The following is a 110707-nucleotide window of genomic DNA, read 5'->3' as shown; positions in this document are numbered from 1 at the left end:
GGCTGGCCGTATATTCGGCGGTATCGTGTCCGGCTGCTTGTTGCAGGTTCCAGCTCATTACTTTCAGCGTCTGGCCTGGCCGCAGCAGTGGCGGGCGGGTGCTGCATTGCGCGGAGGCGCTCTCGCGCGCTGCCGGGCTCCAGCTGGCGGCCAGCAGTACAGTCAGCAACAGTATCGGCAGCAGGATGAGGGCAGACAGCAGGCGCAGGGAACGAGATCGGAGCATGGCACTGAATGATCGGAGCCGGATGTGGGCGAGCATACCCCAGACGGGCCGCCCGGAGCGCTTTCGTCAGTGCCGCCGGCAGTCTTCGATCAGTCGGTCAGTGGCGTGCTGCCTGTGTGACAAGGATCATGTACAGACGAAATACCACGACCAGGGCAAACAGTTGCAGGAAGCCATTACCAGCCTGATGCAGAATCCAGAGCAGGCTGTCGCCGGGTTTTGGCGTCGTCCACCACTCCAGCAGCCAAAGCGGCACCAGCAGGCCGGTCAGACAGGCGAACAGCGGCAGGAAGCGTCCACGGCTCATGGCGAAGCTCTGCTGCATGGCCTGCAGTGGTGCGGTCCGTTGCAGCACCAGGATTGGCTCGGAGAAGGCCAGGCGGATCATTACCCAGAGCCCCGGCAGGATAAACAGTGACAGACCTACGGCGATCAGCAGGGTGCTGAGTCCGGTAAGCAGGGCGAAGGCCGGCCACAGCTGCAGGCCGGCGCCGATCAGTTGCAGACTGCCGGGGTTGTGACCATTGCTGCGAGCATCAAGAAAGAGAATCAGCGGGCCGGCATACAACGGGTAGAACAGCGCGCCGAGCAGGATGGCGTAGGCCGGATTGGCATCTGCGCCGAAGTGTGCCGTCAGTTGATACTGGCAGAAGGCTTCGAGCAGCAGCAGTGGCAGGCACAGGCGGGCAATGGCACTGATGTGGTGAGTGAAGAAGAACCAGGCGTCGCGCACGGCGGGCAGTGGATTCATCGGCAGGTAACTCGATTCGGTAAAGGACGCTAAGGATACTCCAGCCGGGTATTGGGCTGGGCTGCCAGCAGGCGTGGCAGATGCGCGCCCGGCACTTCCAGGGTCAGCTGTGGCGGGCCGGGTGAGTAGAGCAGGTAGTCGCAGGCGAGGATCGTTCGGTCAATCAATAGGGTAATCGACGCGTCGTGCCCGAAAGGGCAGGCGCACATCGGTACGCAGCCGGTTAGGGCAGTCAGCTCTTCGTCTCTGGCCAGGCTCGGCCGGCGCCCGAGTAGCTGCTTCAGCCTTACCCAGTCGGAGCGGGCGCCCTCAAGGCTGACCAGCATGGCGTAGTGGCCGGCAGCGATACGCAGAAACAGGCTCTTGCTCTCGCTGCCTCGCAGATCGAAACGCTGGCGTACCGCGTGGGCAGTGGGGTAGTCCAGCACGGGCTCGTGCTCAACCAGGCGATGGGGAATTTCCAGGTTGTGCAGCAGGTCGAGATTGCGCTGGCAGAGATGTTCGAGCGGGGTCATGGGCGGCAGGATAGGACTTCACCGGCGCCTGCGCCAGCCCCGCAGGATGAATTCCTCTGGCATACTGGCGGCCCAGTCCGTTCCTCCGAGGAGCCGCGGTGAAGAAGATCGCCGTATTCGCCGATGTGCAGAACCTCTACTACACGGTGCGCCAGGCCTACGGTTGCCACTTTGACTATGCTGCGCTATGGGACGGGTTGAGCCGGCAGGGTCGGATCGTCGAGGCTTATGCCTACGCCATTGAGCGCGGTGATGCCCGGCAGCAGCAGTTCCAGCAGATCCTGCGCAGACTTGGCTTCACCGTTAAGCTCAAACCCTACATCCTGCGCAGTGACGGCTCGGCCAAGGGCGACTGGGATGTGGGCATCACCATCGACGTGCTGGATGCTGCCGAGCGGGTCGACAGCATCGTGCTGGCTTCCGGTGACGGCGACTTCGACCTGCTGTTCGAACGCGTGCGACGCCAAGGCTGCGAGGCCATCGCCTACGGTGTGCCCGGGCTGACTGCGCAATCGCTGATCCGTGCCGCCAGTCATTACGTGCCCATCGAGGGTGACCTGCTGTTGCACAACCCATGAGGCCGCCTTTGGAATCCATTGCCGTAATTGACTTTGAAACCACCGGCGTGTCGGTGTCCCGGGATCGGGCCACCGAGATTGGCGTGGTTATCATCGAGGACGGGGGCATTGTCGAGCGGTATCAGAGTCTGATGAACGGCGGCGTACGGATCCCGCCGTTTATCGAGCAGCTCACCGGTATCAGCAACGCCATGCTGGCTGATGCGCCGCCTTCGAATGTGGTCATGCAGGAGGTGGCGGATTTTATCGGCGAGCGACCGCTGCTGGCGCACAATGCCGCCTTTGATCAACGCTTCTGGGATGCCGAACTGGCACGGCTACGCCGCCGCCGCGTGCAGCCGTTCGCCTGTTCCCTGCTGCTGTCGCGACGTCTGCTGCCAGAGGCGCCGAGCCACAAACTGGGCAGCCTCAACGTCTGGGCCGGGCTGCCGGATGCTGGCCGGGCGCACCGTGCCCTGGCCGATGCCGAAATGGCGGCGAACCTGACGTTGCATCTGCAGCGTCTGCTGCGCGAACGCTACGGTATCGACGCCGATCACGGCTATCTGTGTGGTCTGCAGCGGTTGTCGGCAGCCAAGGTCCGGGCGTTGTTACGCCCGGCAGGCTAGCCTGGCCTCAATGGTGTTCGCGGGTAGCGCGGAAGCGGATTTCCGGCCAGCGCTCTTCCATCAGGCTGAGGTTGACGCGGGTCGGTGCCAGGTAAGTCAGATGGCCGCCGCCATCGAGGGCGAGGTTCTCAAAGGCTTTGTCTTTGAACTCTTTGAGTTTTTTCTCGTCATCGCATTCGATCCAGCGCGCTGACCAGACGTTGATCGCCTCGTAGGCGCACTCGACCTTGTACTCTTCCTTCAGACGGCTGGCGACCACGTCAAACTGCAGCACACCCACGGCACCGAGGATGATGTCGTTGTTGCGCTCCGGGAAGAACACCTGGGTGGCGCCTTCCTCGGCCAGTTCCTGCAGGCCCTGGCGGAGCTGCTTGGATTTCAGCGGGTCCTTCAGGCGCACGCGGCGGAACAGTTCCGGGGCGAAGTGCGGGATGCCGGTGAAACCGAGCACCTCGCCTTCGGTGAAGGTGTCACCGATCTGGATGGTGCCGTGGTTGTGCAGACCTATGATGTCGCCGGCCCAGGCTTCCTCGAGCATCTCGCGCTCGCTGGAGAAGAAGGTCAGGGCGTCGGCGATCTTCAGGTCCTTCTTGAGGCGCACGTGGCGCATCTTCATGCCCTTCTCGTACTTGCCGGAGCAGATGCGCAGGAAGGCGATGCGGTCGCGGTGCTTGGGATCCATGTTCGCCTGGATCTTGAACACGAAGCCGGAGAATTTCTCTTCTACCGGTTCGACCACTCGCTCGTGGGCGGCGCGCGACAGTGGCATCGGCGCCCAGTCGACGATGGCGTCGAGCACCTGGTCCACACCAAAGTTGCCCAGCGCAGTGCCGAAGAATACCGGAGTCATCTCGCCCCTGAGGAAGGCGTCCTGATCGAATTCGTGGCAGGCGCCCTGTACCAGTTCGAGCTGTTCGACGAACTCGTCGTACAGATCGCCCAGGTGGCTGCGGGCTTCGTCCGAGTCGAGCCCCACGATCACTCGCTGTTCGATGCGCTCATGGCCGTGGCCTGGCTGGTAGACGATGATCTTGTCTTCGCTGAGGTGATAGACACCCTTGAAGTCGCGATAGCAGCCAATCGGCCAGGTAATCGGCGCAGCCTTGATGTTGAGCACGGCCTCGATTTCGTCGAGCAGTTCGATGGGATCGCGGATGTCGCGGTCCAGCTTGTTGATAAAGCTGACAATCGGCGTGTCGCGCAGGCGGCAGACATCCATCAGGGCGATGGTGCGTGGTTCCACACCCTTGCCGCCGTCGAGCACCATCAGTGCGCTGTCCACGGCCGTCAGGGTGCGGTAGGTGTCTTCCGAGAAGTCTTCGTGGCCGGGAGTATCGAGCAGGTTGATCATGTGCTCGCGGTACGGGAACTGCATCACCGAGGTGGTGATGGAGATGCCGCGCTGCTTCTCCATCTCCATCCAGTCAGAGGTGGCATGGCGGTCGGATTTACGCGACTTCACGGTGCCGGCCACTTCAATGGCCTTGCCCATCAGCAGCAGCTTTTCGGTGATGGTGGTTTTACCGGCATCCGGGTGCGAGATGATCGCGAATGTACGGCGCTTGGCGACTTCGGCGGCCTGGGTGGTCATGGGTGTGTGCCTGGCTTGAATCGTGGAGGACGGCTTGGCGCCCGGAAAACTGGCGATTATACCGGCAATTGCGACGCCAGGCCGAGTGTCCGGACAGGCAGGATGATTGCCGTATGAAGGCGGTGAATATCCGTACCGCTGCAAATCGAGTGAGTCTGCAGTGTCGCGCCTGGGCAAAAGGGTCGGGCTAGAGAAGGTGTCAATGAGGGGTTGCGGGAGCTTGATGTTGACTGCTGAATTGATCTTATGACCGATTGGTTGGAATCTGACTTTTTATGCCGATGGGTTTTCTTCAGCTTTCAGGATAATCTCCTGGAAGCCACGCCCGTTCAGCATTTCAGGGCATTTCGTGTGATATCCGGAACGCTGCAATTTCCGGTTGATTCGGGGGGCGCATGGTCTTAAAGTCCGCGCCCGAACGTCCATGCTGGAAACGATCCATCCGGCTCAAGTACTGACGACGAGAGATCGCTGGTAGCCCGCCGCGATCAGTGATGCTCGGCGACATGCCTTGGGAAGTAGGCGAACCAAAGTGGGGAAACTGTCAGACGTTCAGGCCAATGGCGTTCGCGCCGGCCACCCCCTTGCGGTGTAGCGGAACCTGTAGAGGTTTGCGTTGCCCGATTGAATCTGAGCCCGGTTTTGCCTTCGGAGTCCCGAGCATGTCGATCAAGGTCGAAGACTATTACGCACCCGCCACCTTCCAGCGCATGAAGGCGTTTGCCGATCAGCACGAAACACCCTTCGTGGTGATCGATCGGCAGATCATCGCCGATTCCTATGATCAGCTGGTCAACTGTTTCCCGTTTGCCAAGATCTACTACGCGGTCAAGGCCAACCCTGCCACCGAGATCACCGAGTTGCTGCGCGACAAGGGCTCGAACTTCGATATCGCCTCGATCTACGAGCTGGACAAGGTGATGGCCACTGGCGTCGGCCCGGAACGTATCAGCTACGGCAACACCATCAAGAAGGCGCGCGACATCCGTTATTTCTACGAGAAGGGCGTGCGCCTGTTCGCCACCGACTCCGAAGCCGACCTGCGCAATATTGCCAAGGCTGCGCCGGGCTCGAAGATTTACGTGCGCATCCTCACCGAAGGTTCCACCAGTGCCGACTGGCCGCTGAGCCGCAAGTTCGGCTGCCAGCCGGACATGGCGCTGGATCTGCTGATCCTGGCCAAGCAACTGGGCCTGGTGCCTTACGGAGTTTCCTTCCACGTCGGTTCGCAGCAGCGTGACATTGATGTCTGGGACGCGGCCATTGCCAAGGTCAAGGTGATCTTCGAGCGCCTTAAGGAAGAGGACGGCATTGTCCTGCAGATGATCAATATGGGGGGCGGCTTCCCGGCCAATTACATCCAGCGCACCAACGATCTGGAGACCTACGCCGAGGAAATCACCCGCTTCCTCAAGGAGGACTTTGGCGATGACCTGCCGGAGATCATTCTCGAGCCGGGACGTTCGCTGATCGCCAACGCCGGTGTTCTGGTCAGTGAGGTGGTGCTGGTGGCACGCAAGTCGCGCACTGCCGTGGAGCGCTGGGTCTACACCGATGTGGGTAAGTTCAGTGGGCTGATCGAAACCATGGACGAGGCCATCAAGTTCCCCATCTGGACCGAGAAGAAGGGCGAGATGGAAGAGGTGGTGATCGCCGGCCCGACCTGCGACAGCGCCGACATCATGTATGAGCACTACAAGTACGGTCTGCCGTTGAATCTGGCCAGTGGCGACCGCCTTTACTGGCTTTCCACTGGCGCTTACACCACCAGCTACAGCGCGGTGGAGTTCAATGGCTTCCCGCCGCTGAAGTCCTTTTACCTCTAGGATTGCTGCCGGATATGTTCGACTGCCCCCTGCCGGTGCCAGACACCAGCAGGGGGGTGTTTATCCGGCCAATGACTTCGCCCTGCCTGGCTACTGACCGGCAGGCTATCACCGGTTGCATCAATAGCCTGTCGGACAACTGCGAGGACGGCGTCGTGGGCAGGGCTGCGCTTGTGAGCTGCCAGCCAGCCGGAAATAGCGACCAGCATGCGCAGCTGCCGGGCCGATGCTGTTGTTGGGAAATCATGCAGACATGAAAAAGCCGCCAGCGCGTGAGCGGTGGCGGCTTTGGTGCCTGCTTAAGTGTTAGAACTCATATACGGCCGACAGCCACAAGCGGCGACCTTCTTCCAGCGTGCCGGTGGCGGTAGCGCGCTCGAAGCGCACATAGTCCGATGCCCACACCGGGTTGCCTGCGGCATTGATGTAGGTCGAGCCGCTGAGGAAGTCGCGATCGAACAGGTTGTTGATCGCAGCATGAAGGGTCAGCTCCTTGCTGGCTTTGAAGCTACCGCCCAGGTGCCACACATCATAGGCCTTGAGGTCACCCAGCTGATCCATGATCTGCCGCTCGTCGGCGGTGTAGTTGACGCCGCGCTTGTTATAGCGGGCACGCTCGCCGCGGTATTCGCCTTTGAAATACAGGCTCAGGCGATCCGTGGCTTGCCAGTTCAGGCTGGCATGCGCCATGTGCAACGGAGTGTTGCTGATCGGCGCGCCCTTGTTGTTGGCTTCGTTGGTCTTCTGATAGGTATCGGTGTAGGTGTAATTGCCCGAGAGCGACCAGCCCGGGGCGAATTGCCAGCGGCTGCCGACTTCCACGCCCTGGCTGATGGCTTCACCCAGATTGACGGTCCAGGCGCAGTGATCCTGCGGAACGCTACTGGTGGCAGGGTTGCCCACGCACAGCGGATCTTGAACGGGATCACCGTCACCCAGCTTGTTTTTGTATTTGGTGTGGAACAGTGTGACGTTGGCGGTAAAGCCACCCAGGTTGTCGAAGTAGGCGCCGATTTCGGTGTTGGTGCTTTCTTCCGGTTTCAAATCCGGGTTGCCGATGGTCTTTGACTGTCCCTGCGAGGTGATGCCGTTGATGCCGTTATGCAACTCATCCGGATCCGGTGCTTTGAAGCCTTTGCTGATACCCCCCTTGAGGGTCCAGTTGTCGTTGGCATTCCAGACCAGATACGCCCGAGGGCTGACATGGCCGCCAAAGGTTTCGTGGTCGTCGTAGCGTGCGCCGACGGTCAGGGCCAGGGCGTCGTTGATGCGCCACTCGTTTTCCAGGAATACCGCCTTGATGGTCTGCTCGAAGGTGGTGAGCGCGACAGTGTCCTTGAGCTCTTGCTTCCACCACTGTCCGCCGACGGTCAGGATATTGGAGTCGCCAATGGGGGCGGTGAACTTCGTGTCGAAAACGGTGCTGACAGATTCCAGCTTACGATCCTGGCCTCCGATCAGAGCCTCATAAGGTGCGTCATAGGGAACCCCCAGGGTGCCGGGTACAGTGCGGCCCAGGGTTTCCGTCTTGTTGCGCATCAGGCTGGAGTCCCAGGTGCCCAGCTCGAAATGTCCGGTATGGCTCAGGGCAACCTGCTCGCGGATGAAACGCTGCTCATCGGTATAGCCGTTGATCTTGCTCGGGTTCAGCGTCGAGCAGCCGACGGTGTCGCTGCCGCCATTCCAGCCGTCGAGGTTGCCAAGCTGGCAATCGTCGTTGTTGTAGCGTTGAACGCCGCGCTCGACATCAAGCGCCAGTTCATGGGCTTCATTGGGGGTCAGCGTCAGGCGGCCACCCAGGCTGTAATTATCGCCTTCTACCGGAGCGGCGCCGCGGCGGCTTACGGTGCTGTCATTGTCGAATGTCAGATCCGAGGCCTTGCGATCATAGAAGCTGCCGCGCATCTGCAGGCCCAGAAGGTTCTCTACCAGAGGGCCGGAGGTGTAGAAGTTGGTCTTGCTGGATTCACCGTAGTCACGGTTTTCCTGGAAGGTGTGCTCGACGCCAACGGAGCCTGTCCATTCCTTGCCGACCTTGCGGGTGATGATATTGATCACACCACCCATGGCATCGGAACCGTAGAGGGTGGACATCGGGCCGCGGATGACTTCGATTCGTTCGATCGATGACAGCGGCGGGATGAAGTTGTTGGAGGTCTCGCCGAAGCCATTGGGTGCTACCGCGCCCGGGGCATTCTGACGGCGCCCGTCGATCAGCACCAGCGTAAACTTGCTGGGCATGCCACGAATACTGATGTTGAGCCCGCCGGTTTTACCGGTGCCTTGGCGCACATCGATACCTTCAACTTCCTCCAGTGCCTCAGCCAGGTTGGCGTAGCTTTTCTGCTGCAATTCCTCGCGGCTGATTACGCTGATGCTGGCCGGTGCTTCGGTGATCTTCTGCTCAAAGCCGGATGCACTGACGACCACATCGCCCAGGGCGATAGGTTCGTTGGCCTGAGCGCCGAGGCTGGTGACCAGTGCGATAGCACTGGCCAAGGCGGTACGGGGTGTGAAGGTGTACATCGATCTACTCCAGGCGTGAAAGGGGGGCTAAGTTTCTAATTGAGGCGGGATGATAGTGATTTGCATATAAGGTTCAATCGCGGCTATCGGGTGTATGCCTGCAACCACCCTGAAAGCCCCGTAAATACTGGAGTACGTGGGTGTGTAAATTTTGTAAATGAGAGATGTTCTTGAATAGAAGGCGGTTGACGGGTTTTGGTAGCAGGCAGGGATTCGGGTTGCGTCAGGGCAGAAGAGGTCAGACTGGTTGCCAATCCAGGGTCAGGGCTTCCCTCCAGGCAAAGCGCTGGAAATGGCTGGCGACTATGTCCTGCAGGCGGTTCAGTGCCTCGGTATCAGCGCTCTGCAACTGCAGGCGCAGTCCCTCGGGCTCGGCTTGCAGTGTGACCAGGCCTGCCGGGAACTCGATGCGCCCTTGTTGCTCGTCAAAGCTGACCGGGATCTTGTGTGCGAAGTGCTTGCACAGCCTGCCGATATAGCGAGCTGGGCTGTCGGTCATGACAAAGCTGCTACTGCTGAATGAAATCATGCGGTATCTCCTGAAAACGAAGGCTATGGCCTAGTAGGCCAGGGTGAAGCGTTGGCGGACATGCTGTGGTTGTTCAGCTTCATCAAGAAGCGCCACGGCCAGGTCGGCGACGGAGATGCTGCCCGGCTTGTCGCCGTTCATCAGCAGCTCGTCCCGGCCCAGGCGGAAGCGACCGGTGCGCGGTCCCGGCACGAGTTGGGCAGCAGGCGAGAGAAAGCTCCACTCCAGCTCCTGCTCGTTTTGCAGGATCGTCAGGAGCTGACGCGCACCTTCTGCGCCCTCCTTGTACTGAGCGGGGAAATCCGGGGTGTCGATCAGTTGGACGCCTGGGGCCACATACAGGCTGCCGGCCCCGCCGACTACCAGCAGGCGGCGCACGCCGGCTCGCTGGCAGGCTTCAATGATCGAGCGGCTGCCGGCGATGAACTGTTCGCGGATGTCCGCCAGGCCCCAGCCCGGGTTGAAGGCGCTGATTACCAGATCATGCCCGCGCAGTTGCTCGGTCAGTACCTCGGTGTCATGTACGTCGGCCTGTTGTGCGGCCAGTTGCGGGTGCGGCGCCAGGCGTTGTGGCTGGCGTACCAGAGCGGTGACTTGGTGGCCGCGATTGAGGGCTTCCTGCAGTAGGGGCGCGCCGACATAGCCGCTGGCGCCGATCAAAGCGATTTTCATGATGCGTCTCTAAGGTCGTTGAACGTGGACATATGATCGCTTCTGAATAAACTTGGGGAAAACCCCTTTGATTTACTTTGATAATTAAGTAGGGCTTCATAATGGAGCAGCTCAAGCGTATGGCATTGTTTGCCACCGTGGTGCAACGCGGTTCGATGGTGGGGGCGGCTGAAGCGCTTGGCATGAGTCCGTCGGCAGTCAGCCAGCAGATTCGTCGTCTGGAGGAGGTGGTCGGTGTCAGTCTGTTGCATCGCACCACCCGCAAGCTGACTCTGACCGAGGCCGGGGCGGTGTTCTATGACAGTTGCCGGCAAATCGTCGAGCTGGCGCAGCAAGCCGAGCAGCACCTGGCCGAGCAGCGCGAGGCTCCGGTTGGCGAGTTGCGCGTGGCTGCGCCGGTGGGGTTTTCCGGTCCGCTGCTGTGTGAGGCGCTGGCGCCACTGCTCAACTCCCATGCGGGGTTGAAACTGAGCCTGTTTTTTCAGGATGAGCAAATCGACCTGATCGAGGCGCGTATCGACCTGGCGATCCGGGCTGGGCGTCAGGAGGACTCCACTCTGGTTGCCCGTCACGTGGCCGACTGGCGCATGCTCTTGTGTGTGGCGCCTTCCTATCTGGCGCGGGTCGGTTGGCCGGGTGAGCCACGACAACTGCTCGGGCTGGACTGGATCAGCCTGAACCAGGAACGCAGCCAGCATCTGATCCTGCATGGCCCGGATGGGGCGCAGCAGCGCCTGCGTCTGGAAAGCCGCATCTTCTGCAACAACATCCTGGCGGTGCGCCAGTTCACTCTGGAGGGCATGGGCGTGTCGTTGCAACCTGAGCCGGAAGTGCGTGATCTGCTGGCCAGTGGACAATTGCTGTCGCTGTTGCCTGACTGGCAGGTCGAACCCCTGGGGCTCTATATCGTCACTCCGCGCCGTGACGCCCAACCGGCCAAAGTGCGCTATGCCATCGAGGCTCTGCGGCGTCATTTGAGTCGCAGCTGAATGGGCGGAGCCAATGTGCCTTTGACCGCACGTGCGGCTGTGCGACCATGGCGGCACATGTGCGCAGCCGGGAAGGGATCTGAGGCAGGTTGATGAAAACGCCCAAACGAATTGAGCCTCTGGTCGAGGATGGCTTGGTGGACGAGGTGCTGCGGCCGCTGATGAGCGGTAAGGAGGCAGCAGTCTATGTGGTGCGCTGTGGCGGGGAGCTGCGCTGTGCCAAGGTTTACAAGGAGGCTGACAAGCGCAGCTTCAGGCAGGCCGCCGAATACCGAGAGGGGCGCAGGGTGCGCGGTAGCCGTCAGGCACGGGCCATGGCCAGGGGCAGCAAGTTCGGCCGCAAGGAGCAGGAGCAGGCCTGGCAGAATGCCGAGGTGGCCGCGCTGTTTCGTCTGGCGGCGGCGGGTGTACGGGTGCCTAGGCCCTATGATTTTCTCGACGGCGTACTGCTGATGGAGTTGGTGGATGATGGCGAGGGGGATGTGGCGCCACGTCTTAACGATGTTGAGCTGCACCCGGATGATGCGCGAGCGTTTCATGCCGACATGATCCGGGAGATCGTCAAGATGCTTTGCGCCGGGTTGGTGCATGGCGACCTGTCCGAGTTCAACGTGCTGCTTGGCCCGGATGGCCCGGTCATCATCGATCTGCCTCAGGCGGTGGAGGCGGCGGCCAACAATCATGCCTTCAGCTTGCTAGAGCGTGATGTACGCAACATGGCCGAGTATTTCGGCCAGTTTGCTCCCGAGTTGAAGTACACGCGCTATGCCAAGGAAATGTGGGCCTTGTATCAGGCTGGTCGGTTGACCCCGCATAGCGTACTGACGGGCGAGTTCGCCGAGCCCGAGGATGCGGCCGATATCGATGCGGTGATGCGTGAGATCAAGGCCGCTTTGGCGGAAGAAAGCCGGCGTCAGGCCATGCGACAGGCTGCTGAAGATGGCGGTGACGCCGAGCCGACGCCGCCCTGGCTGCGCTGAAGCTCCGGTTACTTCACTCGCAACTCGCAGGTGAAGGTTTCGGCCGGCTCCACGTCTGGCTCCCAGGGTTGCTGGTAGGTCAGCAGCAGACGGCCTTCACCAGGCTCGCGGGCGCTGAAACGCCAGGTAGATATTCCGCCGGCACCGATCAGGCCGGAGTTTTCGGGGGCGCTGTATACCTCGGGGCCGAGGCTTTGCAGGGCCGGTTCGGCGGCGTCGCGCAGGTTCCAGCGAAAGCCGGTGCTGGGATTGCTGGGCAGGCTGAGGATCAGTTGCTGGCCAACGTTCAGGGTCAGCGGACATTGCCGCTCGCGGGTCAACTCCAGACTGCCGGGCTGATGGGCGCAGGCACCAAGCAGGGCCAGGGTGGGCAGGGCAAGCAGGCGCAAGGGGGGATTCATGACGCACTCCTGTCGACGAAACCTGCCCCCAGCATAGCCGCACCGGGGGGCGGCATGCGAGGGGCAGGGTGGGGCTCAGGCGGTGAGATCGTCGAACAGTACCTTGGCCACATCGCTGTAGCGCCTGGCGAAATGCACCGTCAGCCCGGTTTTGAGATAGTCCGGCAGCTCCTCGTAACTGCCACGATTGGCCTCCGGCAGGATCAGCTCGAAGATCTTCTGCCGGCGGGCAGCAATCACCTTCTCGCGCACGCCACCAATCGGCAGCACCTGGCCGGTCAAAGTCAGCTCGCCGGTCATGGCCACGCCCTTCTTGGGTGCCTGGTTGCGCGCCAGCGAAAGCAGCGCGCTGGCCATGGTGATGCCGGCGCTGGGGCCGTCCTTGGGCGTTGCGCCTTCCGGTACGTGGAGGTGGACGAAGGCCTGATCGAAGAAGGCCGGGTCGCCACCGAACTGTTTGAGGTGCGAGCTGACGTAGCTGTAGGCGATCTCCGCCGACTCTTTCATGACCTCGCCGAGCTGGCCGGTGAGCTTGAAGCCGCGGTTCAGCGTGTGGATCCGGGTTGCTTCGATCGGCAATGTGGCGCCGCCCATACTGGTCCAGGCCAGGCCGGTGATTACGCCAACGCCGGCCAGTACCCGTTCATTGCGGAATACCGGCATGCCCAGCGCCTGCTCCAGGTCCCGGGCGCCGATGCGGATTTTCACTTCAGGCTCTTCCAGCAGTTTTATCACCGACTTGCGCACCAGCTTGCCGAGTTGTTTGTCCAGCTGGCGCACGCCGGCTTCGCGGGCATAGCCTTCGATCAGGGCACGCAGGGCGGCTTCGCTGATGCCCAGACGTGCCTTCGATACGCCGGCCTTTTCCAGTTGTCTGGGCCACAGGTGGCGTTTGGCGATGGCGAGCTTCTCCTCGGTGATGTAGCCCGAAAGGCGGATCACCTCCATGCGGTCCAGTAGTGGGCCAGGGATCGAGTCCAGAGTATTGGCGGTGCAGACGAACAGCACCTTGGACAGATCCAGGCGCAGATCCAGGTAGTGATCAAGGAACTCGACGTTCTGCTCTGGATCCAGAGTTTCCAGCAGCGCCGATGCCGGGTCGCCCTGATAGCTGCTGCCCATCTTGTCGATCTCGTCGAGCATGATCACCGGGTTCATTACCTCGGCTTCCTTCAGCGCCTGCACCAGCTTGCCGGGCATGGCGCCGATATAGGTACGGCGGTGTCCCTTGATCTCCGCCTCGTCGCGCATGCCACCGACGCTGAAGCGATAGAACGGCCGGCCCAGGGATTCGGCGATGGACTTGCCGATGCTGGTTTTGCCAACACCGGGCGGGCCAACCAGCAATACGATGGAGCCGGCGATTTCGCCCTTGAAGGCGCCAACGGCGAGAAACTCAAGGATACGCGCCTTGATGTCATCCATGCCCGCATGGTGCTTGTCCAGAACTCGCCGTGCGCGTTTCAGATCGAGCTTGTCCTGGCCGTAGACGCCCCAGGGTAGGGTGGTGGCCCAGTCCAGGTAATTGCGGGTGACGGCGTACTCCGGCGAGCCAGCCTCGAGAATCGACAGCTTGTTCAGCTCGTCATCGATGCGTTTCTGCGCTGCCTGCGGCAGAGTCTTGCCTGCCAGGCGAGCGAGAAACGTCTCGCGGTCTGCGCTCTTGTCATCCTTGCTGATGCCCAGCTCCTGCTGGATCAGCTTGAGCTGTTCCTTGAGGAAGAACTCGCGCTGGCGTTCGCCGATCTGTTTGTTCACCTCGGCCGACAGTTCCTTCTGCAGACGGCCGACTTCCACCTCCTTGCGCAGCAGCGGCAACACCTTCTCCATGCGCTTGAGCACCGGCACGGTGTCGAGAATTTCCTGTAGCTCGCGGCCGGAGGCGGTGGTCAGTGCTGCGGCGAAGTCGGTCAGCGGCGAGGGTTCGTTGGGGCTGAAACGGTTGAGGTAGTTCTTCAGTTCTTCGCTGTACAGCGGGTTGAGCGGCAGCAGTTCCTTGATGCCGTTGATCAGCGCCATGCCGTAAGCCTTCACTTCGTCGCGCGAATCCACCGGTGCCTGAGGGTAGTCCACCTCGGCCAGGTACGGGCCGCGCCGGCTCAGCCAGCCGCGAATACGCACCCGGGTCAGGCCTTGAGCGACGAACTGCAGCTTGCCGCCTTCCTCGCTGACGTGGTGGATGCGGACCAGTGTGCCGTGTTCGGGCAGGCTGTCGAGGTCGAACTCACCGTTCTCATCCGGTGGATTGTCGACATAGAACACCGCCAGGCAGCGGTGCTCGGTGTTTTCCACGCGCTGGAGCGTGCGGCCCCAGGGCTGTTGGTTGACGATCACCGGCAGCACCTGGGCCGGGAAGAACGGACGGTTGTGAATAGGGATGATGTACAGCTTGTCCGGCAGCCGCTGGGCGGGCAGTACCAGACCCTTGGCTCCTGCCTGCCGTGATTCGTCAGCTGTCTCGAAGGGATTATCCTGATCGTTCATGGCGCACCTTTGCTTGCACGTTGTCTGCTACATGGGGCGGTTTGAGCGGGATTTCAACATGGCTTTGCTGTAGGGCGGCGTGATGCGTCTGGTCTGGTAATTTCGGTGTTATGGTTGCTATAGGTGCAACCTTGTTTCGATGGGTGGTTGCGGCGTTTTCTCGTGGAAAATAGTAAAGTGCAACCCGTGTTTCGTGATGCCAGTCTTATGTCATGTTGCAAGCTCGTGTTATCCGCCTGGATGAACAGGCCCATGAACATGCCCATGGCCATCACCAACTGGTGATGTCCCTGGAGGGGCGCGCCGAATTCGAAGTGAGCGGGCGCGGTGGTGAAGTCTGCCGGATGCGTGCCTGCCTGGTGCCGGGTGAGGCGGCTCATCAGTTTGCCGGTATGGGCGACAATCGTATGCTGATCCTCGATCTGGATGAGTGCGACACTCCCAGTGAGGATCTGGAACTGCTCCATCGTCTGTTTGAAAGGCCGCGTTATCCGGCGTTGGATGTGGATTTCCTGCACCTGCTCAGTTATGCCGGGGCGGAGCTGGAGCGTTACGGTAGCGATTCAATCCTGGCCCGATCGCTGGGCGGCGTACTGCTGCGAGCACTGCATCTGCGATTGTTCGGCGAGCAGCGTCGGCATCCGCATGGGTTGATGGATCTGCAGCGGCTGGATGCCTACATCGCTTGCAACCTCTCGCGGCGAATCAGTGTGGCAGAACTGGCGGGGCAGATGTGTCTGAGCCCCAGCCATTTTCATGCACTGTTCAAGGACAGCGTCGGTCTTACGCCGCATCAGTACCTGCTTAAAGCCCGTCTCGATCATGCTGCTCGCCTGCTGCGTGAAAGCAACATGCCGCTGGTGCGGATTGCCGAAGAATGCGGGTTTTCCAGTCAGAGTGCATTGACGACTGCCATGCGCCGTTACATGGGGTTGACGCCGAAGCGCCTGCGGGCGGCCTGAGCCGGCACCGTTGAGGAAGGGCTCGCCGTCACCGGATATTCGCTGACGGCGTTGCGCTTCAGGCGTAGTTCTGCGGGCAGAGCCGGCGCTCGATCAGTTCGATGAGTATGTGCAGTACCTTGATGTGCAGCTCCTGCACGCGATCGGCATAGTCACCGCCCGGGGCGCAGATGCACACGTCGGCCAGGCTTTCCAGCAGCGAGCCAGGCTTGCCGGTCAGAGCGATCACCTTCACGCCCAGCGCTTTGGCTGCTTCGGCCGCCTTGACCACATTGGGACTCTTGCCGCTGGTACTGATGGCGATCAGTACGTCGCCCTCGCGCCCGTGGGACTCGATGTAGCGCGAGAAAATGTAGTCGTAGCCAAAATCATTGGCCACACAGCTGATATGGCTGGCGTCACTGATCGACACAGCGGCGATGCCCGGGCGGTTGTTGCGGTAGCGACCGGTCAGTTCCTCGGCGAAGTGCATGGCGTCGCACATGGAGCCGCCGTTGCCGCAGGAGAACGCCTTGCCCTTATTCTCAAAGCTTTGAATCAGCAGCTCGGCTGCCTTCTGGATATTGCCCAGAGTCTGCTCGTTGGCGAGAAAGGCCTCCAGAGCGCGCTGGGCTTCCTGCAGGCTGTTGCGGATATGTTCGATCATGGCGGGTTGGAAACCTCTTCTGTGCTTCCCGGGCTGCTGCCGGAAGGGGAAGCTGAGTTTGGGCGCTGCTGGTGTAGCCGGCAGCGCAGGTAAGGCCTCTGCGCAACAGCCGCAGGCCCTCAGGGTAGTTCAGAGCTGGAGTAGAAGGCTGTCAGTACCTTCAGCAGGTGCTCCAGATCATGGCTGCCGGCCAATTCGCGCACCGAGTGCATGGCGAAGGTAGGCAGGCCGATGTCTACGGTGCGTACGCCCAGCTGACTGGCTGTGATCGGGCCGATGGTGGAGCCGCAGCCCATGTCGCTGCGTACCACGAAGCTTTGTACCGGGACTTCGTTCTCCAGGCACAGATGGCGGAAGAAACCGGCCGTTTCACTGGTGGTGGCATAGCGCTGGTTACTGTTGATCTTGATCACCGGACCGGCATTGAGTTTGGGGCCGTGGTTGCTGTCGTGCTTGTCGGCATAGTTTGGGTGGATGCCGTGGGCATTGTCGGCCGAGACCAGCAGAGAGCGCTGGATGGTGCGAACGAAATCGTCACCTTCGGGCAGCACGCGGCGCAGCACCTGCTCAAGGAAGGCGCCGTCTGCGCCGCAGCTGGAGCAGGAGCCGACTTCCTCGTGATCGGTGCAGACCAGCACGCAGGTTTCCTCACTGTCCGCGTCGATCAGTGCCTGTAGGCCGGCATAGCACGACAGCAGGTTATCCAGGCGTGCACTGGCGATGAATTCCTGATTGAGGCCGACGATGGCGGCGCTCTGGGTATCGTAGAAGCTCAGCTCGTAGTCCAGCACGGCGTCCGGGTTGAAGTCGTGCTCCATGGCCAACTGCTCGGCGAGCAGAGCGCGGAAGTCGGCGGTTTCGCTGCTGGCCAGTTGGCAGATGATCGGTGGAAGTTCGTTCTGCGGGTTGATTGCCCATCCCTGATTGGCCTCGCGGTTGAGGTGAATGGCCAGACTGGGGATGACCGCAATGGGCTGGTAGAAGTCGATCAACTGGCTTTCCACCTTGCCGTCACGGCGATAGGTGACGCGGCCGGCCAGCGACAGGTCGCGGTCGAACCAGGGGGCGAGCAGGGCGCCGCCGTAGACTTCCACGCCGAGCTGGAAGTAACCCTGGCGCTGCAGTTCCGGGTTGGGTTTGACGCGCAGGCAGGGGCTGTCGGTATGTGCGCCAACCAGTCGTACGCCGCTCTCGACCGGGGAACGGCGGCCGAGTTTGAACGCGATCAGCGAGGAGTCGTTGCGGGTCACGTAGTAGCGCCCGCCGGGTTCGGTGTGCCAAACGGCGCGCTCGTCCAGATGCCGGAAACCGGCTGCTTCCAGACGCATGGCCAGGCTGGTGGTGGCATGGAACGGGGTGGGCGAGGCGTTGAGAAAATCGAGCAGGCCTTGGATCAGATCTTCGCGCATAGGGACTCCGGGCAACGATCGGGCAAGTTTAACCAATTTGCCCGCCTCTGTGCCCCGAAGCTGGGCGCAGGCTCTGATAGTCGCTCGCTATTGGGCCAAGGCCGGTGCCCGGAGGCTGGCTCAGAACGGTGCCGGGCACTCGAAGCGCAGGCGTTCACCGGTTTGCGGATGGCTCAGAGCGAGCATGCTGGCGTGCAGGCACAGGCGCCCATGGGCGGCCAGGGCTTGCTCGTGGGCGTAGAGTCGGTCGCCCAGCAGCGGATGGCCGATAGACAGCATGTGCACGCGCAACTGGTGCGAGCGGCCGGTGATGGGCGTCAGTTCCACCCGGCACCAGTCGGCGTAGCGCTCAATCACCCGCCAGTGGGTCAGGGCGTGCTTGCCCAGTTCGTGATCCACTACATGGCGTGGCTTGGTCGGCGGGTCGTAGCGCAGTGGCAGGTCGATGCTGCCACTGTCACTTTCCAGCTGGCCCCAGCACAGTGCGGTGTAGGCCTTCTCGGTCTCGCGGTCATGAAATTGCCGGGACAGTTCACGATGGCTGTCGGCATCGCGGGCCAGCACGATGATCCCTGAGGTTTCCCAGTCCAGCCGGTGGACGATGCGCGCCTCGGGGTAACCGTTTTCCTGCAGGCGGGTGACCAGGCAGTCCTTGTTGTCCTCGGCGCGGCCTGGTACGGACAGCAGCAGAGTTGGCTTGTTGATCACCAGCAGGGCGGAGTCCTGGTGGAGAATTTCAATCTGGCTTAGCGGCATGGTGTGGGCTGGTTTGGATGCGAACTGATTCGCGATGCTATGAACCGGCAGAAACCTCACGGATGACTTTGCTTCTGCTGGCATGTGTTGCTGCAAACGAACACGGCGGCCGAAGCCGCCGTGGACGCACCCGGTATCGCTTAGCGATCCGGCAGGGTGATGTTCAGTTCCAGGATCGAGCAGTTGCCCTGATTCTCAAGGGCCACCTGCACCTGCTCGGAGTCGATATTGACGTACTTGCGAATCACCTCGACCAGTTCCTTCTGCAGGGCCGGCAGGTAGTCAGGCTGGCTGCGTTGGCCCCGCTCGTGGGCAACGATGATCTGCAGGCGCTCCTTGGCGATGGATGCGGTGGTTTCCTTCTTGCGCGAACGCAAGAAGTCGAAAATGTTCATTCGCGACCTCCAAACAGGCGTTGCAGGAAGCCCTGCTTCTTCACGTCGAGGAAGCGGTGAGGCACTTCCTTGCCCAGCAGGCGCTCGACAGCATCGCTGTAGGCCTGGCCTGCGTCGCTTTGCTCGTCAAGGATCACCGGGATGCCCTGGTTGGAGGCCTTGAGCACGGCTTGCGACTCGGGAATCACTCCCAGCAGGCGAATAGCGAGAATTTCCTCGACGTCATCAACGCCGAGCATTTCCCCTTTGGTGACGCGCTCGGGGTTGTAGCGAGTCAGCAGCAGGTGTTCCTTGATCGGTTCCTCGCCTTTTTCGGCGCGGCGCGACTTGCTCGCCAGCAGGCCGAGCATACGATCGGAGTCGCGTACCGAAGAAACCTCAGGGTTGGTGACGACGATGGCCTCGTCGGCGAAATACATGGCCAGGTGAGCACCTTTCTCAATGCCGGCCGGGGAGTCGCAGACCACGTAGTCGAAGGTCTGCGACAGTTCGTTGATCACCTTTTCGACGCCTTCCTGGGTCAGGGCGTCCTTGTCACGGGTCTGGCTGGCGGCCAACACGTAAAGGTTTTCGAGGCGCTTGTCCTTGATCAGGGCCTGGCCAAGGGTGGCCTCGCCGTTGACCACATTGACGAAGTCGTACACCACGCGGCGTTCACAGCCCATGATCAGGTCGAGATTACGCAGGCCGACGTCGAAATCGACGATGACGGTTTTATGGCCGCGCAGGGCGAGGCCGGTACCGATGGCAGCGCTGGTGGTGGTTTTACCGACGCCACCCTTGCCGGAAGTGACTACGAGGATCTTGGCCAAGGTGATTCACCCCAAAGAAAGAAGAAAGCGGGAATCCATGGGCCTCAGCGAGGCTTCCGGATGCCTTGTTTATGTCCCTGAAAAGTGGCGGCAGTATCCGTTAAAGGCGAGTGATGTTCAACACGTCACCCGTCAGGTTTACCTGGACTGCATCGCCCCACAGAGGGTCGCGCCGCAGGTCTTCGGCGACCTTATAATGACCGGCGATTGACAACATTTCAGCGCCCATTTGCTGACAGAAAATCCGTGCTCCGGTGTTGCCTTTTACACCGGCCAGGGCTCGGCCGCGCATGGGGGCGTAAACATGGATGTTGCCATCGGCAAGAAGTTCCGCCCCGGCACTGACCGGCGCCAGAACGATCAGGTCGCCGCCCGGGGCGTAGATCTGCTGGCCACCGCGTACCGGGCTGGTGATGATGCGGCTGGGCCGGTGTTCGGGCTCGGCCGGTTTGGGCGCGGGCTTTGGCGGCGTTGGGTCGATGGGCCGTTCACGTGCGCCGGAGGGCGGCAGTACCGGCATATCCAGCGCCTCGGCAGCCGCGATGTCGCTCTCGCGTGCGGCGCGGATGGCCAGGGTACGCAGACCGTGACGTCGGCACACGGCCATTAGTTCGGCCAGCTCCAGCGAGCCCTCGGCTTCCGGCAGCTTGTCCAGAGCCAGTACCAGGGGCGTGTTGCTGAAGAAGGCCGGGGCCTGGGCGACCTTTTCCTGCAGTTGGGTGTCGAGGCGCTCCAGGTCGTTGTGGGTCAGTTCCATCACGGTGATGGCGAGCATGCTGCCCTTGAGCTGGAATACGGGGTCTTGAGCGAGAAGGTCGGATTGGCTCATGGGGCGCGGATGGGCCTTGTGACGAGTCGAGTTATGGCGGGACTTATAACCAGATCGCCTGGCACTCGCAAGCGCGTCGGATGGGAGGGCGAGGGTCAGGGCGTGGGATGCCGAAGCGTCCGGGAAAACTGGGGTAGAATGCACCGCTTTGCCAGTTTTCGGAACCTGTCCATGGATCGCCCACATTTTCGCGCCTATTTTCTTCATCCGCGCTTCTGGCCGTTGTGGCTGGGACTGGGGCTGCTGTGGCTGGTGGTGCAGTTGCCCTATCGCGTGCAGTTGTGGCTCGGACGTGTGCTGGGCTGGCTGATGTTTCATCTGGCCGGCTCGCGCCGACGCATTGCCAAGCGCAATTTGGAACTGTGCTTCCCTACGCTGGATGCGGCCGGGCGTGAGCGGTTGCTGCGTGAGAATTTCGCTTCCACCGGTATCGCTTTCTTCGAGATGGCCATGAGTTGGTGGTGGCCGAAGGCACGCCTGGCTCGACTGGCTCGGGTCGAAGGGCTGGAGCACCTGCAGCAGGCTCAGGCGGAGGGGCAGGGCGTGATCCTTATGGCTGCGCATTTCACCACCCTGGAGATCGGCGCGGCGCTGCTAGGGCAGTTGCACACCATCGATGGCATGTATCGGGAGCACGACAATGCGCTGTTCGACTACATTCAGCGCCGTGGCCGCGAACGCCACAATCTGGACGCTACCGCTATCGAGCGTGAGGATATCCGGGCCATGCTCAAGGTGCTGCGTGCCGGGCGCGCCATCTGGTATGCGCCGGATCAGGACTACGGGCGCAAGCAGAGCATCTTCGTGCCGCTGTTCGGCATCCCCGCCGCTACGGTTACTGCCACCAGCAAGTTTGCCCGTCTGGGCAAGGCTCGGGTGATTCCCTTCACCCAACGACGGCTGGCCGACGGCAGCGGCTACCGGCTGATCGTCCATCCGCCTCTGGCCGATTTCCCGGGCGACAGTGAAGAGGCGGACTGCCTGCGTATCAATCAGTGGGTCGAGCAGGTGGTCAGCGAGGTGCCCGAGCAGTACCTGTGGGCTCACCGCCGTTTCAAGACGCGCCCCGAAGGCGAACCCAAGCTGTACGACAGGCACGCTTAGCGCCGCTGAAGCTCACCCGGATAAGGATTTTGAAATGCCCGCCATTGCCCACCCAGAGCAGCCTGTTACCGGGTTGATCCTGTCCGGTGGCGGCGCACGGGCGGCCTATCAGGTCGGTGTTCTGGCCGCCATTGCCGATTTGCTGCCAGATGACTCGGACAATCCATTCCCCGTGATCGTCGGCACTTCGGCCGGGGCGGTAAATGCTGTCGGGCTGGCCTGTGGCGCGCTGCATTTTCGTGAGGCGGTGCGGCGTCTGACAGTGGTCTGGCAGGGCTTTCACACTCATATGGTGTATCGTAGCGACTGGTCTGGCGTACTCCGCCAGGCATCACGCTTCATCGGGCACAGCCTGCTTGGACTGCGTCGTGAAACGCCCGTGGCCCTGCTCGACAGTGCCCCGCTGCGCGATCTGCTGACGCGCGAGCTGGACTTCTCCGGGATTGCCGCTGCGGTGCGCCAGCGTCAGTTGCGGGCGGTGGCGGTGACTGCTTTCGGTTATGACAGTGGCCAGGCCGTGACCTTCTACCAGGGGCGTGGCAGCATCGATCCCTGGTTCCGCCACCGCCGGGTGGGTATTCCCACGCGCCTGCAACTGGAGCATTTGCTGGCCAGCACGGCGATTCCGCTGATCTTCCCCCCGGTGCGCCTCAGTCGGGAGTATTTCGGCGATGGTGCGGTGCGCCAGGCTGCGCCCATCAGCCCGGCGCTACATCTGGGCGCCAGCCGGGTGCTGGTGATTGGTGTCAGCGACAATCCCAACGCAAAGGCCGGGCAGCAGTTACCGTCTCCGCGCCCGGCCAGTACCCGGCCGCCAAGTCTGGCGCAGATTGGCGGTCATCTGCTCAACAGCACCTTCATCGACAATCTGGAAGCCGATATCGAGCTGCTCGAACGGCTCAACTACCTCTCGACTCTGGTGCCAGATGGACAGCGCCCGCGAGTTGCCGGGCTGAATCCGGTGGATGTGCTGGTGATCGCGCCGAGCCAGCCGCTCGATCGCATCGCCATGCGCCACCAGCAGGAGTTGCCGCGGGCGTTGCGGATGTTCCTGCGTGGGCCGGGGGCGACCCATAGTGGTGGTGCCAGTGTGATCAGTTACCTGCTGTTCGAGCGCGGTTACTGCAGCGAGCTGATCGAACTAGGCTATCAGGATGCTATGGCGCGCAAGGCTGATCTGTACACTTTTCTTGGCCTCAACGGGGCGCCGCAGCAGGGCTGAGGCTCAGGTCAGTTCACCGCCGCGGAAGTCTCGCAGAGCCTGTTCGACTTCCTCGCGGCTGTTCATCACGAACGGGCCGTATTGCACTATCGGCTCGCGCAACGGGGTGCCGGCGATCAGCAGAACGCGGGCGCCATCGCGGCTGCTCAGGTGCAGTTCGCCGCTTTCCGAAAGACGCAGCAGCCGGCCGGCAGCCACTGTCTCGTTGGTCGTTTCCAGCAGTTCCAGAATGCCTTCATAGACGTACAGCAACACTCGCTGGCCATCGTTCAGATGTGGTGCAATGCGACTGCCTGGCGGCAGGTGCAGATCGAACAGTTGGGGCAGGGTGCACGGACGCTGCACGGCGCCCGGCTGATGGATCCCGCCTTCCTCGAAGGTACCGGCGATGACCACTACCTCGACCCCTCCGGGGGTGACCAAACGAGGAATCTGTGCGGCCGGAATGTCGCGGTAGGCGGCCGGGCCGAGCTTGTCCCGCGCCGGCAGGTTCAGCCACAGCTGGAAACCGCGCAGGGTGCCGGACTGTTGCTCTGGCATCTCACTGTGAATGATGCCGCGTGCAGCGGTCATCCATTGCACGTCGCCGGGGTTTAGCAGGCCGACGTTGCCCAGATGATCCTCGTGGCGCATGCGACCTTCGAGCATGTAGGTGATGGTTTCGAAGCCTCGATGCGGGTGCGGGGGGAAACCGGCGATGTAGTCATCCGGGTCGCTGCTGGCGAACTCGTCGAGCATCAGGAAGGGATCGAAGGGAGCCAGGTTAGGCCCGCTGATAACGCGTTGAAGTTTCACGCCGGCACCGTCAGATGCGGGCTGACCGGTATGAATGCCGAGCAGGCGGCGGTATTGGGGCATGGCTGAAGTCTCCATCGAAAAGCCGATGGAGACATGTTAGGCCTAAGAATTGAATTTATGCGTTGAAAATTTTCCGCCACACAATCGAATTTGTCGATATTTTGGTGGGTGTTTTCAGTCTGCGATCTTTAACTTGCGCGATTCGTGATAGAAGTAGCGAATCTTTTCGTACTCGAATGGCGAGTTGAGCTGGCCGTACTGGAAGTTTGTGCTGGCCCGCGTGTCCACTGCACGTAGCAGGGTGATCCCTGGGTTGTCGCGGCTGGCATCGGCCACGTCAAGATAGTTGATGTGGTTTTCCAGGGCGAAGTCCGCCACCAGTCCGCTGCTGTCGCGCAGGTTCGACGGGCCCAGTAGCGGCAGCATCAGATAGGGGCCGGCAGGCACACCGTAGTAGCCGAGGGTTTGACCGAAGTCCTCGCGCATCTTCGGCAGCCCCATGCGTGTTGCCGGATCCCAGATGCCACCCACTCCAAGGATGGTGTTGAACAGCAGCCGCGCGGTGCTGTTCATCGCCCGCTTGCCCTTGAGCTGCAGCAGGCTGTTGGCCAGGGTGGGAATTTCACCGAGGTTTTCGAAGAAGTTGTGTATGCCGCTTTCTACCGGATCTGGGGTGACGTAGCGGTAGCCCTTGACCACTGGCAGGAATACCCATTGGTCGAAGCGGTAGTTGAAGTGATAGACCCGGCGGTTCCATGACTCTAGAGGATCGAACACCTGCAAGGCATCGTTGGAGGCGCGCTCGAACTCCTGCTGGTCAAGACTCGGGTTGAACTGCAGATGCTGCAGCGGGTTGGTAAAACCGTCCGGGTCGGCGTGGGAGGCCATGGCCGGGGAGGCAATCAGCAGTAGGGCAGAGAGGAGGATGCTGTGCTTAGCCACGGAAGAACTCCAGCATGGCGTCGCTGTTGACGCGATAGTTGAGGTTGCCGCAGTGCCCGCCGAGCGGATACAGGGTCAGGCGTTCGCCGAAGGTGCGGTGCAAAAAGCCCAGGTCGCCAGGGCCCAGGATCAGGTCGTCGGCATTGTGCATCACGGCAATCTTGTCGCTGCCCTTGAGGTAGTCTTCCAGCGCGTAGAGGCTGCTCTGCTGAATTAGCTGAGTGAGGCTGCCGCCATCGTAGCGGGCACGCCACATCGGCAGCAGTTGCTCGGTGATGTAGCAGTCGAAGTCGCAGCGCAGAGCCATCTGGAAGAAGGGGGTCAGGCGGGTTCCCTCGGTGATGCGGTAGTTGCGTGGAGTGATCAGTCCGCGGCGGTTGAGCAGATCGGAGGTGAACACGATGTCGGCCGAGGAGAACCGGAACGAGGCACCGATCAGCATCGCCAGTTGCTCATCGGTGAGCCGTTCCGATGAACGCTGGAAGTCGTAGAGCATGGCCTCGTTGATGTCCAGGTAGCCTTTGTCGTTGAAGTAGCGGGTCAGCTTGGCGAGGATCAGATCGTAGAAATTGGTGCTGTTGTCTATTCCCTGGACCCGGGTCTGCACAAGTTTGTCCAGGTTGCTGATGGAGGTGTACAGGTTCACCGGTGGATTGAGCATCAGCACACGCCTGAAATTGAAGGAGCGGCGGGTCTCGTCAAGCTGGCTGACGAAGGCGGCATTCAGGGCGCCAAGGCTGTAGCCGGTCAACAGATAGTCGCTGACCTCCAGGTTTGGATGGTGGGCCTTGATTGCCTGCATGGCGCGGTACAGATCTTCTGCATCGTCCGGGCTGTAGCCGGGGGTGGCGAAGCGCGAGGCCGAAGCCATGAAGTCGTAACTGGTCGGCGACGACAACTGCACCACATGAAAGCCGGCGCCGTAGAACAGCTTCTTCAGGTATTCGGGAGTTCCGCTGGCGTAATGTGCGCCTGTCCCGGCGATGATGAATACCAGCGGGGCGCGGCCTTTCTGACGGGCCAGGCGATAGTGCATGCGAGTAACCGGCCAGAAGTTGGCCAGCAGCTCGAACTCGCGGTCTGGGCGCAGCCGCACCGAGTAGTCGCGCTGGTCGATAGCCGAGTCATCCGGTAGCGCCGGGCGCAGCTCGGGCGGGGTGGTGGCGATGGTGGCCTCGAAGGGGTTGGTAAGAGGATAGCCGTAGCTTTCGGCATCCACGTCCGCGGCCTGCGCGGACACGGCAAGAACCAGGCCGCCGAATAGAACGGCGAGTCGGGCAAGGCAAGGCATTGGGCAAGTCCCTTTTGATTCACTGACGGCTGACATGAACAGCTGGCTTATGACCGTTGTATAGCCGGCTAGTGCCAGAGCTTTCCAGTGTTTTAGCGGATGCGGGGCGTGTCGTCTAATTTAGTCTCAGGCTTGGTGGTGAAGCCAGGCGTGGGCCGGTCGCTGTGACTGGGGCTGGCGACTCTGTCCGAAGCGCTGCCAGACCTTTTCGTGAAAGTAGAAGCCGACCGAGTTGCACAGTGGCTCGATGGCGGCGACCAGGCCGCTGGCGCTGACACTGCCGGTCAGTGCATAGGTTACGCCGAAGGCGATGCAGAAATGCATGATAGTGAATGTGAGTGTCTTGAGCATGGCGCACCTGGTTGAGAATCATTTTCCTTTGATGTTGAGCCTAGTGCGTCCGCCGCAGACGTGGAAATTTGCCCTGTGCATGGCGTTCATAGGCACCGTGCATGAGCCGCGCCGATTGCTTCTCAGTCATGGGCATGACGTGCAACCTGGCGTGGCATACAACACGGATTGTCTGGTGCATTCATAAGGCTGATGAAACGACTTGGCGGGCTCCTCCTTGGCTAGACTGCGCGCCATTGCAACTGAACGCTGAAGGCAGGCCTGCTATGCACAACCGCATGATGATTACTGGTGCCGGATCCGGTCTGGGCCGCGAGATCGCGCGGCGCTGGGCGCGGGAGGGCTGGCATCTGGCACTGGCCGATGTCAATGAGGCGGGCCTGGAGGAAAGCCTGCGGTTGGTGCGCGAAGCCGGCGGGGACGGTTTTATCAGGCGCTGCGACGTGCGCGACTACAGCCAACTGACGGCGCTGGCGCAGGCCTGCGATGAGCAGTTCGGCGGCATCGACATCATCGTCAACAATGCTGGCGTGGCGTCGGGCGGGTTCTTCGGCGAGTTGTCGCTGGAGGACTGGGACTGGCAGCTTTCCATCAACCTGATGGGAGTGGTCAAGGGCTGCAAGGCCTTCCTGCCTCTGCTGGAGAAGAGCCGTGGGCGAATCGTCAATATCTCCTCCATGGCGGCCCTGATGCAGGGGCCGGGGATGAGCAACTACAACGTCGCCAAGGCCGGTGTGGTAGCTCTGTCGGAGAGTCTGCTGGTGGAGTTGCGTCAGTTGGGCGTTAAAGTTCACGTGGTTTGTCCATCGTTCTTTCAAACCAATCTGCTCGACTCCTTTCGCGGGCCAACGCCGGCGATGAAGGAACAGGTCGGGCGGCTGTTGGAAAGCTCGCCGATCAGTGCTGCCGAGATTGCCGAGTACATTCATGCGGAAATGGCCCGCGACAGTTTCATGATCCTGCCTCACGAGATGGGGCGTATGGCCTGGGCCGTCAAACAGAAGAACCCACAAGCCATCTATGACGAGATGGCCGGCATGGCAGAGAAGATGCGCAGTCGTAACGCATTGTCCTGACCTTTTGGTCAGCTTGAGCGGTCGGCAGGGTTGCCCCTTGCCGCTGCCGGGGGTAGGGTGTTCGCCCTGACCTGTCTGCCTCCCCCGAATATGGACTGCCTGTGAAAACCGTTCCACGCGCTTTGCTGTTGCTGGCCCTGGTGCTGGCGGCGATCAATCTGCGCCCCGGCATCACCTCCCTCGCTCCGCTGATTGAGCGTATCGCCGCTGAACTGTCGCTCAGCCGCAGTTTCATCAGCCTGACAACTGCCTTGCCGGTCTTGTGCATGGGCCTGCTGGCGCCAGTGGCTCCGCGTCTGGCGGTGCGTTGGGGCCTGGAGCGCACCATCGTGCTGTGTCTCGGCCTGATTACCCTGGCCTTGCTGTCACGGGTGGCAGCTCACCAGAGTCCGGTTCTGATCGGCAGCGCCATTGTTATGGGGGCCGGGATTGCAGTAGCAGGGCCGCTGCTGTCGGGTTTCATCAAGCGTTACTTTGCCAGTCAGATGAGCCGCGTGGTGGGCTGGTATTCGCTTGGCATGGCCATTGGCGGCGCCTCCGGCTCTGTGCTGACCGGCCCGGCCACTGCGCTGTTCGGTGATGCCTGGAACCTGGGCCTGGCGGTCTGGGCACTGCCGGCGCTGGCTGGTGTATTGCTGTGGCTGGCGCTGCCTAGTCAGACCGGCAACGCCAGCGAAGAGGAGGCTGGCGGGCTGCCCTGGGGTGAGCCGCGAGCCTGGCTGGTCAGTGCTTTTTTTGCGCTGCAGGCGGGGCTCTTCTATGCCATCGCCACCTGGGTGGTGGCTCGCTATCACGAAGCCGGACTGAGCATGCTGCGCAGCAACTCGCTGCTGAGCATCATCATGCTTATGGGGCTGCCCAGTTCCTTCGTCGTGCCCTGGTTGGCGCAACGCTTCCAGGCACGCTATGTGCTGTTGCTGGCCTGCGGCCTGATAACCACGCTGGGGTTGTCCATGGTGACTTTCGCGCCACGCCTGCTTCCGGAGTTCTGGGCGGTGCTGCTGGGGTTCTCGTTGGGAGGATCCTTCTCCCTGTCACTGGTGCTGCCACTTTACGAAGCCGGTACGCCGCTGGCGGTGAGCCGCTGGACTGCGATGATGCTGTTCACCGGCTATGGCCTGGGTTGCCTGACGCCCATTCTTACCGGTCTGGCGCGTGATCTGTCGGGCAGCTACCGGTTGCCGTTTGCGGTGCTGACCGGCATGGCGCTGCTGATGATGCTGATGGCCTGGTTGCTGAGGCGCCGCCGCTGCGCTTGAGTAGAGAAGAAATCGAGCCAGTTCCTTTTTTGCGCGGCGTGGCTGTGTTAGAAGGCAGCCTGTTTTCTCTGGAGTGCCGGTGTGGAATCCGAATCCATTGTATACGGCTGCATCCGCGACTGGCCCTCGGATGATCCCGAGCTGCGCCGGATGCGCCGCGACAGTAATCGCAGTGTGCTTGACGAACTGCCGGCCGGTGATCTCTGGCCGTTTCTCGGTCGCGAGATGTTCTCCTTCTGTGAACAGCCGGGTGCCGGGATGTATCAGACCCAGGTGATTCACTTCGGTGCCAGCTACGGCACGGTGGAGTACGAATGGAACCTGTGGATAGAGGCCTTTGAGGCGCTGCTCAAACGTCTTTACTGGGCTACTGCGGTGGTTCATCTGGAGACCGAACTCAATGGCATGCACACTTTCCGCTGGGAGTCCGACAACGGATTTCACAGCCCACATGAAGGCGCACTGCGGGTGCGCTGTGCCTGGGAGCGCGAAGGTCTTCTGCGTGGCTAGGCAGGGCATTTGGGCGGACTGGAAAGTTCCGCTGTCATCAAATGTTTATCCAGCGGAAATCTCGCTGAAATAACCCCCCGCCAAGATTCCCCCGACACGAACGAGCCACCGGCTCGGGTGTTTCCAACACTCAAAGTCCAACAGGGGAATCCTCGATGATCCGCAAGCACCTCGCCGGTTTCGCAGCCAGCGCTCTGGCACTGGCAGTTTCCGCCCAGGCTTTCGCCGGTACCGTCAGCACCGACGGTCCCGATCTCGTGATCAAGACCAAGGGCGGCCTGGAAGTCGCGACCACCGACAAGGCATTCAGTTTCAAGTTGGGCGGCAAGCTGCAATGGGATGCCACCCAGTTCGACGGGCTGATGGCTGCCGACCAGAACAAGCCCTTTGATGACACCTTCAATACCTTTATCCGTCGCGGCGAAATCAGCCTTGAAGGCACCGCCTACAGCGATTGGGACTGGGGCCTGCGCCTGAGCTATGACGACACCGATACAACCGAAGTTGACCGTGCCTTCATCGCCTACACCGGCCTGGATGCCGGTACCTTCACCATCGGCCGTTTCGGCGGGGACTACGGCCTGGAAAATACCACCAGCTCGTCGTGGATCACCGCCATCGAGCGTCCGTTCATGTACGACTTCCTCAATGGCGACGAAGACACCAAGTTCGGTGTCAACTTCAAGCACTCCGGTGACAACTACGGGCTGATGGCCCAGATCGGCCACTACGACACCTACGAGTCGGCTGACAGCGGCAACGACGAGGCCTACGGCTATACCCTGCGTGCCCACTGGGCGCCGTATCTCAACGGCACCGACGTGATCCATCTTGGCGCCAACTACCACAGCTCCAATCCGGATGACGACCGTGCCCGCGCCCGCACCCGCATGGGTATCCGTAGTGACAACGATTTCCGCCTGACCTTCGGTGACGTGCGAGTGGCGGACAAGGACGTGGAGTGGGTGCTGGAATCCGGTGCCCAGTTCGGCGCCTTCCGCGCCCAGGCCGAGTACTTCCAGCGCCAGATCAGCGGTGAGAATCAGGCCGGGGTCAAGTCTGATGTCGATCTCAGCGGCTACTACGCTCAGGTTTCCTACATGTTCAACGGTGTGCGTCAGTACAAGGCGGCTGATGGCAAGTGGGACAAGCCCGACAATATGAAGGGTTCCTGGGAGATTTTCGCGCGTTACGAGAGCAGCACCATCGATGCTGATGCCGCAGCCATTCCGGGCAATCTGGGGTTGGCCGGGATCGTTGCCGAAAATCCCAATGACGAGTTCAAGACCAAGGCCATGGTGGTGGGTGTCAACTACTTTGCCACCCCGGCGGTACGCATGAGCCTGAACTACGTCGACTATCAGGTGGACAACATCAACACCTCTGCTCTGGTAGGCGGCAAACGCGTCGAGGATGACGGCAAAGCCATCATCGGTCGCCTGCAATACGTGTTCTGATCCACCTTAGCGTCTATTGCTTTCCTTTTCGGCCCCGCCTAGTGCGGGGCCTTTTTCTTCAGCGTTCATGGGGGACTCCATGCATAAATTTGCCTTGCTGATTCTGGCCGCCGGCCTGGGCCTGACCGCCAATGCTCAGGATTACCAGGATGCGCGCCCGGGCGACCTGCTGCAGGTGACACTGCAGCAATTGCATCCGACTCAGGCCGTGCTTGGTCACGATCAGGTTTTCTACAAGCTAGGCCGCTTCGCCCGGGAGCCTAAGCGGCTGTTCGACGAATATTGCGAGCTTAACGGCCAGGGTGAAAGCCGTCAGGTGCCGGATGATGCCAGTCTGCAGCGGCCGGACAGCTTCACCTGTAGCGAAACGGTCGGTTCGCGCCGCGACGATATGAAAACCGTGGTGGTTGGTCCTGATGGCCAACTGTTTCTCACCGACGGGCATCACGGCTTCACCGTGCTTCAGGAGCATCCGGGCGGCGGCGAGCAGCTTCGGATGTGGGTAAGGGTGACTGACAATTTTAGTGACAGCGCGGGTCTGCCAGTGTTCTGGCAGCGGATGAGCGAGGCTCGCCGAGTCTGGTTGCGTGATGCCAAGGGGCAGGCCATTACCCCGGAGAAACTTCCGGCGCGGCTGGGTTTGCAGCAGTTGGAAGACGATCCTTACCGGTCGCTGGTGTATTTCACCCGCGAGGTGGGATACGCCAAGCCGCGCCAGCAGGAGGGGGTGCCGGCGTTTCTGGAGTTCTACTGGGCTGACTGGCTGCGCTCTGTGCTGCCGCTGGACGACTACGACCTGACGGATCGCAGTGATTACCGCGACGCAGTTCTGGCGGCGGCTAAGCGAATGGTGTCGTTGGCGCCGGACGAGGTGGTCGGTGACAGCGGCTTCAACGCACGTCAGCTTGGTGTGTACACGGCCGTCGACCGCAAGGAGCTGGCCAAGGTGGCCGGCCGCAAGCTGAGCTACGCCACTGTCTACCGGCAGGAGCGGCTGGCTGGGCGCTGAGTTCGGATACTCGCTACGCTCCGCTCGGCGCAAGAGCGGGGCTCCTGCGCAGTCTCTGTAAGCGCCCGCTCCGGAGAGCAAGATCGGGCAGTACCACTCGGTTCTGCCCGGAATATGAAGCCTACAGAGGCGTTATGCGGGTCAGGCGCCGGCCTTGGCCTTGAAACCGTCCAGTGCCTGTTGAATCAATTGACGAGCCTCTTCGGCGTTGCCATAACCGTCGAGTTCGACTTTCTTGCGGCCTTCAGGCAACTGCTTGTACACGCGGAAGAAGGCCTCGATGCGCTGCCGTTCAATGCTCGGAAGATCGTCGATATCAAGAATGTTGTCGTAACTCGGATCGATATCGCTGCTGGGAACGCCGATTATTTTCTCGTCTGCTTCGCCGCCGTCGATCATCTTCAGGTAGCCGATGGGGCGGAATTTGATCAGCACACCCGGATGCAGCGGCGCGCGGGTCAGTACCAGGCCGTCGAGGGGATCGCCGTCACCGGCCAAAGTGCGCGATAGGGAGCCGTAGTTCGCCGGATAGACCACAGGCATGGACTGAAAGCGGTCGACGAAGACCAGGCCCTCATCGTTGATTTCGTATTTAGTGTAGCTGCCCGCCGGTATTTCAATCGCCATATGCACGTCGTGCGGGGCGTTTTCAGCCTGTGCGGCATAGAAAGGGTGAACGATAGAGCGCTCGGCCAGCGCTGCACTGCTGCAGAGACTCAGGGCAACACCCAGGGCGACAAGCGATTTGTACATGGAAACTCCTATAGAAGATCAAGGTTGGCGCGCCCATACTGAACCTCTTTTGTTAGAGATATATTGCAGCGTCCGGGCGCCTGCCCTGATTGCCGGACCTTGTCATGCCGCTTGAATGCATCTCCTCCATCCGCCAGTTGCCTGCTGCTCAATGGGATGCTCTGCTGGCCACCTCCCAGCCCTTCCTGCGTCACGGTTTTCTCAGTGCACTGGAAGACAGCGGCAGTGTCGGTCCCGGCACGGGCTGGCAGCCTGTGCACAGGCTCTGGCGGGATGAGCAGGGGCGGCTCCAGGCAGCCCTGCCGGCCTATCTCAAGCAGCACTCCTACGGAGAATATGTATTCGACCACGCCTGGGCCGATGCCTGCAGACGCGCCGGTATCGCCTACTACCCCAAACTGCTGGTAGGCGTGCCTTTCTCTCCGGTGGGTGGCGAGCGACTGTTGGGTGAGCGTCAGGCCTGCGCCAGCTTGCTCGATCAACTGACGGCAAGGTTGGAGGGCGAAGGTCTGTCGAGCATGCATGTCAACTTCACCCGCCCTGAGTGTGATGCGCTGCTAGATGGCCGTGAGCACTGGCTGGAGCGGCTGGGCTGCCAGTTCCATTGGCACAATCGGGGCTATCGTGATTTTCAGGACTTCCTCGACGCACTCAGCTCGCGTAAGCGCAAGCAATTGCGAAAGGAGCGTGAGCAGGTGGCAGGTCAGGGCATAGAGTTCGAGTGGCTGGAGGGTAAGGCGCTGAGTCAGACGCTGTGGGACTTCGTCTACCGTTGCTATGCCAATACCTACCGGGTGCGCGGGCAAATGCCTTACCTGACGCGTGATTTCTTCAGCCTGTTAGCCGAGCGTTTGCCCGAGGTGATTCGCGTGGTGCTGGCACGTCAACAGGGACGACCGGTAGCCATGGCCTTCAGCCTGCAGGATGGTGATACCCTTTACGGTCGCTACTGGGGCTGTCTGGCCGAATTTGACCGACTGCACTTTGAGACTTGTTTCTACCAAGGCATGGAATGGGCCATGGAGAGCGGGGTGGCACGTTTTGACGCCGGTGCCCAGGGTGAGCACAAGTTGATCCGCGGCTTTGAGCCGGTTCTGACCCGTTCCTGGCATTACCTTTGTCATCAGGGGTTGCGTGCGGCGGTGGCCGATTACCTGCAGCAGGAGCGTGACGAGGTGCGCAGTTATGCCCGGGCAGCTGCCGATCATCTGCCATATCGTCGCTCGTGAGCCCAAGCAACAATGGCGGCACTTGCTTGGGAGGTTTCCGTGCTCGGAGCTTTGTAAAAAAACTCCGGAGCTTTCTGTAAGAAGATTTTGGCGTGATGCCACTACATTCGATGATTCGCGTTTGCTGTATCTGCTGGCGTGCTTGCGTATTGGTAAGGCTGATCCAACTGGGCTAGACCGATACATAAGAGCATGCCTGAGTGAAGCCGATGCGATGCAATGGTCGCAGGTGCCGGCAATATGGGTGTGGCCGGTCATACAGAGGCACAGAGGGCAGCTGGAAGCCGAAGAGCAAACCTGCCTGGCCACCCCTTCGGGTTGCCAGCGCAAGCAGGGAGGTGGCTGTTGTCTGGTGCTCGCTGTATGCGTGCGTATTGCAGCAGATCAGGACATGCGGGGCTTTTCCCGTTATCCGATAACAACAAATGAGAGGGGAGCCCCCCAAATGACAGCTAGTACTCCGATGCTCGTCACCTTCGTGGTGTACATCCTGGCTATGGTGCTGATTGGATTCATTGCGTACCGAGCCACCAAGAACTTTTCCGATTACATCCTCGGTGGCCGCAGCCTTGGCAGCGTCGTCACTGCGCTGTCAGCCGGAGCCTCCGACATGAGTGGCTGGCTGCTGATGGGGCTGCCCGGAGCGATTTTCGTTGCCGGCTTATCCGAAAGCTGGATCGCCATCGGCCTGATCATCGGCGCCTATCTGAACTGGCTGTTCGTTGCCGGCCGCCTGCGCGTGCACACTGAGTACAACAACAACGCCCTGACCCTGCCGGACTACTTCACCCACCGTTTCGAGGACACCAGCCGCCTGCTGCGCATCTTCTCGGCACTGGTGATCCTGGTATTCTTCACCATCTACTGCGCCTCGGGCATTGTCGCCGGGGCTCGTCTGTTCGAGAGTACCTTCGGCATCTCCTATGACACTGCGTTGTGGGTCGGCGCAGCGGCCACCATCCTCTACGTGTTCATCGGTGGCTTCCTGGCGGTGAGCTGGACCGATACCGTGCAGGCGGCGATGATGCTGTTTGCCCTGCTGATCACCCCTGTGTTCGTGATTCTCGCGCTGGGCGATGTCGGGGCGGCGCTGAACACCATCGAGCAGGCTGATCCGGCCAACTTCGACATGTTCCGCAACCTTTCCTTCCTGGCGATCATCTCGCTGATGGGCTGGGGCCTGGGTTACTTCGGCCAGCCGCACATTCTGGTACGTTTTATGGCCGCCGATTCGATGCGGACCATCCCTTCGGCCCGTCGCATCGGCATGACCTGGATGATCCTCACCCTTGGGGGCGCGGTCGCGGCTGGCTTCTTCGGTATCGCCTACTTCAACAGCCACCCGGAGCTGGCCGGTGCGGTCAACCAGAACGGTGAGCGCGTATTCATCGAGCTGACCAAGATCCTGTTCAATCCCTGGATCGCCGGCATCGTGCTGTCGGGCATCCTGGCTGCGGTGATGAGTACCCTGAGCTGCCAACTGCTGGTTTCCTCCAGTGCGCTAACCGAGGACTTCTACAAGGCTTTCCTGCGCAAGGATGCCTCTCAGCGTGAACTGGTATGGGTCGGTCGTTTCATGGTGCTGGCTATCGCCCTGGTTGCCATCGCCATCGCGCAGAACCCGGAAAGCAAGGTGCTGGGGCTGGTGGCCTATGCCTGGGCTGGCTTCGGTGCCGCCTTCGGTCCGGTGGTGATCTTCTCCCTGCTGTGGAAGCGCATGACCCGCAATGGCGCTCTGGCCGGGATGGTCATCGGTGCCGTCACCGTGGTGGTGTGGAAGGAGTTCATCGGCCTAGGCCTGTACGAAATCATCCCGGGCTTCATCCTCGCCAGCCTGGCCATCGTGGTCTTCAGTCTGCTGGACAGGACACCTTCTGCGTCTATGCAGAAGCGTTTCGAAGAGGCCGACCGGCAATACCGGGCCGGTTAATTCGCAAAGGGTTAAATGAAGACGGTGATCGCATGGCGGTCACCGCCTTTTTCATGTCCGGGTATCGGGCTTCATTTAACGCCGCATCACTGACAGGTTAAAGAATCAGGCATCAATGGCCGGCTGCGCCCTGTTGGCTCCTGCGGGGACTTGGAAGCGAGCACCATACTGCTATTCATGGCTTTGCGCCGGGTTTTCGTTGATGGTATCGGTTGGCGAGGCGGGCCTGTTAGACTCGGGCGCAACGCAGACGGCAGGGAACCGTGATGCAGCGCGATCATCGAGAGCAGCTTCAGCAGAGTTGGCAGGCTAATGCCGATGCCTGGGCTGCTGCAGTGCGTGAGCAGCGCATCGAAAGCCGGCGCCTGGTTACCGATGCGGCCATTCTGCAGGCCGTGCTGGCTTTGGCGCCACGGCGTGTGCTGGATATCGGATGCGGCGAAGGCTGGCTGTGCCGCGGTCTGGCCGAGCAAGGCATTGAGTCGGTCGGAGTTGATGCCTCGGCGCCGCTGATCGAAGCGGCGCGGGCAGCCAGCGGCGGGCGTAGCCAGTATCGAATCTGCGGCTATGCGGAGCTTGAGGCTAACGCTGATCTGTTGGGGCGCTTCGAGGTGCTGGTGTGCAATTTTGCCCTGCTTGAGGAGCCTTTGGAGCCGGTGATGCGCAGTCTGCATGCCTTGCTGGCGCCAGGCGGCAGCCTGCTGATCCAGACCCTGCACCCTTGGCGTGCCTGCCATGGTGAGCCCTACCAGGATGGCTGGCGGGTAGAGGATTTTGCCGGTTTCGGTGAAGGCTTCCAGGCGCCCATGCCTTGGTTTTTCCGAACCCTGCAGTCCTGGCTAAAGCTGATCGGCGAGACCGGCTGGCGTCTGGAGTGGTTGCAGGAGCCGCTGCATCCGGAGAGCGTGCAGCCGGTGTCCTTGCTGCTGCTGCTAAAGCCTCTCTGAGCATATCTTCAATCCATGTGTGCAGGCATGGCTCGCACGCAAGCTGTTTGTTGCAACAGAAAGGGACGAATCTGCCTCCGGGAAGTCGTTGTATTGTGGCGCCTGTTGTTCTTGGCAGCAGTAGTATGCTGCAGATTGTGATCTGGATAGTGAAATTACTGGAGAACGGTATGCGGACGATTGAACTGGCGGGCACCCAGGTGCCGGTGGTGGGCCAGGGTACCTGGCACATGGGCGAAGATCCGCGTCAGCGTGCACAGGAGGTTGCTGCTCTGCGGCAGGGGCTGGATCTGGGATTGCGTCTGATTGATACCGCTGAGATGTATGGCGAAGGCGGTGCCGAGACTGTGGTCGGCGAGGCAATTGCCGGGCGGCGCGATGAGGTCTTTCTGGTCAGCAAGGTGTATCCGCACAATGCCAGTGTGCAGGGTATACAGGCGGCCTGTGAGCGTAGCCTGAAGCGCCTGCGCTGCGAGCGAATCGATCTTTACCTGCTGCACTGGCGTGGACGCTACCCGCTGGCCGAGACTATCGAGGGGTTCGAGCGCTTGCGTGAGCAGGGCAAGATAGCTGCTTGGGGCGTATCCAACTTTGATCTCGACGACTTGCAGGAACTGGCCGCGCCGGACTGTGCAACCAATCAGGTGTTGTACAACCTCGAGGCACGGGGCATTGAGTTTGACCTGCTGCCCTGGCAGCAACGCCAGTGTATGCCGTTGATGGCGTATTGTCCGCTGGGGCAGGCCGGTGCCATGCTGTGCGAGCCGGCGCTGAGCGAAGTAGCGGCCCGCCATGGCGTGACCTCGGCACAGGTGGCCCTGGCCTGGGCGCTGCGGCAGCCCGGTGTGATAGTGATTCCTAAAGCCGTGCGCCCGCAGCACCTGCAGGACAACGCAGCTGCCGAGGCCCTGCGCCTGAATGAGGAGGATCTGGCGCTGCTGGATGCGGCCTTCATGCCGCCGCGCCGCAAGCAGTCACTGGAGATGGTCTGACGACCACTAGAGCCGGGCGCAGGGGGATCCTCAGTTGGCCGGATCGGCTACCAGTCGGCCGGCATCCTTGAGCAGTGCCTTGAGAAAGCTGTCCTGCAGTTCCGGATCGTTGCGGGTCAGCTCGATCAGGCTCTGCTCCAGCTCGCTGGCTTCCTCTTCCAGGCCGAGATCGGAGAGGCGCTTGACCCTGTGTACCCACTGTGCCACGTCGCCATTCTCCAGGTCGTCGTAGATCAGGTTGTGTGCCTCACGCAGTTTGCCGCGCAGGTTATGGCTGACGGTCAGACGAACCTCATCCCGGGCCCTGCTGTCACCCTGGCTATCCTCTACGCTCAGTTGCAGGCTGTTCAGGCGCGCCAGGTCGTATTCGCTGAAGGGACTGTCCAGCAGGTTCAGACGCAGGACGCCACCGCGATCCGTGAGTAGCTCGAACTGCTGGTCGAGAGCGCTGATCGTTACGGGGCGTTCGATCCAGGGCAGGTTGACGTACTCCACGCGGCGGTCGCGCTGCACCTCTTCGATGCTGGCCAGGTTCTGCTCGGCACGGCCGTTGGACTCTACGTTCATGAAGGGGTTGAGGCCGGCCATGCCATAGCTGATCCAGTCACGTGTCGCTGTATCGGGCAGACTGCCGAGCATTACCACATTGAGCAGATTGGCGCCGACACCGGCCACAACGGCAACAGCTCCCAGAGGTACCTCGTATAGCTCGCGCCAGGGCTGGTAGGGGGTGTAGCGGTCGTAGCGGCGGGTCACCGCAAAGGTGGTGACCTCGTAGCTTTTCTGTTCATGCACACGAATCCGCCGTTGTGGCAGTTCCAGTACGCTGCTGGGGCCTGCATCGATCTGCAGCTGGTGATCCAGCAGCTTGCGCTCGGCTCGTTCTTCATGCTCGCTGCGCTGTGGCAAATGGTTGGCGCAGCCGCTAGCCGAAAGAAGGATGGCGCCGCACAGGGCGGCGCAGATCAGGCGAAGACAGTAGCTGGTGTGCATGATATCTCGGGCAGCCTGATGATCAGCAACTGATACGGGCTTTCAGGAAGGACACGATTTCATTCAGCGGCACGGCCTGGGTCTCGGTATCGGTACGGCTCTTGTACTCCAGATTACCGTCGGCCAGGCTGCGGTCGCTGACCACCACGCGGTGCGGAATGCCGATCAGCTCCATATCGGCGAACTTGATGCCGGGGCTGGTCTTCTTGTCGCGGTCGTCGAGCAGTACTTCGAAACCGGCGGCGGTCAGTTCGGCATACAGGCGATCGGTGGCCTCGCGCACCTGTTCGGTCTCATAGCGCAGTGGTACCAGGGCGATGTGGAAGGGCGCCAGGGCGTCGTTCCAGATGATGCCGCGCTCGTCGTGATTCTGCTCGATGGCCGCGGCCACCACGCGGGAGACGCCGATGCCATAGCAGCCCATGGTCAGCGTTACCGGCTTGCCGTTCTCGCCCAGTACCTGGCAGTTCATCGCCTCACTGTACTTGGTGCCCAGCTGAAAGATGTGTCCTACCTCGATACCGCGTTTGATCTCCAGGGTGCCCAGTCCGTCAGGGCTGGGGTCGCCAGCCACGACGTTGCGCAGATCCGCTACTTCCGGCAGGGGTAGGTCGCGCTCCCAGTTGACGCCGAAGTAGTGCTTGTCGTCGATATTGGCGCCGGCGGCAAAGTCGCTCATCAATGCCACGCTGCGATCAACAATGCAGGGGATTGGCAGGTTCACCGGGCCCAGTGAGCCGGGGCCGGCGCCAATGGCTGCGCGAATCTCGGCTTCACTGGCCATCTGCAGGGGGCTGGCAACCTGCTCGAGGTTGGCGGCCTTGATTTCGTTCAGCTCGTGGTCACCACGTACGATCAGGGCGATCAGCTTGCCTTCCTCGGCCGCATGTACCACCAGCGTCTTGATGGTCTTCTCAATGGGCAGGCCAAAACCCTTGACCAGAGCGTCGATGGTCTTGGTATCCGGGGTGTCGACCAGGCGCATCTCTTCCGTTGCCGCGCTGCGCTCCTTCTCGCGAGGGATTGCCTCGGCCTTTTCAATGTTGGCCGCGTAGTCGGAACCGTTGCTGAAGGCGATATTGTCTTCGCCGGACTCGGCCAGTACATGGAACTCGTGCGAGCCGGTGCCGCCGATGGAGCCGGTATCGGCCTGTACTGGCCGGAAGTTCAGACCCAGGCGGCTGAACACGTTGCAGTAGGCCTGGTGCATGCGGTCGTAGGTTTCCTGCAGTGAGGCCTGGTCGGCGTGGAAGGAGTAGGCGTCCTTCATGATGAACTCGCGGCCGCGCATCAGACCGAAGCGTGGACGAATCTCGTCACGGAACTTGGTCTGGATCTGGTACATGTTGATAGGCAGCTGCTTGTAGCTGTTGAGTTCGTTGCGCGCCAGCTCGGTGATTACTTCTTCGTGGGTCGGGCCGACGCAGAACTCGCGGTCATGGCGATCTTTCAGGCGTAGCAGCTCCGGGCCGTATTGCACCCAGCGGCCGGACTCCTGCCACAGCTCGGCCGGCTGGATGGCCGGCATCAGCACCTCCAGAGCGCCAGCGGCGTTCATTTCCTCGCGTACCACCTTCTCGACCTTGCGCAGTACGCGCAGGCCCATCGGCAGCCAGGTGTACAGGCCGGAAGCCACCTTGCGGATCATACCGGCACGAAGCATCAGCTGGTGGCTGATCACCACGGCATCGGAGGGGGTTTCTTTGAGGGTCGAGAGCAGGAACTGACTGGTACGCATGTTTGGCCGTTCTGTCGGTTGCTAGGGCGTGAAATAGGTAGGCATTGTACGGTGCCTGTACAGTGGCGTACAGGATGGGGCGTTGCGCCTTGGGCACACGCCGGATCATTGTGAAGACTGGAGACGCAGGATGGGGGAATTGACCGCACTGGAGGTTCAGACGCTGATTCGTGCAGGCCTACCGATGGCTGAAGACCTTGACCTGCGCATCGATCGTCTTGACGAAAGCGGCGTGCTGGCACGGGTGCCCTTTCAAGGTAAGCTGGTTCGCCCGGGCGGTACGCTTTCCGGGCCGACCATCATGGCACTGGCTGACGCGGCAATGTACGCGGTAGTGTTGGGACGGCTCGGGCGGGTGGAAATGGCGGTGACCTCTAATCTCAACATCAACTTCCTGGTCAAGCCCGGGCCAGTTGACCTGCTGGCCGAGGCGAGCATATTGAGGCTGAGTCGGCGGCAGGCCGTCTGTGAAGTTACGCTGTATTCGTATGGGAATGAGAGTGAGCTGGTTGCGCATGTAACCGGAACTTATGCGCTACCTCTTTGAGTGGGCTCTAAATAAAGAAACCCGGCCGAGGCCGGGTTTCTTTTTATTACCGCTATCGAACTTCGCTGAAGTTACAGAACGCTCAGCGGGTATTCGACGATCAGGCGGAAGTCGTTCACGTCGCCTTGAGCGTTGTCGCGGTAGAAGGCGTTGCGGATACGGAAGGACAGATCCTTCGCAGCACCTTCCTGGATCACGTACTTGGCTTCGATGTCCAGTTCGCGCTCAGTGTAGTTGTCGGCAGCAGTACCGCGGATGTAACGGGTCATGAAGCTCAGGCCCGGTACGCCGTAGGAAGCCATGTTCAGGTCGTAACGAGCCTGCCAGGACTTCTCGTCTTTCTGGTTGAAGTCGGAGTACTGAACGGAGTTGGCCAGCCAGATGGTGCCGCCGCCGTCTACGCCGTAGTCGTAGCCACGGTCGCCGCTGGCACGCTGGTGAGCCAGGGTGAAGGTGTGAGCGCCCAGGGAGTAGGCAGCTGCCAGGCTCCAGATGGTGTTGTCTTCGCTCTTGCCAGTACCGGTGTACTTCTTGTCGTAGTCGGTCTTGTAGATGTTGAAGTCGAAGTTCAGCGCCTGCTCTTCAGCCAGTGCCAGGTTGTAGTTCAGGTTGCCGTAATACTTCTTCCAGACATCGTCGACGTCGGAAGCAAACAGAGCGCCGCTGAAGTCGTCGGTGAAGCTGTAGCTGGCGCCAGCGAAGTTGATTTCTTTCAGCTCGAGGCTGTCACGACCAGTGTATTCCTGGGCGTTCAGGGCGGTGAAGCGACCAGCGGTCAGCTCCAGGCCTTCGATTTCATTGCTGGTCAGCAGGGTACCGGTAGCAACTTCCGGCAGGATGCGGCTGTCGTCGGTGGAGAACACCGGGTTGGCCACGAACTGGTTGCCGTACTTCAGAACGGTGTCGGAAACACGGAACTTGATGGCGCCGCCTACTTCGGTCTGGGTGTCGTCACCGCGGCCGTCGTCGGTCCGGGCGAACTGGCCAGTGCCGTAGCGGCCGCGGCCGCTGTCGATCTTGATGCTGGTCAGCGAGTGAGCGTCGAAGCCTACGCCTACAGTACCTTGGGTGAAGCCGGATTCGAACAGCAGGCGAATGCCCAGGCCGGTCTCTTCACGGTAGCCCTTGTCGCCAGTGCCGGCAGTGTTCGGACCATTACGGAAGTCGCGGTTCATGTACAGAACGCGGTTGAAGATGTTGAAGCTGCTGTCTTCGATAAAGCCGTTCGACTCGGACTGGCTGGACGCCACGGCCATTTGGCTGGTGCCCGCGGCTACTGCCAGGGCGATTACGCTCCACTTCATCACTTGCATCGTGATTGCTCCTTTGGTTTAGAAGAGTTGCGCTGCCCACTTTTTTGTTGTATGGGCGGCTCTTTCTTTTTGTGTCGGCGGTAACTTATAGCATGTCACCACTATTGGCGATAGTTGCTATCTATTCCTTACGACATGGTTTAGGGGTATGTCGCACGTGACTATGAAGAATGTCGCAAATCTATAGGTGGCTGCTTGCCTTTCGATCCTCTAAGGTTTTCGTCGCTTTCGAGTTCTGCTGGCGTCGTCGGGAGGTGACTGTGCGGGGTGCCGTGCATTGGTCGGATTAAAGCAAGAAGCGTGCTCAAAATTGATTGCAGGCAATGTGCGGCTACACACCGTCCTTGCTTTTCCGTGTTTTTCTTTCCGTTCTGCATGCCAAGGCGCCTGGTGGGACAAGTGGGGGCTTCTGTTATTGGCGGGTGCTTTTCATTGTGGCAGGTGCTACAGAATGGATGGGGCCAGAAGTCAGGCATTACCAGAAGAAACACTTTGTGCACGCTTGTGGTGCGCCAGGGTGGTGGCTGATGTGTGCTGGTGCGGTTTGGAATGAGGTGAATTGTGCTTGGCGGCCACGTATGCTTCACCCTTTTATGTGCTGTGCGTATCGCCTGGCGTGCTTGATGTGACTGGAGTGGAGGAGGCCCTCATGTTTATCCTGGATTCGCGTTTGCAGCAGGACTGCCTGCCGATTGGGGATTTCCCCTTGTGCCACCTGCTGCTGATGAACGATGCCCGCTATCCTTGGTTTGTTCTGGTTCCGCGGCGTGAAGAGGTGACTGAGGTGTTCCAGCTTGATGCTGCAGATCAGCGTCAGTTATGGCATGAAACCACGCTGCTGGCCGAGACCCTCAAGGATACCTTCGTCGCTGACAAGATGAATGTCGCCGCCTTGGGCAATGTTGTCAGCCAGCTGCACATGCATGTGATAGTCCGTAAGCGTGATGACGCAGCCTGGCCAGCGCCGGTTTGGGGGCGACATCCAGCTCTGCCATATGCTGAAGAGCAGGTGCGGCAGCTCAAGGAGCGTCTTCGCTTGGTGCTGACTAGGGATGTCGTGTTTGTGGAGGAGGGCGCGTGAGCCTGGAAAGCCGCATTACGGAGCTGGAAAGTCGTTTGGCCTTTCAGGACGACACCATACAGGCGCTGAACGACGAGTTGGTCGAGCAGCAGCGCCGTATCGAGCGTTTGCAGTTGCAGCTTGCCCATTTGGCGCGCCGTCTCGAAGAGGCCCAGGGAACGCTGGGGCAGGCGCAGGACGAAGCGCCCCCGCCCCATTACTGAGCCGGCCCCGCTCTGAGGCTTGGGCCGGCTTCGGGGCTGTTTCAGTAACGTGCCGAGGTCAGGGGGGTGACGTCCTCGGCCTGCAGGCCCTTGTCGCGCTGCATTACCGAAAACTCCACACGCTGGCCTTCGATCAGGATGCGGTGCCCCTCGCCACGAATGGCGCGAAAGTGCACGAAGATATCTTCGCCGGAGTCGCGGGAAATGAAGCCGAATCCTTTGGAGGTGTTGAACCACTTGACGGTGCCGGTCTCACGCTTGTCCTGTGCGCTACCTGTCGAAGGAGGTGTTGCTATTGTGCGAGATGTCTTGCTGCTGGTTTGTGGCCATGTCCTGCTGCCGAGTAGTGCTGCGATGGCTGCGACGCTGACCAGCAGGCTCAGCCAGACGGCTGGCTGGCCGGCGAACACGGGGAGTGGGGCAAGCAGAATCAAGCTTTGGACGACTGCCGCGAGTATCAGTAGTGCCGAGGCCAGTTTGTCCAGTGTCAGGCGTTTGTTTTCAAGCTGTGCTGCCAGTAGGTTGAGCAGGCCGATGAAGGTCAGGTAGACGGCGTCAGGCGTGGTCAGAAAGGCAGAAGAAAAACTCGGTACGGCGGAGAGCAGCAGGGCGGTGAAACCCGCGACAAGATGGGCAATTCTCAACATCTTCAATGAACTCACTGATTGAATGGTGACTCGGGGCTTTGCGGAGCAGGCGCTGGCTGTCGGTAGTTGGGTAAAAACGACGATGCGCTGCGTTGACGTACCTGGCGACCCTCGGGTGGAAAGCGGGGCGCCTGCGTATTTAACAGCAAAGGGAGTGTGTACTCAAATCAGGTGCTTGGTGCGCTTAGGTGGGTAGGCGTGTCGTGATGGTGAGTGTTGATTGGGTTGGAAATTGAGTGGTTTCTGACTCTGCCGACATTGTCTGTCAGGCAGGTCGGCAGAGTCAGGTCGTCGTCAGGCAGTGAGTAGGCTGCGCAGCATCCAGGCGGTTTTTTCATGGACCTGCATGCGCTGCGTCAGCAGGTCGGCAGTGGGCTCGTCACTGACCTTGTCCAGTAGCGGGAAGATGCCGCGTGCAGTGCGCACCACGGCTTCCTGGCCTTGTACCAATTGCTTGATCATGTCTTCGGCGCTTGGGACGCCTTCTTCTTCCTTGATCGAGGAAAGGCGTGCGTAGGCGGCATAGGTGCCCGGCGCCGGGAAGCCCAGAGCGCGGATGCGCTCGGCGATGGCATCTACCGCCAGAGCCAGTTCGGTGTACTGCTCCTCAAACATCAGGTGCAAAGTGTTGAACATCGGGCCGGTGACGTTCCAGTGGAAGTTGTGGGTTTTCAGGTAAAGGGTGTAGGTGTCAGCCAGCAGGCGCGACAGCCCTTCGGCGATGGCAGCGCGATCCTGTTCGGCGATGCCGATGTTGATTTCCATGATTATTCTCCTCTTTGGTGAGCTTCGAATCCTGGGAATAGGGCAAGACTAGCACGATGCTGCCCGGGCAGAATTGGCTTGAGTCAATGGGGGAGGATGCTAGGACACTATAATGTGGGCGGGGTTCCGGGGGGCTTCGCTAGGTCTATTGTTGTGAGGGCGGGCTGTTCTCTGTGTGCTTGCTGCCTCGATGCAGTGGTTCATGTTTCGCGTTGCGACCGTCGGGCGGCTGCGTTGTGCCGATTTACGCTATATAATCCCGCTCTTTATCAAAGCGGGGCGCGCGTCGGAGTGCCCGCCGCGGCGAGGTATCTGCTGAATGTGCAGCGGGCCGCCTGACCTGTCCACGACCTTTATAGAGAAGCGAAACACGATCATGATGCGCAGCCACTATTGCGGCCAACTGAACGAGAGCCTAGATGGCCAGGAAGTCACTCTTTGCGGCTGGGTTCACCGTCGCCGCGACCATGGCGGGGTGATCTTCCTCGACATCCGTGACCGTGAAGGTCTGGCCCAGGTGGTCTTCGATCCGGATCGTGCGGAAACCTTTGCCAAGGCCGATCGTGTGCGCAGCGAATATGTGGTTCGTATTACCGGTAAGGTGCGCCTGCGCCCGGCCGGTGCGGTCAATCCGAACATGGCCAGTGGTGCCATCGAGGTGCTGGGCTATGAGTTGGAAGTGCTCAATGAAGCCGAAACTCCGCCGTTTCCGCTTAATGAGTACACCGACGTGGGTGAGGAGACCCGCCTGCGTTACCGTTTTGTCGATCTGCGCCGTCCGGAAATGGCCGAGAAACTCAAGTTGCGCTCGCGCATCACGTCGAGCATCCGCCGTTATCTCGACGACAATGGCTTCCTTGATGTCGAAACGCCGATTCTGACCCGCGCCACTCCGGAAGGTGCGCGAGACTATCTGGTGCCGAGCCGTACTCATGCCGGCAGCTTCTTTGCTCTGCCGCAGTCGCCGCAGCTGTTCAAACAACTGTTGATGGTGGCCGGCTTTGACCGCTACTACCAGATCGCCAAGTGCTTCCGTGATGAAGACCTGCGCGCTGATCGTCAGCCAGAGTTCACCCAGATCGATATCGAGACCAGTTTCCTCGACGAGGCGGACATCATGGGTATTACCGAGACCATGATCCGCAACCTGTTCAAGGAGGTGCTGGGCGTCGAACTCGGTGAGTTGCCGCATATGACCCTGGCCGAAGCCATGCGTCGTTTTGGTTCGGACAAGCCGGACCTGCGCATCCCGCTGGAGCTGGTGGACGTTGCCGATCAGCTCAAGGACGTGGAGTTCAAGGTGTTCTCCGGCCCGGCCAACGACCCGAAAGGTCGTGTCGCCGCCCTGCGCGTGCCAGGTGCCGCCTCCATGCCGCGTAGCCAGATCGACGACTACACCAGGTTCGTCGGCAACTACGGTGCCAAGGGGCTGGCCTACATCAAGGTCAACGAGCGCGCCAAGGGCGTCGAGGGCCTGCAGTCGCCGATCGTCAAGTTCATTCCAGAGGATAACCTCAAGGTCATCCTCGATCGTGTCGGTGCGGTCGACGGCGACATCGTATTCTTCGGCGCCGACAAGGCCAAGATCGTCAGCGACGCCCTGGGCGCGCTGCGTGTCAAACTGGGTCACGACCTCAATCTGCTCACCTGCGAATGGGCGCCGCTGTGGGTAGTCGACTTCCCGATGTTCGAGGAAAACGACGATGGTAGCCTGACTGCCATGCACCATCCCTTCACCGCGCCGAAGTGTACACCCGAGGAGCTGGAGGCCAATCCGGCCGCTGCCCTGTCACGCGCCTACGACATGGTGCTCAATGGCACCGAGCTGGGTGGCGGCTCCATTCGTATCCACGACAAGGCGATGCAGCAGGCGGTGTTCCGTGTACTTGGCATCAGCGAGGAGGAGCAGCAGGAGAAGTTCGGCTTCCTGCTCGATGCGCTGAAGTTCGGTGCTCCGCCTCATGGCGGTCTGGCCTTCGGTCTGGATCGTCTGGTCATGCTGATGACCGGTGCCAGCTCGATCCGTGAAGTGATCGCTTTCCCGAAAACTCAGAGTGCGGCCTGCGTCATGACCCAGGCGCCGGGTATCGTGGACAGCAAGTCGCTGCGCGAGCTGCATATTCGCCTGCGCGAGCAAGTCAAGGCTGAATAAGCCGCCCAAGAAGCCTGGTTTTCCAGGCTTCTTCGTTATGGGGCGCGTTGTTTGCGCTCCTGCAATTCTCATTGGAAAAAATGGAGTGAGTTATGGCTGGTCATTCCAAATGGGCCAATATCAAGCACCGCAAGGGGCGCCAGGACGCCAAGCGGGGCAAGATCTTCACCAAGCTGATTCGTGAACTGACCGTGGCAGCCAAGCATGGCGGCCCGATTCCGGCGGACAATCCGCGTCTGCGTCTGGCTGTGGACAAGGCGTTGACCGCCAACATGTCGCGCGAGGTGATCGACCGCGCCATCGCCCGGGGCGCCGGCACCAATGAGGCGGACAACGTCATCGAACTGAGCTACGAGGGCTACGCACCCAGTGGCGTGGCCATCATCGTCGAAGCGATGACCGATAACCGCAATCGTACTGCCGCCGAAGTGCGCCATGCCTTTACCAAGTGTGGCGGCAACCTCGGCACCGACGGCTCGGTGGCCTACATGTTCGAGCGCAAGGGGCAGATCAGCTTTGCTCCCGGTGTAGACGAGGAGGCTCTGATGGAGGCGGCGCTGGAAGCTGGTGCCGACGACGTGGAGATGGGCGATGACGGTTCGGCCGTGGTATCGACCAGCTTCGCCGAGTTTCATGCGGTCAACGAGGCGCTGACGGCCGCCGGATTCAAGGGTGAGGAGGCGGAAATTGCCATGATCCCGTCGATCAGTGCGCCGATCACTGATCTGGAAACCGCGCAGAAGGTCTTCAAGCTGATCGACATGCTGGAAGATCTGGACGACGTGCAGAATGTCTACCACAACGCCGAAGTGCCTGACGAGATCATGGAGCAGCTTGGCTGAGACCGGCTTGCATGGCGTGTCTTATAGGCCGGAAGCGCGCAGAGGGCTTTCGGCCTTTTTCATATGCGGATCTGTCGTGCCTCGGCGCGGATGACGGCATGCGCAGCGCCCCGTATACTCGTCAACTGGATAAATAGACAGTTGGTGGTATGACTCTGATCCTGGGAATCGACCCTGGGTCGCGCATTACCGGTTACGGCGTGGTGCGCGATACCGGACGTGGTTGCGAATACGTGGCTTCCGGCTGTATTCGCACCGGTGATGGACCGCTTGCTGAGCGCCTGCAGCTCGTCTTTCGTGGTGTCAGCGAGGTGATTCGCATCTATGGGCCGGTCACCATGGGGATCGAGCAGGTGTTTATGGCGCGCAATGCCGACTCGGCGCTGAAGCTGGGGCAGGCGCGTGGTGCGGCCATTGTTGCGGCGGTAGAGGCCGGGCTGGAGGTTAATGAGTACACCGCCACCCAGGTCAAGCAGGCAGTGGTCGGTACCGGCTCTGCGGACAAACAGCAGGTGCAGATGATGGTTATGCACCTGCTCAAACTGGTGCAAAAACCGCAGATCGATGCCTCCGATGCTCTGGGTATCGCTCTCTGCCATGCACATCACCGGCAGAGCCTGATTCCGCATGGACTGGCCGGCGCCAGGCGCCGTGGTGGTCGTCTGCGGCTCTAGAGAACAGTGGAAGGAACTATCCGTGATCGGACGTTTGCGCGGTACTCTGGCGGAGAAACAGCCGCCGCATTTGCTTCTGGATGTGAATGGCGTCGGTTATGAGCTGGAAGTGCCGATGACTACCCTTTATCGTCTGCCTGCCCTGGGCGAGTCAGTGACTCTGCACACCCACCTGGTGGTGCGTGAGGATGCGCAGCTGCTCTACGGCTTTGCCGAGAAGCGCGAGCGCGAGTTGTTTCGCGAGCTGATCCGGCTTAATGGCGTCGGGCCGAAGCTGGCTTTGGCGCTGATGTCCGGGCTGGAGGCGGATGAGTTGGTTCGCTGTGTTCAGGCTCAGGACGCAAGTGCGTTGGTGAAGGTGCCGGGGGTGGGTAAGAAGACGGCGGAGCGCCTGCTGGTCGAGTTGAAGGATCGCTTCAAGGCTTGGGCGGCGATGCCGGCCATTGCGCCACTGGTGGTTGAACCTCAAGGGGCTCCGGCAGTCTCAAGCGCGGAGAATGATGCCGTCAGTGCTCTGATTTCGCTGGGCTACAAGCCGCAGGAGGCCAGTCGTGCGGTCGCTGCCGTCAAGCAGGACGGTCTGAGCAGCGAGGATCTAATACGTCGCGCGTTGCGTGGCATGTTGTGACAGGCGGCCCGTTGGGGAAGGTGCCTGTGCGCCCTGTGGATCACCCTGGACCGCCGATCCAAAAGGCATTCTTCAATACCCTGCCGATGGAAAGATTGTGATGATCGAAGCCGATCGACTGATTACCGCCAGCCCGCGCGAACGTGAAGAGCAGCAGGATCGTGCCATCAGACCGCTACGCCTGGCCGACTACATCGGTCAGGCAGGTGTGCGCGAGCAGATGGATCTGTTTATCCAGGCTGCCCGGGGGCGCAAGGAGTCGCTCGATCACACCCTGATATTCGGTCCGCCCGGCTTGGGCAAGACCACGCTGGCCAACATCATCGCCCAGGAAATGGGCGTGTCGATAAAAAGCACGTCCGGCCCGGTGCTGGAGCGTCCCGGTGACCTGGCTGCACTGTTGACCAACCTGGAGGCAGGCGACGTACTTTTCGTCGATGAGATCCATCGCCTTTCGCCTATTGTCGAAGAAGTGCTGTACCCGGCGATGGAGGACTTCCAGCTCGACATCATGATTGGTGAGGGGCCGGCGGCTCGCTCCATCAAGCTGGATCTGCCGCCCTTCACTCTGGTCGGCGCCACCACGCGCGCCGGGATGCTGACCAACCCGCTGCGCGACCGCTTCGGTATTGTGCAGCGGCTGGAGTTCTACGGCATCGACGACCTGGCGACCATCGTCACCCGCTCGGCCGGCATTCTTGGTCTGCCGATCGAGGCGCAAGGCGCCTACGAGATTGCGCGGCGTGCGCGCGGTACGCCGCGTATCGCCAACCGACTGCTGCGTCGTGTGCGGGATTTCGCCGAGGTGCGCGGTCGCGGTCATATTACCCGGGAGATTGCCGATCAGGCCTTGAACCTGCTGGATGTCGATGAGCGTGGCTTCGACCACTCTGATCGACGTCTATTGTTGGCCATGATCGAGAAGTTCGACGGCGGGCCGGTGGGCATCGACAGCCTGGCTGCAGCCATCAGCGAGGAGAGACATACCATCGAGGACGTTCTGGAGCCTTACCTGATCCAGCAGGGCTACATGATGCGTACGCCGCGTGGACGCGTGGTCACCCGCCATGCCTACCTGCACTTTGGTTTGAATGCTCCCGGACGTGTGGCCGAGCAGCCGATCGGCGACCTTTTTTCCGCAGGTGACGAATGACCGAAAAATTGTTGGCGGGCCGGATTGGCAAGCGGCAGGCCGGGGACTAGAGTATGCGCGCGCACAACGGAGATCAGCCGTTCAGCCACCGCTGTCGGGTCTACTATGAAGACACCGATGCAGGCGGCATCGTCTACTACGTCAATTACCTCAAATTTATGGAGCGGGCTCGCACCGAGCGCCTGCGCGAGTTGGGTTATGCCCAGTCGACGCTGGCCGGTGAGGGCCTGTTGTTCGTCGTCCATTCCGCGCAGGCCCGTTACCACGCGCCGGCACGACTTGACGACGAACTGGTGATTAGCGCCGATGTAATCGAATTGAACCGTGCCAGCCTGTGTTTCCGTCAACAGGTCAGGCGGGCTGCGGATGATGTGCTGCTCTGCGAGGGGCAGTTTCTGGTGGCCTGTGTGTGCGCCGACAACTTGAAACCCCGGGCCATTCCCGACTCACTGCGACAGGCGTTCGCAGGGGCGCAGGTGCCGGGTCCAATTGCAGCAGGAGAGTAAGCGTGGAAGCTAACGCCGTTGACCATATGTCGATGTGGAGTCTGATCAGTAACGCCAGCTTGCTGGTGCAACTGGTGATGCTGACCCTGGTGGCTGCCTCGGTCATTTCCTGGGTGCTGATCTTTCAGCGCAGCAATGCACTGCGTGCCGCCAAGCGTGCGCTGGACAGTTTCGAGGATCGTTTCTGGTCCGGCATCGACCTATCCAAGCTGTACCGTCAGGCCGGCAGCAACCCGGATCCGGATTCCGGCCTGGAGCAGATTTTTCGCGCCGGCTTCAAGGAGTTCTCCCGCCTGCGCCAGCAACAGGGCGTCGATCCGGACGCCGTGATGGACGGCGTGGCGCGTGCCATGCGCGTAGCCATCTCGCGCGAGGAAGAGAGGCTGGAAACGGCATTGCCGTTCCTGGCCACCGTCGGCTCCACCAGCCCGTATATCGGTCTATTCGGCACCGTATGGGGCATCATGAATTCCTTCCGCGGTCTGGCCCAGGTTCAGCAGGCTACCCTGGCCACCGTGGCCCCGGGTATTGCCGAGGCGCTGATTGCCACTGCTATCGGTCTGTTTGCGGCGATTCCGGCGGTCATTGCCTACAACCGCTTCTCCGCCCGTGGCGAGATGCTGATCGGCCGTTACTACACATTTGCCGACGAGTTCCAGGCGATTCTGCACCGCAAGGTGCATACCTCGGAAGACTAAGGCGCGCGAGAGAATAGGTTCAGCCATGGCGAGAATTCGCAATAGACGCAAGCCGGTCGCCGAGATGAACGTGGTGCCTTACATCGATGTGATGCTGGTGCTGCTGGTCATCTTCATGGTCACCGCGCCGATGCTCAACCAGGGCGTCAAAGTGGATCTGCCGCAGGTCAGCAGCGATGTGCTGCCGCAGGATAACGATGCGCAGGTACTGACCATCTCCATCAAGGCCGACAAGACCTACTATTGGAACATGGGTAGCGAGGTTGACGTCGATACCGAGCAGGAACGAGCCTCCACGCTTGAGCAGATGACCCAGGCAGTGACGGCAATCGTGGCCGAGAACCGCCGTCAGGGTAAGAAGGTGCAGGTGTTCGTGCGCGGCGACAAGTCGGTGGACTACGGTACGGTGATGGCGGCCATGGGTGGTCTGCAGCAGGCCGATGTGGGCAACGTCGGATTGATTACCGAGGCGCCCTGATGCAGCACACCGAGCGCTCGCAATCGGAAAGCTACTTCTGGCCTGTCGTCTGGGCTGTTGGGCTGCACGTGCTGATGTTCGCGATGCTGTTCGTCAGCTTCGCCTTTACGCCAGAGCTACCGCCGGCGCGTCCGGTGGTGCAGGCTACTCTGTATCAGCTCAAGTCGCAGAGCCAGGCTACCACTCAGACCACACAGAAAGTGGCAGGGGAGGCTCAAAAAACGTCGGCACCGCAGTTTGAGACCGAGCGGCTTGAACAGAAAAAAGCCGAGGAGCAGAAGCAGGCTGAAGCAAAGAAGCTGGCAGAGGCTAGAAAAGCCGAGGAACAAAGGAAGGCGCAAGAGGCTCGAAAGGCCGAGCAGGCCAAGGCGGAAGCAGCGAAGAGGGCAGAAGCTGAAAAGGCTGCGCAGCAGAAACGCCAGGCGGAGATCGCGAAAAAACGCGCTGAGGAAGAAGCGAAGAAGAAAGCCGCTGAAGAGGCCAAGAAAAAGGCCGCTGCAGAAGAGGCGAAGAAGAAGGCGGCAGCTGCCGAGGCAGCGAAGAAGAAGGCCGCCGAGGATGCCAAACGCAAGGCTGAAGATGCACGGCGCAAGGCCGCCGAGGAGCAGAAGGCTGCAGCGCTGGCCGAGTTGCTTTCGGACAACGTGCAGAATCAGCAGGATTTAGCACAGACCCATGGCGATCAGGTGGCGGGTAACTATGACCATTTGATCATCAAGCTGATTACCGAGAACTGGCAGCGGCCGATGTCGGCGCGTCGTGGCATGAGCGTCGAGTTGCTGATCCAGATGTTGCCCGATGGCACCATCACCAACGCCAGCGTGGTTCGCTCCAGCGGTGATGCGCCGTTCGATACCTCGGCGGTGGCTGCGGTGCGCAATGTCGGTCGTATTTCTGAGTTACAAGAATTGGATCGCGCTACCTTCGACCGTATGTACAGGCAGCGTCGCGTTATTTTCAAACCGGAGGATTGAACTCTGTGAATACTCTGATTCGTCTTGCCCTGCTGGGGCTGGTCTTGCTAGTTGGTCGTGTCCAGGCGGCCGACCCGCTGGTGATCTCCCATGGCGCCGACCGTGCTACGCCGATTGCAGTAGTGCCGTTCGGCTGGCAGGGCAGCACCGTGCTGCCGGAGGACATGGCCGAGATCATCGGCAACGATCTGCGTAATTCCGGCTATTTCGAGCCCATTCCGCGGCAAAACATGATCAGCCTGCCGACCCAGGCTGGCGAAGTGATCTATCGCGACTGGAAAGCCATTGGCGCTCAGTACGTATTGGTGGGCAGCATGGTTCCCAATGGTGGGCGTCTGCAGGTGCAGTACGCGCTGTTCAACGTCAGCACCGAGCAGCAGGTATTGACCGGCAACGTTGGTGGCGGAACCGACCAGTTGCGTGACATGGCTCACTACATCGCCGATCAGACCTTCGAGAAACTCACCGGCGTCAAGGGGGCATTCTCCACCCGTCTGCTGTATGTCACTGCCGAGCGCATGGGCGTCAACAACACCCGTTATACCCTGCAGCGTTCCGACTACGACGGTGCTCGTGCGGTGACGTTGCTGCAGTCCCGTGAGCCGATCCTGTCGCCGTCCTTCGCGCCCGATGGTCGCCGCATTGCCTATGTATCCTTTGAACAGCGCCGACCACGCATTTTCGTGCAGCATATCGATACCGGTCGCCGCGAGCAGATCACCAACTTCGAGGGGCTCAACGGTGCGCCGGCCTGGTCGCCGGATGGCAGTCGTCTGGCCTTCGTTCTGTCACGTGACGGAAACCCGGAAATCTATGTGATGGACATGGCCAGTCGTCAGCTGCGCCGCGTTACCAACCATTATGCAATCGATACCGAGCCTTTCTGGGGCAAGGATGGCCAGACGCTATACTTCACCTCGGATCGTGCGGGCAAGCCGCAGATCTACAAGACCAACATCAACAGTGGCGCTGTTGAGCGGGTAACCTTCGTTGGCAACTACAATGCCAACCCGAAACTGTCGGCAGACGAGAAGACTCTGGTAATGATCCATCGGCAAGATGGTTTTACCGTGTTCAAGGTGGCTGCGCAGGATCTGGAAACCAATCGCCTGCGCATACTTTCCGACACAAGTTTGGATGAGTCGCCCACTGTTGCGCCCAATGGCGCCATGCTAATCTATGCAACCCGCCATCAGGGGCGGGGAGTCTTGATGTTAGCGTCCACCAACGGCCGCGTGAGGCTCCCTCTTCCTACCGCTCAAGGCGAAGTTCGAGAGCCTTCTTGGTCCCCATTCCTGAAATGATGCGGTGCTTTCTGTTTAACATTGCTTGACACAACTGGGGTTCATTAGGAGTTATATGATGGAAATGCTGAAATTCGGTAAGTTTGCTGCACTGTCCCTGGCTCTCGCCGTTGCCGTAGGCTGTTCCTCCAAAGGCGGCGACGCTGCTGGTGAAGGTGCTGTTGACCCGAACGCTGGCTACGGTGCCAACACTGGTGCTGTCGACGGCAGCCTGAGCGAAGAAGCTGCTCTGCGTGCTATCACCACCTTCTACTTCGAGTACGACAGCTCCGATCTGAAAGCCGAAGCCATGCGCGCTCTGGACGTTCATGCCAAGGATCTGAAGGCCAATGGTGCTCGCGTGGTTCTGGAAGGTCACGCCGACGAGCGCGGTACCCGTGAGTACAACATGGCTCTGGGCGAGCGTCGTGCCAAGGCCGTTCAGCGCTACCTGGTTCTGCAGGGTGTCTCCCCGGCTCAGCTGGAACTGGTTTCCTACGGTGAAGAGCGTCCGGTTGTTACCGGCCACGACGAGCAGTCCTGGGCCCAGAACCGTCGCGTAGAGCTGCGCAAGTAAGCTGCCATGCGTGATTGCCGTCGTACTCTGACCCTTTTGACACTCGCCCTGCCGCTAGTGGCAATGGCGGAGGTTCCCGTACTGGAGAGCAGTGCCATGCAACAGGGCAGCAGCTATCCGCCGGCGGGTTATGGTACGGCTGGCACCTATGCCGGTGCGGGAGCTGCGGCTCCCGCTACCGCGCAGGGCTTGCTGTTTAATCAGCTTGAGCAGATGCAGCAGGAAATCGCCCAGCTGCGTGGCATGCTCGAGGAACAGCAGAATGAAATCCAGCGCCTCAAGCGGGAAGGGCTGGAGCGTTACCAGGAACTGGATCAACGTATCGCATCCGGCGCTGCTGCCGGTGCTTCCGCTCAGAATCAGGCAGATGGCACCATCAATGCCAATGCCGTTCCTACGCCGCCAGCGGGCAATCAGTCGCAGGCAGGTGCCGAGCCGGGGGATCCGGCCAAGGAAAAGCTCTACTACGATGCAGCCTTCGATCTGATCAAGAAGAAGGATTTCGACAAGGCGTCACAGGCTTTCACGGCCTTCCTGAATCGCTATCCCAATAGCCAGTACGCCGGCAATGCGCAGTACTGGCTGGGTGAGGTGAATCTGGCCAAAGGTGATCTCCAGGGAGCCGGTCAGGCCTTTGCCCGAGTTAGCCAGAGTTATCCGCAGCATTCCAAGGTGCCGGATTCTCTGTTCAAGCTGGCCGATGTCGAGCGCCGCCTGGGTAATCTGGACAAGGCTCGCGGCATCCTGCAGCAGGTTATCGCGCAGTACCCGGGGAGTTCGGCTGCCCAGCTGGCACAACGGGATCTGCAGCGCCTGTAGGTTTCTTCGGAACATGAACCCGCGCCTGGCGCGGGTTTTTTGTCTTTACGTCAGTGCTATCCCGATTAGAATGCACGTCTGCTCATGGCAGGGTTTCAGCTCGGCTGATGTCCTTGCCGGCACGCATTTCCCGAATGCGGGTTTACCTCGGCATTCGTCCGATTAACGCAACGGAGGCGGATGGCCTGTTTCGTCATCACGCCCGTGGCTACCATGCAAGATACCCTGCGCATTACCGAGATATTCCACTCGTTGCAGGGGGAGACGCGTACCGTTGGCTTGCCGACGGTGTTCGTACGCCTGACCGGCTGTCCCCTGCGCTGTCAGTACTGTGATACGGCCTACGCCTTCAGTGGCGGGGAACTCCTTGATCTGAGCGGTATTCTCCGGCGTGTAGCCGCCTACCGCCCGCGCTACGTGTGCGTCACCGGTGGTGAGCCGCTGGCCCAGCCCAACTGCATTCCCTTGCTTGGTCACCTTTGTGATGCAGGCTATGAAGTTTCTCTGGAAACCAGTGGTGCCCTGGATGTGTCGGCCGTAGATCCGCGAGTCAGTAAGGTGCTCGACCTGAAGACTCCGGGCTCCGGCGAGCTGCGGCGCAATCGGTACGAGAACATTTCCTGGCTCACCTCCAATGATCAGGTGAAGTTTGTCCTCTGCTCTCGCGAGGACTATGACTGGGCGGTTTCCCAGCTAATTCGTCACGACCTGATTGAACGGGTTGGCGAGGTACTGTTTTCCCCTTCTCACAGGCAGTTGGATGCGCGTGTCCTGGCCGATTGGATTGTTGCTGACAACCTGCCTGTAAGGTTGCAGTTACAGCTGCACAAGCTTCTCTGGAACGACGAACCGGGGCATTGAGCATGAACGAAAAGAAAGCGGTAATTCTCCTTTCCGGAGGACTGGATTCGGCTACGGTGGTGGCTATGGCCAAAGCCGAAGGATTTAGTTGCTACAGCATGAGCTTCGACTATGGTCAGCGTCACCGTGCTGAGTTACAGGCGGCTGAACGCGTGGCTCGCCAGTTGGGTGTGGTCGAGCATAAGGTGATTGGCCTTAGCCTTAATGGTATTGGTGGGTCGGCGCTGACCGATAGCCGCATCGCGGTGCCCGAGGCGCCGGCAGAAGGTATTCCTGTCACCTACGTGCCGGCACGTAACACCGTATTTCTTGCACTGGCCCTGGGCTGGGCAGAGGTGCTTGGAGCGTGGGACATTTTCATCGGAGTCAATGCCGTGGATTATTCGGGTTACCCTGACTGCCGACCCGAGTTCGTTGCTGCCTTCGAGCATATGGCTAATCTGGCTACCAGGGCTGGTATCGAAGGGCAGGGCTTTACCATCCGGGCACCACTGCAGTACATGAGCAAGGGGGAAATCATTCGCACCGGTATGCGCCTGGGAGTGGATTATGCGCTGACCGTTTCCTGCTACCAGGCCGATGCCGATGGCCGGGCCTGTGGCCGATGTGACAGCTGCCGCTTGCGTGCTATGGGATTTGCTGCAGCCGGAGTGGCAGATGTGACTCGTTATTTTTATAAAAAATCTCGCAAAGTGTTGATTTGCTGAAATAAATCGGTAGAATTCGCCTCGCGTTGGGTCGTTAGCTCAGTTGGTAGAGCAGTTGGCTTTTAACCAATTGGTCGAAGGTTCGAGTCCTTCACGACCCACCACTCTTTCCCTCCCGCAGCGTCACCTCTCCCCCTGATTCCCGTATCCCTCCTGACTTCCCGGTTTCTCGGGGAGGTATAATCGATGCGCCGGACAATAATCAGAGCCTGAAGACATGACGCAAATCTCCGAACGTCTCCTCGTTCAAGCCCATCTCGATGCCAAGCAGCCTAGACGGTTGACGGCAGAAGAAGAAGCCTTCCATCGGCGAGAGATCGCCATTGAGTTGAAGCGGCAGAATGCCGTACTGGTGGCACACTACTATTGCGATCCGGTGATTCAGGCGCTGGCGGAGGAAACCGGTGGCTGTGTGGCTGACTCGCTGGAGATGGCTCGTTTCGGTACTCAGCATCCGGCGCAGACCGTGGTTGTTGCCGGTGTGCGTTTTATGGGAGAGACGGCAAAGATCCTCAATCCGGAAAAGCGCGTGCTGATGCCGACACTGGAGGCCACCTGCTCGCTCGATCTTGGTTGCCCCGTGGAGGAGTTCTCGGCGTTCTGCGACCAGCATCCGGAGCGCACTGTGGTGGTTTACGCCAATACCTCGGCGGCAGTGAAGGCGCGGGCCGACTGGGTCGTGACTTCAAGCTGTGCGCTGGAGATCGTCGAAAGCCTGATGGACAACGGCGAGAAGTTGATCTGGGCACCGGACAAGCACCTGGGTAACTATATCCAGCGTGAAACCGGTGCGGACATGCTGCTTTGGGATGGTGCCTGCATCGTCCATGAGGAGTTCAAGGCCAAGCAGTTGCTGGATATGAAGGCTCTGTACCCGGATGCGGCGGTGTTGGTGCACCCTGAGTCACCGCAGAATGTGGTAGAGCTGGCGGATGCTGTAGGCTCCACCAGTCAGTTGATCAAGGCAGCGCAGACGTTGCCCAACAGCTGTTTTATCGTCGCTACCGACCGCGGCATCTTCTACAAGATGCAGCAGTTGTGTCCGGAAAAGACCTTCATTGAGGCTCCTACCGCTGGCAATGGTGCGGCCTGCCGCAGTTGCGCGCATTGCCCGTGGATGGCGATGAATACGCTGGAGCGTGTGCTCCAGGGGTTGCGTGAGGGAGCTGGCGAGATTCAGGTGGATCCGGCGCTGATACCCAAGGCAGTCAGGCCGCTCAAGCGTATGCTCGACTTTACCCAGGCAGCACGCCTGAAGGCTGCCGGAAACGCCTGAATGGCGATTGCCGTCTTTGCAAAGCCGGCTTGCGCAGCTATGCGGCCGGCTTCGCCAAAGCACGGGCATTTCTGATACGGCACTGCGTGCTGGTGGCAGCTAGCAATCCGGCTGCAGGCGTAATTTTGAATAGGCATGAAAAATCCGATGTCGGTTGCCCGAACATCGGATTTTTCAAATGGGTTGGCTTGGCGGCAATGCCTTTATTGGGCATTGCCGCCAGGCGCTGGCTTACATCATGCCCATGCCGCCCATGCCGCCCATGTCAGGCATAGCTGCTGGAGCTTTTTCTTCCGGGGCGTCGGCTACCATGGCTTCGGTAGTGATCATCAGACCGCCAATCGATGCAGCGGCTTGCAGGGCTGAACGGGTGACCTTGGCCGGATCCAGAATACCCATCTCGATCATGTCGCCGTAGGTGTCGGTAGCGGCGTTGAAGCCGAAGTTGCCCGAACCCTGTTTGACCTTGTCGACTACCACGCTCGGTTCGCCGCCGGCGTTGGCGACGATCTGGCGCAGCGGAGCTTCAACGGCGCGACGCAGCAGGGCGATACCTACGTTCTGGTCTTCGTTGTCACCTTTCAGCTCGGAGATGGCCTGCAGGGCGCGAACCAGAGCCACACCACCGCCAGGCACCACGCCTTCTTCCACGGCAGCGCGAGTGGCGTGCAGGGCGTCTTCGACACGGGCTTTCTTCTCTTTCATTTCCACTTCGGTAGCGGCGCCGACTTTGATCACGGCAACACCACCAGCCAGCTTGGCCAGACGCTCTTGCAGCTTCTCTTTGTCGTAGTCCGAAGAGGTTTCTTCGATCTGCTTGCGGATCTGAGCCACGCGGGCTTCGATGTCAGCCTGGGCACCAGCACCATCGATGATGGTGGTGTTGTCCTTGTTGATCACGACGCGCTTGGCGTTGCCCAGGTGCTCCAGGGTGGCGCCTTCCAGGGACAGACCGACTTCTTCGCTGATGACGGTGCCGCCAGTCAGGATGGCGATGTCCTGCAGCATGGCCTTGCGGCGATCGCCGAAGCCCGGGGCCTTGACGGCAGCGACTTTAACGATGCCGCGCATGTTGTTCACAACCAGGGTAGCCAGTGCTTCGCCTTCAACGTCTTCAGCAACGATCAGCAGCGGGCGACCGGCCTTGGCAACGGCTTCCAGAACCGGCAGCAGTTCGCGGATGTTGCTGATCTTCTTGTCAACCAGCAGCAGCAGCGGGCTTTCCAGCTCGGCAACCATGGTGTCCGGTTTGTTGATGAAGTACGGCGACAGGTAGCCGCGGTCGAACTGCATGCCTTCTACGACGGACAGTTCGTTTTCCAGGCCCGAGCCTTCTTCAACGGTAATCACGCCTTCTTTGCCGACTTTGTCCATGGCTTCGGCGATGATTTCACCGATGGAGCTGTCGCTGTTGGCGGAGATGGTGCCCACCTGAGCGATGGCTTTGGAGTCGGCACACGGCTTGGCCAGTTCCTTGATCTGGGCAACGATGGCTGCGGTGGCTTTGTCGATGCCACGCTTCAGGTCCATCGGGTTCATGCCGGCAGCAACCGACTTCAGACCTTCGTTAACGATGGCCTGGGCCAGAACGGTAGCGGTGGTGGTGCCGTCACCGGCTGCGTCGTTGGCCTTGGACGCTACGTCCTTGACCAGCTGGGCGCCCATGTTTTCAAAGGCGTCTTTGAGTTCGATCTCCTTGGCAACCGATACACCGTCTTTGGTGATGGTCGGGGCGCCGAAGGATTTGGCCAGAACCACGTTACGGCCTTTCGGGCCGAGGGTGGCTTTTACTGCGTCAGCCAGTACGTTGACGCCAACGAGCATTTTCTTGCGGGCGGAATCGCCGAATTTGACTTCTTTAGCTGCCATTTTCTTGCTTCCTCAATTCTTTGACGATTTAAAGGGAAATCGTGGGTGATCAGGCTTCGATGACTGCGAGGATTTCGTGTTCGCCCATGACCAGCAGGTCTTCACCGTCGACCTTGACGGTATTGCTGCCGGAGTAGGGGCCGAAGACCACCTTGTCACCGACTTTCACCGCCAGAGGGCGAACTTCGCCGTTGTCCAGGACCTTACCGGTACCGACGGCAACGACCTCACCCTGGTTCGGCTTTTCGGCGGCCGAGCCCGGCAGCACGATACCGCCAGCGGTTTTGGTCTCTTCTTCGCTGCGACGGATCACGACGCGGTCATGCAGAGGACGAAGCTTCATTGTCGATCTCTCCTAACAATTTATGGCCAACTTGCCGACGCCTACGCGGTCGGCGGGTTTGAAAAATCCGGCGTAGCCGGAAGCGGTACGCTGGGCGTACCGCGAAAGTCGGACTGCCTTGGGGGCAGGCACCTTGCGGTGACTGCTACATGTGGGCGGGGAAATGCATTTCAAGGGGGCGATTGAAAATTTTTACGCCGCCTTTGTCAGGTAATGACTCTGCTTCAGTCTCGGCGCTCATACTCGCCTTCGAGCACGTTGGGTTGCGAGGTGCCGGGCCGGCGTACCGAGACATCGTCGAAGAAGGCGCGTTGACGCATGGCTTGCTCCTCGACCCGCTGACGGATCTTGCCCAGTAGCAGGCGGCGGCTAAAGGGTACCAGGCAAAGCAGGCCGAATAGGTCGCTGATAAAGCCAGGCAGAATCAGCAGGCCGCCACCGACGGCGATCAGCAGTCCTTCGAGCATCTCCTGTTCGGGCAGTTCGCCGCGAGCCAAGCGTTCACGGGCGCGCCAGGCAGTGGTAATGCCTGCGATGCGTAGCAGGAAGCTGCCGATTACTGCGGTGCCGATCACCAGCAGCAGGGTAGGAAGGACGCCAATGGCACTGCCGACCTTGATCAGCACAGCCAGCTCAATGACGGGGAAGAGCAGCAGAAGAAACAGGAATGCACGCATGGTGGGAAATATCCTTGACGGAAGCAGGCTTCCAGTAGGGATTAAGTATGGGCTCCGGGACTGAATTCAAGCTGAAGCAGCGGTTGCTTGCGGCCATCGGTCGGCCCGGGCCAGTGCGACCAGTGCGGCGCGAACCTGTCCGGGGTTACGGCATGGCTCGGGAAAGGCCAGCCAGTGCAGGCTGTGGCCGATGCGCAGGTGGAACCCCTCGCTGTCGATGCTAACCAGTTGTGCCGGTTTGTGGCGCGGCAGATCGGCCAGTTCTACATAGTGAGCGATAGCTGTGGCGTGGTCGGCGTTCATGTGTTCGATCATGCCGGTTTCGCTGTCGTCGGCGGCAAAGGGGTTGTCCAGACCGATACTGTCGAGCCAGTGGATTGCACCGAAGCCGCCGATGAAGCGCCAGCGTACCGGCTCCAGGCACCAGAAATCGAAGTCATGAGTCTGGTGGTAGTCATGCGATTGCGGAAAAAAGCGGTAGTAGCGCCGGGCGGCTGCCTCGATCTCTGTGCTCTCGTGCAGTTGCCGAGCCTGGGCGAGTAATGTCAGGCGCCCGGCAGCCTGGATGTCCTCGGCGCCGCGCTCGCCTACCAGTAGCGAGCACTTGGGATCCTGTAGCAGGTTGTGAGTGTGCTGGGCGAGACGGCTGATCAGTATGAGTGGTCTGCCGGCGGCATCCAGACAGTAGGGCGCCACGGAGCCAAAGGGATATCCCGGCATGGCCCGGGAGTGGGTGCTGAGCACGCCGTGGTATTCCTTGAGCAGCAATTCTCGTGCATGCTTGCCGGCCTTCACGCTCACCTTGTGAATCCTCGCAGAAGATCCGTCAAAAACGGACAGACGCCCTAGCATAGCGGTTGACGGGCATCGCGGGGCCAGAAAAGCTGTATCTTGAGGGCATTGACAATGCAACTGAAAGACAAAGTCATCATCATCACTGGCGGCGGGCAGGGCCTGGGGCGTGCCATGGGCGAGTACCTGGCGGCCAGGGGGGCGAAGCTGGCGCTGGTGGACCTGAACCAAGAGAAGCTCGATGAGGCTGTGGCTGCCTGCAAGGTGGCCGGTGGTGACGCTCGGGCCTATATCTGCAACGTGGCCAGTGAAGAGCAGGTGACCCATCTGGTTTCTCAGGTAGCCGAGGACTTCGGCGCTATCAACGGCCTGGTCAACAACGCCGGCATCCTGCGCGATGGTCTGACCATCAAGGTCAAGGATGGCGAGATGAGCAAGATGAGCCTGGCTCAGTGGCAGGCGGTGATCGACGTCAACCTGACAGGTGTGTTCCTCTGCACCCGTGAGGTTGCGGCGAAGATGATCGAGCTGAAGAACGAAGGAGCGATCATCAACATCTCCTCCATTTCTCGGGCCGGCAACATGGGGCAGGCCAACTACTCCGCAGCCAAGGCCGGTGTGGCGGCCGATACCGTGGTCTGGGCCAAGGAGCTGGCGCGTTACGGCATTCGTGTGGCAGGTGTTGCACCGGGCTTTATCGAGACCGACATGGTTGCCAGCATGAAGCCGGAGGCTCTGGAGAAAATGACTTCCGGCATTCCGCTCAAGCGCCTGGGGCGGCCGCAGGAAATTGCCCACTCGGTGGCCTATATTCTGGAGAACGACTACTTTACCGGTCGTATCCTAGAACTTGATGGTGGTCTGCGTCTGTAACTGATCCAGACAAAAACGCCCCGACTGGTTCGGGGCGTTTTATTTTTCAGGCTGCCTGTCAGTGTGTGCGGGCTACGGCAAAGCGGCTCAGCTCTACGAGAGCGTCCCGGTATTGGCTGGGCGGCAAGGCGTCGAGGCTGGCAATGGCCTGTTCGGCGAACTCGCGGGCTCGCCGGGCGGTATAGTCTAGGGCGCCGGCAGTCTCCACGGCATTGCGGATGCTTTCCAGATCTTCGATGCCGCCCTTCTGGATGGCCTGGCGCACCAGGGCAGCCTGCTCGGGGCTGCCTTCGCGCATGGTGTAGATCAGTGGCAGGGTCGGTTTTCCCTCGGCCAGGTCGTCACCAACGTTCTTGCCCAAAGTGGCGGCGTCGCCCCTGTAGTCGAGCAGGTCGTCGACCAGTTGGAAGGCAATGCCCAGGTGGTCGCCAAAGGTGCGCAGTGCTTCCCGCTGAGCCTCGCTGGCTCCGGCCAGAGCCGCGGCGCTATGTGTGGAAGCCTCGAACAGCATGGCAGTCTTGGCGCGAATGACTTCCATGTATGTGTCTTCGGTGGTGCTGGCATCGCGTACCTTGGACAGCTGCAGTACCTCGCCCTCGGCGATTACCCGGGTAGCATGCGAAAGGATGCGCATCACTGGCATGGAGCCCAGCTCCACCATCATTTCGAATGAGCGGGAATAGAGGAAGTCGCCTACCAAGACGCTCGGGCCGTTACCCCATTGGGCGTTGGCGGTACTGCGGCCGCGGCGCATGTCGGACATGTCGACCACGTCGTCGTGCAGCAGGGTGGCGGTGTGTAGAAATTCGATGGTGGCCGCCAGTAGGCGCAGATCACTGCCCTGGTAGCCCAGTGCCTTGCCGCTGAGTAGTACCAGCAGTGGGCGTAGGCGTTTGCCGCCGGCAGAGATGATATAGTCGCCGATCTTCTCTACCAGTGGTACGCGGGAAACCACTTGCTGGCGGATGATGCCGTCGACGGCGGTGAAGTCGTCCGCCACCACGCGGTAGAAAGCCTGGGGTTGCATCAACGAAGGGAGCTCCAGTGGTTAGCGGTTGCTGTCGTTTCGCCTGCGACCATGGCGCAAGCGCCGACCTGGCCTGGCGGACGAAAAGGTGCATGCCTAGGGCTGCGCGGCATGCTAGGTGGCGGGCCAGGGCCTGTCAAGGCAAGGTGCAGCGGGCCTTGCACAGGCTCAAGGCGTTGCGTACAATCGCGCACCCTGAACTTTTCCTGGGCAATTTCCCTGCCTTACGCAATTGCAAGGGTGTCACTTCCGGCCCCGAGCAGCCATGCCAGCCCATAACTATTCTTCCAAAGCGCTGGGTGAGCAGGATTAACGGAGATTAAACATGTACGCAGTAATTGTTACCGGTGGCAAGCAATACAAGGTTGCCGAAGGCGAATACCTGAAAGTCGAGAAGCTCGAAGTTGCCACCGGTGAATCCATCACCTTCGACCGCGTTCTGCTGGTCGGCAACGGTGATGACGTCAAAGTCGGTGCTCCGGTCGTGGACGGTGCCAGGGTTGTCGCAGAAGTCGTTTCGCAAGGCCGTCACGACAAGGTGCGCATCATCAAGTTCCGCCGTCGTAAGCACCACATGAAGCGTCAGGGCCACCGTCAGTGGTTCACCGAGATCAAAATCACCGGTATCCAGGCCTGATTCGTCGGCCCGACCACTTATTTGGAGTATTGACTCATGGCACACAAAAAAGCTGGCGGTTCTACCCGTAACGGCCGCGATTCCGAAAGTAAACGCCTTGGCGTGAAGATGTATGGCGGCCAGGCCATCAAGGCCGGCAACATCATCGTCCGTCAGCGTGGCACCCAATTCCACCCGGGTGTAGGCGTGGGCATCGGCAAGGATCACACTCTCTTCGCCAAGGTTGAGGGCGTGGTCAAATTCGAAGTGAAGGGCGCTTTCGGCCGTCGCTACGTGAGCGTTGTCCAGGCCTAATCGCCTGCACGCTGGAAAAGCCCTGTCCGTAGGACGGGGCTTTTTTATTGGGCCACCGTTTATTCCGCAATCAGCGGAGTGCTGGAAGGCGTTGGCCATTTCTGTATCCTTGGGTTCTTGCCCGATTACCCAGCTCTCCATGCCTTCGGCGTGGGGTCATCCGGCAAGGGCCTGTGTGTTGTACTGTTGAGCCGCACTGCCTGCGGAAGGCATATCCATGAAATTCGTCGACGAAGTTTCCATTTTTGTAAAAGCCGGTGACGGCGGTAACGGCATGATGAGCTTCCGCCGCGAGAAGTTCATCGAGAAGGGCGGTCCCAATGGCGGTGACGGTGGCGATGGCGGCTCGGTGTTTCTTGAGGCTGATGAAAACCTCAACACCCTGATCGACTACCGCTACACCCGCAAGTTTTTTGCCCAGAACGGCGAGAAGGGTGGCAGCAGCGACTGTACCGGGGCCAAGGGTGAGGATCTGATCCTGCCGGTACCAGTAGGCACTACGGTAATCGATGTGGCCACTCAGGATGTTATCGGTGACCTGGTCAAGCCGGGACAGCGCTTGCTGGTAGCCCAGGGGGGCTGGCACGGGCTGGGCAATACCCGCTTCAAATCCAGTACCAACCGTGCGCCGCGGCAGACTACGCCAGGTAAACCGGGTGAAGCGCGTGATCTCAAGCTGGAGCTGAAGGTGCTGGCCGATGTGGGTTTGCTTGGTCTGCCCAATGCCGGCAAGAGCACATTCATTCGGGCTGTGTCGGCGGCCAAGCCGAAAGTGGCGGACTATCCCTTCACTACCCTGGTGCCGAATCTGGGTGTGGTCAGTGTCGACCGTTTCAAAAGCTTCGTCGTGGCCGACATTCCGGGCCTGATCGAGGGTGCCTCGGAAGGTGCGGGATTGGGTATCCGTTTCCTCAAGCACCTGGCGCGCACCCGTCTACTGCTGCATCTGGTTGACATGGCTCCGCTGGATGAGAGCGATCCGGCCGAGGCGGCCAGGGTCATCATCGACGAGTTGGCGCGCTTTAGTCCGGCGCTGGTACAGCGTGACCGCTGGCTGGTGCTGAACAAGATGGACCAGGTGCCTGAAGAGGAGCGTGAGGCGCGTCAGGCCGATATTGTCAGGCGGTTGAACTGGGATGGGCCGGTCTACGTGATTTCAGCCATCAGTCGTGACGGCACTGAGCGAATCTGCCGCGACATCATGAATTATCTGGAGGCTCGTGCCGAGCGCATGGCCGAGGATCCGGCGTTCGCCGAAGAGCTGGCCGAGCTGGATCAGCGCATCGAGGGCGAGGCGCGGGCTCGCCTGCAGGCGATGGACGATCAGCGTGCGCTGCGCCGGGCAGGTGTGCGTAGTGTCGACGATCTCGAGGAGGATGACGACTTCTTCGATGATGAGGATGACGATGGCCCGGAGATCATCTACGTCCGGGATTAAGCAAAATTTCCAACGCCGCTTAATTGCGGCGTTTTTGTAGGTGGGGTGGAACCCATCGTTTTCTGACTAAGGTTGGGAGATCATGCGTGACAAGGTGACCAGTGCACGGCGCTGGGTGGTGAAGATCGGCAGTGCGCTGTTGACTGCCGACGGGCGTGGCCTGGATCGTGCGGCCATGGCGGTGTGGGTTCGGCAAATGGTCGCCTTGCGCGAGCAGGGTGTCGAGTTGGTGCTGGTGTCCTCCGGGGCTGTTGCAGCCGGTATGAGCCGACTGGGCTGGAGTAGTCGACCTAGCGCAATGCACGAGCTGCAGGCTGCCGCCGCCATTGGTCAGATGGTCCTGGTGCAGGCCTGGGAATCGAGCTTTGCCGAGCATGGGCGGCGCACTGCGCAGATTCTCCTGACTCACGACGACCTGTCGGATCGTAAGCGATACCTCAATGCGCGCAGTACATTGCGTACGCTCGTTGACCTGGACGTGGTGCCGGTAATCAACGAGAACGACACTGTGGTGACCGACGAGATCCGCTTCGGTGATAACGACACCCTGGCAGCGCTGGTGGCCAACCTGGTGGAGGCGGATCTGCTGGTGATCCTCACTGATCGCGACGGTATGTATGACGCTGATCCGCGACATAATCCGGATGCCCGGCTGATTCATGAGGCACGCGCTGACGATCCGGCTCTGGACGCGGTCGCTGGCGGTGTCGGAGGTGCTCTGGGGCGTGGCGGGATGCAGACCAAGCTGCGTGCGGCGCGTCTGGCTGCGCGTTCTGGAGCGCATACGGTGATTGTCGGCGGCGCCATTGATCAGGTGCTGACGCGACTGAGGGGCGGTGAGCGACTTGGTACGTTGCTGGCTCCGGAACGTGGCTTGCTGGCGGCACGCAAGCAGTGGCTCGCTGGCCATCTGCAGACGCGTGGTACCCTGATCCTGGATGACGGTGCGGTCAAGGCGTTGCGTCAGGATCACAAGAGCCTGTTGCCGGTGGGTGTCAAGGCTGTGCAGGGTAACTTCCGTCGTGGCGAGATGGTGGTCTGCGTTGCGCCGGACGGGCGCGAGGTGGCTCGAGGGTTGGTCAATTACAGTGCCGCGGAGGCGCAGAAGATCATCGGCCAGCCTTCAGATGCCATTGAACGGCTGTTAGGGTATGTGGACGAGCATGAACTGGTGCATCGGGACAATCTCATTGTGGTATAGCCCATAGCGGGCCGGGGGCGGAGCATGCAGTCATTCAGGGCGTGTGTGGCAGGGTTGTTGATGTTGCCCGGGCTGCTGCTGGCCGAGACCATTGGCGAGGTTTCGACGGTATTCAAGTGGATCGGGCCAAATGATCGAATCGTCGTCGAGGCGTTCGATGATCCCAAGGTTGAAGGCGTTACCTGTTACCTGTCGCGAGCCAAGACCGGAGGTGTCAAGGGCGGTCTCGGGCTGGCCGAAGATCGTGCCGAGGCTTCCATTGCCTGTCGGCAGGTCGGTCCGATCAGCTTTCGTGGCGAACTGCGTGACGGCGAGGAAGTGTTCCGCGAGCGCACTTCGTTGGTGTTCAAGACCATGCAGGTGGTGCGCTTCTTCGATCGCAAGCGTAACGCGCTGGTGTATCTCGTCTACAGTGATCGGGTTATTGAAGGCAGCCCGCAGAATGCGGTGACGGCGATTCCAATCCTGTCCTGGGGGAAACCCTGAAGCATAAAAAACCGCCCCGAAGGGCGGTTTTTTATGCTTTTCGTCAGGCGCTGGGAGTATCCAGTTGCAGTCGTTTGTTCGACTGCTCCTGCACGGCGCGGTAGCGTTCGGCATCCTTGGACAGGACGTCGGCCATGGCAGGGAAAATCTCGTCCAGTTTGCTGCGCCAGGCATCGCTGGCGGCCTGCTCGGGGAAGCAGCGACGGATCAGGTCGAGCATGATCGAGACGGTCACCGAGGCGCCGGGGGAGGCGCCCAGCAGTGCGGCGATGCTGCCGTCGGCAGCTGCGACCAGCTCGGTACCGAACTGCAGGATGCCGCCTTTTTTCGGATCCTTCTTGATGATCTGTACGCGTTGCCCGGCAATCTCCAGGCGCCAGTCTTCGGCCCGGGCTTCCGGGTAGAAGCCACGCAGGGTCTGCAGGCGCTGTTCCTGGGATTGCAGTACTTCCTTGATCAGGTAGCGGGTCAGATCCATGTTGTCGCGCGCCACCGCCAGCATGGGGCCCAGGTTGTTGGGGCGTACCGACAGTGGCAGGTCAAGGAATGAGCCGTGCTTGAGGAACTTGGTGGTGAATCCGGCGTACGGACCGAACAGCAGGGATTTCTTGCCATCCACCACGCGGGTGTCCAGGTGCGGTACCGACATGGGCGGCGAGCCTACTTCAGCCTGGCTGTAGACCTTGGCCTGGTGTCTGGCGACTACTTCCGGGTTGTCGCAGCGCAGCCACTGACCGCTGACCGGGAAGCCGCCGAAGCCCTTGCCCTCCGGGATGCCGGAGAGCTGCAGCAGGGGCAGGGCACCGCCACCGGCGCCGAGGAAGACGAAACGGCTGCTGATTTGGCGGGTAGCACCGGAGCGGGTGTCGCGCGCGCTGACTTGCCAGCCCTTGCCGTCGCGCTTGAGGTTGGTCACTTTCTGGTTGCAGGTGACCTTGGCGCCCGGCTGGTTAGTCAGGTAATCCAGCATCTGCCGGGTGACGGCGCCAAAGTTGACATCGGTGCCGGCCTGTACGCGGGTCATGGCCAGAGGCTCGTTGCTGTCCCGGCCGGGAATCAGTAGCGGAGCCCATTCGCCGATGGTGGCGCGATCCTCGGTGTACTCCATGCTTTCGAAGGCATGGTGCTGGCGCAGGGCCTCGAAGCGTTTCTTCAGAAACGCGATGCCGCTGTTGCCGCGCACGAAGCTCATATGCGGCACGGGGTTGATGAAGGATTTGGGGGAATGGATCGCGCCCTTGTCGACCAGATAGGCCCAGAACTGCTTGGATTCCTCGAACTGGGCGTTGATGCTCACCGACTTCTTGATATCAATACTGCCGTCGGAGCCTTCGGGCGTGTAATTCAGCTCGCACAGCGCGGCGTGGCCGGTGCCGGCGTTGTTCCAGGGGTTGGAGCTTTCCACTGCGCCGGATTCGCGCATTTCAAGCACTTCCAGCGTGATGCCGGGGTTGAGTTCCTTGAGCAGCACGCCCAAGGTCGCGCTCATGATGCCGGCGCCAACCAGCACCACGTCTACGCTTTGGGAATCGTTTTGCGCCATTAACCTTTCTCCAAGAAATACTGCACCAGATAACCGACCGACAGGGCCTTACCGTTGGGTTCAGGCTGTACGCCGGGCTAAATGTGTGGAGGGGTCGGGGCTCCGATTCACGGACGCAATGTTCTTCATCTGTTCGCCACACTCTTGTGAAGTTGTTAAACCCGTTTTTTCACGCTCTTTTGGAGCGGTGAACCTCAAAGATTCGGCTACCTTGGCCTGCTTCGCGTCCTCTGACCATTCGACATAAGGCGGCATCTATTAGTGCCGAGTGAGGAGGCGAGCTGCAGGTGGCAGCGCGAAGTGGGCGACTCTCTGAGGCGGGACCGATGCCGGAGCATCGCTGAGGTGGTGCGACCCGATCAGGAGGCGTCCTTATAATCGGGGCGCGATTATAGCGGGAATCGGGCGAAATTGTTGCCTTGCGTGACTTTTCTTGCTGTGACAGTCAGGGTGCAAATGCCTGTGTCGTTGTCGATGACTGGCTGACTCGAGAGATCCGTGCGTCAGCAGGGAGCGATTGACCCAGCCAGGCGGGGCTGGTGCTGCTGACCTCGACCCAGTGGGTTTCCAGTGGTGGTTCGCTGCACTGGCGCAGGGCGCGGCACAGACCCTGTTCGTCAAGCAGGACAAAATGGCGCTTGAGAGGGCGGCGGAACAGGCGTTGCAGTCGGTTCATCATGTTCGGCCTCAATGCTGAAAAGAGAGTTTCCCTTATGCACTGTTCAGGTGACATCCGTATGACAGGAACCGCCGGATTGCCCTGTCAGTCTCATGCTGGAGTGCTGTTGGCGCCCGCTGCTGCTGGGTATACTGCCGGGCACTTTTCATTCCCCCTTTCTTGGAGAGATCGAGCATGCTGCATCGTGCGTTGTTCGCCTTGCTTGCCGCGGCAAGCCTGACTCTGGCCGGTTGTGCCCATAGTCCCCAGCAACTGGATCCGCAACCCAAGCTGACCAGCTCGCTGACTCCGGTCGGTCAGGGGCAGCCGGTGGTCGTGCGGGTGGTTGATGGCCGCTCCTCGCCGATTCTTGGTACGCGTGGCGGACTTTATCCGGAAACCAGCTCCATCAGTGTTAATGGCGAGAGCCTGTTGCCGAAACTGCAGGCGGAGGCGGAGGCCGCGGTACGTCTGCTGGGCTTTACGCCAAGTGCCGGTGCCTATAACGCGCCGCAACTGACCATCACGCTGGCGGAGCTGAAGTATCAGTCGCCTAAGGAAGGCGTATACGTGACCGAGGCGGATATTTCGGCCTCTATCCGTGCCGAAGTGAAAGGTGCTAGTCGCCGTTACACCGGACGTTATGGGGCGTCGCTGAATCAGCGTTTCGGTACGGCGCCGAACCAGCAGACCAATACCCGGCTGGTGAGCGAGGTGTTAAGCGATGCGCTGACCCGTGCCTTCAAGGATCCGGCAATCGGCCAGATACTCGGGGAGTAAGAGGCGGGGCGCTGGCCGGCTTCGGCCGGTCGGTGAAACAGGAAAAACAGACACGAATAAAAAGCCCGCATCAATCGATGCGGGCTTTTTGGCAAGAACCTTGTGGCAATCAGGCAGCAGCGGCTTCGCCGAGTGCCTTGATATGCGCATTCAGACGGCTCTTGTGACGAGCGGCCTTGTTCTTGTGGATGATGCCTTTGTCAGCCATGCGGTCGATGACCGGTACGGCTGCGCTGTAGGCGCTCTTGGCAAGCTCGAGATCCTTGGCTGCAATAGCCTTGACCACGTTCTTGATGTAGGTACGAACCATGGAGCGCAGGCTGGCGTTATGGCTACGGCGCTTCTCAGCCTGTTTGGCGCGTTTTTTGGCAGAAGGTGAGTTGGCCACCGTCAAGCTCCTCGAAAACTGGGGGGTTACGACAAATAAGGTCGCGAATCATGCCGATCCCCCGAGCGGCTGTCAAGTCTGATCGCGTGTTGTCCGGCTGGTCTGGACGCGGGTGGCTGGTTAAACTCGTTCCCTTCGCTCGCTGCGAATTGTCCTCAGCCCGTCCCGCCGAGAAGCCGCCATTTATGAATTTGCTCAAATCCCTGGCTGCCGTCAGCTCCCTGACCATGGTGTCTCGTGTGCTGGGTTTCGTGCGCGACACCATCATCGCCCGCACCTTTGGTGCCGGCGCGGCATCCGATGCCTTTGTGGTGGCCTTCAAGCTACCCAACCTGTTGCGTCGCATCTTTGCCGAGGGCGCCTTTTCCCAAGCATTCGTGCCGATTCTTGCCGAGTACAAGATGCAGCAGGGCGAGGAAGCCACACGCACCTTTGTCGCCTTCGTATCAGGTCTGCTTACCCTGGTGCTGGCACTGGTTACGGCGACCGGCGTACTGGTGGCACCCTGGATTGTCTGGGCCACCGCGCCAGGCTTCGCTGTGGAGGCTGAGCGCTTCGAGCTGACCGTGGATCTGCTGCGGATCACCTTCCCTTATATATTGCTGATCTCGCTATCGTCATTGGCCGGAGCCATTCTCAATACCTGGAACCGTTTTTCAGTGCCGGCCTTCGTGCCGACCCTGCTGAATCTCAGCATGATCGTCTTCTCTTTGTGGCTGACGCCGTATTTCGATCCACCGATCAAGGCACTGGGCTGGGCGGTGCTGGTTGGCGGACTGTTGCAACTGCTCTGGCAGCTGCCGCACCTGAAGAAGATCGGCATGCTGGTTCTGCCGCGTCTGAACCTGCGTGACAGCGGTGTGTGGCGGGTGCTCCGACAGATGGGGCCGGCGATCTTCGGGGTTTCGGTGAGTCAGGTTTCGCTGATCATCAACACCATCTTCGCCTCTTTTCTTGTGGCTGGTTCGGTATCCTGGATGTACTACGCCGACCGTCTGATGGAGCTGCCTTCGGGGGTGTTGGGGGTAGCGCTGGGGACAATCCTGCTGCCGGCGCTTTCCAAGACTTACGCCAGTGACGATGTCGAACAGTACCGCCGCCTGCTCGACTGGGGGCTGCGTCTGTGTGTCCTGCTGGTGTTGCCGGCCGCGTTGGCGCTGGCAGTTCTGGCTGAGCCGCTGACGGTGTCGCTGTTCCAATACGGCAGATTTAGCGCCACTGACGCGGCGATGACCCAGCAGGCGTTGATCGCGTATTCCGTGGGGCTTTTGGGCATCATCCTGGTGAAGATTCTGGCGCCCGGCTTCTATGCCCGGCAGGACATCCGTACACCGGTGAAGATTGCCGTTGTAACGCTGCTGTTCACCCAGTTGATGAACCTGTTGCTGATCGGCCCCCTGGCCCATGCCGGCCTGGCGCTGGCAATCAGCCTGGCGGCCTGTCTGAATGCCGTTCTGCTGTACTGGCAGTTGCGCCGGCGTGGAATCTTCTGTCCGCTGCCGGGTTGGGGGCTGTTCCTGTTTAAGGTTGGGGTAGCAGTCGCGTTGATGGTGGCAGTACTGCTTGGTCTGATGGCATATATGCCGGCCTGGGCCGAAGGCAATATGGCTGAGCGTCTGCTGCGACTGACGGCGCTGGTAGGTGCCGGTCTGTTCGCCTACTTCGCCATGTTGTTGCTGCTTGGGTTTCGCCTGCGCGACTTTGCCCGCCGGGCACTGTAATGCGGATGGGGATAACGGCCGGTATCCGGATGTTGTAACGCCTGTTGTGCGTGGCCTGCTGTGCGTATAATCGGCCACTTTGTGAACAAGAAGCGTGCTATGCAGCTGGTTCGAGGTATTCATAACCTGCAGCCCCAGACGCGGGGCTGCGTGGCCACCATCGGTAATTTCGACGGCGTTCACCGTGGGCACCAGGCAATCCTGGCGCGCCTGCGCGAACGGGCTGCGGAACTGGGCGTGCCCAGTTGCGTGGTGATCTTCGAGCCACAGCCACGCGAGTTCTTCGATCCGACCCATGCGCCGGCGCGCCTGACCCGTCTGCGTGACAAGCTTGCACTGCTGGCCGCCGAAGGTATTGATCAGGTGTTGTGCCTGGCCTTTAACCGCCGCCTGCGAGAGCTGTCGGCAGCCGAATTTGTCCAGCGCGTACTGGTGGATGGCCTGGCGGTGAGAGATCTGGAGATCGGTGACGATTTCCGCTTCGGCTGTGACCGCGCCGGGGATTTTGAATTTCTCAAGGCCGCAGGGCAGCGCTACGGTTTCAGCGTCGATGCCTCCACCACGGTCGAGGTACGCGGTGCGCGGGTCAGCAGTACGCGGATCCGTCAGGCGCTGGCCGATGCCGATTTCGAACTGGCCGAAGCGCTGCTCGGACGGCCGTTCCGCATTGCCGGGCGCGTGCTGCACGGACAGAAGCTCGGTCGCCAGCTTGCTGCGCCGACCGCCAACATTCAGCTCAAGCGCTGCAAGGTACCGCTTATTGGCGTTTACTTGGTGAGCTGTGAGGTGGCCGGAGTGATTCAACCGGGCGTTGCCAATATTGGTGTGCGCCCCAGCGTTGCCGGCAATGGCAGCGCCCATTTGGAGGTACACCTGCTGGATTTTGCCGGCGACCTGTATGGCCGGCGTCTTTCGGTGGCTTTCCACCACAAGCTGCGTGATGAGCAGCGTTTCGCCTCGCTGGAGGCCTTGAAGGCGGCCATTGCTGCCGATATTGCCGCTGCCCGTGATTACTGGCAGAGCCACCCGCTGATGAAGAGCCCGACATGACCGACTACAAAGCCACGCTGAACCTGCCTGATACCCAGTTCCCGATGAAGGCTGGCCTGCCGCAACGCGAGCCGCTGACCATCCAGCATTGGAACGAGATTGGCCTGTATAGCAAGCTGCGCAAGGCTGGTGAGGGACGTCCGAAGTTTGTTCTGCACGACGGCCCTCCCTACGCCAACGGCAGCATTCATATCGGTCATGCGGTTAACAAGATCCTCAAGGACATCATCACCCGCTCCAAGACTCTGGCCGGCTTTGATGCCCCCTACGTGCCAGGCTGGGACTGCCACGGTCTGCCCATTGAGCACAAGGTCGAGACCACCTTCGGCAAGAATCAGCCGGCGGATTTGACCCGTGAGCGTTGCCGCGCCTATGCCAGTGAGCAGATTGCCGGGCAGATGGCCGATTTCATTCGTCTCGGTGTACTGGGTGACTGGGAAAATCCTTATAAGACCATGGACTTTGCCAACGAGGCCGGCGAGATCCGCGCGTTGGCCGAGATGGTTCGTCAGGGTTTCGTGTTCAAGGGGCTGAAACCGGTGAACTGGTGCTTCGATTGCGGCTCGGCGCTGGCTGAAGCCGAGGTGGAGTATCAGGACAAGAAATCCGACGCCATCGACGTTGCCTTCCCGGTCGAGGATGCCGAGAAACTGGCGGCCGCCTTTGGCCTGAGCAGCTTGAGCAAACCTGCTGCCATCGTCATCTGGACCACCACGCCGTGGACCATTCCGGCCAACCAGGCGCTCAACGTCCATCCGGAGTTCAGCTACGCCCTGGTCGATACCGGTGAGCGCCTGCTGGTACTGGCTGAGGAGCTGGTGGAATCGTGCCTGCAGCGCTACGGCCTTGAAGGGCAGGTGATTGCCACTGCCGCCGGTGCGGCACTGGAGCTGATCCGCTTCCGCCATCCATTCTACGAGCGCTTTTCGCCGGTCTACCTTGCCGAATACGTCGAGCTAGGGGCCGGTACCGGCATCGTCCACTCGGCTCCGGCCTACGGTGAGGATGACTTCCGTACCTGCAAGGCGTACGGCATGAGCAATGACGAGATTCTCAGTCCGGTGCAGAGTAACGGTGTCTACGTGGCGGATCTGCCGTTCTTCGGCGGCCAGTTCATCTGGAAGGCCAACGCGGCCATCGTCGACAAGCTGAGTGAGGTCGGCGCGCTGCTCAAGCACCAGCCGATCCAGCACAGCTACATGCACTGCTGGCGCCACAAGACTCCGCTGATCTACCGTGCTACTGCGCAGTGGTTCGTCGGTATGGATCGCGCCGGAAAAGCTGTCGAGGACGGTGATAGTGCCACCCTGCGTGAGCGGGCTTTGGCTGCCATCGAGCAAACCCAGTTCGTTCCGGCCTGGGGCCAGGCGCGCTTGCACAACATGATTGCCGGTCGCCCGGACTGGTGCATCTCACGCCAGCGCAACTGGGGCGTACCGATTCCGTTCTTCCTGCACAGGGTCAGCGGTGAACTGCACCCACGTACCGTTGAACTTATGGAGGAAGTGGCCAAGCGTGTCGAGAAGGAAGGCATCGAGGCCTGGTTCAAGCTGGATGCTGCCGAACTGCTTGGTGCCGAGGCGGCTGACTACGAGAAGATCAACGATACCCTGGATGTCTGGTTCGATTCCGGCACCACCCACTGGCACGTGTTGCGTGGTTCGCACCCGCTGGGGCACACCAGTGGTCCGCGCGCCGATCTGTATCTGGAAGGTTCGGATCAGCACCGTGGCTGGTTCCATTCCTCGCTGCTGACAGGCAGCGCGATTGATGGCCATGCTCCCTACAAGGCGCTGTTGACCCACGGTTTTGTAGTCGACGAGAACGGTCGCAAGATGTCCAAGTCCCTCGGCAATGTGGTTGCGCCGCAGGAGGTCAACGATAGCCTGGGCGCCGACATTCTGCGCCTGTGGGTGGCTTCTACCGATTACTCCGGTGAAATGGCGGTATCCAAGGTGATCCTCCAGCGCAGCGCCGATGCTTATCGACGCATCCGCAATACCGCGCGTTTCATGCTGGCCAACCTCAACGGTTTCGACCCGGCACGCGACCTGCTGCAGCCTGCGCAGATGCTCGATCTGGATCGCTGGGCGCTGGATGCTACCGCCCGCCTGCAGGACGAGATCGTTGAGGCTTACGCCGAATATCGCTTCTGGAACGTCTATTCCAAGGTACACAATTTCTGCGTGCAGGAGCTGGGTGGCTTCTATCTGGACATCATCAAGGATCGTCAGTACACCACCGCGGCTGACAGCATTGCCCGTCGCTCCTGTCAGAGCGCGCTGTATCACATCAGTGAGGCGCTGGTACGCTGGATTGCGCCGATTCTGGTGTTCACCGCCGAGGAAATCTGGCAGTACCTGCCGGGCGAGCGCAATGAATCGGTGATGCTCAACATCTGGTACGAAGGTCTGAGTCGTCTGCCGGAAGGCTTCGAGCTGGATCGCGCCTACTGGGATCGCATCATGGCGGTCAAGGCAGCGGTGAACAAGGAGTTGGAAAATCTCCGTGCGACCAAGGCCATCGGTGCCAGCCTGCAGGCGGAAGTCACCCTGTTCTGCGACGAGGCCAAGCAGGCGGATCTGGCCAAGCTCGGCGACGAACTGCGCTTTGCCCTGATCACCTCGGCGGCGCAGGCTGCGCCGCTGGCCGAGGCTCCGGCTGATGCGGTGGTTACCGAGGTGGAAGGGCTGAAGCTGAAGATCGTCAAGTCGACCCACGCCAAGTGCGGACGTTGCTGGCACTTCCGCGCCGATGTCGGCAGTCATGCCGCACATCCGGAGCTGTGCGGACGCTGCGTCAGCAACATCGAAGGCGAAGGTGAGGTGCGCAAGCATGCCTAATGCGGCTCGTTTCGGTCATTTGCCCTGGTTGCTGCTGAGCCTCCTGATCCTGATCGGCGATCGCCTGACAAAGGTGATCGCCGAAGGCAGTCTGGCCATGTATCAGCGGGTTCAGGTGATTCCGGGCTATTTTGACTGGACTCTGGCCTACAACACCGGAGCCGCCTTCAGCTTTCTGGCCGATGCGGCCGGCTGGCAGCGCTGGTTCTTCGCTGCCATAGCCGTCATTGTCAGCGCTGTGCTAGTGGTCTGGCTGAAGCGTCTGAAACCGCAGGAAACTCTGCTGGCCGTGGCACTGGCCATGGTGCTTGGCGGGGCGCTGGGCAATCTGTACGACCGGGTAGTGCTGGGACATGTAGTCGACTTCATCCTGGTGCACTGGCAGGATCGCTGGTTGTTCCCGGCCTTTAACCTGGCAGACACCTTTATCACTCTCGGAGCCATCCTGCTGGCGTTGGATATGTTCAGGGGTGACAAGTCTGCGAAGGAGGCAGCACGATGACAGACCTGCGTATCGGCCCGGATCGGGAAGTAACCCTGCATTTCGCCCTCAGACTGGAAAGTGGCGAAGTAGTCGATAGTACCTTCGATAAGCAACCCGCCACCTTCCAGGTCGGCGACGGCAATCTGTTGCCGGGATTCGAGCAGGCGCTCTACGGCTTCAAGGCCGGTGACCGGCGGACGATCCGGATTCAGCCGGAGCAGGGCTTCGGCCAGCCCAACCCGCAGAACGTGCAGGTTATGCCGCGTAGTCAGTTCGAGGGTATGGAGCTTTCCGAAGGTTTGCTGGTGATCTTCAACGATGCCGCCAATGCTGAGCTGCCAGGTGTGGTGAAGGCCTTCGATGAGACCCGGGTAACCGTGGATTTCAATCATCCGTTGGCTGGCAAGGAGCTGGACTTCGAGGTGGAAATCATCGCGGTGCGGGCGCTCTAGCCGAAAGACCTGGACAGTTCGAACCTTCATCTCTGACAGCCGGCATCCTTGATTGCCGGCTGCAGCCTTCCGGAATCGTTCAGGCCGATTCCTATCAGTAGCGGGACAGCCAGTATGCATATCAAACTTGCCAATCCACGCGGCTTCTGCGCCGGGGTCGACCGGGCCATCGAGATCGTCAACCGTGCTCTGGAGGTATTCGGCCCGCCCATCTACGTGCGCCATGAAGTCGTGCATAACAAGTTCGTGGTCGAGGATCTGCGTGCCCGTGGGGCGGTGTTCGTCGAGGAGCTGGATCAGGTGCCGGATGACGTCATTGTCATTTTCAGCGCCCATGGTGTGTCCAAGGCGGTGCGCGACGAAGCCGCACGACGCGGGCTGAAGGTGTTCGATGCCACCTGTCCGCTGGTTACCAAGGTGCATATGGAAGTGGTCCGCTACAGTCGCGAAGGGCGCGAGTGCATTCTGATCGGCCATGAAGGGCACCCGGAAGTCGAGGGCACCATGGGCCAATACGACGCCAGCAACGGTGGCGCCATCTATCTGGTCGAGAACGAGGACGATGTGGCCGAGCTACAGGTGCGTGACCCTGAGCATCTGGCCTTTGTCACCCAGACGACCTTGTCCATGGACGATACCAGCAAGGTGATCGATGCGCTGCGCAGCCGCTTTCCCGCCATCGGCGGCCCGCGTAAGGACGATATCTGCTATGCCACACAGAACCGTCAGGATGCAGTCAAGCAGTTGGCCAGTGTCTGTGATGTGCTACTGGTGGTCGGCAGTCCCAACAGTTCCAACTCCAACCGCTTGCGTGAGCTTGCCGAGCGTATGGGTACGCCGGCCTATCTGATCGATGGTGCCGAGGATCTGCGTCGTGAATGGTTCGAAGGGGTCGGCCAGGTCGGTATCACGGCGGGTGCTTCCGCGCCGGAGATTCTGGTGCGTGGCGTCCTGGAACAGTTGCGCGCCTGGGGCGCAGAGGCTGAGACCGAGCTGGATGGCCGTGAAGAGAACATAACCTTCTCGATGCCAAAGGAGTTGCGTGTTCGCCAGCTTTGACTGCTGTGATCCAGGGGCTGAATCAAGAAAGCAGAGATAGTGAATCAAGCAAAAAAGAAAACCGGCCATTTAAGCCGGTTTTCTTTTTTGCAGAGGGTTATTTCCAGCATTGCTCCACGGTTTTGGCATCTGAGCCAGTGGCACTTCGTCCCTTCACTCCAATCGCGTTGAGTGTAAGGTTGCCACAGGGGCTATCACCGATCTGCTGTTCTGCTGTAAGCGTGTAACCGCCATCTCCAGCCTGACTGGAAACCGCAACATGGTAGTAGCCGTTCTCCGAGCGGATCCGCTGACTGCTTCCGCTGCCTGTAACCTGGCTGGTACTGCTGGCCAGACGACCGATATCGTTATTGCTGGTTACATAGCGACCGTTCTGGGCATAGAAACGCTCCTGAAGGGCGGCCATTTCCTGAAGCAGCGCCATGCCTTCGGCGCGTTTGCTCCGGGTGATGTAGTCCTGATAGTTGGGAATGGCGATCGCCGCCAGAATGCCGACGATGGCTACTGCCAGCATCAGTTCGATCAGGCTGAAAGCCTGCTGTTGCCTTTTCATTGGTACTCCTCGGGAATGATATGCCAGCTCTGACGGCCGCGACTGTTGGGATCGTCGCCTACCAGCGTGGGATCCGCCGCTCCGGTGCTGCCGAAAAGCGTGTTGCCCGGGGCCAGGGTAAAGCCACCCACGGCAGGGAAACGCATGCCTGATATTGTTTTGCCGCCATATTCGTCGCGTGAGCTGATCATCTTGTCGGCGTTGAGATCCAGGACATTGAAGCGAGTACGGCCACCACTGTAAGCATCGACGGCATAGAGCCAGGTATCTGCTCCTGCCTGGCAGGGATCCTGATTGGGGGTCAGGCTGCTGAGGAACAGAATGGAGCCGCTGGCGGTCATGTTGCTGACGATCATCTCGCCAGTCAGCTTGGCTTCCACGGTCATGTCGAGTTTCCAGCCCCAGTCGATGACGTTTCGGTCGTCCTGCATGTCGACCTGGCCAGTTGCTGTCAGATAGACCCCTTCGTCCTTGAGGGTCTTGTACCACTTCGGTTTGTTCTCGCTGAGCAAACGAATATCCCGGCTAGTTGTAGCTGTATTTTCCTCGTTGGTGAACTGGGCTCCGTCGTGTTGAGACGCGAAAGACTGTTCAAGCAGCTTGGTGCGGTTTTCGGCTACCAGATGGTTTGCCGTAGTCTTTTGCCTTTTGGTATTGCGATCCCAGATGCCATAGAGCGTCATGGCCCGGCTGGTATCGACGTTGGCGTCACTGTTTTCGAAGTACTTTCCAGTGCCTACCAGCACGAGATAGCCATGACGAGTCGGATGACGCACCAGCGACGGCTGAATGGTGATCGGCTGTCGGCGCTTGGAGTTATCGTTCTCATCCCTGGCAGTGAACAGTGGCTTGCCACCGTAAGCCAGGGTGAAATCGGACACTTTGGTGGATTTGACATCTTCCAGGTAACGGCTGAATGGGTCGTTGGTTTTGACTGGAACGCCCTTCTCATCAAGATATTCCAACTCGTTTGGGTCAGAGCTGGTGGTTTTTACCAGGTCGAAGCGCCAGAGGTTGCCGAGCAGGTCGCCTGCGTAGGCGTAGTCCACCAGGCCGTCGCCGTTGTTATCGGCACCACGTACGCTGGAGAGCCCGTTGGGCAGGGTAATGTTGTCTTCGGTAATTTCCGGGATAGTGATCTTCTTGATCAGATCTCCAGTCTTGATATCGATGATCAGCAGCGCTGCTTTGTCTTTTGCGCTGTCATAGCCATTACCCTGCAATACCGCCCACTGACCGGTATGCAGTCGCACGATTTCCGGCTGGGCAAAGGTATAACCGAGATCCTCGTCACCACCCTCGGCAGTGCTGTCGAATTCCCAGAGCAGCTTGATGGCGTTCGGATCCGTGATATCCAGAGCAAAGAGTGCCTTGCCACCTGCACGCAGCGTGCCGACCAGCACGGTTCGCCAGCCGTCGGTATCGCTCAGGTAGACATCCCGGACAATCGGGGTTCCGTCGACAAAGAAGCGGTGCTCACCCCCGATGTAGTTCTTGCCGGTAAGGCGATGAAGGTTTTTGAACACTTCGCTGGGGATAAAGGCAAACTCCTCGACCCCCGTCTCAGCATTGAAACCGTGCAGCATGCCGTCATTGGAGCCGACGTAGATCATCTCCTTGCGGCCAGCAGTCTGCCCGTCCTTATTGGTATATGCCTTGCGGTTTTGCTCGCGGAAAGTCGCATAACTCTGGTAGTTGCTACGATCCGGTTGCTCTATCGAGTCGGCCAGATAGGCCAGGTAGGCAGGGGTTCCCACCACCACGGGGCTGGAGTTGACGATATCGCCGATAACTGTGTTGGCATTGCGTTTGCGGAAGCTGCTAGCGCTCTCGCCTTCCTGAGCCCGGCTTCCGCGGATATAGGCAAGCCGTTGCTCGCCTCGTCCGTCCAGTTTGTTCACCAAGCTTTCCGGATCCGTATTGAGAGCTGTCTGCTGCTCGCTGGAAAGGTTTTTCCAGGTAAAGGCCTTCAGTTTGCTGTCGCTCAGACCTGGATTGGCCATAAGAATGTTTCGGCTATCGGGATTGACTCCCTGGTTGGCCGTTCGAGTGTTCCACAAAGTGGTCAGCTTATCTTGGGTTACCAGTGTTTTACTGAGCTCGCCACTCCAGTCCTCGCTGGAAAACTGGGTGGCGTAGACGTTGCTGTGCAGGCTGCCGCCAGCACCGTCGGCCACAAAGGCCGCTGAGACCGCAGGGCGTGCCGAGGTGGTGGTACGGTCGGCAATCCGGTTCAGAATGTCCTTGAATGCCTTGACCATATCGTCGGGACTGTCAACGCTGAAGAACTCGCCGCGGGAGTTGATTGCCGCGTGCCAGAGGTCATAAACCTTTTTGGGGTCATCGGTGCCCGTATTGATGCTCGGCCACGGGACGGTTCCGTTCTTGAGATTCTCGTAGCCATTGCCATTCGAAGCACTGGCGAAGGTACTGCCCTGCCATTCGATTCCCGCTTCGCTAAGGCTGCGGGTCAGGCCCAGGCCCATGGTGAAGTTGACCATGTGCTGCCAGGTCGCGGGGTTGTTCCGCGGGTCCCAGAACTGTGTGGTGGCGTCCTCGTTCTTGAACTGGATATAAGGATTCAGGTCGTTCTTGAGGTTGGTATTCAGGTCGGTAGCCCAGTAGTGCATGGCGAGGTCGGCAAGCGTGTTGTTGGTGCTATCCGCATAGGGCGTTATCGAGGTGGTATAAGTCCTGTTGTTGGGCAGGGTGAAAGACGCACCATCGCTTTTCCGCGGGTCTGACGGAGAGCCGTCATTACCGTTCCATATGCCGTCGGTCATCATGACGTGATAGCTCGGACGGCAGCTGTAAGTGTTCGCGGTGGTATTGGTCTTGCTGTTGTCATTCGGGTACTTGTGCCAGGCTACAGGCTTCTTCAGAAACTCGCCCGCACGTCCCATTGCTGTACGTAGCGGCGTACCGGAGTTGAAGTCCAGAGTGTCAAGCCAAGAGAAAAAACGACCGCGCTGAGCTGCCGAAAACTCCCGGAAGCGGTTGTCGTTGCAGTTGCTGGAGCTGTCCAGAGTGGTGCACTTGTTCAGGCTCTGCCAGGTTAGTCGAGCCGACGGTGACATGTTGGCAAAGGCGATACGCGCGGCCGTCATGGTGGCGAGGGCACGGTTGCGATAGAACGAGTACCAGATGGCGAAGTTCTGGCGCTCGTCGGTGCCTCCTATGCCGGAGGTCTCCGAGACGAACACCAGTCTGTAGCAGGCGTCGTCCGTGGTCAGCTTTGAGGTGCATTGTGCAGGATTGAAGGTGTAGTAGTAGGCGGGGACGCCTGTCTGCGTCGAGTTACTTGCCCTTCTTACCCTATAGGTATTGTTCGTTCGGGTACAGCTGACGTTGTAGGGCGTAGTGTGGGCGAAACTAACCGTACAACCGCTGCTTGTGCGGGTTACGGTGTACGTGTGTCCTCCGGAGGTTCGTGTATGCGATTGGCCATTTGTGGCGGGGCCGTCGAAGTTTCCGCTATCGAAATTGAAGTCAGTCGTGGGGTTATCGGCGAACTGACGGTAGCTATAGTCGGGATCGTTTGCCGTGAACGTGTTGCTATGAGCCACAGTGGGTTTGTACCACCAGGACACGCGATAGCCGGTGCGCAGGTCGAGACCGCCTAGATTCGACTTGTACCCGTTATAGTAGGCATTCGTAAACGAGGTGCTGTAGGTACCGTTCTCAGTGCCGTTGGCATCGTATTTTCTCGGGATCTGGTACGTGACCGCCGGGTTGTAGTACATCGAGTTGAAGGTGGATGACTTGGCCCGACGCGTGTCTCTGTTTCCATCGATCGATTCGGGAGTAAAAGCCTCGCGCATACTGCCGGAGTCGTCCAGCGTCACAATCAGGTTTGGCGGAACGGTTTCCGTCAGCATCAGCGGCTTCTGGCTGACGTTAAGCGCTGCAGCGCTGGCTTGCATGACACCAGAAAAATAAATAAAGAAGCCTAGTGTGCTCAGAAGGCTTTTTGTGAAAGCTGGGGATACGCTCATGGCAGTGTTCCGTGTATATAACATGACGGGCATGATCATTACTCTCGTTCAATCCGACCCTTGGCATTCAGTGCCACAGTCGAGCGAACGGCACTGTTGAGGCCGTTGCTACTGGCTGCTCCGGTAATCTCATAACGGAATACGCCGATACCCAGAAGCATGTTGCCGTATTCCGGATTTTCCGACTCGCCCTGCAACTCTCCACCAGGGGCTATCTGCGCATACCAATTGGCAGAGGCGTAATCGGAAAGAACCGTGTCATCACCAGGGGAGTACTTTTGGGCGCCATCATCGGTGTTGACGGCATAATCCGGGGTGCGATGCAGCAGGCATAACTCGCCCGGCTCCAGATCCTTGCAATCCTCCGCAGGTTCGTGTGGACCAAGGAACAGGGTGCGCCGCTCTCCGTCCCGAACGCTGGCTTCAGCGATATTGAGCAGTTGTTTTTGCTCGATCATATTGCCGGTAATACGTGCTTCCAGGCTGACCTCACGCATGTTGGCAATGGCAATAACGGTAATTACCAGAAGAAAGACCAGAGCTACCAGGAGGCTGACTCCCCTCTGGCTGGCGCGCCGGCCAAGGTACTGAAAGTTGTTCATGGCATCAGGTTCCTCATGCTGGTGCTGCTGGAGAGCATGGTGTAGAGGCGCTTGTCATCCGGCTCTTCTCCGAACCAGTGCTTGTAGACGACGCTGCCTGCAGTCTTGCCGACTTCCGCATCACTGGCGGCCATGATGGAAAACTGCACGGCACGAATGTTTCCTGTTCCCGGCTCGTCGTTGTACTGGCGGATTTCCTTTTCTTCGTTCTGGTTGTAGCCGTAAAGAAAGTTGATAGCAGTGATGCCGCTGGCAATGGTCTGCCCATTGCACCGAAGTTCCCCTGTTTGCAGATCAAATACTTCGACGAAAGCCTCACGAGGCTGATAGGGGCTTTTACTTGCATTGGCCGCATCCGGAATGTTGCCGTCGCAGCTGCGTGTCGAAGGAAAAGCTGGCTGGTACCGGACACAGAAGGATGTTGCACTCAGTTTTTTGGCTGTTTGACCCGCTTCCATTGCGCAGGGGGTGCTGATTTGGGGAAATGCAGATTCCATGGAATCATCGGGGCGCCGACGATAGCCTGTCTTGGCCAGGGTTTGCTCCAGAATCAGAATGGAATATCGCGTATTCTCGATATTGCTGCCCTGGCTTTGCTGGAACAGGGTGTTTTGCCGGTTGTCCAGATAGACTTGGGTGATACCCAGGATCAGAAAACTGCTGATGAGCAGGGCGACCATCATTTCGATGATGGAAATGCCGTGTTGCTTGTGCATGTTCAAAGCTCCCCGCGCAAAGTGAAGCGACAAATGAAGCGAGCATCGTTGTTTTCGGTGCCGCAGGCCTCGCCATTTGAGCGCCAGGCGACCTGGATCTCGACTGCTGAGCCGTCACTGCATTCACCTGGCTTTTTCGAGCGACAGACCCGGAACGCCTGGCGTACGGCTTTGGCGTCTTCCCCATTGCCGTCCGTGCCGGGCAGGAGGGTGCGTACCTGCTGACTCCAGCAGGCCAGTTGCCGCTTGACATCATCGGCCTGGATCGGGGTATTGGGTTCTTCGCCTTCGCAGGCTCCTGCGTCCGGGAGTTCATCCAGAACAAACTGCGTCATACGAGCCGGGTTGGCGCGCATTTTTTCCAGCAGATCCGTGGCTAGCATGACTGCGTTGTTGCGGGCTACCGAGTCTGAGGTGAGCTGGATACCCCGACCCTGCATGGCCACCATGCCAAGTACTCCGATGGTCAGCAGTACCAGAGTGACCAGCACCTCGATGAAGCTGAAGCCCCGGCTGTTGCAATTCATCTGTTTCATAGTGCGCAGCCTTTCCATGTTGCCGGATCAAGGGGGGTCTCCTTCATGTCGCTCTTGCCGCGTGGCATTAGTCGAGTACTGCCGCTTGGCTGGATGGCGATAAGGTAGGCGAAAGCGAGCTTGTCACCCTGGCAGATGACCAGATTGTCGGCAGTTTCCACAGAGCCACTGCTGGTGTAGATGACCTTCACTTCGACAGACGCATCGTTCGGGTTGCCTGCACTGAGCACCCGGGCGTGCCCGGCGTTCAGCTGTTCCCGGCGCAACACGCTGTTGTCGGAAAGATTGGTCACTACCCATTCCGGGCTGGGAGTGGAAGAGGTCGCTGCATCTCTACTCAATTGCACCGAGGATCGGCGGACAATCGCCTGGGAACGTGCGTATTGCAGAAGGCTGTTGAGAGTCTGCGCCTGCGCTTCAATCCGGTTGTTTTCGATCATGCGGGTAAAGCCTGGAAGCGCGACTCCGGCAGCGATCGACAGCAAGGCCACTACGATCAGCAGCTCGATAAGGCTGAATCCGTGCATGCCATGAGGCCGTGACATGATTTGCTCCTTGTGGAAATCCGAGCAAATACTGCTGCAGGTCATTTGGGATGTCTGCCGTAGCGGGACGGTTGGTCGCCTGGGGGCGATGAGCTGCAGGTTCACTGGCACCATGTCAGTTTGGTGCAATGATCTTCAGGACGAGCAGCGATGAGCCTCGGCCTTGTTCTCGGCATGTCTGGCTTGTCTTACACGGCCCTGACGGTTGATGATCAGTTGCCAGGAAATTTCCGAATCCCGGCACTGAAAGAAGCGTCCATTGCCCGTAGGTGTTGTGCCATTGCTGTAAAAATTCAGGCTGCTTTCGAAGCCACTCCAGCGCAGTGTCGAAGAGGTTTCGAAGCGCTGGATCTGTAATGTTTGTTCGGTTTTGCCGGGCAGGTATATGCGCCAGCCCCGGCTCCAGTTGTTGTCGCAGGTCAGGCCGTCAGCCGATCCGCAGAGTCTGACGTTGGTGCGGCGTAGCACGGCCTGGAGCCGGGCGTGGTTGAGTGAGGCATGCAACTGTTCGCGCAGAGCGTTGTGCTGGCTCTGCAGCTTCAGTGTGGAGTAAGCCGGAACGGCTATCGCCAACCCTGCACTGAAAATAGCCAGGGTTACGAGCAGTTCGGTCAGGCTGAGAGCATCCTGAAAGCGTCCTTTCATCGGTATAGTCCCTTATGTGCTACTGGTGCCTTCCTGGCGCCAGCCTTAAGGATGTAGTCGCTGTTCTAGGTCTTTGCAAATCGGGGGTCAGGTGAGTCGTACCATTGTTGTGGGAGGGGGCGCGTTGGGGCTGCTCTCGGCTAGGTTGCTGGCGCAGGCAGGTGAGGAGGTTCTGCTGCTGGAACGACAGGGCAGCGGACGCGAGTCCTCCTGGGCCGGAGGAGGGATTGTTTCGCCGCTCTATCCCTGGCGCTATAGTCCGGCCGTGACGGCATTGGCGCACTGGTCGCAGGATTTTTACCCAGACCTTGGACGGCAGTTGCTGGATGAAACCGGCTGCGATCCGGAGGTGCATGTCACTGGCTTGTACTGGCTGGATCTGGATGACGAGTGCCAGGCGTTGACTTGGGCCGAGCGCGAAGGGCGTTTGCTACGGCGGGTGGATATCGCCGAGGTGCGCCGTCAGGTGCCGGTTCTGGGGGATGGCTTTGCCCGAGCCATCCATATGCCGGATGTGGCCAATGTACGCAACCCGCGTCTGGTCAAGGCACTGAAGGCGGCTCTGACCGTCATGCCTGGTGTCGAGTTGCGTGAGCACTGCGCGCTAACCGGGTTTGTCAACAGGGGAGGGCGGATTTGCGGCGTGCAGACGGCGGATGGTGATCTGCTGGCTGAGCGCGTGGTGCTGGCCACAGGAGCATGGAGTGGCGAGTTGCTGCAGCAGTTGGGTCTGATGCTGCCGGTCGAGCCGGTCAAGGGGCAGATGATCCTCTACCGCTGCGCCGAGAGTTTTTTGCCAAGCATGGTGCTGGCCGGCGGACGCTATGCGATTCCGCGGCGTGACGGGCATGTACTGGTTGGCAGTACCCTGGAGTATGCTGGGTTCGACAAAACGCCGACGGAGGAAGCGCTGGCGAGCCTGAAGGCATCGGCCGAAACCTTGTTGCCGGCGCTCGCCACGGCCGAGGTGGTAGGGCACTGGGCGGGCCTTCGGCCAGGCTCTCCGGAGGGTATACCTTTTGTCGGTGAGCTGGCCTCGCATCCCGGTTTGTGGCTCAACTGCGGGCACTTTCGCAATGGACTGGTGCTGGCTCCGGCGTCCTGCCGACTGCTGGCTGACCTGATGCTGGGACGTGAGCCTGTCGTGGATCCGAGTCCTTACGTACCGAGTCGACGTCTGGCAGTCGGCTAGGTATCTGTACGGCTACTGTCGGTGCGTTGCCACTCCGGCTGGCTCAGTCGATTCCGAGCTTTTTCAGACGGTAGCGCATCGAACGAAAAGTAAGGCCCAGGCGTTGGGCGGCGGCGGTGCGGTTCCAGCGGGTTTCCTCCAGAGCCTGCATGATCAGCTTGCGTTCGATGTCCTCAAGGTAGTCCTCGAGGTTGTCGATCTGTGCCAGGCTGGCCTCATTGCTGTCACTGGCAGTTGCATAGGCGTCGGCCAGGCGCAGATCGCTGGCAGTGATCTGGTCGTCCTCGCACAGGGTGTAGGCGCGCTCTAGCATATTTTCCAGCTCCCGTACGTTGCCCGGAAAGCGATAGTTCTTCAGTTTTTCCAGGGCGTCAGGGTGCAGCCGGGCAGGGGGCTGGCCGCAGGACTCAGCCAGGCGAGCGAGCATGACGCTGGCCAGGTGGGCTATGTCTTCGCGGCGTTCACGAAGCGGTGGCACGCGCAGCTCGATCACGTTGAGGCGGTAGTACAGATCCTGGCGGAAGCGGCCGGCGGCTACCTCGGCGGCCAGATCCTTATGGGTGGCGCAGAGAAGGCGTACGTCTACCACCACTTCCTGCTGGCCGCCGACGGCGCGCACGGCCTTTTCCTGGATCGCGCGTAGCAGTTTGACCTGCATCGGTAGTGGCAAATCGGCCACTTCGTCGAGGAACAGGGTGCCGCCATGAGCGACCTGAAACAGCCCCTGTTTGTCCTCGATGGCGCCGGTAAAGCTGCCTTTCTTGTGGCCGAAGAACTCACTTTCCATCAGTTCCGACGGAATCGCACCGCAGTTCACCGGCACGAAGGGCTGCTCAGCGCGCGGGCCCTGTTCATGGATAAGCCGGGCCACCAGCTCCTTGCCACTGCCTGATTCGCCACTGATGTATACAGGTGCCTGGCTGCGTGCCAGTTTCTGGATCTGCTTGCGCAGAGCCCTCATCGGTGGCGAGTCGCCCAGCAGGCGACTGTTGATCGGTTCTTCTTCGCCCTCCGGGGAGCGAATGCGCAGTGCGGCGGTCACCAGCTCGCGCAGGCGGGCGAGGTCGACTGGCTTGGTGACGAAGTCGAAAGCACCAGCCTTGAGTGCGTGGATCGCAGTATCCAGGCTGCCATAGGCGGTAATCATGGCCACCGGAACTTGCGGATGACGCTGTTGAATGTATTGCACCAGCTCCAGACCGGTGCCGTCGGGCAGGCGCATGTCGGTAAGGCACAGGTCGAAGGGTTCGCGCGACAGCCACTCACGGGCTTCCTTGACGTTACGGGCGCTACGAGTATCCAGCTTCATCCGTCCTAGGGTGATCTCCAGCAGCTCGCGGATATCGGGTTCGTCGTCGACGATCAGGGCTCTCTGGCGTGTCATGGTCAGCTCAGTTTTCGCGGATGAGCGAAGGTGATGCGGAAGCAACTGCCGCCCTCTTCGCGGGGTTTGTAGTCCAAACGGGCCTGGTTGCTTTCACAAAGCTCCCGGGAAATGTACAGGCCCAGACCAGTGCCCTTGTTCTCGGTGGTGTAGAAGGGTTCGAATAGGTGCTGTTCAAGTTCTGGCGGTACGCCTGGACCGTCGTCGGTGATTTCCAGTACTGGCAGATCGTTGTCCGGGTCGCGGAACAGGCGCAACCAAACCTGGCCGGTCCGGTGTTTTTGGGCACTGTAGCGCAGGCCGTTCTGTACCAGGTTAGTCAGCACCTGGGTCAGCTGGTGTGGATCCATACGGGTCTGCAGGCTGCCGCCCTGGGTTTCCAGGTGGATTTGCCGATCGTTCGGGGCCGAATTGCGAAAGTCACTGGCAAAGCGGTGCAGCCAGTATTTCAGATCCAGTAGCTGGGGTTCGGCATGGCGCCTTCGAGATAGCTGCAGGACGTTCTCAATCACCAGATTCATGCGCTTGGAGTGATCCTGGATGATCTGTGCCAGGCGTAGATCCGGTCCTTGCAACTCCTCGGACTCCTGCAGCAGTTGTGCTGCATGGCTGATCGCACCTAGTGGATTGCGGATTTCATGGGCGATGCCGGCAGTCAGGCGACCGAGCGAGGCGAGTTTGAGTTGCTGGGCCTGCTGGGCAATCTGTGAGATGTCGTCGAGGAATACCAGCGTGTGTTGCTGTTTGCCGCGCTGCAGGGCAATGAAGCTGGGTTGCAGCACGGGGCCGTCGGCCCGGCCCTGCAGGTTGTCCGGGCGCAGGATAGGGTTGTGCTGCCACTGGTGCAGGCGCTTGACCAGATCGGGACTCAGCGGGTCGATGATCTTGCCGGTCAGCTCCTGATGTCCGAGTAACTGCTTGGCGCCCTGGTTAGCCAGCAGCACGCGATGCTGGCTATCCAGCACCAGAATGCCGGTACGCATGCGCTGGATGATCTGCTCGTTGAGCTCTTCCAGATTTGCCACGACGGCAGCCCGTTGTTCGGCCAGGCTTTCGCTCAGTTGCAGGCGGCGGGTGATGCCCTGGATGAACAGTGCGCCGGCAAAGCACAGGGCGCCCAATGCCCCGGCTTGTACGTATTGAGCGGTAGCTTCAGGGCGGCTGAGGCTGAGGTAGAAGGTCAGGTAGATCAGTGCAATGGCGGCGATCGCGGCGATCAGCAGGCCAATGCGGCCGCGCAGCAGGATGTTGGCGATGGCCACTGCTACCACCAGCAGGTTGCCGATGCCGCTGGGTGTGCCACCTGCTGCGTAGAACAGCGCTGAAAGAAAGATGATGTCGACCAGCGCCAGGCTGAATAGTTGCATCAGGTGCCTGGGCTGTTGCACCAGTACGGCAATCAGGATGTTAAGGATCAGGTAGATCCAGCTTCCGGCGCGAAACAGCTGGATATGTGCGACATCCAGCAGTTGCTCGTCCAGGTTGCTGGAAATCAGCAGGATCAGCGCCAGTCCGATGCTCAGGCGATAGAAGTGATAGAGCCTGAGGATGCGCAAGCCCTGGGCTCGGTTGCGCAGGTTGCCGTCAGCGATCACCAGTTTGTGGACCCTGCTCAAGATGCTGCCGGCTGCAGTACCAGCGTTGATCCAGTTCCAGCGCCTGATGCTGCGGTACATGCACACCGCAATGGGCGCAGCGAACCATTGGTGATGCTTCCTCGCCGGATGTGGCTCGGCTTGGGCGCTTGGGGCCGCGGATGTAGCGGCGCCAGATCCAGATCGCGGCGAAGATCACAGCGACCCAGAACAGCAGGCGGAACAGACCCATGATGCACTCTTGATGGTTGGTGAAAGGTCGTCAGTTTAGCCAAGCTGGTGCGGCCGGCACAGTAGTGTGCGGACAGGCTGTGCGCTGATTCCCGTACCTTTGCCGGGCGCAGCTACGAAAAGGGAGGCCGTAGCCTCCCTGATGTACTGCTGTGCCGGTCAGTCGAATAGGCCGAAGGTCAGATAGCTCCAGATCGAGCGCTTCTTCGCGGTTTCGCCGGTTTTGGCGTCCTGCTGTAGTTCTGCCGGGATCTGCTGCTCGGCGTCCTCGTATTGGCGGATCACGTCTTGGCTGGCACGGGTTTCACCCGGTGGCAGGGGCGTGTCGGTTTCGATCAGGCCGAGGGTGGCCTTGGCCAGCCAGGAGCGGTTGTCTGCCTCTTTTTCGCGGGGTACGAACTGGCCGCTTTCCAAGGTCGGGTGATCGGGGTAGTTGAGCTTCAGGGTTTCCAGGCTGTTGGCAGCCAGGTCATCCAATGACAGGCGCTGATAAGCCTCGGTCATGATCGCCAGGCCATCGGCAACGGACGGAGTTTCCTGGAAGTTTTCCACCACATAGCGGCCGCGGTTGGCGGCGGCCACGTAGGCCTGACGCTTGAGGTAGTAGTGGCCAACGTGAACTTCGTAGGCAGCCAGCAGATTGCGCAGGTAGATCATGCGCTGTTTGGCATCTGGCGCGTAGCGGCTGTTCGGAAAGCGGCTGGTGAGCTGGGCGAATTCGTTGTAGGAGTCGCGGGCGGCCCCGGGGTCGCGCTTGGTCATGTCCAGCGGCAGAAAGCGCGCCAGCAGGCCGCGATCCTGGTCGAAGGAAGCCAGCCCCTTGAGGTAGTAGGCATAGTCGACGTTGGCGTGTTGCGGGTGCAGGCGGATAAAACGCTCGGCAGAGGATTTGGTGGCCTCCGGCTCGGAGTTCTTGTAGTAGGCGTAGATCAGCTCCAGCTGCGCCTGCTCGGCGTAGCGGCCGAACGGGTAGCGCGATTCCAGCGCCTTGAGCTTGGAGATGGCCTGGGTATAGCTGCGGTTGTCCAGATCGGCCTGGGCCTGCTGGTACAGCTCCGCCTCGCTGAGGTTTTCGTCGACCTCCGGCTGCTTCGAGGAGCAGGCGGCGGTAAGGGCGAGGATGGCGATCAGCAGCAGGTGTTTCACTTGCATGGCGGCTTGCGTCCCTGTGACGGCTGCGCAGCCGTCCTGTTATGATGGGCGCCCCTGGCAAACCCTGGGGCAAAGACGCCGTATTTAACCACAAGCCTGTCGCCGAAACCAAAGGCCAGGCGCCCGCCGCTGCCGACGATGACTTCTATAGACAAACAGCTGATCCAACTCCGGGCCGAAGTGCCGTTCGAACAGGGCGGGCAACGCCTCGACCAGGTCGCAGCGCAGCTGTTCGGTGACTATTCGCGCTCGCGCCTGTCCGGCTGGATCAAGGATGGCCGGCTGACGGTCGATGGCGCCGTGGCGCGCCCGCGTGACATCGTGCATGCCGGTTCGCTGCTGGTGCTTGAAGCCGAGCAGGAGGCTCAGGGCGAGTGGGTGGCGCAGAACATTGCGCTGAATATTGTCTATGAGGATGAGCACCTGCTGGTCATCGACAAACCGGCCGGCCTGGTGGTACATCCTGCTGCCGGGCATGCCGACGGTACTTTGCTCAATGCGCTGCTGCACCATGTGCCGGATATCGTCAACGTGCCGCGTGCCGGCATCGTGCACCGTCTGGATAAGGACACCACCGGGCTGATGGTGGTAGCCAAGACCCTGCAGGCGCAGACCGCTCTGGTCGAGCAACTGCAAAAACGCAGCGTCAGTCGTATCTACGAATGCGTCTGCATCGGCGTGATCACTGCCGGCGGTACCATCGATGCACCCATCGGGCGTAGTTCCAGCCAGCGTCAGCGCATGGCCGTTACCGACGGCGGCAAGCCGGCCGTCACGCATTACCGGGTGTTGGAGCGTTACCGCTCGCACACCCATGTGCGGGTCAAGCTGGAAACCGGGCGTACCCACCAGATTCGCGTGCATATGAGCCATGTGGGTTATCCGCTGGTGGGTGATCCGCTCTACGCCGGGCGCTTCCGTATTCCGCCGGCCGCCAGTCAGACTCTGGTGCAGAGTCTCAAGACCTTTCCTCGTCAGGCGTTGCACGCACGTTTCCTCGAGCTTGAGCACCCTGCCAGCGGGCAGCGTATGAAGTGGGAGTCGCCGCTGCCGGAGGATCTGGTCTGGCTACTGACCCTGCTGCGTCAGGATCGTGAGGCCTTCGTCGGGTGACGACGCATGACTGGCTGATACCCGATTGGCCGGCGCCGGCCAATGTGCGTGCCTGCGTCACTACGCGCAGTGGCGGTGTCAGCGTCGCGCCTTTCGATACGTTCAACCTGGGCGATCATGTGGGCGATGATCCGGCGGCGGTAGTCGCCAACCGTGGACATCTGCTTGAAGTGTTTGGCTGTCGTCCGGCCTGGCTGCGCCAGGTGCATGGTATCTGCGTGGTCGAGGCCAATCCGGCTCAGGTTGCCGAGGCTGATGGCAACTGGACGGCAACGCCTGGTGTCGCCTGTACGGCGATGACGGCCGACTGTCTGCCGGCACTGTTCTGTGATCGTGCCGGAACCCGTGTGGCGGCCGCGCATGCCGGCTGGCGCGGGCTAGCCGGCGGCGTACTGGAGGCCACCGTCAGGGCGCTGGATGTTGCACCAGAGGAGCTATTGGTCTGGCTTGGTCCGGCCATCGGCCCGCAGGCTTTCGAGGTCGGTGCCGAAGTGCGTGAGGCCTTTGTCGGGCGTCATGCCGATGCGAAGTGCGCATTCGTTCCGGGTATCGCGCCCGGCAAGTTCATGGCAGACATCTATCAGTTGGCACGTATTCGCCTGGCCGCCGTGGGCGTGACCGCGGTCAGCGGTGGCGGGCTGTGCACATATGGCGATCCGCGTTTCTATTCCTATCGCCGCAGCGCCCGCACCGGGCGTTTTGTCTCGCTGGTCTGGCTGCAGCCCTGACGCGTTCTGCGCTTGTCATGTTGGTCCGTGTTGACCTGTGACGCCTGATCAACCTTATCAATAGTGCTGGGTTGGGTGAGACGACCGGTCATATCCTTGCCTTCATGAACAGCATTCGATCCGACAAGCGCGACCTGATCCTGAGTAGGGGCTCGGCGGCGATGATCCGCCACGGCTACCATGGAACCGGGGTACAGGAGATTGTTCGGGCGGCGGGGATTCCCAAGGGCAGTTTCTATCACTACTTCGCCAGCAAGGAAGACTTCGCCCTGCAGGCGCTGGCCTTTATCTATCGGCCGCGCCTGGCACGTTATGCCAAGGCGCTGAACAACCCGGCGCTGAGTCCACGGACGCGCATTCTCGATTATTACCGTGACCTGCTGGCGTATTTCGCCCGCTAGGAGATAGCGCAGTATCACTGTTTTATCGGTAGCCTGAGCTTTGAAATGAGCGAGATGCTGCTGGCCATCGGTGCCGAGGTCGAGGCCATCCAGCAGGCTGCGGTGGATATCCTGCGCGATTGCCTGAATCAGGCACAGAGCACCGGTGAACTTCCGCTCGACGAGGATTGCGACAACCTTGCGATCTTTATCAGCAATGCCTGGCAGGGTGTGCTGGCACGGCTCAAAGTCAGTCGTAGTCTGCAGCCACTGGAGGCTTTCATCATCCGTCTGGAGCGTTTGCTGCAGGCTGATCACTCAGAGGATCCTTCATGAACGCATCCGTACAAGCCCTGTTCGTTCCGTTTCGTCTCGGTAGCCTGGAGTTGCCGAGCCGTGTGGTCATGGCACCGATGACCCGTTCCTTCTCGCCCGGCGGCGTGCCCAACGCCAAGGTCGTCGAGTACTACCGCCGTCGTGCTGCTGCCGGCGTGGGCCTGATCATCACTGAGGGCACCACCGTTGGGCACAAGGCGGCCAATGGCTACCCGAACGTGCCGCGATTTCATGGCGAGGATGCTCTGGCCGGCTGGAAGCAGGTGGTCGAGGCGGTGCACGCCGAGGGCGGCAGGATAGTTCCGCAGCTGTGGCACGTGGGTAACGTGCGCCGTCTGGGCACCGAGCCGGATCCGGCCGTACCCGGTTACGGCCCGATGGAGAAGGTCAAAGACGGTCAGGTAATAGTGCAGGGTATGACCCAGGCCGACATCGATGAGGTGATCGCCGCCTTCGCCCAGGCTGCGCGCGATGCCAAGGCCATCGGTATGGATGGCGTAGAACTCCATGGTGCGCACGGCTATCTGATCGACCAGTTCTTCTGGGAAGGCAGCAACCAGCGTAGCGACCAATACGGCGGTGACCTGGCTGCGCGTTCGCGTTTTGCCATCGAGCTGATCCGGGCTGTGCGCGCGGCGGTTGGGCCAGACTTCCCGATCATATTTCGCTTCTCGCAGTGGAAACAGCAGGACTACAGCGCGCGCCTGGTACAGACCCCGGAGCAATTGGAGGCCTTCCTCAAGCCTTTGTCCGAGGCCGGTGTGGACATCTTCCATTGCTCGACCCGTCGATTTTGGGAGCCGGAATTCGAAGGCAGCGACCTCAATCTGGCTGGCTGGACGCGCAAGCTCACCGGCAAACCGACCATCACCGTCGGCAGCGTCGGGCTGGATGGCGAGTTCCTGCAGTTCATGGTCAATACCGACAAGGTGGCCGAGCCGGCCAGCATCGAGAACCTGCTGGAGCGCCTGAACAGGGAGGAATTCGACCTGGTGGCGGTGGGCCGGGCGCTGCTGGTCGATCCGGACTGGGCTCTGAAGATCCGCGAGGGGCGTGAACGGGAAATTCTGCCGTTTAGCCGGGAGGCGCTGAAGACGCTGCGTTGATAGGGGTTGCCCGCGCCAGCAGAACATCGAACAGGCAGCGCTCAAAGCTGCTTACGAAGGTCTCCCAGCTAAGTGGTGCGGCGTGCCGGCGGGCGTTCAGGCGAACCTGGCGGAGCAGCTCCGCCTCGCTCAGCAGCTCGGCGGTTGCCTCGCCGAAGCCCTGTGCATCGCCGGGGCGTACGAGCATGCCGTTGTGTCGGTGAGCGATGTGCTGGGCTGCAGCGGCCTGATCGAAGGCTACCACGGCCAGGCCGGAGGCCAGGGCTTCCAGCACCACGTTGCCAAAGGTTTCCGACAGGCTGGGAAACAGAAACAGATCTCCTGAGGCGTAGTGCCGGGCTAGCACCTCGCCGTGTTGCATGCCGCAGAACAGGGCGTCCGGCAGTCGAGTCTGAAGCTGTGCGCGCAGCGGGCCATCGCCTACCAGAATCAGGCGCAGACGGCGCTGGGGGTAACGCTGGCGCAGCATATGAAAGGTCTGAACCAGCAGGCCGAGGTTTTTCTCCGCTGCCAGTCGGCCGACATACAGCAGCGCCAGGTCGTCGGGGTGCAGTCCCCAACTGGCACGCAGAGCATCGCAGCGGCGGCCGGGATGAAACAGCTGACTGTCGACGCCACGAGCCAGTAGCGCCAATCGCTGGAAGCCGCGCCGCTCCAACGCAGTCATCTGGCTACTACTGGGTACCAGAGTCAGTTGCGTGCGGTTGTGGAAGTGGCGCAGGTAGTGTGTCAGCAGTCGCGTGAGGGCAGTGATGCCGTAGAGTCCGGCGTACTGCTGGAAATTGGTGTGAAAACCGCTCACCACTGGAATTGCCAAGTGTTTCGCAACTCGCAGTGCGGACAGGCCAAGCGGGCCTTCTGTGGCGATGTAGAGCAGATCCGGTGGTTGTTGTCGCCATTCTCGCAGCAGCCTGCGTCGAGCTGGAAGCCCCCATTGCAAGCCTGGATAGCCCGGCAGCGGGCAGCCACGGGTCAGCAACTGATCCGCGTCCTCAGATGCTGCCGGATCAGCCTTTTGCCGGGGGCGTATCAGTTGCACCCGGTGGCCGCGGGCACGCAAGCCGCGAACCAACTGGCCGAGGGTATTGGCCACGCCGTTTATCTCGGGAGCGAAGGTTTCGCTGACCAGAGCCAGATGTAGGGATGAGCTGTTCATCCCCGCAGTGTCTGGTAGGTTGGTGTCGTCTGTGTGATGTTCTGGTTACGCTTGCGTGTCAGGTGAGTCGTTGTTCGCCGCGTTCACGCACCCAGAACAAGGTCGCGCCGGCCACCGCCGCCGGCATCATCAGGACATTCAGCCCCGGTACCAGCAGGGCGGCGTAGGTGATGCCGCCGAAGCTCAGGCTCTGCCAGCGTTTTTCGCGCAACCAGGCGAGCATGTCGGGCCAGCTCATCTTGTTGTTGTCCGCTGGATAGTCGATGTACTGCACGGCCATCATCCACACGCCGAACAGCAGCCATAGCGGTGCCGCCAGCAGATTTACCACCGGGATAAAGCTGAGGATCAGCAGGCCGATTGCTCTTGGCAGAAAGTAGGCCAGCTTGCGCATCTCTCGGCCCATGGTGCGTGGCACCATGGCCAGCAATTCGGCCCAGCTAAATGGTGGGAAGTGATCCTCGCCACGCGCCACCACCTCTACCTTTTCGGCAAGAAAACCGTTGAAAGGTGCAGCAATCAGGTTGGCCAGCAGGGTGAAGGTGAAGAACACCATCAGGATCACCAGCGCCACGAACAGCGGCCAGAGCAGGTATTCGAGAAAACCCAGCCAGTTCGGCAGAGTCGGCATGAAGGTGTGAACCCAGCCGCTGAACTGCTGGACGGCAAAACCGATCAGCGTGGCGAAGAGGATCAGGTTGACCGCCAGAGGTAGCAGGACGAACAGCCGCAAGCCGGGGCTGAGTACCAGTTTCAGACCTTCTCGCAGGTATTGCGGGCCAGAGAGGACAGGGACTGCAGGCATATGGGGCTCCTGGGAGATGGATGCGCGCGACCATACCGACTTCGCCGGTCTGGCGAAAGTTCAGCCGCCGGTCATGCTCGATAGAGTCATTCTATGTCAGGTATCGGTCATGGAGACCTCCGCTGGCGAGACGGCGTGATCCTGCGGAAATGACTTCACCCGAGAACAACTCAGCCGGCCCAGTTCTGCGGCTCGTTAAGCACGTCCAGCAGGCCCCGCAGACGTCCGTAATCTCGGCCGTTGAAGGCGAAGGCCAGGCGCGGCAGGCCGAGCAGTTCCGGCTCGTCCTGTTCCTGCTCGAAGGCCGGACGCTGGATGAAGCCTTCCTTCTTGCAAAGACTGGCGAAGTCCTTGTGCAGACTGGTCAGCGCTGCCTCGCTAAGCGGGTGGTTGAGGCGAATGACGAAATATTCGTTAAGCCAGCGACTGGAGTGGACGTTGCGATAGAAACGGGCGATCTCCTCGACGGCTTCTTCGGCGCTGTAGACCAGGCGCATCAGGTTGAGGTCGCTGGACAGGATGTAGGCATTGTCGGCCAGTTGCCGGCGAATAAAGCCCAGAGCATCTTCCCAGTAACTGCCGCCGGGTTCGTCGAGCAGTATCACGGGGACCAGCGGGCTTTTGCCCGTCTGCATCAGTGTCAGCACTTCAAGGGCTTCGTCTAGGGTGCCGAAACCACCCGGGCAGAGCACCAGGGCGTCGGCTTCCTTGACGAAGAACAGTTTGCGCAGGAAGAAGAAGTGAAACGACAGCAGGTGATGGCTGCCGCGTACTACCGGGTTGGCGTTCTGCTCGAAGGGCAGGGTGATATTGAAGCCCAGGCTGTTCTCTACTCCGGCACCTTCGTGTGCGGCAGCCATGATGCCTCCGCCGGCGCCAGTGATCACCATCAGCTCGCGTTTTGCCAGCAGAGCGCCCAGCGTGCGGGCCTGGTGGTACAGCGGGTGGTCGACCGGCGTGCGTGCCGAGCCGAATACCGTAACCTTGCGTCGGCGCTTGAGCCGCTCTAGCAGGCTGAAGGAATGCTCCATTTCGCGCAGAGTCTGCAGCATGATCTTGGCGTCCCAGCGGTTGCGGTCGGCCTGGGCCATGTGCAGGACCGTGGTGAGCATCTCCCGGTACAGCGGCTGGTTGGGGCTGCCAGCAGGGCTCGCCAGCCGTAGCAGTTCATCAAGCTTGCTACTCAGCTCAGTGTCGCCGGGCCGGACATGGCGGTTCAGATAGTCGTCCGCATTGTAGGGCATGCAGGCTCTCCTGTTCGCAACACACAAGGTGTGCCCGGTGCGATGACGGCATCCGGGCGTTGATCTGCAGAGCTTGCCACAGTCAGACAGCTGCGGACGTATCCGGCGTTGCTTTAGAGGGCGATGCGTTCGCCCGGCTCGGGAATGTGTGCGTGCCAGTCGAAGCGTTTGCGCAGCGCTTCCTGCAGAGCCTGCATCTTCTCCAGTTCGCCATGCACCAGATGAAGCTCCGGGCGGTGGGCGAAGTTGCCCGCCCACTCCAGCAGTTGCGACTGGCCGGCATGGGCGGAAAAGCCGCCGAGAGTGTGAACCGTGGCCTTCACGGCGATGCGCTGGTGCAGCACCTTGACCATGTCGGCGCCATCGACTATCTGCCGGCCCAGGGTGCCCCGAGCCTGGAACCCCGGGAAGATCAGGTGGCAGTTCTCGCGCCAGAGGTTGTGCTTGAAATGGTGGACGATACGCCCGCCGTTGCACATGCCGGCGCCGGCGATGATGATCGCGCCGCTCCTGATCCGGTTGATCGCCATCGAATCCTCGGCGGTCGGTGTGCAGCGCAGGACCGGCAGCCAGTCCTCGATCCGCCGAACGCACCTGGCCGCAAGGGCCGCTCGATCCTGCTCGGCGAACTGGTGATGGAAATGGCTGTAGATGGCGTTGGCGCGAATGGCCATCGGGCTGTCGAGGAACACGGCCTGCTGGGGCAGTCGGCCTTCCTGGTAGAAGCGACCGAGGTAGTAGATCAGATCCTGGCTGCGCCCCACTGCGAACGAGGGGATCAGCACGTTGCCGCCTTCCTCGTGCGCCTGCTGCAGGATTGCCGCCAGTTGCTCCAGTGTGTCCTCGCTGCTGCGGTGGTCGCGGTCGCCGTAAGTGGACTCCATCAGCACTACATCAGCTTCGCTCAGACGTGCCGGGGGCTGCATCAACGGCGAGCAGGTGTTGCCAAGGTCACCGGAGAATACCAGGCGACGGTCGTCTACCTGTAATTCCACGATGGCCGAGCCGAGAATGTGCCCGGCGTTGTGCAAGGTCAGCCGCACTCCGGGTGCCACTTCCTGCGTTTTGCCATAAGCCAGGGGCTGCCGCTGGCTGAGTGCCTGCTCGGCATGGGCGGTAGTGTACAGTGGGGTAATCGCTGGTTTGCCTTGGCGGGCTCGCCAGCGGTTCTCCCATTCGGCGTCCTTTTCCTGGAGAAAAGCCGAGTCGAGCAGCATCAGCTCAAGCAGCTCGCAACTGGCCTCGGTGGCATGGATCGGCCCGCGATAACCTTCTGCTGCCAGGCGCGGTAGCAGACCGCTGTGGTCGAGGTGGGCGTGGGAGATGACCACTGCGTCCAACTCACGCGGGGCGAAGGGAAAGGAAGACCGGTTGAGTTCCTGCTGTTCGCGGCGGCCCTGATGCATGCCGCACTCCAGCAGCACCTTGGCACCCTGGCGGCTTTCGATCAGATAGCAGGAACCAGTGACCTGCTGGACAGCGCCAATAAAGGTAAGCAAGGCCATATAGGTATCCTTGTCATGAGTAAGCTGTGAGTCTGCTGCATCAGGGACCGGGAGGTCTTGATGCAGGTCAGGAGCTACTTTTTTCGGCAGGCTAGACTAGCAGGGATTGTTCAGGAGAGTGCCGATGACCCAGCTACTGCCCGATGTCGCCACCTTGGCCCGTCATGCTCAGGATTGTCCCGAGTTTGCCTTGTGGCAACGAGGCCATGGCCCCGTTCAGCATAGTCCGCAGAGTGCGGCGGCGGTTTACCGCCTTGCTCATCAGCTGGTGCAGGGAGGCCGGCAGCCGGATCTGCCTAGTGTCTATCGACTGTTGCGGGCGCTGGATGTATTGACGGCGGCCGGGCTCTGGCTGGTGGTGCACATGACCTATGCGCAGCGCGTTCGCCTCGACGGCAAGCCACTACAGCCCGAAGACTTCAAGGAGATTCCCGAGGGGCACACTGGCGGGGCGCTGAACATGGTACCGGCCTATGCCGGCTACCTGGCGCTCAATGCCCTGACCGGTGAGACCCGTGGCTGGCTGATGGGGCAAGGGCACTGCGTGGCCGCTATAGAGGCGCTCAACCTGCTGACTGCCAACCAGCATCCGGAGCAGGTCGCCCGCTACAGTTGTGACGAGGCCGGTATGAGTCGCCTGGTGGCGGACTTCTACAGCTACGCTCAGGCGCCTGACGGCAGCGCCGGCGTGCCGCTGGGCAGTCATGTCAACCCGCATACTGCCGGCGGCATTGCCGAAGGCGGCTACCTGGGCTTTGCCGAGTTGCAGTATGCCCATCTGCCGTTGCCGGGGGAAAAGCTCGTGGCTTTCCTTTCCGATGGAGCTGCAGAGGAGCAGCGGGGCAGCGACTGGATGCCCCGCTGGTGGCGGGCCGAGGACTGCGGCGTGGCGCTGCCGGTAATGATCGCCAACGGCCGACGTATTGAACAGCGTACCGAGCTGGGCACTCTGGAAGGGGTGGAAGGCTTCCGCCGCCACCTGCGTGGCTGCGGTTTCGATCCGCTGACCTTCGATGGGCGCGACCCGGCCGCGTTCGTCTGTGCCCTGTGGGAAATGGAGCAGCGCCTGGAGCGGAGAGTCGACGAGTTGAATCGGCAATTGCTCAGCTACCCACTGCCGATACCCTACGGCATTGCTGAAACGGTCAAGGGCTATGGCTTCTACGGCGCAGGCAGTAATGCTGCTCACAACCTGCCGCTTCCGGCCAGCCCGGCGAATAATGCGCAGGCGCGGGAGCTGTTCAACCAGCATGCTGCTGCCCTGTGGGTGGAGCCGCAGGTTTTGGCCGAGGCCTGCCAGATGTTTTCCGCTCGCTCGGCTCGTTTGCCGGAGCGGGACAACCCGTTGGCTGTGCGACAGCCGCCGCTGCCGGTACAGCCGGAGCTGCATTTCCATGACTTGCGCTGCTCACCGATGAGCGCGCTGGATCGCTATTTTGTCGATCTGGTGCGGGCCAACCCGCAGTTGCGGCCCCGGGTTGGCAATCCGGACGAACTGGCCAGTAACCGCCTCAGTGGTGTGCTGGCGGCCCTGCGTCACCGGGTTTGCGAGCCGGAGAGCGAACTGGAGTCGGTGCATGGTGCGGTGATCACGGCGCTCAACGAAGAAGCGGTGGTCTCTGCCTGTCTGGCCAACCAGGCTGGCCTGAATCTGGTGGCCAGCTATGAGGCTTTCTGCGTAAAGATGCTGGGTGCGGTGCGCCAGAGCCTGATATTCGCCCGCCAGCAGAAAGAGGCGGGACGCCCGGCAGGATGGCTGGGCTGGCCGCTGGTGGCCACATCGCACACCTGGGAGAACGGCAAGAATCAGCAGTCGCATCAGGACACCACCTTCTGCGAAGCCCTGCTTGGTGAAATGCACGATGTCATGCGGGTGCTGCTGCCGGCCGATCATAACTCGCTGCTGGCGCTGCTGCCCGGCATCTACGAGGAGCGTGGCCGGCTGGCCTGTCTGGTGGTGGCCAAGCGTGAGCAGCCGGCCTTCTTCAGTGCCGATCAGGCCCGGCAACTGGCTCGCGATGGCGCGCTGCTGATTGATGGGTATGGCGAGGGCGAGCCGTTGCTGCTGGTCGCCAGTGGCAGCTACCAGTTGAGTGAGATGTGTCGGGCTGCTGCCCGTTTGACTGAGCAGGGGGTGTCCTGGCGACTGGTCTACCTGCAGGAGCCCGGGCGCTTCCGCCAGCCGCGCGACAGCTGGGAGGCAGCCAGCCTGGCCTCCGCCCAGCAGTGCGAAGCACTGTTCCCGGAAGCTTGGCCGAAGCGTGTACTGCTGACTCACATGCGTCCGGAAGTGGCTGCCGGACATCTGGCAGCAGTGCTGGGCAATGCCGACAATTGCCGTGTACTGGGCTATCGCAACCGCGGCGGTACCTTCGACGAAGCCGGCATGCTGTTCGCCAATGGCTGCAGTTGGGCGCATGTGCTGCAGCATGCCGCCGAGCTGCTGGGCGTTGCCGTGGAGGCATGGTTAAGCGCTGAAGAATGTGCTGCCCTGGCAGGGCAGGGCGATCCGCGCGTCCTGCGCTGAAGAGGGAGGGGCTGCGACCTTAGAGGCCGCAGTCGCTGCGCTCGAATACTTCCACGGTGACCGGGCGGTTGCTGCGGTATTCGCTGAACTGGTAGCGCAGCTGAGCTCCCTGGCTTAGCAGGTTGCGATAGCCCGGGTTGCTGCAGACACTGGCGGCCAGCTGCGCACGCACTGCGTCAGGATGGCCGCGCATCTGTGCGGCGTGAGCTTCGCGCACGCTCAGATGGTTGACCAGGGTATGCCCTTCGACGGTATAGCCCTGATCGAGAATATCCTCGTTGATTGCTCGCGGCGTACCTTCACTGCTTTGCCGGGCCACCTGCTCCAGGGTGCGGGTCAGCTCCAGCTCTTTTAGTGAAGCGGCCTGGGCTGCCGGAAGCAGAAGGCTGCACAGGAGAGCGGGAAGAATGTAGCGCTGCATGTCATCGGACTCCGGAAAAGATGGACGAGGGTTGGACAGGGCCGTAGGGTGATTGTTTCGTCTCCGCTGTCGATGCACGAGCCGTGTTGCCGCCGGCTCGGCGCGATGGCCGGGCAGCAGTCTAGCGCTTTTCCGGGTGGAGGCCAGCGGCAACCGGGCGCAGGGTGATAGACTGGGCGCCCGTCTGCAGCCGCCGTTCCCGATGACCCAGCCAGTCCCCCATGCCGTCGCCCGTCTGCGCGCAGAGCGCCTGGCGCGCAGCCTGAAACCCTTTGTCGCCCGCGGTTCCCGGGCCGAGCGCTGTCCGCATTGCCGGATTCAGCCGAGTCACTGCCTGTGTGCCTGGCGCCCGCGGGTGTCGAGCACGGTAGGAGTGTGCCTGCTGATGCACGACATCGAGGCGCTCAAGCCCAGCAATACCGGCTGGCTGATTGCCGACGTGATCGCAGCGACCCATGCCTTCGGCTGGGCGCGCACAGCGGTCGATCCGGCGCTGCTGGAGCTACTGGGTGATCCGCAGTGGCAGCCCTACCTGGTTTTTCCGGGTGAATACGCCTCGCCTTCGCGGGTAGTGGAGACGGTAGCGCCGCAGCCCGGGCGCAAGCCGCTGTTCGTACTGCTCGATGCCACCTGGACAGAGGCGCGCAAGATGTTCCGCAAGAGTCCTTATCTGGACTCGCTACCGGTGCTTAGTCTGACGCCGGCGCAACTGTCACGCTATCGTCTGCGACGCTCCACCCGTGGTGAGCATTTGTGCACCGCCGAGGTGGCGGCGTTGTGCCTGGAGCTGGCCGGCGACAGCCATGCCGGTGCAGCGCTGGATGACTACCTGGATGCTTTCAGTCAGCACTACCTGGCGGCCAAGCGGCGTCTGCCACTGGATCTCAGCGACGCGCTGCATCAGCGTCTGCAGCTTTACCGCTGAGTACTTTGGCCGCAGGATTTGGCCACAGTTGGGCCAGCAGCATGCCGGCGAACATCAGTGCGCAGCCCAGGTAGCCGCGCATCGGCAGCGATTCGCCGAGCAGCCAGGCGCCGGCGATAGCGGCAAACACCGCTTCCAGCGATAGGATGATGGCCGCATGTGAGGCGATCGCGTGTTGCTGGGCGATGACTTGTAGGGTAAAGCCGATTGCAACTCCAAAGATGCCGCCATAAAGGATGGCCGGAGCTGCGGCGAGAATGCCGTCGAGCGTTGTGCTTTCAAGCAGTAGCGCCAACGCCAGGCTCACCACTGCACAGGTGATGAACTGAACCAGTGCCAGGCGCAGTGGATCGTGTCGGCTGGCGAAGAAGCCCACCAGCAGCACATGGAGGCCCCAGACGAAGGCGCCAGCCAGTTGCAGCCAGTCACCGGAGGCTACCGTGAAGCCTTCACCGACACTGAGCAGGAACATGCCGACCACGGCCAGGCTGGCGCCCAGCCAGATTCCCAGGCCGCTGCGCTGGCCAATGAACAGACCGAGCAGCGGCACCACGATCACGTACAGCCCAGTGATGAAGCCGGAGTTGGTGACCGTGGTGAACAGCAGGCCGACCTGCTGCAGGTTGATCCCGATGGCCAAGGCCAGACCCATGATGATGCCTCCCAGCAGCAGGCCGCGGCTGGGCGCCGGGCGCGGCTGCCGACTGCCGCGCTGCATCAGCAGGATAACTGGGATCAGTACCAGGCTGGCGAGCGCGAAACGCAGTCCGGAATAAAGGAACGGACCGATGTTCTCCATACCCAGTTGCTGGGCGACGAAGACGCTGCCCCAGATCATCGCGGTGATCAGCATCAGCAGGTCGGCTCGCAGGGCTTGGCTTGGCATTGCAATCTCTCGACGGATAAAGCAGCGCATCGTGCCGCAAAGCATTGAGCTTGACCACCCCGGCATCGCTCGGCATGCTGGGCGCCGCCATCGATCCGTGTGGGGCACCTGCGGTTTCAACGAGCGGGCCTGAACGGATAGCGGGCAACCCGAGCACTGCCATACTCACTCCAGTGCATTGATAACAAAAACAGGATCCGCCAATGGCCGCATACGAAATCCTGATTGCCGATGATCACCCTCTGTTTCGCAGTGCCCTGCAACAGGCCCTGACCTTGGGGTTGGGGCCCCAGGTACGGCTGGTGGAAGCCGCCAGCATCGCTGAACTGGAGGCCTGCCTGGCCGATAAGAGCGACTGGGATCTGGTACTGCTGGATCTGAATATGCCCGGCGCCTATGGCTTTTCCGGGCTTGTGCTGTTGCGCGGACAGTATCCGCAGATCCCGGTGGTAATGATTTCTGCCCAGGAAGAAGCCTCGGTAGTCAATCGTTCCCGCGAGTTCGGTGCCAGTGGCTTCATTCCCAAGTCAAGCTCACTGGAAGTGATCCAGCAGGCGGTTCGCCAGGTTCTCGACGGTGACACCTGGTGGCCGCAGTCGGCTGAGGAGAGCCCGCCAGTGTCGGATGAGGCGCTGGCTGCCAGTGCCGGGTTGGCCAGCCTGACACCGCAGCAGTTTCGGGTGTTGACCATGGTCTGCGAAGGCCTGCTGAACAAACAGATTGCCTACGAGCTGAGCGTTTCCGAGGCGACCGTCAAGGCTCATGTCACGGCGATCTTCCGAAAGCTAGGGGTGCGCACACGAACCCAGGCAGCCCTTCTGCTCCAGCAGATGGAGTCGATTCCCTCCCAGTGAGCGAGAGGTGCCTCAGACTACCGGGGGCAGAACGATCTGGTCGCTGCGGCTGACCCCGGCAGTCAGAGCCCGGCAGCGTTCGAGGAATTCGCGCATGGCCGAGGTTCGGTATTTCTGCCGATGCCAGATGAAGTAGAACTGCCGGCGCAGATCCAGTTCGGGTGTGCTCACTGGTACCAGGCTACCGCGGCGGAAGGCATCGCGCAGGGCCAGGCGGGAAATACAGCTGATCCCCAGACCGGATTCCACTGCACGCTTGATGGCCTCAGTGTGTTCCAGCTCCAGGCGGATATTCAGACCATAGGGATGATGGCGCATGGCCTGGTCGAAGGTCAGGCGCGTACCCGAGCCCTGCTCGCGCAGAATCCAGGCCTCCCGGGCGAGTTCCTCCAGTGTGGCGGTGCCCCGGCTGGCCAGCGGATGCTGGGGGGCGCAGAACACTGTCAGCTCGTCTTCTACCCAGGGCTGCACCTCGATGTCCGGATGCTGGCAATCACCTTCGATTAGACCCAGATCAAGTTCGTAATGGGCGATCTGGTGGACGATGTGTGCGGTGTTGCGAACATGCAGGCTGACCCGGCATTCGGGATGTGCCTGCATGAACTCGCCGATCAGCAGCGTCGCCAGGTAGTTGCCTACGGTCAGGGTCGCCCCCAGGTTGAGCGAGCCGAAGCTGCTCTTGCCGCCCAGCAGGCGCTCGATTTCCCGGGCCTGGTCGAGCAGGGCCACGGCCTGTGGCAGCAACTGGTGGCCGAGCGCGTTGAGGCTCAGGCGCTTGCCGACACGGTCGAACAGCAGGCAGTTGGACTGGCGCTCCAGTTCGGTCAGCGCGGTGCTGGTGGCCGACTGTGACAGTGCGAGGGATTCGGCCGCACGGGAAACGCTTTCTTGCTGTGCCACGGCGACGAACACCTGGAGCTGTCTGAGAGTAAATCGCATATCGATATAACCGATAACCTATATCGTGATAACCCACTTAACAGATATTGTCGGTGCAATTAGAATGCCGCGCAATCGCGCCTACCGGTGCCCGAGCTTTCCGAGGAAGTCATCATGAGCAATATGAACGTCGAGCGTGTGCTCAGCGTCCACCACTGGAACGATACCCTGTTCAGCTTCAAGTGCACCCGCGACCCGGGCCTGCGCTTCGAGAACGGCCAGTTCGTGATGATCGGTCTGCGCCAGCCTGATGGCCGCCCGCTGATGCGTGCGTATTCCATTGCCAGCCCGAATTGGGAAGAAACTCTTGAGTTCTTCAGCATCAAGGTGCCGGACGGCCCGCTGACTTCGCAGTTGCAGCACCTGAAGGAAGGCGACGAGATCATCATCAGCAAGAAGCCCACCGGCACTTTGGTGCTCGACGATCTCAACCCGGGCAAGCACCTGTACCTGCTGAGCACCGGCACCGGCTTGGCGCCCTTCATGAGCGTGATTCAGGATCCGGAAACCTATGAGCGCTTCGAGAAGGTGATCCTGGTGCACGGCGTACGCTACGTAAACGAAGTGGCCTATCGCGAGTTCATCACCGAGCATCTGCCGAAGAACGAATACTTTGGCGACGCGGTGAAGGAAAAGCTGATCTACTATCCGACCGTGACCCGCGAGCCGTTCGAAAACCAGGGCCGTCTGACCGACCTGATGCGTAGCGGCAAGCTGTTCGAGGACATTGGTCTGCCACCCATTAATCCGCAGGACGATCGGGCGATGATCTGTGGTAGCCCGAGCATGCTGGAAGAGACCAGCCAGGTGCTCGACAGCTTCGGCCTGAAAATCTCCCCGCGCATGCGTGAGCCGGGCGACTACCTGATCGAGCGCGCCTTCGTCGAGAAGTGAGCCCGGTTTTGCCGTAGCACTGGCCTAAACGAAAAAGCCGACCATTAAGGTCGGCTTTTTTGCTTCCGGTATTACTCTACCCGCTTGGCTTCGAGAATCAGCACCGGCTCGCGTGGCACGTCACGATGCATGCCGTAGGTACCGGTGGGAACCTGGGCGATCCGGTCAACCACATCCATGCCGCGTATCACCTTGCCAAAAACGGCATAGCCAAAGTCGCGGCTACCGTGGTCGAGGAAGGCATTGTCCTTGTGGTTGATGAAGAATTGGCTGGTGGCTGAGTCGCGTACCTGGGTGCGGGCCATGGCCAGGGTGCCACGAACGTTATGCAGGCCGTTATCGGCCTCGTTCTTGATCGGAGCATCGGTTTCCTTCTGCCGCATGTTCGCGTCGAAACCTCCGCCCTGGATCATGAAACCGGGGATCACGCGGTGGAACTGGGTGCCGGCATAGAAGCCGCTGTCCACGTACTTGAGAAAGTTCTGCGTGCTGATCGGTGCCTTGTCGGCGGCCAGTTCCACTTCCACTTCGCCGAGGCTGGTGGTCAGCAGCACTCTGGGGTTATCGGCCGCCAGCAGGGTGGTCGAGAGCAGCAGGGCGCCAGTGGCAATCGCGAGTTGCTTGAGCATGATGGTCAGTTTTCCTTGTTGGCAGTGATTTCGAGCCCGCCGAGAAAGGCGAGCAGGGCGCTATTGAAGCGTTCCGGTTGATCCAGCGGTGTGGCGTGGCGCGAATTTTCGATCACCAGCAAGCGCGCGTTTGGCAGTCTCGTCACGTACTCGCGCTTGCGCTCGACCGGGGTGTAATCACGGTCGGCGCTGATCACCAGAGTAGGACAGGTGATGCGCTGCAGGTGTTCCTGCACGCTCCAGCCGATGATGGCGTCAAGGCTGGCCAGGTAGGCGCGCTTGTCGTTCTGTGGCCAGCGTTGTTCTACCTTGCGACGCAGTTCGGCCTGCTCGGGATGGGGGAACAGCAACTTGCCGAGCGCACGGGCCAGGGTTTCCAGGCTCATTACGCGGGCCAGAATTCGCCGTCGGGAAATTTCCAGATGTTCGCGCAGTTTGCGGGCCCTGACTTCGGGGGCGCTGTTGACCACGCTCAAGCTGCGTAGCAGCTCCGGGTGATCGACTGCAAGCTGGAAGGCGATCATGCCGCCCATGGATATGCCGAGCAGATGCACGGGGGGCAGTTGCAGGTGTTTGATCAGGGCGGCTGCATCGGCGGCAAAGGTGGCGATGCGGTAAGCGCCGCGCGGTTTGTCCGAGTGTCCGTGGCCGCGCACGTCGAGAGCGATGACCCGGTAGTGATGGCTGAACACCGGAATCTGGTATTCCCAGTCGCGGATGCTTGAGCCCAATCCGTGGAGCAGCAGGAGCGGTTCGCCTTGACCCTGTTCCTGATAGTGCAGGCGGCAGCCATCGTGGTCGAAATAGGGCATGGTGCGCGGCTCAGATGGAGGACTGCGGAGCGGCGAAGGGAACATCCAGCAGCGTGCCATCGAAGCTCTTGATCAGCTCGATGAGTATCTGCGTAGCCGGGCCGAGCACGCGATCCTTGTTGCTGTAGAGGAAGAAGCGCGGCCGGCGGACGGCCCCCTGTGCTATCGGCAGGGGCTTGAGCAGGCCTTCCTGCAGTTCCCGGGCGATCAGGTGGCTCGGCAGCCAGGCAAAGCCCAGGCCATTGCTGACAAAGGTACGCGCGGTGGGCAGGCTGCCGACGGTCCAGCGCTGTTCGGCACCGAGCCAGCCGGCGTCGCGTGGCTGCAGACGGCCGCTATCGCGCGTGACCACCTGCATCTGGCTTTCCAGATCCTGGAAGCTCAGCTCGCGCTGCAGGCGGTGCAGCGGGTGTTCGGGATGGGCGACAGCGATGAATTCCACCTCGCTCAGTTCGATACCGAGGTGGCCGGTAATATTCAGGGCACTGATGGCCAGATCCGCAGTACCTTCGAGCAGAACTTCCTCGACCCCGGAAAGCACCTCTTCGCGTAGGCGCACACGGCATCCGCGGCTCTGCGGCATGAAGGCACTGAGGGCTCGGACAATGTTGGCAGTAGGGTAGGCGGCGTCCACCACCAGCCGGACTTCCGCTTCCCAGCCTTGCTCCATGTGGTGTGCCAGGTCTTCCAGTTGACTGGCCTGTTTGACCAGATGCCGCGAGCGACGTAGCAGCACTTCGCCAGCCTCGGTGAGTACAGCCTTGCGTCCGTCGATACGCAGAAGCGGAACGCCTAGCTGCTCCTGCATGCGCGCCACGGTGTAGCTGACAGAGGATTGAGAGCGATGCAGGACTTCGGCGGCCTGGGCGAAACCGCCCTGATCCACCACGGCTTGCAGGGTTCGCCATTGATCCAGGGTTACGCGAGGTGCCTTCATCTCATTTTCCTGCCTGCATGGAGAGTCCCGATGCTCGGGCTGCCTGCCACTGCCTCGTCGCCGGGGCAGACGGCCTGTTACACTGGTGCCTCGCGGAGGAGAGCACTGATGAAAAAAATAATCTGCCTGTTGTTCGCCTGTCTGCCTCTGGGGGCCTATGCCTACCCGATCGAACTGGAGCGGCAGCTCAATGGCGCCGAACTGTCGGCCACGACCCAGGAGATAGACCACAACATCGCTGCTCTGCGGCTATATAACTATGGCCAGAGCGCTGCGGAATGCACAGCCATATTCCGCAACGGTCCGGAAGCGCCGCGAACCCGCCGGGCAGTGCTGGAAGCGGGGGCCAGCAGCAATATGGTGGTCAAGTTCACTCGCAGTGTGATTCGTCTGCGCATCAGTCTGGAGTGTGGCCTGAAGTAGGTACAGCCTAGTTCTGGGGAGCTGACAAATCAACTTGTTCGATAGATTTAGGCGAA

The 110707-nt window shown here is 60.7% G+C and carries 111 protein-coding genes, 1 tRNA gene and 2 pseudogenes (1 of these 114 cut by a window edge); 59 read left to right on the top strand and 55 right to left on the bottom strand.

Annotation, left to right across the window (positions count from 1 at the left end; translation table 11 throughout):
- The 3 genes from NCCP436_RS04840 to NCCP436_RS04830 all read right to left on the bottom strand — a co-directional run.
- Positions 1-226: the beginning of an endonuclease/exonuclease/phosphatase family protein gene (locus NCCP436_RS04840; RefSeq protein ID WP_220802664.1), read on the bottom strand. It extends 758 nt beyond the left edge of the window; 226 of the gene's 984 nt are visible here — the first part of the coding sequence; its start codon is at positions 224-226; the stop codon falls past the left edge of the window.
- A 97-nt stretch (positions 227-323) separates the two neighbouring features.
- Positions 324-977, bottom strand: a complete 654-nt coding sequence (locus NCCP436_RS04835) for a YciC family protein (RefSeq protein WP_220802663.1) — start codon at positions 975-977, stop codon at positions 324-326.
- 29 nt (positions 978-1006) lie between these two features.
- Positions 1007-1492 (bottom strand): YbaK/EbsC family protein, encoded by a 486-nt coding sequence (locus NCCP436_RS04830; RefSeq protein WP_220802662.1) that lies wholly within the window; start codon positions 1490-1492, stop codon positions 1007-1009.
- Positions 1493-1590: 98 nt separating this feature from the next.
- On the opposite strand from NCCP436_RS04830, the gene NCCP436_RS04825 reads away from it, so the two are divergent.
- Together NCCP436_RS04825 and NCCP436_RS04820 are read left to right on the top strand one after the other, a co-directional pair.
- Positions 1591-2070: an NYN domain-containing protein gene (locus NCCP436_RS04825; RefSeq protein ID WP_220802661.1), complete on the top strand. Its 480-nt coding sequence runs from the start codon at positions 1591-1593 to the stop codon at positions 2068-2070.
- An 8-nt stretch (positions 2071-2078) separates the two neighbouring features.
- A complete protein-coding gene (locus tag NCCP436_RS04820; protein WP_220802660.1) occupies positions 2079-2678 on the top strand; it encodes a PolC-type DNA polymerase III in 600 nt (199 codons plus the stop codon).
- Between the two features lie 7 nt (positions 2679-2685).
- Here the strand turns inward: NCCP436_RS04820 and NCCP436_RS04815 are convergent, their stop codons facing one another.
- Positions 2686-4269: a peptide chain release factor 3 gene (locus tag NCCP436_RS04815; protein WP_220802659.1), complete on the bottom strand. Its 1584-nt coding sequence runs from the start codon at positions 4267-4269 to the stop codon at positions 2686-2688.
- Positions 4270-4931: 662 nt separating this feature from the next.
- Between NCCP436_RS04815 and NCCP436_RS04810 the strand changes: the two genes are divergently transcribed.
- A complete protein-coding gene (locus tag NCCP436_RS04810) occupies positions 4932-6095 on the top strand; it encodes a type III PLP-dependent enzyme (protein ID WP_220802658.1) in 1164 nt (387 codons plus the stop codon).
- 306 nt (positions 6096-6401) lie between these two features.
- On the opposite strand, the gene NCCP436_RS04805 is transcribed toward NCCP436_RS04810, so the two are convergent.
- The 3 genes from NCCP436_RS04805 to NCCP436_RS04795 all read right to left on the bottom strand — a co-directional run bounded on the left by NCCP436_RS04805 (position 6402) and on the right by NCCP436_RS04795 (position 9822).
- On the bottom strand, positions 6402-8621 hold the full coding sequence (locus tag NCCP436_RS04805) for a TonB-dependent receptor domain-containing protein (RefSeq protein ID WP_220802657.1): 2220 nt from the start codon (positions 8619-8621) through the stop codon (positions 6402-6404).
- A gap of 238 nt (positions 8622-8859) precedes the next feature.
- A complete protein-coding gene (locus NCCP436_RS04800) occupies positions 8860-9150 on the bottom strand; it encodes a DUF2218 domain-containing protein (protein ID WP_220802656.1) in 291 nt (96 codons plus the stop codon).
- A 30-nt stretch (positions 9151-9180) separates the two neighbouring features.
- Complete coding sequence (locus NCCP436_RS04795; protein ID WP_220802655.1) at positions 9181-9822, bottom strand: NAD(P)-dependent oxidoreductase; 642 nt, start codon at positions 9820-9822, stop codon at positions 9181-9183.
- Between the two features lie 101 nt (positions 9823-9923).
- Here NCCP436_RS04795 and NCCP436_RS04790 point away from each other — a divergent pair, with 101 nt between their 5' ends.
- Both NCCP436_RS04790 and NCCP436_RS04785 read left to right on the top strand, forming a co-directional pair.
- Positions 9924-10811: a LysR family transcriptional regulator gene (locus NCCP436_RS04790; RefSeq protein WP_220802654.1), complete on the top strand. Its 888-nt coding sequence runs from the start codon at positions 9924-9926 to the stop codon at positions 10809-10811.
- Positions 10812-10903: 92 nt separating this feature from the next.
- Positions 10904-11791 (top strand): PA4780 family RIO1-like protein kinase, encoded by an 888-nt coding sequence (locus tag NCCP436_RS04785; RefSeq protein WP_220802653.1) that lies wholly within the window; start codon positions 10904-10906, stop codon positions 11789-11791.
- 8 nt (positions 11792-11799) lie between these two features.
- On the opposite strand, the gene NCCP436_RS04780 is transcribed toward NCCP436_RS04785, so the two are convergent.
- On the bottom strand, positions 11800-12192 hold the full coding sequence (locus tag NCCP436_RS04780) for a protease inhibitor I42 family protein (RefSeq protein WP_220802652.1): 393 nt from the start codon (positions 12190-12192) through the stop codon (positions 11800-11802).
- Positions 12193-12267: 75 nt separating this feature from the next.
- Positions 12268-14676, bottom strand: a complete 2409-nt coding sequence (gene lon, locus NCCP436_RS04775; protein WP_220802651.1) for an endopeptidase La — start codon at positions 14674-14676, stop codon at positions 12268-12270.
- A gap of 212 nt (positions 14677-14888) precedes the next feature.
- On the opposite strand from lon, the gene NCCP436_RS04770 reads away from it, so the two are divergent.
- Complete coding sequence (locus tag NCCP436_RS04770) at positions 14889-15638, top strand: AraC family transcriptional regulator (protein WP_220802650.1); 750 nt, start codon at positions 14889-14891, stop codon at positions 15636-15638.
- A 58-nt stretch (positions 15639-15696) separates the two neighbouring features.
- On the opposite strand, the gene lpcA is transcribed toward NCCP436_RS04770, so the two are convergent.
- From lpcA to minC, 6 genes are all read right to left on the bottom strand, one after another.
- A complete protein-coding gene (lpcA, locus tag NCCP436_RS04765) occupies positions 15697-16284 on the bottom strand; it encodes a D-sedoheptulose 7-phosphate isomerase (RefSeq protein ID WP_220802649.1) in 588 nt (195 codons plus the stop codon).
- Between the two features lie 119 nt (positions 16285-16403).
- Positions 16404-17693, bottom strand: a complete 1290-nt coding sequence (locus NCCP436_RS04760) for a M18 family aminopeptidase (protein WP_220802648.1) — start codon at positions 17691-17693, stop codon at positions 16404-16406.
- 120 nt (positions 17694-17813) lie between these two features.
- Positions 17814-18533 (bottom strand): RluA family pseudouridine synthase, encoded by a 720-nt coding sequence (locus NCCP436_RS04755; protein WP_220802647.1) that lies wholly within the window; start codon positions 18531-18533, stop codon positions 17814-17816.
- A gap of 56 nt (positions 18534-18589) precedes the next feature.
- Positions 18590-18844 carry a cell division topological specificity factor MinE gene (gene minE, locus NCCP436_RS04750; RefSeq protein WP_220802646.1) on the bottom strand — a complete coding sequence of 85 codons (255 nt, stop codon included), beginning with the start codon at positions 18842-18844 and terminating at the stop codon, positions 18590-18592.
- A complete protein-coding gene (gene minD / locus NCCP436_RS04745; RefSeq protein ID WP_220802645.1) occupies positions 18841-19656 on the bottom strand; it encodes a septum site-determining protein MinD in 816 nt (271 codons plus the stop codon). The genes minE and minD overlap by 4 nt, the downstream gene beginning before the upstream one ends.
- 100 nt (positions 19657-19756) lie before the next feature.
- Complete coding sequence (gene minC / locus NCCP436_RS04740) at positions 19757-20485, bottom strand: septum site-determining protein MinC (RefSeq protein ID WP_220802644.1); 729 nt, start codon at positions 20483-20485, stop codon at positions 19757-19759.
- Between the two features lie 171 nt (positions 20486-20656).
- On the opposite strand from minC, the gene NCCP436_RS04735 reads away from it, so the two are divergent.
- Both NCCP436_RS04735 and NCCP436_RS04730 read left to right on the top strand, forming a co-directional pair.
- Complete coding sequence (locus tag NCCP436_RS04735) at positions 20657-21589, top strand: lipid A biosynthesis lauroyl acyltransferase (RefSeq protein WP_220802643.1); 933 nt, start codon at positions 20657-20659, stop codon at positions 21587-21589.
- Positions 21590-21623: 34 nt separating this feature from the next.
- Positions 21624-22811 carry a patatin-like phospholipase family protein gene (locus NCCP436_RS04730; RefSeq protein WP_220802642.1) on the top strand — a complete coding sequence of 396 codons (1188 nt, stop codon included), beginning with the start codon at positions 21624-21626 and terminating at the stop codon, positions 22809-22811.
- Positions 22812-22814: 3 nt separating this feature from the next.
- On the opposite strand, the gene NCCP436_RS04725 is transcribed toward NCCP436_RS04730, so the two are convergent.
- From NCCP436_RS04725 to NCCP436_RS04710, 4 genes are all read right to left on the bottom strand, one after another.
- Positions 22815-23669, bottom strand: coding sequence for a pirin family protein (locus NCCP436_RS04725; RefSeq protein WP_220802641.1), 855 nt, complete (start codon positions 23667-23669; stop codon positions 22815-22817).
- A 114-nt stretch (positions 23670-23783) separates the two neighbouring features.
- The gene (locus tag NCCP436_RS04720) at positions 23784-24551 is read right to left on the bottom strand and encodes a VacJ family lipoprotein (protein ID WP_375709469.1); all 768 of its coding nucleotides are present in this window, start codon (positions 24549-24551) and stop codon (positions 23784-23786) included.
- Positions 24544-25842 (bottom strand): serine/threonine protein kinase, encoded by a 1299-nt coding sequence (locus NCCP436_RS04715; RefSeq protein WP_220802640.1) that lies wholly within the window; start codon positions 25840-25842, stop codon positions 24544-24546. Before NCCP436_RS04715 ends, NCCP436_RS04720 begins: the two co-directional genes overlap by 8 nt.
- Before the next feature lie 126 nt (positions 25843-25968).
- Positions 25969-26193 (bottom strand): DUF2061 domain-containing protein, encoded by a 225-nt coding sequence (locus NCCP436_RS04710; protein WP_220802639.1) that lies wholly within the window; start codon positions 26191-26193, stop codon positions 25969-25971.
- A gap of 266 nt (positions 26194-26459) precedes the next feature.
- Here NCCP436_RS04710 and NCCP436_RS04705 point away from each other — a divergent pair, with 266 nt between their 5' ends.
- The 5 genes from NCCP436_RS04705 to NCCP436_RS04685 all read left to right on the top strand — a co-directional run bounded on the left by NCCP436_RS04705 (position 26460) and on the right by NCCP436_RS04685 (position 31504).
- Positions 26460-27269, top strand: a complete 810-nt coding sequence (locus NCCP436_RS04705) for an SDR family oxidoreductase (RefSeq protein ID WP_220802638.1) — start codon at positions 26460-26462, stop codon at positions 27267-27269.
- Positions 27270-27370: 101 nt separating this feature from the next.
- Positions 27371-28528 (top strand): CynX/NimT family MFS transporter, encoded by a 1158-nt coding sequence (locus tag NCCP436_RS04700; protein ID WP_220802637.1) that lies wholly within the window; start codon positions 27371-27373, stop codon positions 28526-28528.
- Between the two features lie 81 nt (positions 28529-28609).
- Positions 28610-29038 carry a hypothetical protein gene (locus tag NCCP436_RS04695; RefSeq protein WP_220802636.1) on the top strand — a complete coding sequence of 143 codons (429 nt, stop codon included), beginning with the start codon at positions 28610-28612 and terminating at the stop codon, positions 29036-29038.
- A 155-nt stretch (positions 29039-29193) separates the two neighbouring features.
- Positions 29194-30495: an OprO/OprP family phosphate-selective porin gene (locus NCCP436_RS04690; protein ID WP_220802635.1), complete on the top strand. Its 1302-nt coding sequence runs from the start codon at positions 29194-29196 to the stop codon at positions 30493-30495.
- A 79-nt stretch (positions 30496-30574) separates the two neighbouring features.
- Positions 30575-31504 carry a ParB/Srx family N-terminal domain-containing protein gene (locus NCCP436_RS04685; protein WP_220802634.1) on the top strand — a complete coding sequence of 310 codons (930 nt, stop codon included), beginning with the start codon at positions 30575-30577 and terminating at the stop codon, positions 31502-31504.
- Between the two features lie 141 nt (positions 31505-31645).
- On the opposite strand, the gene NCCP436_RS04680 is transcribed toward NCCP436_RS04685, so the two are convergent.
- Positions 31646-32257 (bottom strand): inorganic diphosphatase, encoded by a 612-nt coding sequence (locus NCCP436_RS04680; RefSeq protein ID WP_220802633.1) that lies wholly within the window; start codon positions 32255-32257, stop codon positions 31646-31648.
- 104 nt (positions 32258-32361) lie between these two features.
- Between NCCP436_RS04680 and NCCP436_RS04675 the strand changes: the two genes are divergently transcribed.
- The 4 genes from NCCP436_RS04675 (at position 32362) to NCCP436_RS04660 (ending at position 37355) form a co-directional block, all read left to right on the top strand.
- On the top strand, positions 32362-33486 hold the full coding sequence (locus tag NCCP436_RS04675; RefSeq protein WP_220802632.1) for a GNAT family N-acetyltransferase: 1125 nt from the start codon (positions 32362-32364) through the stop codon (positions 33484-33486).
- Between the two features lie 445 nt (positions 33487-33931).
- Positions 33932-35416, top strand: a complete 1485-nt coding sequence (putP, locus tag NCCP436_RS04670) for a sodium/proline symporter PutP (RefSeq protein ID WP_220802631.1) — start codon at positions 33932-33934, stop codon at positions 35414-35416.
- Between the two features lie 266 nt (positions 35417-35682).
- Positions 35683-36363, top strand: a complete 681-nt coding sequence (locus tag NCCP436_RS04665; RefSeq protein ID WP_220802630.1) for a bifunctional 2-polyprenyl-6-hydroxyphenol methylase/3-demethylubiquinol 3-O-methyltransferase UbiG — start codon at positions 35683-35685, stop codon at positions 36361-36363.
- 170 nt (positions 36364-36533) lie between these two features.
- The gene (locus NCCP436_RS04660) at positions 36534-37355 is read left to right on the top strand and encodes an aldo/keto reductase (RefSeq protein ID WP_220802629.1); all 822 of its coding nucleotides are present in this window, start codon (positions 36534-36536) and stop codon (positions 37353-37355) included.
- Between the two features lie 30 nt (positions 37356-37385).
- Here the strand turns inward: NCCP436_RS04660 and NCCP436_RS04655 are convergent, their stop codons facing one another.
- Positions 37386-38348 (bottom strand): hypothetical protein, encoded by a 963-nt coding sequence (locus NCCP436_RS04655; protein WP_220802628.1) that lies wholly within the window; start codon positions 38346-38348, stop codon positions 37386-37388.
- 22 nt (positions 38349-38370) lie between these two features.
- A complete protein-coding gene (locus NCCP436_RS04650; protein WP_220802627.1) occupies positions 38371-40086 on the bottom strand; it encodes a proline--tRNA ligase in 1716 nt (571 codons plus the stop codon).
- 139 nt (positions 40087-40225) lie between these two features.
- Between NCCP436_RS04650 and NCCP436_RS04645 the strand changes: the two genes are divergently transcribed.
- Positions 40226-40633, top strand: coding sequence for a PaaI family thioesterase (locus NCCP436_RS04645; protein ID WP_220802915.1), 408 nt, complete (start codon positions 40226-40228; stop codon positions 40631-40633).
- 71 nt (positions 40634-40704) lie between these two features.
- Here the strand turns inward: NCCP436_RS04645 and NCCP436_RS04640 are convergent, their stop codons facing one another.
- Positions 40705-41946: an OprD family porin gene (locus NCCP436_RS04640; RefSeq protein WP_220802626.1), complete on the bottom strand. Its 1242-nt coding sequence runs from the start codon at positions 41944-41946 to the stop codon at positions 40705-40707.
- A gap of 649 nt (positions 41947-42595) precedes the next feature.
- On the opposite strand from NCCP436_RS04640, the gene NCCP436_RS04635 reads away from it, so the two are divergent.
- Positions 42596-43027: an HIT domain-containing protein gene (locus NCCP436_RS04635; protein WP_220802625.1), complete on the top strand. Its 432-nt coding sequence runs from the start codon at positions 42596-42598 to the stop codon at positions 43025-43027.
- The gene (locus tag NCCP436_RS04630; protein ID WP_220802624.1) at positions 43024-43230 is read left to right on the top strand and encodes a SlyX family protein; all 207 of its coding nucleotides are present in this window, start codon (positions 43024-43026) and stop codon (positions 43228-43230) included. The genes NCCP436_RS04635 and NCCP436_RS04630 overlap by 4 nt, the downstream gene beginning before the upstream one ends.
- Positions 43231-43271: 41 nt before the next feature.
- On the opposite strand, the gene NCCP436_RS17770 is transcribed toward NCCP436_RS04630, so the two are convergent.
- The 3 genes and pseudogenes from NCCP436_RS17770 to NCCP436_RS04620 form a co-directional block, all read right to left on the bottom strand.
- Positions 43272-43526 (bottom strand): cold-shock protein, encoded by a 255-nt coding sequence (locus tag NCCP436_RS17770; RefSeq protein ID WP_259651447.1) that lies wholly within the window; start codon positions 43524-43526, stop codon positions 43272-43274.
- A 105-nt stretch (positions 43527-43631) separates the two neighbouring features.
- Positions 43632-43877 (bottom strand): annotated as a pseudogene (locus tag NCCP436_RS17765) (cold shock domain-containing protein membrane protein); the annotation flags it as partial.
- A gap of 294 nt (positions 43878-44171) precedes the next feature.
- On the bottom strand, positions 44172-44642 hold the full coding sequence (locus NCCP436_RS04620) for a Dps family protein (RefSeq protein ID WP_220802622.1): 471 nt from the start codon (positions 44640-44642) through the stop codon (positions 44172-44174).
- Positions 44643-45018: 376 nt separating this feature from the next.
- On the opposite strand from NCCP436_RS04620, the gene aspS reads away from it, so the two are divergent.
- The 16 genes from aspS to nadA all read left to right on the top strand — a co-directional run bounded on the left by aspS (position 45019) and on the right by nadA (position 58270).
- Entirely contained in the window at positions 45019-46794 is a 1776-nt protein-coding gene (gene aspS, locus NCCP436_RS04615) for an aspartate--tRNA ligase (protein WP_220802621.1), read from the top strand.
- Between the two features lie 92 nt (positions 46795-46886).
- Entirely contained in the window at positions 46887-47636 is a 750-nt protein-coding gene (locus tag NCCP436_RS04610) for a YebC/PmpR family DNA-binding transcriptional regulator (RefSeq protein WP_220802620.1), read from the top strand.
- 149 nt (positions 47637-47785) lie between these two features.
- Positions 47786-48310 carry a crossover junction endodeoxyribonuclease RuvC gene (gene ruvC / locus NCCP436_RS04605; protein ID WP_220802619.1) on the top strand — a complete coding sequence of 175 codons (525 nt, stop codon included), beginning with the start codon at positions 47786-47788 and terminating at the stop codon, positions 48308-48310.
- A 22-nt stretch (positions 48311-48332) separates the two neighbouring features.
- Positions 48333-48938 carry a Holliday junction branch migration protein RuvA gene (ruvA, locus tag NCCP436_RS04600; protein ID WP_220802618.1) on the top strand — a complete coding sequence of 202 codons (606 nt, stop codon included), beginning with the start codon at positions 48333-48335 and terminating at the stop codon, positions 48936-48938.
- A gap of 100 nt (positions 48939-49038) precedes the next feature.
- Positions 49039-50091: a Holliday junction branch migration DNA helicase RuvB gene (gene ruvB / locus NCCP436_RS04595; protein WP_220802617.1), complete on the top strand. Its 1053-nt coding sequence runs from the start codon at positions 49039-49041 to the stop codon at positions 50089-50091.
- A gap of 53 nt (positions 50092-50144) precedes the next feature.
- Positions 50145-50597: a tol-pal system-associated acyl-CoA thioesterase gene (ybgC, locus tag NCCP436_RS04590; RefSeq protein ID WP_220802616.1), complete on the top strand. Its 453-nt coding sequence runs from the start codon at positions 50145-50147 to the stop codon at positions 50595-50597.
- 2 nt (positions 50598-50599) lie between these two features.
- Positions 50600-51295, top strand: a complete 696-nt coding sequence (gene tolQ, locus NCCP436_RS04585; RefSeq protein WP_220802615.1) for a protein TolQ — start codon at positions 50600-50602, stop codon at positions 51293-51295.
- Positions 51296-51320: 25 nt separating this feature from the next.
- Positions 51321-51773: a protein TolR gene (gene tolR, locus NCCP436_RS04580; RefSeq protein ID WP_220802614.1), complete on the top strand. Its 453-nt coding sequence runs from the start codon at positions 51321-51323 to the stop codon at positions 51771-51773.
- The gene (gene tolA, locus NCCP436_RS04575) at positions 51773-52747 is read left to right on the top strand and encodes a cell envelope integrity protein TolA (RefSeq protein WP_220802613.1); all 975 of its coding nucleotides are present in this window, start codon (positions 51773-51775) and stop codon (positions 52745-52747) included. Before tolR ends, tolA begins: the two co-directional genes overlap by 1 nt.
- A 5-nt stretch (positions 52748-52752) precedes the next feature.
- Positions 52753-54051 (top strand): Tol-Pal system beta propeller repeat protein TolB, encoded by a 1299-nt coding sequence (gene tolB, locus NCCP436_RS04570; protein WP_220802612.1) that lies wholly within the window; start codon positions 52753-52755, stop codon positions 54049-54051.
- A gap of 58 nt (positions 54052-54109) precedes the next feature.
- On the top strand, positions 54110-54607 hold the full coding sequence (pal, locus tag NCCP436_RS04565; RefSeq protein WP_220802611.1) for a peptidoglycan-associated lipoprotein Pal: 498 nt from the start codon (positions 54110-54112) through the stop codon (positions 54605-54607).
- Between the two features lie 6 nt (positions 54608-54613).
- Positions 54614-55426, top strand: coding sequence for a tol-pal system protein YbgF (gene ybgF, locus NCCP436_RS04560; protein ID WP_220802610.1), 813 nt, complete (start codon positions 54614-54616; stop codon positions 55424-55426).
- A 213-nt stretch (positions 55427-55639) separates the two neighbouring features.
- Positions 55640-56287, top strand: coding sequence for a 7-carboxy-7-deazaguanine synthase QueE (queE, locus tag NCCP436_RS04555; RefSeq protein ID WP_220802609.1), 648 nt, complete (start codon positions 55640-55642; stop codon positions 56285-56287).
- A gap of 2 nt (positions 56288-56289) precedes the next feature.
- The gene (gene queC / locus NCCP436_RS04550) at positions 56290-56994 is read left to right on the top strand and encodes a 7-cyano-7-deazaguanine synthase QueC (protein WP_220802608.1); all 705 of its coding nucleotides are present in this window, start codon (positions 56290-56292) and stop codon (positions 56992-56994) included.
- A 28-nt stretch (positions 56995-57022) separates the two neighbouring features.
- Positions 57023-57098 (top strand) — tRNA-Lys (locus tag NCCP436_RS04545).
- Positions 57099-57211: 113 nt separating this feature from the next.
- A complete protein-coding gene (gene nadA / locus NCCP436_RS04540; RefSeq protein WP_220802607.1) occupies positions 57212-58270 on the top strand; it encodes a quinolinate synthase NadA in 1059 nt (352 codons plus the stop codon).
- A gap of 231 nt (positions 58271-58501) precedes the next feature.
- Here nadA and groL read toward each other — a convergent pair whose 3' ends face one another.
- The 4 genes from groL to NCCP436_RS04520 form a co-directional block, all read right to left on the bottom strand.
- Entirely contained in the window at positions 58502-60139 is a 1638-nt protein-coding gene (gene groL, locus NCCP436_RS04535) for a chaperonin GroEL (protein WP_220802606.1), read from the bottom strand.
- Positions 60140-60188: 49 nt separating this feature from the next.
- A complete protein-coding gene (locus NCCP436_RS04530) occupies positions 60189-60482 on the bottom strand; it encodes a co-chaperone GroES (protein WP_021700385.1) in 294 nt (97 codons plus the stop codon).
- 224 nt (positions 60483-60706) lie between these two features.
- A complete protein-coding gene (locus NCCP436_RS04525) occupies positions 60707-61159 on the bottom strand; it encodes an FxsA family protein (RefSeq protein WP_220802605.1) in 453 nt (150 codons plus the stop codon).
- 66 nt (positions 61160-61225) lie between these two features.
- Positions 61226-61960, bottom strand: a complete 735-nt coding sequence (locus NCCP436_RS04520) for a HugZ family protein (RefSeq protein WP_220802604.1) — start codon at positions 61958-61960, stop codon at positions 61226-61228.
- Between the two features lie 105 nt (positions 61961-62065).
- On the opposite strand from NCCP436_RS04520, the gene NCCP436_RS04515 reads away from it, so the two are divergent.
- Positions 62066-62824, top strand: a complete 759-nt coding sequence (locus tag NCCP436_RS04515) for an SDR family oxidoreductase (RefSeq protein ID WP_220802603.1) — start codon at positions 62066-62068, stop codon at positions 62822-62824.
- A gap of 58 nt (positions 62825-62882) precedes the next feature.
- Here NCCP436_RS04515 and NCCP436_RS04510 read toward each other — a convergent pair whose 3' ends face one another.
- The gene (locus NCCP436_RS04510) at positions 62883-63851 is read right to left on the bottom strand and encodes a polyprenyl synthetase family protein (protein ID WP_220802602.1); all 969 of its coding nucleotides are present in this window, start codon (positions 63849-63851) and stop codon (positions 62883-62885) included.
- A gap of 325 nt (positions 63852-64176) precedes the next feature.
- On the opposite strand from NCCP436_RS04510, the gene rplU reads away from it, so the two are divergent.
- The 5 genes from rplU (at position 64177) to NCCP436_RS04485 (ending at position 67907) form a co-directional block, all read left to right on the top strand.
- Positions 64177-64488 (top strand): 50S ribosomal protein L21, encoded by a 312-nt coding sequence (rplU, locus tag NCCP436_RS04505; protein WP_220802601.1) that lies wholly within the window; start codon positions 64177-64179, stop codon positions 64486-64488.
- A 36-nt stretch (positions 64489-64524) separates the two neighbouring features.
- Complete coding sequence (gene rpmA, locus NCCP436_RS04500) at positions 64525-64782, top strand: 50S ribosomal protein L27 (RefSeq protein WP_220802600.1); 258 nt, start codon at positions 64525-64527, stop codon at positions 64780-64782.
- 217 nt (positions 64783-64999) lie between these two features.
- The gene (gene cgtA / locus NCCP436_RS04495) at positions 65000-66220 is read left to right on the top strand and encodes an Obg family GTPase CgtA (protein WP_220802599.1); all 1221 of its coding nucleotides are present in this window, start codon (positions 65000-65002) and stop codon (positions 66218-66220) included.
- 82 nt (positions 66221-66302) lie between these two features.
- Positions 66303-67421 carry a glutamate 5-kinase gene (proB, locus tag NCCP436_RS04490; protein ID WP_220802598.1) on the top strand — a complete coding sequence of 373 codons (1119 nt, stop codon included), beginning with the start codon at positions 66303-66305 and terminating at the stop codon, positions 67419-67421.
- Positions 67422-67445: 24 nt separating this feature from the next.
- A complete protein-coding gene (locus NCCP436_RS04485) occupies positions 67446-67907 on the top strand; it encodes a CreA family protein (RefSeq protein ID WP_220802597.1) in 462 nt (153 codons plus the stop codon).
- Between the two features lie 43 nt (positions 67908-67950).
- On the opposite strand, the gene mqo is transcribed toward NCCP436_RS04485, so the two are convergent.
- Positions 67951-69450 carry a malate dehydrogenase (quinone) gene (mqo, locus tag NCCP436_RS04480; RefSeq protein ID WP_220802596.1) on the bottom strand — a complete coding sequence of 500 codons (1500 nt, stop codon included), beginning with the start codon at positions 69448-69450 and terminating at the stop codon, positions 67951-67953.
- Between the two features lie 445 nt (positions 69451-69895).
- Positions 69896-70129 (bottom strand): hypothetical protein, encoded by a 234-nt coding sequence (locus NCCP436_RS04475; protein WP_375709468.1) that lies wholly within the window; start codon positions 70127-70129, stop codon positions 69896-69898.
- Positions 70130-70303: 174 nt separating this feature from the next.
- Between NCCP436_RS04475 and NCCP436_RS04470 the strand changes: the two genes are divergently transcribed.
- Positions 70304-70888, top strand: coding sequence for a YajG family lipoprotein (locus NCCP436_RS04470; protein WP_220802595.1), 585 nt, complete (start codon positions 70304-70306; stop codon positions 70886-70888).
- Between the two features lie 109 nt (positions 70889-70997).
- Here NCCP436_RS04470 and rpsT read toward each other — a convergent pair whose 3' ends face one another.
- Positions 70998-71276, bottom strand: coding sequence for a 30S ribosomal protein S20 (rpsT, locus tag NCCP436_RS04465; RefSeq protein WP_220802594.1), 279 nt, complete (start codon positions 71274-71276; stop codon positions 70998-71000).
- A gap of 185 nt (positions 71277-71461) precedes the next feature.
- Here rpsT and murJ point away from each other — a divergent pair, with 185 nt between their 5' ends.
- The 6 genes from murJ to ispH all read left to right on the top strand — a co-directional run bounded on the left by murJ (position 71462) and on the right by ispH (position 78885).
- The gene (gene murJ, locus NCCP436_RS04460) at positions 71462-72997 is read left to right on the top strand and encodes a murein biosynthesis integral membrane protein MurJ (protein WP_220802593.1); all 1536 of its coding nucleotides are present in this window, start codon (positions 71462-71464) and stop codon (positions 72995-72997) included.
- Between the two features lie 99 nt (positions 72998-73096).
- Positions 73097-74047 carry a bifunctional riboflavin kinase/FAD synthetase gene (gene ribF, locus NCCP436_RS04455; RefSeq protein ID WP_220802592.1) on the top strand — a complete coding sequence of 317 codons (951 nt, stop codon included), beginning with the start codon at positions 73097-73099 and terminating at the stop codon, positions 74045-74047.
- On the top strand, positions 74044-76890 hold the full coding sequence (gene ileS / locus NCCP436_RS04450) for an isoleucine--tRNA ligase (RefSeq protein WP_220802591.1): 2847 nt from the start codon (positions 74044-74046) through the stop codon (positions 76888-76890). Before ribF ends, ileS begins: the two co-directional genes overlap by 4 nt.
- Complete coding sequence (gene lspA, locus NCCP436_RS04445) at positions 76883-77392, top strand: signal peptidase II (RefSeq protein ID WP_220802590.1); 510 nt, start codon at positions 76883-76885, stop codon at positions 77390-77392. Before ileS ends, lspA begins: the two co-directional genes overlap by 8 nt.
- Complete coding sequence (locus tag NCCP436_RS04440; RefSeq protein WP_220802589.1) at positions 77389-77826, top strand: peptidylprolyl isomerase; 438 nt, start codon at positions 77389-77391, stop codon at positions 77824-77826. The genes lspA and NCCP436_RS04440 overlap by 4 nt, the downstream gene beginning before the upstream one ends.
- 114 nt (positions 77827-77940) lie before the next feature.
- Positions 77941-78885 (top strand): 4-hydroxy-3-methylbut-2-enyl diphosphate reductase, encoded by a 945-nt coding sequence (gene ispH / locus NCCP436_RS04435; RefSeq protein ID WP_220802588.1) that lies wholly within the window; start codon positions 77941-77943, stop codon positions 78883-78885.
- A gap of 97 nt (positions 78886-78982) precedes the next feature.
- Here ispH and NCCP436_RS04430 read toward each other — a convergent pair whose 3' ends face one another.
- From NCCP436_RS04430 to NCCP436_RS04400, 7 genes are all read right to left on the bottom strand, one after another.
- Positions 78983-79438: a type IV pilin protein gene (locus tag NCCP436_RS04430; RefSeq protein WP_220802587.1), complete on the bottom strand. Its 456-nt coding sequence runs from the start codon at positions 79436-79438 to the stop codon at positions 78983-78985.
- The gene (locus NCCP436_RS04425) at positions 79435-83433 is read right to left on the bottom strand and encodes a pilus assembly protein (RefSeq protein ID WP_259651440.1); all 3999 of its coding nucleotides are present in this window, start codon (positions 83431-83433) and stop codon (positions 79435-79437) included. The genes NCCP436_RS04430 and NCCP436_RS04425 overlap by 4 nt, the downstream gene beginning before the upstream one ends.
- A gap of 38 nt (positions 83434-83471) precedes the next feature.
- Positions 83472-84035, bottom strand: coding sequence for a PilX N-terminal domain-containing pilus assembly protein (locus tag NCCP436_RS04420; RefSeq protein WP_220802586.1), 564 nt, complete (start codon positions 84033-84035; stop codon positions 83472-83474).
- On the bottom strand, positions 84032-84751 hold the full coding sequence (locus NCCP436_RS04415) for a PilW family protein (protein ID WP_220802585.1): 720 nt from the start codon (positions 84749-84751) through the stop codon (positions 84032-84034). The genes NCCP436_RS04420 and NCCP436_RS04415 overlap by 4 nt, the downstream gene beginning before the upstream one ends.
- Before the next feature lie 2 nt (positions 84752-84753).
- Positions 84754-85287: a type IV pilus modification protein PilV gene (gene pilV / locus NCCP436_RS04410; RefSeq protein WP_220802584.1), complete on the bottom strand. Its 534-nt coding sequence runs from the start codon at positions 85285-85287 to the stop codon at positions 84754-84756.
- The gene (locus tag NCCP436_RS04405; RefSeq protein ID WP_220802583.1) at positions 85284-85832 is read right to left on the bottom strand and encodes a GspH/FimT family pseudopilin; all 549 of its coding nucleotides are present in this window, start codon (positions 85830-85832) and stop codon (positions 85284-85286) included. The genes pilV and NCCP436_RS04405 overlap by 4 nt, the downstream gene beginning before the upstream one ends.
- 135 nt (positions 85833-85967) lie before the next feature.
- On the bottom strand, positions 85968-86477 hold the full coding sequence (locus tag NCCP436_RS04400) for a GspH/FimT family pseudopilin (protein WP_220802582.1): 510 nt from the start codon (positions 86475-86477) through the stop codon (positions 85968-85970).
- A 91-nt stretch (positions 86478-86568) separates the two neighbouring features.
- On the opposite strand from NCCP436_RS04400, the gene thiO reads away from it, so the two are divergent.
- A complete protein-coding gene (thiO, locus tag NCCP436_RS04395) occupies positions 86569-87669 on the top strand; it encodes a glycine oxidase ThiO (protein ID WP_259651439.1) in 1101 nt (366 codons plus the stop codon).
- 43 nt (positions 87670-87712) lie between these two features.
- Here the strand turns inward: thiO and NCCP436_RS04390 are convergent, their stop codons facing one another.
- The 4 genes from NCCP436_RS04390 to NCCP436_RS04375 form a co-directional block, all read right to left on the bottom strand.
- Complete coding sequence (locus NCCP436_RS04390; RefSeq protein ID WP_220802581.1) at positions 87713-89053, bottom strand: sigma-54 dependent transcriptional regulator; 1341 nt, start codon at positions 89051-89053, stop codon at positions 87713-87715.
- Positions 89054-89055: 2 nt separating this feature from the next.
- Positions 89056-90648 carry a PAS domain-containing sensor histidine kinase gene (locus NCCP436_RS04385; protein WP_220802909.1) on the bottom strand — a complete coding sequence of 531 codons (1593 nt, stop codon included), beginning with the start codon at positions 90646-90648 and terminating at the stop codon, positions 89056-89058.
- On the bottom strand, positions 90638-90880 hold the full coding sequence (locus NCCP436_RS04380; RefSeq protein ID WP_220802580.1) for a PP0621 family protein: 243 nt from the start codon (positions 90878-90880) through the stop codon (positions 90638-90640). Before NCCP436_RS04380 ends, NCCP436_RS04385 begins: the two co-directional genes overlap by 11 nt.
- Positions 90881-91038: 158 nt before the next feature.
- Positions 91039-92031: an outer membrane protein assembly factor BamD gene (locus NCCP436_RS04375; protein WP_220802579.1), complete on the bottom strand. Its 993-nt coding sequence runs from the start codon at positions 92029-92031 to the stop codon at positions 91039-91041.
- 138 nt (positions 92032-92169) lie between these two features.
- On the opposite strand from NCCP436_RS04375, the gene rluD reads away from it, so the two are divergent.
- From rluD to NCCP436_RS04355, 4 genes and pseudogenes are all read left to right on the top strand, one after another.
- On the top strand, positions 92170-93144 hold the full coding sequence (gene rluD / locus NCCP436_RS04370; protein WP_220802578.1) for a 23S rRNA pseudouridine(1911/1915/1917) synthase RluD: 975 nt from the start codon (positions 92170-92172) through the stop codon (positions 93142-93144).
- Positions 93141-93872 carry a peptidoglycan editing factor PgeF gene (gene pgeF / locus NCCP436_RS04365; RefSeq protein WP_220802577.1) on the top strand — a complete coding sequence of 244 codons (732 nt, stop codon included), beginning with the start codon at positions 93141-93143 and terminating at the stop codon, positions 93870-93872. Before rluD ends, pgeF begins: the two co-directional genes overlap by 4 nt.
- Before the next feature lie 104 nt (positions 93873-93976).
- A pseudogene (locus NCCP436_RS04360) lies at positions 93977-94588 on the top strand (TetR/AcrR family transcriptional regulator).
- Positions 94585-95694, top strand: coding sequence for an NADH:flavin oxidoreductase (locus tag NCCP436_RS04355; protein ID WP_220802576.1), 1110 nt, complete (start codon positions 94585-94587; stop codon positions 95692-95694). The pseudogene NCCP436_RS04360 and the gene NCCP436_RS04355 overlap by 4 nt, the downstream one beginning before the upstream one ends.
- Here NCCP436_RS04355 and NCCP436_RS04350 read toward each other — a convergent pair.
- The 4 genes from NCCP436_RS04350 to NCCP436_RS04335 all read right to left on the bottom strand — a co-directional run bounded on the left by NCCP436_RS04350 (position 95663) and on the right by NCCP436_RS04335 (position 100404).
- Positions 95663-96850, bottom strand: a complete 1188-nt coding sequence (locus tag NCCP436_RS04350) for a glycosyltransferase family 1 protein (protein ID WP_220802575.1) — start codon at positions 96848-96850, stop codon at positions 95663-95665. The genes NCCP436_RS04355 and NCCP436_RS04350 overlap by 32 nt on opposite strands.
- Positions 96851-96908: 58 nt before the next feature.
- Positions 96909-97655 carry a sulfate transporter CysZ gene (gene cysZ / locus NCCP436_RS04345; protein WP_220802574.1) on the bottom strand — a complete coding sequence of 249 codons (747 nt, stop codon included), beginning with the start codon at positions 97653-97655 and terminating at the stop codon, positions 96909-96911.
- 170 nt (positions 97656-97825) lie between these two features.
- Positions 97826-98899, bottom strand: coding sequence for an LOG family protein (locus NCCP436_RS04340; RefSeq protein WP_220802573.1), 1074 nt, complete (start codon positions 98897-98899; stop codon positions 97826-97828).
- Between the two features lie 113 nt (positions 98900-99012).
- Positions 99013-100404 carry an MBL fold metallo-hydrolase RNA specificity domain-containing protein gene (locus tag NCCP436_RS04335; RefSeq protein WP_220802572.1) on the bottom strand — a complete coding sequence of 464 codons (1392 nt, stop codon included), beginning with the start codon at positions 100402-100404 and terminating at the stop codon, positions 99013-99015.
- Between the two features lie 124 nt (positions 100405-100528).
- On the opposite strand from NCCP436_RS04335, the gene NCCP436_RS04330 reads away from it, so the two are divergent.
- Positions 100529-102931 (top strand): xylulose 5-phosphate 3-epimerase, encoded by a 2403-nt coding sequence (locus tag NCCP436_RS04330; protein ID WP_220802571.1) that lies wholly within the window; start codon positions 100529-100531, stop codon positions 102929-102931.
- A gap of 19 nt (positions 102932-102950) precedes the next feature.
- Here NCCP436_RS04330 and NCCP436_RS04325 read toward each other — a convergent pair whose 3' ends face one another.
- Positions 102951-103352, bottom strand: a complete 402-nt coding sequence (locus tag NCCP436_RS04325) for a quorum-sensing-regulated virulence factor family protein (RefSeq protein ID WP_220802570.1) — start codon at positions 103350-103352, stop codon at positions 102951-102953.
- A gap of 202 nt (positions 103353-103554) precedes the next feature.
- Between NCCP436_RS04325 and NCCP436_RS04320 the strand changes: the two genes are divergently transcribed.
- Positions 103555-104277, top strand: coding sequence for a tRNA-uridine aminocarboxypropyltransferase (locus NCCP436_RS04320; protein ID WP_220802569.1), 723 nt, complete (start codon positions 103555-103557; stop codon positions 104275-104277).
- Here NCCP436_RS04320 and NCCP436_RS04315 read toward each other — a convergent pair.
- On the bottom strand, positions 104237-105163 hold the full coding sequence (locus NCCP436_RS04315) for a DMT family transporter (RefSeq protein WP_220802568.1): 927 nt from the start codon (positions 105161-105163) through the stop codon (positions 104237-104239). The genes NCCP436_RS04320 and NCCP436_RS04315 overlap by 41 nt on opposite strands.
- Before the next feature lie 203 nt (positions 105164-105366).
- Here NCCP436_RS04315 and erdR point away from each other — a divergent pair, with 203 nt between their 5' ends.
- Complete coding sequence (gene erdR / locus NCCP436_RS04310) at positions 105367-106017, top strand: response regulator transcription factor ErdR (RefSeq protein ID WP_220802567.1); 651 nt, start codon at positions 105367-105369, stop codon at positions 106015-106017.
- A 12-nt stretch (positions 106018-106029) separates the two neighbouring features.
- On the opposite strand, the gene NCCP436_RS04305 is transcribed toward erdR, so the two are convergent.
- Positions 106030-106956: a LysR family transcriptional regulator gene (locus NCCP436_RS04305; protein ID WP_220802566.1), complete on the bottom strand. Its 927-nt coding sequence runs from the start codon at positions 106954-106956 to the stop codon at positions 106030-106032.
- A gap of 114 nt (positions 106957-107070) precedes the next feature.
- Here NCCP436_RS04305 and fpr point away from each other — a divergent pair, with 114 nt between their 5' ends.
- Positions 107071-107850 carry a ferredoxin-NADP reductase gene (fpr, locus tag NCCP436_RS04300; protein ID WP_220802565.1) on the top strand — a complete coding sequence of 260 codons (780 nt, stop codon included), beginning with the start codon at positions 107071-107073 and terminating at the stop codon, positions 107848-107850.
- A 71-nt stretch (positions 107851-107921) separates the two neighbouring features.
- On the opposite strand, the gene NCCP436_RS04295 is transcribed toward fpr, so the two are convergent.
- The 3 genes from NCCP436_RS04295 to NCCP436_RS04285 are packed head-to-tail and all read right to left on the bottom strand — an operon-like array spanning position 107922 to position 110228.
- Positions 107922-108479, bottom strand: a complete 558-nt coding sequence (locus tag NCCP436_RS04295) for a peptidylprolyl isomerase (RefSeq protein WP_220802564.1) — start codon at positions 108477-108479, stop codon at positions 107922-107924.
- 5 nt (positions 108480-108484) lie between these two features.
- Positions 108485-109291, bottom strand: coding sequence for an alpha/beta fold hydrolase (locus NCCP436_RS04290; RefSeq protein WP_220802563.1), 807 nt, complete (start codon positions 109289-109291; stop codon positions 108485-108487).
- A 10-nt stretch (positions 109292-109301) separates the two neighbouring features.
- Positions 109302-110228 carry a LysR family transcriptional regulator gene (locus NCCP436_RS04285; RefSeq protein ID WP_220802562.1) on the bottom strand — a complete coding sequence of 309 codons (927 nt, stop codon included), beginning with the start codon at positions 110226-110228 and terminating at the stop codon, positions 109302-109304.
- 108 nt (positions 110229-110336) lie between these two features.
- Between NCCP436_RS04285 and NCCP436_RS04280 the strand changes: the two genes are divergently transcribed.
- Positions 110337-110651: a 3-phosphoglycerate kinase gene (locus NCCP436_RS04280; protein ID WP_220802561.1), complete on the top strand. Its 315-nt coding sequence runs from the start codon at positions 110337-110339 to the stop codon at positions 110649-110651.
- Positions 110652-110707 lie beyond the last annotated feature (56 nt).

This window comes from Pseudomonas sp. NCCP-436, assembly GCF_019656335.1.
GTDB lineage: Bacteria > Pseudomonadota > Gammaproteobacteria > Pseudomonadales > Pseudomonadaceae > Aquipseudomonas.
The sequence above is the reverse complement of the archived record's forward strand: the minus strand, read 5'-3'. Positions and strand labels throughout refer to the sequence as shown.

Excerpts from the sequence above, each read along its gene's own strand:
- NCCP436_RS04315 (WP_220802568.1), bottom strand. The coding sequence starts at position 105,163 with ATGCCAAGCCAAGCCCTGCGAGCCGACCTGCTGATGCTGATCACCGCG.
- NCCP436_RS04690 (WP_220802635.1), top strand. The coding sequence starts at position 29,194 with ATGATCCGCAAGCACCTCGCCGGTTTCGCAGCCAGCGCTCTGGCACTG.
- tolA (WP_220802613.1), top strand. The coding sequence starts at position 51,773 with ATGCAGCACACCGAGCGCTCGCAATCGGAAAGCTACTTCTGGCCTGTC.
- NCCP436_RS04420 (WP_220802586.1), bottom strand. The coding sequence starts at position 84,035 with ATGAACAACTTTCAGTACCTTGGCCGGCGCGCCAGCCAGAGGGGAGTC.
- erdR (WP_220802567.1), top strand. The coding sequence starts at position 105,367 with ATGGCCGCATACGAAATCCTGATTGCCGATGATCACCCTCTGTTTCGC.
- NCCP436_RS04430 (WP_220802587.1), bottom strand. The coding sequence starts at position 79,438 with ATGAAAAGGCAACAGCAGGCTTTCAGCCTGATCGAACTGATGCTGGCA.
- ribF (WP_220802592.1), top strand. The coding sequence starts at position 73,097 with ATGCAGCTGGTTCGAGGTATTCATAACCTGCAGCCCCAGACGCGGGGC.
- NCCP436_RS04400 (WP_220802582.1), bottom strand. The coding sequence starts at position 86,477 with ATGAAAGGACGCTTTCAGGATGCTCTCAGCCTGACCGAACTGCTCGTA.
- NCCP436_RS04660 (WP_220802629.1), top strand. The coding sequence starts at position 36,534 with ATGCGGACGATTGAACTGGCGGGCACCCAGGTGCCGGTGGTGGGCCAG.
- proB (WP_220802598.1), top strand. The coding sequence starts at position 66,303 with ATGCGTGACAAGGTGACCAGTGCACGGCGCTGGGTGGTGAAGATCGGC.
- NCCP436_RS04375 (WP_220802579.1), bottom strand. The coding sequence starts at position 92,031 with ATGCAAGTGAAACACCTGCTGCTGATCGCCATCCTCGCCCTTACCGCC.
- NCCP436_RS04835 (WP_220802663.1), bottom strand. The coding sequence starts at position 977 with ATGAATCCACTGCCCGCCGTGCGCGACGCCTGGTTCTTCTTCACTCAC.
- NCCP436_RS04635 (WP_220802625.1), top strand. The coding sequence starts at position 42,596 with ATGTTTATCCTGGATTCGCGTTTGCAGCAGGACTGCCTGCCGATTGGG.
- ispH (WP_220802588.1), top strand. The coding sequence starts at position 77,941 with ATGCATATCAAACTTGCCAATCCACGCGGCTTCTGCGCCGGGGTCGAC.
- NCCP436_RS04780 (WP_220802652.1), bottom strand. The coding sequence starts at position 12,192 with ATGAATCCCCCCTTGCGCCTGCTTGCCCTGCCCACCCTGGCCCTGCTT.
- minE (WP_220802646.1), bottom strand. The coding sequence starts at position 18,844 with ATGAACATTTTCGACTTCTTGCGTTCGCGCAAGAAGGAAACCACCGCA.
- pilV (WP_220802584.1), bottom strand. The coding sequence starts at position 85,287 with ATGAAACAGATGAATTGCAACAGCCGGGGCTTCAGCTTCATCGAGGTG.
- NCCP436_RS04425 (WP_259651440.1), bottom strand. The coding sequence starts at position 83,433 with ATGAGCGTATCCCCAGCTTTCACAAAAAGCCTTCTGAGCACACTAGGC.
- ruvB (WP_220802617.1), top strand. The coding sequence starts at position 49,039 with ATGATCGAAGCCGATCGACTGATTACCGCCAGCCCGCGCGAACGTGAA.
- NCCP436_RS04415 (WP_220802585.1), bottom strand. The coding sequence starts at position 84,751 with ATGCACAAGCAACACGGCATTTCCATCATCGAAATGATGGTCGCCCTG.
- NCCP436_RS04735 (WP_220802643.1), top strand. The coding sequence starts at position 20,657 with ATGGATCGCCCACATTTTCGCGCCTATTTTCTTCATCCGCGCTTCTGG.
- lpcA (WP_220802649.1), bottom strand. The coding sequence starts at position 16,284 with ATGATCGAACATATCCGCAACAGCCTGCAGGAAGCCCAGCGCGCTCTG.
- NCCP436_RS04685 (WP_220802634.1), top strand. The coding sequence starts at position 30,575 with ATGCATAAATTTGCCTTGCTGATTCTGGCCGCCGGCCTGGGCCTGACC.
- putP (WP_220802631.1), top strand. The coding sequence starts at position 33,932 with ATGACAGCTAGTACTCCGATGCTCGTCACCTTCGTGGTGTACATCCTG.
- lspA (WP_220802590.1), top strand. The coding sequence starts at position 76,883 with ATGCCTAATGCGGCTCGTTTCGGTCATTTGCCCTGGTTGCTGCTGAGC.
- NCCP436_RS04730 (WP_220802642.1), top strand. The coding sequence starts at position 21,624 with ATGCCCGCCATTGCCCACCCAGAGCAGCCTGTTACCGGGTTGATCCTG.
- NCCP436_RS04405 (WP_220802583.1), bottom strand. The coding sequence starts at position 85,832 with ATGTCACGGCCTCATGGCATGCACGGATTCAGCCTTATCGAGCTGCTG.
- NCCP436_RS04530 (WP_021700385.1), bottom strand. The coding sequence starts at position 60,482 with ATGAAGCTTCGTCCTCTGCATGACCGCGTCGTGATCCGTCGCAGCGAA.
- NCCP436_RS04815 (WP_220802659.1), bottom strand. The coding sequence starts at position 4,269 with ATGACCACCCAGGCCGCCGAAGTCGCCAAGCGCCGTACATTCGCGATC.
- NCCP436_RS04810 (WP_220802658.1), top strand. The coding sequence starts at position 4,932 with ATGTCGATCAAGGTCGAAGACTATTACGCACCCGCCACCTTCCAGCGC.
- NCCP436_RS04295 (WP_220802564.1), bottom strand. The coding sequence starts at position 108,479 with ATGCTCAAGCAACTCGCGATTGCCACTGGCGCCCTGCTGCTCTCGACC.
- NCCP436_RS04335 (WP_220802572.1), bottom strand. The coding sequence starts at position 100,404 with ATGGCCTTGCTTACCTTTATTGGCGCTGTCCAGCAGGTCACTGGTTCC.
- NCCP436_RS04470 (WP_220802595.1), top strand. The coding sequence starts at position 70,304 with ATGCTGCATCGTGCGTTGTTCGCCTTGCTTGCCGCGGCAAGCCTGACT.
- ruvC (WP_220802619.1), top strand. The coding sequence starts at position 47,786 with ATGACTCTGATCCTGGGAATCGACCCTGGGTCGCGCATTACCGGTTAC.
- NCCP436_RS04330 (WP_220802571.1), top strand. The coding sequence starts at position 100,529 with ATGACCCAGCTACTGCCCGATGTCGCCACCTTGGCCCGTCATGCTCAG.
- NCCP436_RS04785 (WP_220802653.1), top strand. The coding sequence starts at position 10,904 with ATGAAAACGCCCAAACGAATTGAGCCTCTGGTCGAGGATGGCTTGGTG.
- NCCP436_RS04830 (WP_220802662.1), bottom strand. The coding sequence starts at position 1,492 with ATGACCCCGCTCGAACATCTCTGCCAGCGCAATCTCGACCTGCTGCAC.
- NCCP436_RS04515 (WP_220802603.1), top strand. The coding sequence starts at position 62,066 with ATGCAACTGAAAGACAAAGTCATCATCATCACTGGCGGCGGGCAGGGC.
- NCCP436_RS04380 (WP_220802580.1), bottom strand. The coding sequence starts at position 90,880 with ATGGGTCTGTTCCGCCTGCTGTTCTGGGTCGCTGTGATCTTCGCCGCG.
- NCCP436_RS04280 (WP_220802561.1), top strand. The coding sequence starts at position 110,337 with ATGAAAAAAATAATCTGCCTGTTGTTCGCCTGTCTGCCTCTGGGGGCC.
- NCCP436_RS04760 (WP_220802648.1), bottom strand. The coding sequence starts at position 17,693 with ATGCGCGAAGATCTGATCCAAGGCCTGCTCGATTTTCTCAACGCCTCG.
- pal (WP_220802611.1), top strand. The coding sequence starts at position 54,110 with ATGGAAATGCTGAAATTCGGTAAGTTTGCTGCACTGTCCCTGGCTCTC.
- NCCP436_RS04440 (WP_220802589.1), top strand. The coding sequence starts at position 77,389 with ATGACAGACCTGCGTATCGGCCCGGATCGGGAAGTAACCCTGCATTTC.
- NCCP436_RS04770 (WP_220802650.1), top strand. The coding sequence starts at position 14,889 with ATGTTGCAAGCTCGTGTTATCCGCCTGGATGAACAGGCCCATGAACAT.
- NCCP436_RS04290 (WP_220802563.1), bottom strand. The coding sequence starts at position 109,291 with ATGCCCTATTTCGACCACGATGGCTGCCGCCTGCACTATCAGGAACAG.
- ybgC (WP_220802616.1), top strand. The coding sequence starts at position 50,145 with ATGCGCGCGCACAACGGAGATCAGCCGTTCAGCCACCGCTGTCGGGTC.
- NCCP436_RS04680 (WP_220802633.1), bottom strand. The coding sequence starts at position 32,257 with ATGTACAAATCGCTTGTCGCCCTGGGTGTTGCCCTGAGTCTCTGCAGC.
- NCCP436_RS04640 (WP_220802626.1), bottom strand. The coding sequence starts at position 41,946 with ATGCAAGTGATGAAGTGGAGCGTAATCGCCCTGGCAGTAGCCGCGGGC.
- NCCP436_RS04675 (WP_220802632.1), top strand. The coding sequence starts at position 32,362 with ATGCCGCTTGAATGCATCTCCTCCATCCGCCAGTTGCCTGCTGCTCAA.
- NCCP436_RS04305 (WP_220802566.1), bottom strand. The coding sequence starts at position 106,956 with ATGCGATTTACTCTCAGACAGCTCCAGGTGTTCGTCGCCGTGGCACAG.
- nadA (WP_220802607.1), top strand. The coding sequence starts at position 57,212 with ATGACGCAAATCTCCGAACGTCTCCTCGTTCAAGCCCATCTCGATGCC.
- cgtA (WP_220802599.1), top strand. The coding sequence starts at position 65,000 with ATGAAATTCGTCGACGAAGTTTCCATTTTTGTAAAAGCCGGTGACGGC.
- NCCP436_RS04510 (WP_220802602.1), bottom strand. The coding sequence starts at position 63,851 with ATGCAACCCCAGGCTTTCTACCGCGTGGTGGCGGACGACTTCACCGCC.
- NCCP436_RS04790 (WP_220802654.1), top strand. The coding sequence starts at position 9,924 with ATGGAGCAGCTCAAGCGTATGGCATTGTTTGCCACCGTGGTGCAACGC.
- NCCP436_RS04610 (WP_220802620.1), top strand. The coding sequence starts at position 46,887 with ATGGCTGGTCATTCCAAATGGGCCAATATCAAGCACCGCAAGGGGCGC.
- queE (WP_220802609.1), top strand. The coding sequence starts at position 55,640 with ATGCAAGATACCCTGCGCATTACCGAGATATTCCACTCGTTGCAGGGG.
- NCCP436_RS04475 (WP_375709468.1), bottom strand. The coding sequence starts at position 70,129 with ATGATGAACCGACTGCAACGCCTGTTCCGCCGCCCTCTCAAGCGCCAT.
- queC (WP_220802608.1), top strand. The coding sequence starts at position 56,290 with ATGAACGAAAAGAAAGCGGTAATTCTCCTTTCCGGAGGACTGGATTCG.
- NCCP436_RS04725 (WP_220802641.1), bottom strand. The coding sequence starts at position 23,669 with ATGCCCCAATACCGCCGCCTGCTCGGCATTCATACCGGTCAGCCCGCA.
- aspS (WP_220802621.1), top strand. The coding sequence starts at position 45,019 with ATGATGCGCAGCCACTATTGCGGCCAACTGAACGAGAGCCTAGATGGC.
- NCCP436_RS04350 (WP_220802575.1), bottom strand. The coding sequence starts at position 96,850 with ATGAACAGCTCATCCCTACATCTGGCTCTGGTCAGCGAAACCTTCGCT.
- NCCP436_RS04320 (WP_220802569.1), top strand. The coding sequence starts at position 103,555 with ATGACCCAGCCAGTCCCCCATGCCGTCGCCCGTCTGCGCGCAGAGCGC.
- rpmA (WP_220802600.1), top strand. The coding sequence starts at position 64,525 with ATGGCACACAAAAAAGCTGGCGGTTCTACCCGTAACGGCCGCGATTCC.
- NCCP436_RS04755 (WP_220802647.1), bottom strand. The coding sequence starts at position 18,533 with ATGCCAGCAGAAGCAAAGTCATCCGTGAGGTTTCTGCCGGTTCATAGC.
- NCCP436_RS04805 (WP_220802657.1), bottom strand. The coding sequence starts at position 8,621 with ATGTACACCTTCACACCCCGTACCGCCTTGGCCAGTGCTATCGCACTG.
- murJ (WP_220802593.1), top strand. The coding sequence starts at position 71,462 with ATGAATTTGCTCAAATCCCTGGCTGCCGTCAGCTCCCTGACCATGGTG.
- NCCP436_RS04285 (WP_220802562.1), bottom strand. The coding sequence starts at position 110,228 with ATGAAGGCACCTCGCGTAACCCTGGATCAATGGCGAACCCTGCAAGCC.
- NCCP436_RS04655 (WP_220802628.1), bottom strand. The coding sequence starts at position 38,348 with ATGCACACCAGCTACTGTCTTCGCCTGATCTGCGCCGCCCTGTGCGGC.
- NCCP436_RS04620 (WP_220802622.1), bottom strand. The coding sequence starts at position 44,642 with ATGGAAATCAACATCGGCATCGCCGAACAGGATCGCGCTGCCATCGCC.
- NCCP436_RS04525 (WP_220802605.1), bottom strand. The coding sequence starts at position 61,159 with ATGCGTGCATTCCTGTTTCTTCTGCTGCTCTTCCCCGTCATTGAGCTG.
- rplU (WP_220802601.1), top strand. The coding sequence starts at position 64,177 with ATGTACGCAGTAATTGTTACCGGTGGCAAGCAATACAAGGTTGCCGAA.
- NCCP436_RS04485 (WP_220802597.1), top strand. The coding sequence starts at position 67,446 with ATGCAGTCATTCAGGGCGTGTGTGGCAGGGTTGTTGATGTTGCCCGGG.
- NCCP436_RS04705 (WP_220802638.1), top strand. The coding sequence starts at position 26,460 with ATGCACAACCGCATGATGATTACTGGTGCCGGATCCGGTCTGGGCCGC.
- NCCP436_RS04665 (WP_220802630.1), top strand. The coding sequence starts at position 35,683 with ATGCAGCGCGATCATCGAGAGCAGCTTCAGCAGAGTTGGCAGGCTAAT.
- NCCP436_RS04340 (WP_220802573.1), bottom strand. The coding sequence starts at position 98,899 with ATGCCCTACAATGCGGACGACTATCTGAACCGCCATGTCCGGCCCGGC.
- lon (WP_220802651.1), bottom strand. The coding sequence starts at position 14,676 with ATGAACGATCAGGATAATCCCTTCGAGACAGCTGACGAATCACGGCAG.
- NCCP436_RS04650 (WP_220802627.1), bottom strand. The coding sequence starts at position 40,086 with ATGCGTACCAGTCAGTTCCTGCTCTCGACCCTCAAAGAAACCCCCTCC.
- NCCP436_RS04325 (WP_220802570.1), bottom strand. The coding sequence starts at position 103,352 with ATGCAGCGCTACATTCTTCCCGCTCTCCTGTGCAGCCTTCTGCTTCCG.
- NCCP436_RS04710 (WP_220802639.1), bottom strand. The coding sequence starts at position 26,193 with ATGCTCAAGACACTCACATTCACTATCATGCATTTCTGCATCGCCTTC.
- cysZ (WP_220802574.1), bottom strand. The coding sequence starts at position 97,655 with ATGCCTGCAGTCCCTGTCCTCTCTGGCCCGCAATACCTGCGAGAAGGT.
- NCCP436_RS04390 (WP_220802581.1), bottom strand. The coding sequence starts at position 89,053 with ATGACACGCCAGAGAGCCCTGATCGTCGACGACGAACCCGATATCCGC.
- minC (WP_220802644.1), bottom strand. The coding sequence starts at position 20,485 with ATGAGCCAATCCGACCTTCTCGCTCAAGACCCCGTATTCCAGCTCAAG.
- ybgF (WP_220802610.1), top strand. The coding sequence starts at position 54,614 with ATGCGTGATTGCCGTCGTACTCTGACCCTTTTGACACTCGCCCTGCCG.
- ileS (WP_220802591.1), top strand. The coding sequence starts at position 74,044 with ATGACCGACTACAAAGCCACGCTGAACCTGCCTGATACCCAGTTCCCG.
- NCCP436_RS04355 (WP_220802576.1), top strand. The coding sequence starts at position 94,585 with ATGAACGCATCCGTACAAGCCCTGTTCGTTCCGTTTCGTCTCGGTAGC.
- fpr (WP_220802565.1), top strand. The coding sequence starts at position 107,071 with ATGAGCAATATGAACGTCGAGCGTGTGCTCAGCGTCCACCACTGGAAC.
- mqo (WP_220802596.1), bottom strand. The coding sequence starts at position 69,450 with ATGGCGCAAAACGATTCCCAAAGCGTAGACGTGGTGCTGGTTGGCGCC.
- NCCP436_RS04800 (WP_220802656.1), bottom strand. The coding sequence starts at position 9,150 with ATGATTTCATTCAGCAGTAGCAGCTTTGTCATGACCGACAGCCCAGCT.
- rluD (WP_220802578.1), top strand. The coding sequence starts at position 92,170 with ATGACTTCTATAGACAAACAGCTGATCCAACTCCGGGCCGAAGTGCCG.
- groL (WP_220802606.1), bottom strand. The coding sequence starts at position 60,139 with ATGGCAGCTAAAGAAGTCAAATTCGGCGATTCCGCCCGCAAGAAAATG.
- NCCP436_RS04715 (WP_220802640.1), bottom strand. The coding sequence starts at position 25,842 with ATGCCTTGCCTTGCCCGACTCGCCGTTCTATTCGGCGGCCTGGTTCTT.
- NCCP436_RS04795 (WP_220802655.1), bottom strand. The coding sequence starts at position 9,822 with ATGAAAATCGCTTTGATCGGCGCCAGCGGCTATGTCGGCGCGCCCCTA.
- tolR (WP_220802614.1), top strand. The coding sequence starts at position 51,321 with ATGGCGAGAATTCGCAATAGACGCAAGCCGGTCGCCGAGATGAACGTG.